A 103760-nucleotide genomic window follows, 5' to 3' on the forward strand; every position below is an offset into this window, starting at 1 on the left:
GGGCCGTGGCGGCCGCCAGCCCCACCTCGGCAGGATGGCGTAAGTTATACCAGAGTCGGTTATCTGCTTCCATGAGCCGCAGCGGCTGCGCCTCATCAATGTCAATCAGCAGCGGCTGAATATCGAGATGGAAGTGGCTGAAGGTATGGCGAAAACCGGCCAGTTCCCGATAACCGTGATGGCTCAGGCCGAGGGATGCCAGCAGACCATCCACCTCCGCCAGCGAAGCCACCTGCGGGAAACAGTAGAGCCCGCCCCAGATCCCCTGTGGCGGCCGCTTCTCCAGCAGCAACTCATCGCCGTGACGGATCAGCAGCATGATGCCATCGCGGGCCGGAATGCTCTTCTTGGGCTTGCTGTTGGGATAAGCGGTAGGCTTGCCTTGCGACAGCCCCTGGCAATCGGCCCGCACCGGACAGCGATCACAGGCAGGCTTGCTGCGGGTGCAGATCGTTGCCCCGATATCCATCATCGCCTGATTGTATTGCGCCACGCCCAGTTTGGGAGTGAGCCGGATGGCGATCTCCCACAGCTCGTTCTCCACCTGTTTTTGGCCGGGCCAGCCCGGCAGCGCCAGCCAGCGGGTGAGCACCCGCTTCACATTGCCATCAAGGATGGCGTGGGGCTGACCCAGAGAGAGCGACAACACGGCCCCGGCGGTAGAACGACCAATACCCGGCAGCGCCATCACCTCGTCAAAGTGCTCGGGAAAGAGACCATGGTGATGATCGCGGATCTGCTGGGCCGCCTTGTGCAGGTTGCGGGCCCGGGCGTAGTAGCCCAGCCCGGTCCAGTGGTGCAGCACCTCGTCGACGGGGGCATCGGCCAGCGCCACCACATCGGGGAAGCGCGCCATAAAACGCTGGTAATAGGGGATGACTGTAGCGACCTGAGTCTGCTGCAGCATGATCTCCGAGACCCAGACCCGGTAAGGGGTCTTCTCCTGCTGCCAGGGCAGGGTTTTGCGGCCATGAAGCTCGTACCACTCCAGAACCCGGCTTGCGAAGGTTGATTGATTCACGTTGTTCTCATGTCATTGATATATGGGGAACTCTGCGGTTCCTTCGGCTCATCTGGCCTGAGCGGGCATAAAGTCATCCCGCAGCACAGCGCCAGCTGTCTGGTGCGGCAGCGTAAGGCCTCGTCACGCCCAAGTCAAAGCCGCGCTGACTGGCGCTGCGGGCAGGTGGTGGTCAGGCAGCAAAGCGGTAACAAAGACGATATACTCGGGCCCACGATTGATGACGGGAGAGACGGTTTGCAGACTTATCTGGTTGGGGGCGCAGTGCGGGATCGCCTGCTGGGATTGCCGCAGGGCGACAGGGATCATCTGGTGGTCGGCGCCACCGTGGAGCAGATGCTGGCGCTGGGGTTTACCCAGGTCGGTCGTGACTTTCCGGTATTTCTTCACCCCAAAACCCAGCAGGAGTATGCCCTCGCCCGTACCGAACGCAAACAGGGTCAGGGCTACACCGGCTTTGTCTGCCACGCCGCCCCCGATGTGACGCTGGAACAGGATCTGCTGCGCCGGGATCTCACCATCAACGCCATCGCCGAAGATGATCAGGGCCAGCTCCACGATCCCTACGGTGGCATCGAGGATTTGGAAAAGCGGCTGCTGCGCCACGTCTCTCCTGCCTTTGCCGAAGACCCGCTGCGCATCTTGCGGGTCGCCCGCTTCGCCGCCCGCTTCCACGCTCAGGGCTTTACCATAGCGCCGGAGACCCTCGCCCTGATGAGCGAGATGACGGCCGCTGGCGAGCTGGCCCACCTCACGCCAGAGCGAGTCTGGAAGGAGCTGGAAAAAGTGCTGCTGGGGCCAACCCCGCAGATCTTTATCGAGGTGCTGCGCCAGTGCGGCGCCCTCAAGGCACTCTTCCCCGAAATCGACGCTCTGTTCGGCGTCCCCGCCCCGGCCAAGTGGCACCCGGAGATCGACACCGGCATCCACACCCTGATGGTGCTGGAGCAGGCGTGCCGGATCTCCCCCGAGCTGACCGTCCGCTTTGCTGCCCTCTGCCACGACCTTGGCAAGGGAGTAACCCCCAAGGAGTTCTGGCCAAGCCATCACGGTCACGGCCAGAAAGGGCTGCCGCTTATTCGCGCTCTGTGCGAGCGGTTCCGGGCACCCAATGAGTGCCGGGATCTGGCGCTGCTGGTGAGCGATCTGCACACCCACATCCATATCGCCTTTGAGCTCAAGCCCGCCACCCTGCTCAAGGTGTTCGACAAGGCTGATGCCTGGCGTCGCCCCGAGCGCTTTGCCCAGCTGCTGGATGCCTGCCGCGCCGACTTCCACGGCCGCACAGGTTTCGAGGAGCGGGTCTACGCCGAGCCGGACTATGTGGCAGAAGCGCTGGCTGCCGCCCAGGCGGTGCCGGTGAAAGATATAGTGGCGGCCGGTTACAAGGGAGAAGAGATCAAGGAGCAGCTCGCCAAAAAGCGGACCGATGCCATTAGCCGCATCAAGGATGAGTGGACCTTTATCGAGGAGTAACCTCGGCCCCATAACAGACGGCCGCCCTGATGATGAGCTCCGCAAGGAGAGCATCGCCAGGGCGGCCGTTTTGCATCCAGATTGATATGTGAGGGGACGCTAACCCCTGCTGGTGCCGTTATGCAGGACCAATTCGCTCCATCAGGCTCATATGGGATGAGCCATCGTGGCGCTTGAGGTTCTGACGATACTCGAACTGGCGCTGGCTCTCCTGTTTAAGCCCCAGCATCAGCGAATAACACATGGCCAGCATGATCACCGAGAAGGGCAGCGCGGCTATGATGCTGGCCGCCTGCAGGGCAGCAAGACCGCCAGAGACCAGCAAAATCGCAGCGACCAGCCCCTGCCCCAGACCCCATACGGCGCGGTGCAGCACCGGCGGCTCCTGATCACCGATGGAGAGCAGTGTGGTGATGACCAGCGTGCCCGAATCACTGGAGGTGATGAAGTAGGTGCAGATGAGTAGGGTCAGCACGGCCTTGGTGATCCAGCCGAAGGTATCCCAGTGCAGCAGCTCGACCGTCTTGTAGAGCGCCAGCGTCACATCCTGATTGACCGCAGCGACCACGCCGCCACCGCCAAACAGCTCCAGATTCATCGCCGTGCCGCCAAACACGGTGAGCCAGAACATGCCGAGCAGCGAGGGTACCAGCAGCACACCTAGCACAAACTCGCGAATGGTACGCCCCTTGGAGATACGGGCGATAAACATGCCGACAAACGGCGCCCAGGCAATCCACCAGCCCCAGTAAAACGCCGTCCAGCTCGACTGCCAGGCCGAGGTGCCGTTGGCCTCGGTGTTGGTCCAAAAGCTCAGTTTGACGATGTTCTGCAGGTAATCACCGATGTTCTGCACATAGGCGTTGAGGATATAGGTGGTCGGCCCCAGCACCAGAAAGAGTGCGAGCACGAACACGCTCAACCAGATATTGAGCTCGGAGAGGATCTTCACTCCGCGCCCGACCCCGGAGACCGCCGAGAGGGTGGCGATCAGGCTGATGCCACCAATCAGCCAGAGCTGGTTGGACTGCGATACCGCCATACCAAACATCTGGTTGAGGCCGGTATTCATCTGGGAGACCCCCAGACCAAGGGAGGTCGCCACCCCGAAGACGGTGCCGAACACGGCCAGCACATCGGCCGCATGGCCCCAAAAACCGTAAATCCGCTCGCCAAGGATGGGGTAGAGCACGGAGCGGATCGCCAGCGGCAACTTGCGCCGGTAGCTGAAAAAGGCAAGTGACAGGCCGACGATCACATAGATGGCCCAGGGGTGCAGGCCCCAATGGAAAAAGGTGAGGCGCATGGCGATCTGGGCCGCTTCCGGGGTCATCCCTTCGGTAATGAATGGATTGCCCTGCAGATGGTTCATCGGCTCGGCGATGCTCCAGAACACCAGACCGATCCCCATGCCTGCGCTAAAGAGCATGGAGAACCAGGCGAAGTAGCCGAACTCCGGTACCTGGTCGTCGTCACCCAGCCGGATGCTGCCAAAACGGCTGAACATCAAGTAGACAGCGAAGAACAGGAACAGGGCGACCACCAGAATGTAGTACCACTTGAACCCGGCAATAATCTGATCCTTGGCACCGACAAACCAGGCGGCCGCGGTATCGGGAACAAATACGCCAAACAGCAAAAACAGGGTGATCACGGTGAGGGCCGTCATGGCCATGGTCGGGTTGAGGCCTTTCAATAGCCCTTTGCTTGCTCGCATCCAGCCTCCTTAGTCGTTGTTGAAAAAGTCTTCGCCCACATGATCACCGGCACCGCCGATGGCGCGATAGACCAGTTTGCCAGCCGCCTGTTCGCGGTGATCTACCAGCGAAACCGAGGGCTGGCCGTTCACGGCGTGACGCTTGCCGAGGAAGATGGCCATGGGGACACCCAGATTGGAGACACCGCTGGTGATCCAAAGGCGGTTGAAGTCGTAAGAGCCACCGATGAACTCCAGCTGGGCCAGGCCGGTATCGAGGCCGGTCAGATAGAAGTTCATGGCACTTTCGTCAGGAAAGAGGTGCACCAGCACATAGGCGTAGCGCAATTCATTCACCAACTCCTTTAGGTTGAAAGTACCTGTCTCACTGCAAGAGAGGGGTAACTCACCATCATAGTGGTGTACTTTGAGGTTGTTGGGGTCTTCATCATAGGCAGGCTGATAGCGCACAAAAGCCGAGGTATCCGGCAGTTCATAGCGCACTCTGACCACACGTAACTCGGCCACCAGAGACTTGATATCCAGCTCGTCATTCATCATTTCGCTCCTCAAATGTCAGGGTGAATTCCGTGAAATGCCCGTCAACCTAACACAAAATTAGTTAGAGCAGAAATTATTACATCAAAAACCATATTGACCTTGTGACGAATTAGGCGGAAAATTTTGCTCCTCTCCATAGCCTTCCAATGACGCACACCCAATGGAAAAACATGATGAAGTGCTGGTCGCCCTGCGCCAGATTATTCGTGCCATCGACATGCACTCCAGGCGCTTGATCAAAGAAGCCGGGCTCACTTCCCCGCAACTATTGCTGCTAAAAGGGATCGACGAGCTGGGACAGATCTCCATGCGTCAGCTGGCCGATCACACCAACATGAGCCAGGCCACCGCCACTACCATCATGGACCGATTGGAGAGCCGTCAACTGGTGCAGCGCGTTCGCAGCAATACCGACAAGCGCAAGGTTCACGCGACACTGACTGACGCAGGCCGCGCCCTGCTGGCCCAGGCCCCGACCCCGCTGCAAGAGCGCTTCATCCAGCGTTTTCAGGCGCTGGAAGCGTGGGAACAGACCCTGCTGCTCTCCTCCCTGCAACGCATCTCCACCATGATGAATGCAGACGAAATCGACGCTGCCCCGGTGCTGAGCGTCAGACCCCTGACCGAAGAGCAAGCTTAAACAGCCACAGAATGACAGACATAAAAAAAGCTCCCGACCGGGAGCTTTTGTCTATCAGGCACCGGAGATAATTACTCTTCCAGGCTGATACCGATATTGGAGACGCCATCCTGAGAGGCGAATGCTCTGATAGCCAGGATACGATCGCTGTCGCGCTCATGGGCAACCCGCTTGAGCAACTCGACCTGAAACTCCAGCTCGGCCTCCATGTACTCGTGCTCGTAGAGCTCCTCTTCTGTCAGATCCCGCTCCTCCAGCAGCTCGATAAAACCGGCCACAGTGCCAACGGAGGCATGGCTGGCATCGTTGGCCTCTTCGCCAACCCGGCAGATCACCGAGTTGTAGGCGCAGCCCAGTGCCACACAGGCATCCAGCGCCGGATAGGCGCCGTAGGATTCAAACTTGCGGGGATCCGGGATATGGGCTTCTAACTCTTCGAGAATGGCTCCCAGATTGACACGTGAGCCCTTGACGGTCAGATAGTTCCACATCTGATCCAGCGCGTGCCGGAAGGCATCTGCATTGCCAAAACCGGAAGCCTGGCTGAACAGGGCATAGTTGGGGTACATGCGCTCTGCCAGCGCCAGGGTGTAGACGGTCTGTTGCCAAGGCTGTAGCTCGGCCAGTCGCTTATAAAACTTGTCACCAAACACTGGAGTCGGATCCTTTGCAAAATGTGGGGCAGATTGTAGCCCACGAGGGGCGTGGCGAAAACGAAAAAGCGCCCTGGTCGGCTATGTTGCGCTGGCAACTCGGGTAAGATGGGACGAGAGCGGCATCTTGTCGCGCCGCAAATTCTGATAAGGAACAAGAGTATGAGCCAACGTACCCTTCTTTTGCTCAGCCAGGATAATGCTCACTACGAACGTCTGCTCAAGGCGGCCAACCTCCCTCATCTGCGCATTCTGCGGGCCGACAACCCGAGCGATGCCGAACAACTTATCGGCGAGGCCCATATTCTGCTGGCAGAGCCAGCCCGCGCCAAGCCACTGCTGCCCAAAGCCAACAAGCTGAGCTGGTTCCAGTCCACCTATGCCGGGGTCGACGTGCTGCTCGATCCGGACAGTCGTCGCAACTATCAGCTCACCAACGTGCGCGGCATCTTCGGCCCGCTGATGAGCGAGTATGTCTTTGGTCATCTGCTCAGTCTGACACGCCAACTTCCTCTCTATCGGGAACAACAAAGACAACGACTCTGGCAGAGTCACCCCTATCAGGGGCTCAAAGGGAAAACCATGCTGATCCTGGGTACCGGCAGCATTGGCCAGCATATCGCCCACACCGGCAAACATTTTGGTATGAAGGTGCTGGGCATCAGCCGCAGTGGTCGGGAGCGTGCCGGGTTTGACCAGGTTTATCAGCTGCCTGCGCTCAACAAGATGCTGGCGCAGGCCGATGTCATCGTCAGCGTGCTGCCTGCCACCCGCGATACCCGTCATCTCTTCAATGCCGCCCGCTTCGAACACTGCAAACCGGGCGCCATCCTGTTCAACGTCGGTCGTGGCAGCGCTGTACACTCGGGCGATTTGCTCACCGCACTGCGTACCGGCAAGCTGGCAATGGCGGTGCTGGATGTATTCGAGCAGGAGCCGCTGCCCGCCGACAGTCCACTGTGGGGACAACCCAACCTCATCGTCACCCCCCACAACAGCGCCTACAGCTTTCCAGAGGATGTGGCCCAGATATTTGTACGCAACTACATTCGCTTTATCGATGGCCAGCCACTGGATGGCAAGATTGACTTCGACAAGGGTTACTGACCAACACTGCGCATGCAAAAAAGCCCCGCCAGTCTGGCGGGGCTTTTTCATTTCAGCTAGTGGCTACAGCGATTAACCGGCGGCCAGCTCCTTGCGGTAGCTCTTCACCTTGGCCAGGAACTGGCGACGCTCCTTGCCACTGAGCGGTTCAGCCATCGGCAGCTTGGCGGTCATGGCATTAACCGGACGGTTGTTGATCCGCAGCTCGTAATGCAAGTGAGCACCAGTCGAGCGACCGGTATTGCCGGAGAGGCCGATCTTGTCGCCCATCTTCACCCGCTGACCGGTTTTGACCAGCAACTTGCTCAGGTGCAGATAACGGGTAGAGAGGGTTCGACCGTGCTTGATGACGATATAGGTACCCGCCAGCGGGTGGCTGGTCGCCTTCTGGACCACACCGTCACCCGTGGCCAGTACCGGGGTACCCACCGGAACGGCAAAGTCGGTCCCCTCGTGGGGACGGATAGCACCAGTCACAGGATGCTTGCGCGCGGGGTTGAAGTTTGAGCTGATCCGGTAACGACTGTGGGTCGGATAACGGCGGAAACCACGCTCCAGGCTGTTGCCCTGACCATCGTAATAGTTGCCATCATCGGAGAGCCAGGCCGACACCGTCTTGCCCTGACTGATCATTTCCACACCCAGCAGCTGGCTGTTACCGGTGCTCTTGCCCTCGACTGTCTCCTGGCGTACCAACACCTTGAATTTATCGCCCTTTTTCAGATCCTGGGCAAAGTTCATCCGCCACTGGAACAGGTTGGCAATCTTCTGGATATGATTGGCCGGAATCCCCGCATTGCGGGCACTGACATAGAAGCTGCCGTTGATCACGCCGTTGTAACGCTGAGGTTGCCACTCGACCTTCTCATTGATCATGGAGGCGGTATAGGCATCATCGCTGCGTGCCATCACCAGAGTCTGCTTGATGTTCAGGCGGATTTTGAGTTGCTGCAGGATGTTGTCCTGATCGATCAGCAGCTCGATATTCTGGCCCGGCTTGAGGCGCGCCAGATAGTTCTTGTTGTCCGCGTCCAGCACCTTGTAGAGGGTGGTGGTGGAGAGACCGAGATTGTTAAAAATGGCGGTCAGGTTTTCGCCGTTGCGGACCCGGTAATCCTGCCACTGGGGGGTGGTGTCGACCGGGATGTCGTCATCCGGCGCACTCTGATCAACCAGTTCGTGATCGGGGATTTCGTTAAAGTCGGTGTTGTTTTCGTTGGTTGCCGTACCGGCGGTATCAATGGGCAACTCAAGACGCAGCGGCCGCTCGAGGATGTCACCCGGAGCTGGCAATAATGCCACTGCTGACAGGGTCATGGCCGTCAGCATCAGCATGGCGTAAAAGTGTTTGCGGGGAACCGGTGGTTCCCAATTGGCAGCCTGTACTACCAAGGGACGGAGACGTTTCATCCGCTATCCTGTATTTAGATCTAAAGAGTGTGAGTTGCGATGTCAGTTGTGACAAAACCGTATAAAACTGTTTGTTGGACACAAATAGTTACAAATAGTTCATCACAATCTGCATGAACCTCACATTTTATGCATAACACGCCCTGATGGGCAGAAATGATCGCCTTTTTTAACTATTTTTTCCTATTTTTAAGAGCCGGGTCGGACTCGATTCGGCATTAAAAATTCAAATGTTGCGATAATTTTTCCATGGAGTGGATATGTCGTTAGCAAAACTGTTAATCAGAATAATTGTCGTCCTGTTCCTGATCGGTGCAGCGCTGCTGTTTGCACTGGAAGTCACGACAGTCCGCCAGTCAATCCTTGATCAGATGTCGGCCAATCTGGAGACCGCCATCACAGCCCTTGGACTGGTACTGCAAGGCACCCTGCTCAATGATGATCAGGTGCTGGCCGAAACCATCGTCAATGCCATGTTCGATGGCGGTTTCGTCAGCTCGGTCATGCTGGTGGATCCGGATGGTCAGGTGCTGTTTCAGAAGGTATTCCACTCTACCCAGCAGAATGTTCCCGGCTGGCTTCCCTCGGTTATCGGCATGCCCCCCGTCAAGATTGAGCAAGAGTTGACCGATGGCTGGCGCATGCTGGGCACTCTGACCCTTGAGGGACATAGCGGCTACGCCTATCAGCATCTGTGGAATGCCATCAGTCGCACCGGCATAGCCCTACTGGCGGGGCTCGTCGTATTTACCCTAGTCATCTCTCTGGTGTGCAAGCGCCTGCTGCAACCACTGGAGCAGATCAATGTGCAGCTGATCCGGCTGCGCAAACACCAGTTCAACAGCACCCTGCCCACCCCTTGGTTGCAAGACCTTAAAGAGGTGGCACTTTCCATCAACCAACTGGTCTCCGAACGCAAGCGGGATCTGCTGCAACAACGGCTCAAGATCACCCAACTGGGAAAACAGCTTGCCCCAACCATGCCACAGCCACTGCAAGGGCTAAGCCCGCTGCCAGAAGGCGGGCAACTGCAAAAATTTGTCTCCACACAAGGGGAAATCGCCCTCTATCAGCGTTTCTTGCCCAGTCAGCCCCTCGGAGCCGACAGCGATCTCGCGACCATCCATAGCACCCTGGAGTTATGGCAGCGCTCCCATATAGAGGGGATCTTGCTACCCCTCTCCCTGCTCAATCATCCGCAATGGTCAGAAATCGCCCCTCTGCTAAGCCAGGGCCGCGGCAAAACACTGGATTGGCGCTGGGATGTGGCCACATTCCCTGCCCATGGCCAAGTCACATTGGCTGCGTTGCAGGAAAAGGGGTGTGAGCTCGCCTTCAGCGCCATTCCCCTCAATGCGGATACCTTCAATCAACTTGACCCGCTCAATCCCATCTTTATCAGCTGTCAGCTGACCGATGAACCGCTCTACTGGAATCTGCTCTCCCAGACCATGCATGCCGCCGGTTATACCCTGCTGGCAGAATCGGGAGAGTGTCGCGACATCGACAAACTGCGGACCTGGGGTATCGATGGTTATGCCAAGGAGACGCAATCATGAAGAAGCTCGCCATGCTGTTGCCCCTGCTGTGGCAACCCTGCCTGATGGCTGAAACCGTCACTATAACCACCGGGGGTGAGCAGGGGATTTATCACCAGATAACCAAAGAATTTTGCCGTCTGGCTCATGAGGTCGACGAGCAACTTGCGTGCAAGCTGCAGAGCTCATCGGGTTCAATAGAAAACCTGAAGCGACTGAAGAGTGGCGAGTCCTCCTACGCCATGGTGCAGTCAGACTGGCTGTATCAGGCAAGCAAGGGCTTGGGCCCTTTTGCCACGCAGCCGCAACCTGAGCTGCGCGCACTATTTGCCACCCATGCAGAGCCCTTCACCATAGTGATACGTGCCGATGGAGATATCACGTCACTGGAACAGCTCAAGCTCGCCCCCATCGATATGGGGTTGAAGAACTCGGGTACCCGCCAGACGGCGCTGGCCCTGTTCAACATCTTGGGAGCGAAAGAACAGGATCTCGATCTGAAGAGCATGGCCAACCTGCCGGATGCGCTCTGTAGCAAGCAGATCGATGCATTTGCACTGGTGATGGGACACCCTAACCGGATTGTGCTCGACACCGCCAAACGTTGCGCGGTCACTTTCCTCCCCATCGATGGGGCCACCCGGGATCAGCTACTCAAGGGTGTCAAATATTACCAACGCAGTCAGGTGCCTGCCCGCATCTACCCCGGCAATCTGAAGGCGACGCCCACCTTTGCTATTGCCGCCACCCTGGTTACCAATGCCACCATGCCGGAAGAGTCTGTCTATCGCCTGACCAAGGCCATGCTGACCCAGCAAACCAAATTCAATGAGCAAACTTATGGCTACGCCAATATGTTTCACCGGGCACGCAATAAAACCGGCCCTGTGCTGAGCATTGAACAGCATCCGGGCGCGGCGAAATATTTCGATGAGTTGAAGGCGGCGGGCAAGCTATAGCTGACGACGAGGAGAGCGCAGTTGCTCGCTGGAGAAACGGGTCTTCATCGATGTCCACTGCGCCAGCCGATCGGCACTCCCCGCCAGCGTCCCTTCCCGCCGTGACTTCATGATCCAGATGCTTTTGGCATCGAAACTGTAAACGGGAATGAGATCGGTACGCTTGCTACCCGGCAGGATCCGGCTGTTGATGTTGTCGAGCACCAGTGGATCAGCCTTGGGTGTCGGGAAGTAGAGCGTCACCATGTGGAACTGGTTGTAACGCACCGCCTTGACGTAGGCCAACCGCAGCTTCTTCTCATCCACCCCCAGCTCCATCAGGGTGTAGTACTTGGAGATGCTGTAATCCTCGCAATCCCCACCCCGGGCACCGATGAACTCCAGCGGATTGGCCCAGTAATCCTCATCTCCCCACAGCTTGGGGTCTTCACTGTAGGTGAGATTGTTGAAGTAGTTGTTCACCAGCTCGATCTTCTGCTGATCCGTGGTTCCCGCTCTGGGAGTGAGCAGACGAGAGAATGCCTCGGCCCGCTGGATGGCGCGGCCACCGTACACCTCCTGCAGTTTGGCCCGCAGATCGGGGCTGGCAATATATTCGGAAAGGCGCGAAGCCTGCACACTGGCGCAACATAGCGCCAGTGTGCAGGCCGGGATCAACAACCATTTCATACCGGACACTCCATGTCAGATGCTGGAGGTCAGTATAGTCCGTCCGGATGAGAGACTCAGCCGCTAATCAGCGACATTGGGCAAATGCGTCTGCCAGTTGTTGCATGAATTGGGGATAACCATCCGGGCCGAGCGGCACCTGTTCACCCACCTCATCAAGCAACAGCACCTTGGCGCCAGTATTGCGTGCCACCGATTCGATCACTGCCGGTGAAAATTGCGGCTCGGCATAAATGCAGCTCGCCTGCTTCTCTTCCAGTGCCTTGCGGATATCCACCAGGGTCTTGGCGCCCGGGCGACGCTCAGGGCTCACGGTAAAGTGACCTTTTGAACTCATGCCGTAATGGCGCTCCCAGTAGCCATACGCCTCGTGGAAGACAAAGTACCCCTTCTCATTCACTGCCTTCATCTGGCCGGCAATCACCTTGTCCTTGGCATCCACCTTGGTATCAAATGCCGCGAGGTTGGCGTCATAGCGAGCCTGATTGGTCGGATCCAGCTTGCCCAATTCACTTGCGATCGCCTTGGCAATTACCTTGGCCTGCGTCGGGCCAAGCCAGATGTGGGGATCGACCCCTTCGTGATGATGCCCCTCATGCCCTTCATCATGGTCACCGTGCTCGTGGGCGGCATGATCGTGATCATCATGGTCATGGGAGTCATGACTATCCTGAGTCGCGTAGTTGAACAGCGGCATTCCCTCAACCTGAGTCAGGGCCAAAGCATGGGGATGATTGGCCAGCGGCTTGGCCATAAAACCTTCCAGCTCGGGGCCAACCCACACCACCAGCCCAGCACTGTTGATGTTGCGAATATCGGAAGGGCGCAGGGAGAAATCGTGGGGAGAGGCACCGGTCGGCAGCAATACCTTGGGCTCGCTCACCCCGTCAGTGATCGCCGCAGCGATGAAGCCAAGGGGCTTGATGGTGGTCAGAACCTCAATGGCACGAACAGGCAAACTCACCGCCAGCAGGGCAGTGAAAAGCACAATAATTCTCATTGGTGAATCTCGTCAGAGGGTGAGTATGTGATAATATAACAGCCGCTTTTTGTTATATTATAACTCTCACTGGCTGTAAACCCCGGAGTTGTCATGAACCAACTGGTAGAGCTGAAAGAGGTCTCTCTCTCGTTTGATGGACGCTCTGTGCTCGACAAGGTCTCCTTTACCCTCAATAAAGGCAAAATCACCACGCTCGTCGGCCCCAACGGGGCGGGCAAGAGCACCCTGAGCAAGCTGGTGCTGGGCCTGCTCACGCCGGATTCGGGCAAGATCACCCGCAGCCGCGATCTGAGAGTCGGCTATGTACCACAGCGCCTCTATCTGGATCCCACCCTGCCGCTGACAGTGCGACGCTTCCTGCAACTGGGCAAAAATAGCCGCCTCTCCATCGAGGAGGCACTGACCCGGGTGGGCGCAGAGGGATTGCTGGAAAACCGGATGCAAAAACTCTCCGGCGGCGAGATGCAGCGCGTGCTGCTGGCTCGCGCCCTGCTGGTCAAGCCCGAGCTGCTGGTGCTGGACGAACCGGTGCAAGGGGTTGATATCACCGGCCAGATTGAACTCTATGCCCTCATCGGTCAGCTCGCCGCCGAGTTCAATTGCGCCGTGCTGATGGTATCCCACGACCTGCATCTGGTGATGGCCAGCACCCACGAGGTGATCTGCCTTAATCGCCACGTCTGCTGCCATGGCGAGCCGGAAAGCGTGGCCCGCCATCCCGAATTTGCCCGCCTGTTCGGGCGCCCGGAGCAGGAGGTGCTGGCGGTCTATACCCACCATCACCACTGCGACGGCGAACACCATCATCATGAACCGCAGGCCCCCGTCATCCGCCTGCCTTCTCGCAACAACGCTCACAGTAAATAGCGCAAGCAACAGGACATTCAAGTGGACAGCTTTCTGTTATACGCCCTCGCGGCCGGTCTCGGCATTGCCCTGCTGGCCGGCCCCCTAGGTAGCTTCGTGGTATGGCGCAAGATGGCCTACTTTGGCGACACCCTCTCCCACGCCTGCCTGTTCGGCATCGCACTGGGCATTCTGCTGCAGGTCGATCTCACCCTGGCGGTAGTGGTCTGCTGCCTCGCCATGGCAATGCTATTGGTGATCATGAGTCGCAACCAGCAGGTGGCGACCGATACCCTGCTCGGCATTCTGGCCCACAGCGCCCTGTCTCTCGGTCTGGTTACCTTGAGTTTTATGGATAACGTGCGGGTGGATCTGATGGCCTACCTGTTCGGCGACCTGCTCTCGGTACAACCGATGGACCTGCTCTGGATCTACGGCGGTGGCGCGCTGGTGCTGCTCACCCTGTGGCGACTTTGGGATCCCCTGCTCTCCATGACCATCTCGGAAGAGCTGGCGCGGGTCGAGGGGATCCGGGTCGACGTGTTGCGCTGCGTGCTGATGCTGCTGATCGGGCTGGTGATCGCCGTAGCGATGAAGTTTGTCGGGGCGCTGATCATCACCTCCCTGCTGATCATCCCTGCCGCCACCGCCCGCCGCTTTAGCCAGACACCGGAGCAGATGGCCGGCTTTGCCGCGCTGATTGGCTGTCTCGCCGTGCTGGGTGGATTGACCCTCTCCTGGTATCAAGATACTCCGGCAGGCCCCTCTGTCGTCGTCTGCGCCACCAGCCTGTTTGTCCTAAGCCAGTTCAAGAAAGCTTGATGCCGCGCTAGAGCGGCATGCTCTGGCGTGTCTCCATCATCAGCCACTGGCGCAACCGGCTGATGGCGGGCTCATGGGCCCGCGAGCGCTTGCAGGTAAAGTAGAAGGCATCCCCCGTCTCCAGCTGGTGTACCGGCAAGGCCACCAGCTGGGGATCATCGGGCCGCAGCATGTAATCATTCACGAATGCCACCCCCTGATCCCAGGCCGCCGCCTCCATCGCCAACAGCACATGGCTGAAGTGGTGCATCCGTGCCTCGTCCGGAATAACCAGCCCGCCGGCCTTGGCCCAGCGCTGCCAATCCTCCCCCCGCGCCTTGTAGATGGACTGCACCGACAGCAGCGGCAACTGCCAGATGGCCTCAGGCCACTCCCCGCTGATCTGCTGCAACAGGCGGCGACTACAGACCGGAAAGAGCCGCTCCTGATAGATAAGATCGTGGCAGTAGCCCCGTCCGTGGGGTGAGACTGTGATAAAGCAATCCGCCACCCTATCAGATAGCTCAGGATCTTCCGCCACCATCTCCAGACTCAAATCCAGCTCGGGGTAGAGCTGGCGCAATCCAGCCAACCGCGGGATCAGCCATTTCACCGCAAACGAGCTGTAGACCGCGAGGCGCAACCGCATCTCGCCGCCACCGCGCAGCTGTTCGCTGCTCTGGGCAATCTGGCTCAGCCCGGCAGCAATCCCTTCGAAGTAGCTCTCCCCCTGGGTTGTCAGCGAGAGCAACCGCCCCTGACGCAGCAGCAAGCGCTCACCCAGAAAATCCTCCAGCAGACGGATCTGGTGGCTGACCGCACTCTGGCTGACGTTCAGTTCCAGAGCGGCGCGGGAGAAGCTGAGCAGCCGGGCCACCACCTCGAAATATTGCACCGCACGCAGGGGAGGAAGCTTCATTATCTAAATATCTCATGAATGGTCATTTTTTATCATTTTACTGGATATCAACCGGCACGCTACCCTCCCCTCATCTGAAGTGGGAGGTGGTATGAATGCAGTAGGGATCGGCATCCTTTATCTGGTGCTGGGCAATATGGTGGCGGTTTTTTCCGATGCGCTGGTCAAGGTGCTGGAGCCGGATCAGCCCATCTTCCAGTTTGTCTTTTTCCGCCAGCTCTCGGCCGCCATTCTGCTGATGCCCTGGCTGCTCTGGTCATGGCGCCGCAACCCGCCGGTGGCCATCAAGTGGCACCTGCTGCGGGCCCATATTTGGGCGGTCGGCGTCTGCCTGATGGTGGTGGCCCTCACCCGCTTGCCGCTCGCTACCGCCAATGCCCTCTTCTATGCAGCCCCCCTGATGATGGTGCCGCTGGCGGTGTGGATGGCGGGGGAAGCGATCTCGCGCCAGAAGGTGCTGACCGCAGTCATCGGATTTATCGGGGTACTGATCGTGCTGCGCCCGACCGAGGTGAACTGGGCCGCTCTGGCGGCGCTTGGGGTGGCGCTGTCGATGGCGCTCAACAATCTGCTGATCAAGCGGATCCCGCTCAAGCAGCCCATCGCCCAGACCCTGTTTTTCACCAACGTGCTGAGCATGCCCTTCATTCTGGCGCTGGCACTGTGGGAAGGGGGCGACTGGCAGTGGCAGATGTGGTGGCCCGCCTTCGGATCTTCGGCGCTGATCATGGTCTATGCGGGATTGTGCGTGGTGGCCTATCGCAAGGCGGAGGCTAGCAAGATCGCCTCGGCGGAGTACACAGGTCTGCTGATGGCGGTGGCCATCGGGGTATGGTTGTTTGACGAGCAGCCGGGCCTGCCGCTGCTGCTGGGCTGTATCTGCATCGTCCTGCCACTTATCGCCATGGCGCGCAGCAAGCCAAAACCGCTGGCCGAGCCAGCGCTCTAATACTCAGGGTCTCCCCAGAAGCGGGGCGACCCTTTGCTGCAGATGGGGGACGATCTCCTGCCCGAACCAGGGATTCCTCCTGAGCCAGAGGGTATTGCGCGGGGAGGGATGCGGCAACGGTAGCCAGCCAGGGCCATAGTCGGCCCAGCAGCGCACCGTGTCGGTGAGTGACCCTTTGGCTGCCCCCCGCAGATAGTAGGCTTGTGAATATTGGCCGATCAGCAGGGTCAGTTCGATATTGGGCAACAGCATCAATACCTTGTCGTGCCAGGTGGGTGCACATTCGGGGCGCGGCGGCAGATCGCCGGATTTTCCCCTGCCGGGATAGCAGAGCCCCATCGGCATGATGGCGATGCGGGATTCGTCGTAAAAGGTGGCCTTATCGACACCGAGCCAATGGCGCAGCCTGTCACCGGAAGGGTCATCCCACGGGATACCGCTGGCATGCACCCGGGTGCCGGGCGCCTGACCGATGATCAGCAAGCGGGCACTCTCGGCCCCGCGGATCACCGGACGAGGCCCCAGCGGCAGATGAGCCTCGCACAGACGGCAGGCCCTGATTTGCTCAAACAACTTATCGATTCGCTGCATGACGTTGATAGTACCAGCATTTCCCTGCTTTCCCTCTTGTGGAAACAGGGCACTCCCCCTACTATCGCCATGGATGTTTAATTTAATAAACGGACAATAATGAAAAACTGGCTAGGTACCGGCACCGCGACCCTCTCCTTCATCCTGTGGGGGATGCTGCCGCTCTATTATCAATTCATGCCCGAGGTCAACATGTGGGAGCTGATCTCCCACCGGGTGCTCTGGTCTGTGGTGCTGCTGGGTGCCCTGTTTTTGCTGCTTGGCCACAAGGTGCCCTGGGCACAACTGCGCAGCGAGCCGCGCCAGCTCGGCCTCATTCTGCTGGCGGGTCCAGTGATGTCGATCAGCTGGTGCATGTTCACCTGGTGCCTCACCACCGGACAGGTACTGACCACCAGCCTCGCCTTCTTTATGACCCCGCTGTTCAATATCGTATTCGCCGTCATCTTCCTCAAAGAGCGACTCACCCCGCAAAAGCATCTGGCAGTCGCCCTGGCGCTGGCGGGGCTTGCCTACATGCTGTTCTGCTACGGCCAGCTCCCCTGGTTCTCCCTCATCATGGGGGCCAACTTCGCCTGCTACGGCCTTATCAAGAAGAAGATCCACTACGACACCGGCACCAGCCTCTATCTGGAAGCCATGGTGCAACTGCCCGTCGCGCTGATCATCATCGGCACGCTGGCGTGGCACGGGGAAGGGGCATTCGTGAACAGGGATCTGGCCGACAAGCTGCTGCTGATGGGCAGTGCCCCCGCCACCCTGCTGCCGGTGGGGCTCTTCTGCTACGCAGTGGCGAGAACCCGGATGAGCACTGTGGGGCTGCTGCAATATATCGAGCCCAGCCTCGCCTTCCTGCTCGCTATCTACTGGTTTGGTGAAGCGCCGGACCCCATCAAGGCGGTCGGTTTCGCCTTCGTCTGGGCAGGTTTGCTGGTGAGCCTGTTGCCGCTGCACCGGCTCAAGCGCCGCCCTCAGGGCTTACCGCGATAGGACTCCAGCACCTTGTGCCAGCGGGGATCCTTGTCCATCTGCTCGGCGATGTCGTTGAGGGTGGCATGCAGCTCTGGGCGAGATTTGGGCAGCAGGATATGGCGGGTATAGCTGGATTGGGGGAATGGCGAGATAAACAGCTTGCCCTGATAGTGGTTTGAGTCGATGAAAAAGCCCAGCGCGGAGCCAGGCACCATGGTCACATCGATGCGGCCGCGCACCAGCAGCTCAAGATTGGTCTTCACCTTCTTGGCATCGTGACGCTCCAGCTCTCCCCTTGCTGCCGCATCGTCGATCCCCTGATAGCGGTAGCCCTCCACCCCGCCGAACACCAATCCTTTGAGGGAGTCGGGTCCGCGATAGGTGATCGGCTTGTCGATGTTCGAGATTAGCTCGTTGGTGTCGCGCATCACCGGAAAGGTCCAGAGATAACGCTCGCGATGGGGATCCCCTACCCAGGCGGGATTGACCCAGACCACCAGACCGTCAAAGTCGGGATCCGCCATCTCCAGCGCCAGCCGGGCGCGATTAACCAGCCAGAGCTCGATTCTGGGTTCCCCCCCCAACTTTTCATTGAGATACTTGACCAGCTCGCGGCTCAGTCCGGCATCCACTCCGGTATTGAAGGGCGGATGCTGATGGTAATCGTAGAGACGGATCGTCTCCCCCAGAGCCGGAACCGACAACAGTAACCACAACCAGAACCAGACTCTCATCGCACCTCCTTGCACTGCTTTTGAGTTTGGCACAGAGAAGTACAAATGATAAAACCTCCTGACGGGATATCCCCGCACGCCTCTCCCCCCTCTTCTCGCTGGTTTATCTATATGGTGCGCACCGCCACCGGCCTGCTCTATACCGGGGTCAGCACGGATCCTCAACGTCGTCTGCGTCAGCACCAGAGCGGCAAGGGGGCTCGCGCCCTGCGCGGCAAGGGCCCCTTGACGCTGGCTTGGCAGCAGGAGGTCGGCGAGAAGGGGGCAGCCCTGCGCCTCGAATATCGCCTCAAGCAGCAGCCAAAATCCTTCAAGGAGCAGCTGATCCACAGCCCGGCACTCTGGCAGAGCTGGAGCCCGCAGTGGTTACCCGAAACGACCCGACCTTAAGGGTTACAGCTAAAAAAAGGCCACTCGATGAGTGGCCGAAAAGGGGAAATCAGGGAGCATTTCATAACTTGTTGCACAACTACAGATAGGTATTGTTGCGCTGACGACGGTGGCTGATGAGCCAACAGACTGCCAGCGCGACCAGCAGCCAGGGGGCCAACTTGACGATCAGGGCAAGCATGCCGCTCAGCAGCCCCAGTAGTACAAACACGCCGCTCACCAGCAGCATGGCTACCAGGGTAAAGCCGGTCAGCGCCATGACCAGCAACACTCCCAGCAATATGAAAAATTCCAGCATAACTTGCTCCTTACGGGCTCTCTGTGCCGCCGGGCTGCCTTGCGGTCAATCCAGCCAGCGTTTCAATTCATAACGGGGCGGCATCACCAGCACCGCCAGCAGATAGGCAGCCAGTGCCAGCGGTGGCACCAGGATCAGGGCGAGCAGGGCTACCACTCGCACCGTCACTCTGGAGATCCCCAGCCGTTGGGCAATGCCGGCGCAAACGCCAGTCAGCTTGCGATGGACAAGATCCTTGGGCCAGGGAGTCATGGTTATACCTCCACCTTCTGCCCCTTGAGACGGGCCAGCTCGCGCTCTATCTCGTCATTGAGCTCCAGCTCGCGGAACTGGGCCTCCAGCGAGGGATTCTGCCCCAAAATGGCCGCCTCCAGCTGGGCTTCCAGCTGATCGACCCGGCCTTGAAAACCGTCAAAGCGCGCCATCAGCTCATGCATGCGCTGGTTGTCCACCTGAGCGCGAGCACGAATGCGGCTGTGGGCCGTCTGCTCGCGCAGGGTCAGCAGTTTCTGCTTCTCCCGCGCCTCGGTCAGCTTGGCTGCCAGTCGCTCGCTGTCGGCGGTAAGCTGGGCCAGCACCTCGGCCACCCGGGCCTTGTCCTGTTCCAGCTGTTCACATTTCCTGGCCTCCGCCAGCTTCTCGGTGAGGGCGGCACGGGCCAGATCCTCACGGCCTTTCTGGATGGCGAGCTCGGCCTTGGCCGACCACTCCAGGATCTGCGCCTGCAACCCCTGCTGGTGACGCTCCAGCTGTTTCTGTTCAGCAATCACGCGGGTGGCCTGGGTACGCATCTCGACCTGCACCTGCTCCATCTCTTCGATCATCAGGCGCAGCATCTTCTCCGGCTCTTCACTCTTGTCGAGCAGGCTGTGCAGGTTGGCATTTATCACGTCGGTCAGGCGGCTGAATACGCTCATGGTCTGGCTCCTTGTTGATGGGATTGCTATCTCTTCCCATTGCATTACAAGAGCCGTGCCAAGAAAAATTATTGTTGTTTTACATATAGATGGGAATTTACCGAGGAAATTCAAGAAGGGTTTATTGGTGAAAATAGCCAACCAGGTGGTGATTTTTACCAATAAAAAAGGGAGCCTGAGGCTCCCTTGTCGATTCATCTGCGATATCTAGTCAAGCTGCGTGGCTGTGGCCCAGCTTGCTGTCCAATTCGGCCAGCTTGGCCTCCATCCTGGCACGGCACACTTCGGAGAGCTCGCGAATGCCAGCGGCACCGTGCTCCTTGCTGCAGACCGGTGCCATCACTTCCACCAGCACTTCGCCGTTGTCCCAACGATTGAGGTCGATCTGACCGAAGTAGCTGGAGCAGACGATGGGCACCACGGGCACTTCAGCCTGTACCGCAGTGTGGAAAGCGCCCGCCTTGAATGGCAGCAGGCCACGCCCCTTGGAGCGGGTCCCTTCCGGGAACATCCAGATGGAGGTGCCGCGATTCTTGATGCGATCCACCACCTGACCTATGGTGCCGATGGCACGGGAGCGGTTGGAGCGGTCGATCAGCACGTTGCCGGATAGCCAGAAGATAAGGCCGAAGAAGGGGAGCCACAGCAGGCTCTTCTTGCCCACCGCCACCACACCGGGCTGCACCGCACCGGTCACGGTGAAGATGTCGAAGTTGCTCTGGTGGTTGCAGACGTAGACCGCCGGGCCGACCGATTTCACCTCGTCGGCCACCGTCACCTTGACTCGCAACCCGATCAGCGGGCAGACCGCGTGATACATGCGAGCGAAGACATAGACGTTGTTGGGATGGCGCGGACGAACCAGACAGAGCAGCAGGCCGAACAGGAACCAGAAAATGAGCAGCAGACCAAGCAGCAGCACACGGGCAATTTTGAGCATCGAACACCTCGAGTTTTAACTCGGCGCAGTATACTGATCCCCCTTTTAGCGAACAAGCGTTCGCCAAACAGAACCGACCAGACTTACCTGCTCTGTCACCCAGGCGATCAGTCATAACGAGCGCGGTAACTTGCCCCTCCAGACATAGCTCGCTAGGATGGCCCCATCTTGATGGACGGGGCGAACATGATTTTGCAACAACGGATAGCGAAACATCTCCTGCTGCTGGTCTGCCTGCTGCTGCTCAATTGTGCGGCCCAGCCGCTGGCCCGGCTTGCCCTGCTCGATCAGGCGCTCAGCTGTCAGGCGCTACCCGTTCAGAACTCGACAACGGATCTGGGGGATGCCAAACCGGCCAGCCCGCAGCCAGGCAGTTGCCAGCTCAACGGCAAGTGGCTGAGCGCCGTCCCCCTGCTCTGCATCGAACAGCTCTTCTTTGCCGTGGCGGTGCTGATCGCCCTGCTGGCCCCCCTTTGGCGCTACACACCGCCACTACCCCCACCCAGAGTCATCTCGCCACCCGAACGGCGTCTGCATCTCACCCTCTGCATCTGGCGGGAATGATTCCGGCTCTTTGCCATTGGTCATGACTCATGTTTGCGAGACCATCGCCGCCTTCTTGCACCAACGGGGCACGACTGCGGCGTACTGAAAACAGATTTACGGCATGGCGTTGTTGCAGGGGAATACCTTGCTGCCCCGGCGCAACCACGACGACTGCCGACTAGCTTGCACAAGGCTGGCCACTTCAGGCTGGCACTACCCGATTTTAAGGAGTATCCATGAAACCGACTCTGAGCGCCCTGCCCCTGCTGGCCTCTCTCTGCGCCCCCCTGCTGGCTCCGACCCTACACGCGGCCCCCTTCACCCCTGAACAGGAAGCACGCATCAAGGAGCTGATCCGCGAGACTCTGATCGCCAACCCCAAGATCCTCGACGAGGCGGCCGAGTCCTGGGAGAAGCAGAATGCCGCAGCCCAGGAGGCCCAGCTTGGCAACTTCATCAAGGGCAACAAGGATGTGCTGTTCAACAGCGCTACCAGCCCGCGCCTGGGTGCCAAAAACCCCAAGCTGACGCTGGTGCTGTTTACCGACTACAACTGCCCCTACTGCAAGCAGTTCGATCCCCAGCTGACCAGGCTGCTCAAGGCCTATCCGAATGATCTGGGGCTGGTGATCAAATTGCTGCCGTTCAAGGGGCAGAGCTCCGCCAAGGCAGCCCAGTACAGCCTGACCCTGTGGCAACAGGATCCCGCCCGCTTCTTCGCCCTGCACGACAAGCTGATGAGCAAGCAGGGGATGCTGACCGAGGCGGACATCAACAAGGCGCTGGCGGCCACCGGCAATGTGGCACTCAAACCGGAGGGTAAAGCCACCGAGGAGCTGCGCAACAGCCTGCGCATTGGCACCCTGCTGGGTGTACAGGGCACACCGGCGACCCTGATCGGCAACCAGCTGGTGTCGGGCGCCATCCCCTATGAGGAGCTGGAGCAGCTGGTGAAGGCAGAGCTGGCCAGGCAGAGCTAAGGTCGGGGTCGCCCGCAGGGGCAGGAAGCGCTCGCACTGCGGCAATGGTGAGCCCTCAGGTCACCCCGTCTCCATGCAAAGAGCCCGGTATCACTACCGGGCTCTTTTTTCAGGAAGGAAAGGTGACAAACCAGCTCTATTGGGCGGGCGCCATCATCCCCTGCCCGAGCCGCCCTCTGGCACTGGTACGCTCGGCTTCGTCAAGCACACCATCTCCGTTCTTGTCCATTTGGGTAAAGAGGGCCTCATGATGCGCCATGAACTGTTCCCTGGTCGTGTCCTGCATCGGCCTCATGTTGCCCATATTCCCCATCTTGCCAGGCATGGCCTTGCCTGACTGCTGCATTGCCTCGTGCATCTTGGCCATGGCTGCCTCTCTCTCGGCAATCGAGAGGGTGCCATCCTTGTCACTGTCCTGCCGGGTGAAACGCTGCTCGGCTCTTTCCATAAACTGTGCCTTGGTAATGTCCCCCTTGATGAACATCAAGGGCTCATCGATGCTCTCATCGGCAGCGATGGCGAAACCGCCAAGCAGCACCATAGGCAGAAGATAAAATTTGAGCATGGCTGTCCATTCCTTAGTAAGGGTCTCGGTACGGCCGAGGCCAACTGACGATCGCCAAGATAATCCCCGGCGCCTCCTGTAGTGTAGTCCCTGGACTATTCCCGACAGGGAGACAGATCCCAAGGTGCCCCGTCAAGCTTTTCTGCCAGTGACCTTGCGTCCTATTCATGGCGATGGCGGGAGGTTTCCGTTAAAATGACGGGTTTTTGCCGTGCCTGATTTGCCAATCCCCACCATCAGGCACTCGCAGCGTGAATCCTATGATGCCAGTGATGCAGGATCTGCCATGAACAACTACTTTCGGGTGCTGGGCGTCAAGTCCAACGCCAGCGAAAACGACATCAAGAAAGCCTATCGTCGGCTGTCGAACCAGTACCACCCCGACAAGCTGCACGGGGCCAGTGAAGAAGAGAAAGAGCAGGCAGCCATCAAGCTGCACCAGGTAAAGCAGGCCTATGAAGTGCTGTCCGATCCGAAACAGCGGGCCGCCTTTATCAAGGATTTCAACAACGTCATCGTGACCGACCCCGCCTCCGCCATGCAGGAGATGTGGGATCAGTTCTACCCCTGAAACAGCAGGCAGAAAGAGCAACTATGCAAAAGAGATGGGACCAGGCGCGGCTCAAGGCGCTGCAAAGCGATGCCAGCGAAAACATCGAATCCTACCGGGATCAGGAAGACCCCAAGGGGCTGGAACAGTTCACCGACCAGATGAAGAGCCTGCTGCTGGCCGATATGAGCATGCTGGAGTTTATGCCCGAGTATCTGCCGCTGGCCCTCTATGGCCGGGTGCAGTTCCCGGCCAAGGCCAAATCGCAGTGGAACAAGTGGCTCGCCAGCGGCGAGCAGCCGAGCTGGGACGAGTTCAAGGTGAGCGTCGGATTCAACAACGCCGCCCTGCCGCTGGTCAAGGCGGTGCGGGCCCAGAGCGAAGATCAGCTGATGGAAGCCTGCGCCGTGCTGTTCCTGCTCGACAACCCGCTACCCCGCGGTAGCCACCGCGGCGATGACGACTATGAGCTGCGCGACGAAGAAGATGAAGACGGGGAAGATGCCGACGCCGACTACCACGGCGGCAGTGACCGCTATGGTGATGACGACGGCGATCAGGATATGTACGACGAAGTCCGTTTCTAATTGGGGCAAGGCATGAGCAACAGTCTGATAGAAATTACCGCCATCGAGATCAAAGAGCTGGCCGTTATCGAGCCGAAGCAGGCCAGCGAGAAGTTCGAGCTGATCGCCAAGACCATGTCTGACGACCAGCTGGCAGAAGTGATTGAAAACATTGATATCGTTACCCTGACCCAGATTAACGGCCAGCACGATATCTCCTTCCCCTCCATCATCTCCGAGCTGATGACCCCGGAGCGGATCCGCGACATCGTCTGCCAGCAGCCGCTCTACTGGGAAGAGGCGATCAAGAACAACGCCGATGAGCTGCAACAGCACACCTTCGACTTCCTCAACTACCTGATCCGCACCCAGGATAGCGAAGCCAAGCAGCGCGAGATCCTCGAATGCGTGGCCGAAGATCCGGCCGGTCTCTTCTACCTCGCCATCCCCTTTATCGAGTTCTATCGCGGCGATCGCTATGAAGAGGACGAAGGCTATCGCGACGTGCTGCACGCCGAAGAGGAAGATCTCGAAGAGTCCCTGCGCTACAGCGAGCGCCAGCAGAGCGAGGATGTCCACGACTACGCGCTGGATGACCCGCGCAGCCTCCTGATGCTTATTCGCGAGCTGGCCCCCGAGGTGGAGAAAGCCATCAAGGCGCTGCTGCGCAACGAGCACTCCACCTGGGACGGCATCATCAACAAGTTTGCCGCCGAGCTGGTGATGCAGGCCAAAGAGAAGAACAAGGTCGAGGAAGACGAGTACGGCGACGTCGACGACATGTTCAGCTTTCTGGATTAAGGAGCCCATTCATGCAGTTAGTCATTCGCGATGCCAACCAGGGTCCCTTTCTGACCCAGGTGCTGCGCTTTGGCCGCGACAACGAACTCTTGAGTCAGCAGCAGCTCGCCGCCATCAAGGGCAAGGCGGTGCTGATGAGCCTCAAATTCGCCGACAAGTACTACAACAAGTACAAGATGCACCTGCTGGAGCAGGCGGCCCACGACGTCATCGGCGTGGTGAGCCTCGGTCTGCAGGAGCTCTCGGCGCGTGATCCGGCCAAGGCGCTGGCGCTGCTGCAGGCGCCGGAAGGCCCCATCAAGCCGTTCCAGAAGGGCTGGTCGATGATCATTACCGTCAGCCCCAAGCAGGCTGGCAACAGCCTCTACGGTGACGTGGATGCGCGGCTCTTGGACAAGATCTCGAGCCCGCCCGATGTGGAGGAGTGGCAAGGGTGGCAGGAGTACGAGAAGGCGCTGACCGAGCACAACAAAAGCCGCCTGATGGAGCTCATCGACCAGCACTTCTTCGCCTGCGAGAGCGACCACCCCACCATGGAGGACAAGCTGGCCGAAGCGCTGCTCTACCGCATCCTCTGCGGCAAGGGCAGTGGCGCCGCCCCGCTCAAGGTGAAGCAGGATCTCAAGCGCAAACTGGCGCGGGAGATTGAGCTCGACGAGAACTGGTACGACACCGACTACCTCGCCGCCCAGCTCGCCCTGATGCTGAGCGCGCTACCCGCCGACATGGCCGCCGCCCTGCGGCAGGAGCTGAGCCCGGGCTTTGTGCCCAACCTGCTCCACACCCTCGGCTTTGTGCGCCAGTACCAGCTGCTGCAAAAAGAGAACGCCTCGCCGGAGAAGCTCGACAACGTCGAGATGCGCGCCGGTCTCAAGCACCCGCTGCTCGGCTGGCCGCTCTACCACGACTTCTAAGGCCGCTTTCACCGCCCATCAGTCGCACCACAACGCCCGGCCCGCCGGGCGTTGTTCTATCCTCCCCTCACCCTCTCGACAGCAAAGAGAGAACACACGCAAGTCACCCCGGGGCTGTCCCTTCTCTTACCGATATTTATTCACTCAATGCCCGAAGATGAATAAACAACCTGCGATACAACGGCTTGGCGCCAGCTGCGTTTCGGGACAACAAAGTGGGACGTAGATCCCGCCACTGCGCCATAATCGGCACCAAATAGCCGACTGGATCACATCAACCGTGCCGCAACCGCGTGGTAAGCCGAGCTAAAATCACGACTCAATCACGCATAAAAAGGCGGAATAGATCAATAAAAAGCAATTAATCGCGCCGGATTAAATTTCAGGTATGGCTATTTGCACCGCTTGGCCGCTAAATGACAGACCGGCCTTCAGACCAGCATGGAAGCGCACAAGGCTAGCCGGCAGCAGACCGGCACGCTCTCAGGACGAGTAATGACTTTCTTCTCTCACAGGAGACAGACCGTGAGCGCTTCGAATCAACACCCCACCATTCCCCCCGGCTCCGGGGCGCTGTTCTTTATCCAGACCTTCTCGACCCTGGGGTTTGCCGTGCTCTACTCCACCCTGGTGCTCTACGCCACCAAGCGGCTCGGCTTTAGCGAATCCCAAGCCAATGCCATGATGGGGGTCTTCGGGGCCTTCAACTATGGCCTGCACCTGTTTGGCGGTTATCTCGGCGGGCGCTACCTCAGCAACCGCAACCTGTTCGTGATGGGGATGGTGCTGCAGGTGATCGGCTGCTACTTCATCGCCGAGATGGGGATCACCGGCCTCTACTGGGGGCTCGCCATGTTCCTTACCGGCAGCGGCCTCAACGTCACCTGCCTCAACATGATGCTGACCCAGCGCTTCGCCCCGGATGATCACCGCCGCGAGAGCGCCTTCCTGTGGAACTACGCCGGGATGAATCTGGGCTTCTTTATCGGCTTCACGGTGGCGGGCTACTTCCAGCTCACCGAGGATTACCGCACCCTGTTCCTGTTTGCGACGCTGGGCAACATCATCGCCATCATTGCTACCTTCGCCTGCTGGCCGATTCTGGCGGATATCAGCACCCCGCTGCGCCATATCAAAGGGAGCGGCTTCTACCGCCGCATGCTGGCCGGGATCGCCATTCTGGCCATGCTGGTGCCGGCGCTGCGTCTGCTGCTGACCCACGCCAGCTTCAGCGGCAGCTTTGTGCTGATCCTGGGGGCCGTGGTGCTGGTGCTGCTCTGCGTGATGACCGCCCGCCACCCGGACGCCGCCGAGCGCAGCCGCATGGTGGCCTACCTGATCCTCGCCCTCGGCTCCCTCATCTTCTGGTCGCTCTACCAGCTGGCGCCCATGGGGCTGATGCTCTTCTCCGAGCACAACATCAACCTCAACGTGTTCGGGCTGCGGGTCGCCCCCCAGTGGATCCAGAACATCAACACCATTGTCATCGTCATCGGTGGCCCCCTGATGGCGCTGCTGTTCAAGCGGTTGCGCGAACAGGGGTGGAATATCGATATCCCTTCCCAGTTTGCAGCCTCGCTGTTTTGCATGGGGCTCGGCATGCTGGTGCTGCCGATCGGCATCCATCTGGCGGGGGCCGACGGGCTGGTCGCCTTCAAGTGGATCGCCATCAGCTATGTACTGCAGAGTTTTGGCGAGCTGCTGATCTCCCCCATCGGCTACGCCATGATTGGCAAGCTGGCCCCCGCCAGCCTGCAAGGCTTGATGATGGGCTGCTGGATGATGGTGACCGGCATCGCCTCGGTGCTGGCGGGCTATGTCTCCGGCGCCATGCCGCAAAATATCGGCAGCACCCCGGTCGCCACCAACCCGGGCTACAGCTCGGTGTTCAATATGCTGGGCTGGGGTTCGCTGGCGGGCGGCGTGGTGTTGCTCCTGCTGGTGCCCCGCCTGCGCCAGCTGATCGCCTCGAAAATCACCCCGCCACCGGCGGCGACCGCCATTCCTGTCTAATTGGATTCGGGCCAGCCATTTCAGTGGCCCCTGCCAGCGCGAACGATTGAATCAGCGGCACTGCTGTTAATGTAAAGGGCCCCGCCATAATGGATGGCGGGGCCCTTCTCTTTTGGTGGGATGGATGACCCGCGTCTGGCTGGCGAGCCCCCGTTAAGGCTTCGTCAATCAAGCCCATTTCCCTACAGGTCTCGTTTCTCAAACATCCGATTTTGGGGTTCCCAAACGCAGCAGCTTGAGCAATCGATATAGAAAAAGTGGCTGAATAATCGTCAACACTATGGTTAGCCAAGCCAATAGAGTTATGTTGCCAAGGTGACCATCGACATTTGTTAAAATCATCGAAGAGACGACGGCAGCCGAGCCACTGAATATATGTTGAAAAACATTTTGTAATGACATGAATCCCGCCCTTTCCCAAGGCGCTGCCACTTGACTATTAACAGCAGCAACGGTGATCGTTCGGGTCGATGTAACCACCATGAATAACGTGAAAATCACTATGGTCGGCAACCAAGGCTCATGCAATAAACCATCCCAAACAACCGCTATCGTCAATGCCCCCATCAAAATCGTCACTTTCATTGCGCCAAAACGGTCAATAAACAATCCGCCAAGCTGCATTGAAAACAGGCTAAAAATGCCACCCATGACATAGTACTGACTCATATCGCCGCGAGGGACATCAAGGTTAAATTGAAAATAAGCAGCTATGTTGGGAACAATAAGGAAGGTGCTGAAAATTGCCAACCCAATTGCCATAAACGCATTCCATACCACAGGTCGCTTCAGCATTTCCATTGATGAAAATTCTTTCTGATTCAATCCCAAGTGGGCCGTCATCTCGGGCAGCCTTGTATATACCGCCACGCAGACTCCCAATCCCAAGCCACCGACAACATAGAAAGGTGCACTCCATCCTTTCAACATTGCCAGCTCCAATCCCAACGGCACACCGGCAATCGCTGACAACGAAAATGCCCCCATCACAATGGCCATCGCTCGACCACGTTGATCTATTGGTGTGGCATCCACAACGATCGCCAGAGCAATGGATGTTGCTGGACCGGCAAACATACCGGCCAGCAAGCGGGTAAAGAATAAACTTTCCATATCCCATGCCAAAGCGCAGGCCCAAGTGGATAGCGTGATACCCAACAATGTGATCAGTGCAACATGCTTTCTATCAAATAGGTCGAGATATCTGGCACATAACAACGATGATAGTGCGGCTGCCAGTGCATACCCGCCTCCTAAATATCCTATATAGGTTGGACTTATATTTAGTGCACGAGATAAATCAGGCCCGAGAGGCATAATCATCATGAAATCAAGCGCACTGACCAATTGAATCAATGCCGCCAACCAGACAACGTTAAAATCCATAACAGAACAATTACTGTGAGTTTTTTCACCCATATTATTTTCATCTAGCATAATAATGTTTACTCTCAATCTTTAGAGATAGAAAGTATACCCACTATCACATTTTAATTTTATTCGTTAAAATGGCATGAATTGTTATCAGATTAGGGATAATCAATGCGTACCGGCATGGAATTGAATGCGCTGAAGATTTTCATTGCAGTGGTTGAAAACAGCAGTTTTGTCGGGGCATCTAAAACCCTTCAAATCCCCACCTCAAATGTGAGCCGCAGTATTTCTCAATTGGAAGAAGCCTTGAACCTTCAACTGATTGAACGCTCAACCCGCCATATGAAGCTCACACAATCAGGGCAATTGCTCTATACCCGAGTAAAACCACTGCTGGAATCACTGGAGCAAACCGAGGCTGAATTGACATCACAGCAGATTCAGCTGAAAGGGCCATTACGCATCTGCATCCCCAATGAGGCTGGGCCAAAACTGCTCGGTACTGCCATTGCCGACTTTGCCTGCCAACATCCTGAAATAACGATCAGCTGCATTACCAATCTCTCCGGACTTGAATCATTAAGAGAGGATTTGGACATGGCAATCATCATTCACAGAGGCAAGATGGATGATTGCGATTACATAGCCAGCCATTTGACCACCATTCCCTGTACTGTTGTTGGCTCCCCTTCATTGATCCAGAAGTGGGGGCTTCCCAACCACACATCACAATTCAAAACTCTCCCCTGCATAACAACGGTGAGCGCTCTGAAAGGGATGCCTTGGCAATTTACTCGCACGAGCAGTGAATTTTCCACCATTCAGGTGAATGAACACTACCGGGTCAATAGTGGCGAACTGGCGTTAAAAGCAGCAGTAGCCGGTGTAGGTTTTGCCATTCTTGCCAAAGTATCTTGTCAAGAGTTTATTGATGATGGCAGCTTGGTTGAAATTGAACTTGAGCTACCCGCCGCCCCATTGCAGTTGTTTGCTGTTTATGCAAATCGCCAATATCTTCCTGCTAAAACACGTGTATTTATTGAGTTCATTCGACAAAACATCATTAGTTATCAGTAGCTAAAGTCCAGAACTAAATGGCATACGCCAGCGTTTATCGTTTGCGTAGGTCTGATTACGCTTCGTTAATCAGACCTACAGCCTTATAAAGGCCTATGCAAAACTAACTCACTTTCAACACTTCTTTACCATAGTGAGTTTCACATTGTACATATTCTAATAGCGCATACAGTTTATCAGGTTCATTTCTTATAACCTTCAAACTATCCATTGTCGTTTCCCTTGGTGAAACCTTTGTTAAAAATAGCTCGCCATAAATCTCATTTTGCAAACATGATATGAGATCTCTGGTGAAACACGATATTTCTCTAGATACCCATTCTAACTTACTAAAAAAGTCATTTTTTTCAAGATATGGTTGTTCCCTAGAAAGCTCGTATAGTTTTGCTTGAATCATGAAACGAGTTGTTCTAAATAACAAAGGATTTAAAATTTCGTGGCATTCCAATTCTTTGCAAAACAAATACGTGACATGCTCAAGCTGCATTGCGTAATCCATTCTTTTAGGGAGGTCAACCTCATGTCCATCCGCTTTATTAACACGCCATATCAACGCTTTTAAAGATAGTTCATCACAAGTAGATGTCAGTGCATTGGAAACAGAGAGCAATTGTTCAAATATTTTAATTTGATGTTCTTTTTTAAAGTTAGCTCTTCTTTCCCGTTGAGCTTGATAAATTGGGACAAACAATCCAAAAAAAGCTAAAAAGACAGGTGAAAAATCCTTTATAAAATCGTACATGAAATCACCAAAAAAAAATTTATAATAAAAAAGGCGCTTTCGCGCCCTTCTATATTAATTACCCTTCCTGATTTTCCGCGGCTACCGGTTCGGTTCCAGCGGCGGGTTCAATCTCGATGCGATCGACACGCTGCAAACCGCGGGGCAGCTTGGCGCCGCGACGGCCGCGCTCGCCGCGGTAGTAGTCAAGATCAGATGGCTTAAGAGTGAGCTTGCGCTTGCCGGCAAACAGGGTGACCGACTGGCCCTGCGGAATGACGGCGGCCATCACCACAAACTCTTCCCGCGCCTTCACGCGCGCCGACGGAATGCTGATCAGCTTGTTGCCCTTGCCCTTGCCGAGCACCGGCAGGGTGTTGAGCGGGAACAGCAGCATGCGCCCTTCGTTGGAGATGGCCATGCAGAGATCGGTCTCTGGCGAGCCGATCTTCTGGGGTGCCATCACCTGACCCCCTTCCGGCACGGTGAGCAGCGCCTTGCCGTTCTTGTTCTTGCCGATCAGGTCGTCATAGGTGCAGACAAAGCCGTAACCGGCGTCGCTGACGATCAGATACGGCTCACCCTCGTTGCCCATCACCAGATGACGAACCTCTTCCCCGGCCCCCAGTGCAAAGCGGCCGGTGAGCGGTTCGCCCTGACTGCGGGCGGATGGCAAGGTGTGGGATTCGAGGGCGTAGGTTCTCCCAAGGGTGGAGAGGAACACTGCCTGCTGGTTGCTGCGGCCACAGGCGTGGGCAAGATAGCTGTCCCCCGCCTTGTAGGAGAGCCCCGCCACATCTACGTCGTGGCCCTTGGCGGCGCGCACCCACCCCTTGTCGGAGAGGATGACGGTGACCGGTTCGCTGGGAATAAGCTCTTTCTCGGTCAGCGCCACGGCGGTAGCCCGCTCCACCAGCGGAGTGCGGCGATCGTCGCCGTACTTCTCGGCATCGGCCAGCAGCTCTTTCTTGAGCAGGGTGTTGAGGCGACGCTCGGAGCCCAGAATGAGCTCCAGCTTGTCGCGCTCTTCGGCCAGTTCGTTCTGTTCGGCGCGCAGCTTGAACTCTTCGAGCTTGGCCAGATGGCGCAGTTTCAGCTCGAGGATCGCTTCGGCCTGGGTCTCGGTAATGTTGAAGCGCTCCACCATCACCTTGCCCGGCTCATCCTCGGTGCGGATGATCTCGATCACCTCGTCGATGTTGAGATAGGCGATCAGCAAGCCTTCGAGGATGTGCAGGCGAGCCAGCACCTTGTCGAGGCGGAATTGCAGGCGGCGACGCACGGTCTCGCGGCGGAACTGGATCCACTCGCTGAGGATGGTCTTGAGGCACTTCACCTGCGGCCGGTTGTCGAGGCCGAGGATATTGAGGTTGACCCGGTAGTTCTTCTCCAGATCCGTGGTGGCGAACAGGTGGGCCATCAGCCCCTCCACATCCACCCGGTTGGAGCGCGGCACAATCACCAGACGGGTCGGGTTCTCGTGGTCCGACTCATCCCGCAGATCGGTGACCATCGGCAGCTTTTTCGCCACCATCTGGGCGGCGATCTGCTCCATGATCTTGGCGCCGGAGGCCTGATGGGGCAGCGCGGTGATGACGATGTCGCCATCCTCCTCGCTCCAGACCGCCCGCTGCTTGATGGAGCCCTTGCCGGTCTCGTAGATTTTGCGGATATCGTCGCGCGGGGTGATGATCTCGGCGTTGGTCGGGTAGTCCGGCCCCTGAATGTGCTGCATCAACGCATCCAGCCCCGCATTGGGGTTGTCGAGCAGCTCGGCACAGGCGTAGGCCACTTCCCGCGCGTTGTGGGGCGGAATATCGGTCGCCATGCCCACCGCGATACCGGTCACCCCGTTGAGCAGGATGTGTGGCAGGCGGGCGGGCAGCACCACCGGCTCCTTCATGGTGCCGTCGAAGTTCGGCGTCCACTCCACCGTGCCTTGGCCGAGCTCTGAGAGCAGCAGCTCGGAGAAGCGGGACAGGCGCGCTTCGGTATAACGCATGGCGGCGAAGGATTTGGGATCGTCCGGCGCACCCCAGTTACCCTGACCGTCCACCAGCGGGTAGCGGTAGGAGAAGGGCTGGGCCATCAGCACCATGGCTTCATAACAGGCGCTGTCGCCATGGGGGTGATATTTACCCAGCACGTCACCCACGGTACGGGCGGATTTCTTGTGCTTGGAGAGGGCAGACAGACCCAGCTCGCTCATGGCGTAGATGATGCGCCGCTGCACCGGTTTGAGGCCATCGCCGATATGCGGCAAGGCCCGATCCATGATGACGTACATGGAGTAGTTCAAGTAAGCCTGTTCGGTAAAGGTGCGCATTGGCTGGCGCTCTACCCCGTCCAGACTGAGCTCGATAGCATCACTCATGTGATTTTCTCTTTCGGTTCGGGAGCCGCCACAGGGCGACTCCGGCTAAATGCTTGCCGGCCCCGACAGGGCCGGCCGACGGCTTAAATGATGGCGAGGTTGCCCTTCTCTTCAAGCCACTCACGGCGATCACCCGCCCGCTTCTTGGCCAGCAGCATGTCCATCAGCTGCAGGGTCTCGTCAGCCGCATCCCCTTCGCTCTCTCCTGCCGGCTCCATGGTGAGTTGCACCAGACGGCGGGTGTTGGGATCCATGGTGGTTTCCCGCAGCTGTTTCGGGTTCATCTCACCCAGACCCTTGAATCGGGTCACCATCACCTTGCCTTTCTTCTTCTCGGCTTCGACCCGTTGCAGCACGCCGTTCTTCTCGTCCTCGTCGAGGGCGTAGTAGACCTCTTTACCGATATCGATCCGGTAGAGGGGCGGCATGGCGACGTAGACGTGGCCCTTCTCCACCAGCGTGCGGAAGTGCTTCACAAAGAGGGCGCAGAGCAGGGTGGCGATGTGCAGACCGTCCGAATCCGCATCCGCGAGGATGCACACCTTGCCGTAGCGCAAGCCGCTGAGATCCTCGGAGTCGGGGTCGAGCCCGATAGCGACCGAGATATCGTGCACTTCTTGCGAGGCGAGCACCTGACCGGCCTCCACCTCCCAGGTGTTCAGGATCTTGCCGCGCAGCGGCATGATGGCTTGAAACTCGCGATCCCGCGCCTGCTTGGCACTGCCGCCCGCAGAGTCCCCCTCCACCAGGAACAGCTCCCCCTGCATGGGGTCGGCGCAGTTACAGTCGGTCAGCTTGCCGGGCAGCGCCGGGCCCTGGGTAATCTTCTTGCGCACCACCGTCTTGGCGGCGCGCATCCGGCGCTGGGCGCTGCTGATACAGATCTCGGCAATCTGCTCTGCCAGCTCAGTGTTGCTGTTCAGGTAGAGGCTGAAGGCATCCTTCACCACGCCGGAGACGAACGCCGAGCTCTGGCGCGAGGAGAGCCGCTCCTTGGTCTGACCGGCGAACTGTGGATCCTGCATCTTGATGGAGAGGATGTAGGCACAGCGATCCCAGATATCTTCCGGAGTCAGCTTGACCCCGCGCGGCAGCAGGTTGCGGAACTCGCAGAACTCGCGCATGGCGTCGAGCAGGCCCTGACGCAGACCGTTGACATGAGTACCGCCCTGCGCGGTGGGAATGAGGTTCACATAGGATTCGGCGAGGCATTCGCCCCCTTCCGGCAACCAGCAGAGCGCCCAGTCCACCGCCGATTGTTCGGAGCTGAACGAGCCGATAAAAGGCTGCTCCGGCAGGCAGGTGAACTGCTTGACCGCGTCGACCAGATAATCCTTGAGGCCATCTTCGTAGCACCACTCCAGCTTGATGCCGGTGTTCTTGTCGAGGAACTTGATGGTAAGACCGGGGCAGAGCACGGCCTTGGCTTTGAGCAGGTGCTCCAGCTTGGTGACCGAGAATTTGGGCGAATCAAAGTAGCTCGCCTGCGGCCAGAAACGCACCCGGGTGCCGGTGTTGCGACGACCGCAGGTGCCGGTGATAGTCAGCTCCTGCACCTTCTCGCCACGCTCGAAGGCGATGTCGTAGACCTGACCGTCGCGACGCACCGTCACCTCGACCCGATCGGAGAGGGCGTTTACGACCGAAATACCCACCCCGTGCAAACCGCCGGAGAACTGGTAGTTCTTGTTGGAGAATTTGCCGCCCGCGTGCAACTTGCAGAGGATCAGCTCCACCCCGCTGACCCCCTCTTCCGGGTGGATATCGACCGGCATGCCGCGGCCGTCGTCGATCACTTCGAGGGACTGGTCTTCATGCAGGATCACCTCCAGATTGCGGGCGTGACCTGCCAGCGCTTCATCGACGCTGTTGTCGATGACCTCCTGGCCGAGGTGGTTGGGCCGGGTGGTGTCGGTATACATGCCGGGGCGGCGACGCACCGGCTCAAGGCCATTGAGGACCTCAATGGCATCCGCATTGTATTGAGTAGACATGGAGGGCCTTGCGAATTGACATTTGGAGGGAATCTTAACTGCTAGGCGGGGGTAGAACAAACTCCCCGCACCGAAAGCTTGATCTGGAGAAGAACAAGCAGGGCGAGACCGCCCTTATTGACTCAAACCTGACTATAACCCGAGGAAACGGATGATCTGGGCGGGGTAGCGCTCGAACGCCACAAAGGCATGGTTGCCACCGCACTCCAGCGAGAGGCGGGCAAAGCGGTATTCATCCAGCGCCTTGCGATAGTCGAGCACCTCATCCCCCTGCTGTTGCAGCACCCAAAGTCGCTCCGGCGCCGTCACCGGTACCGCCAGTGCCCGCAGCTCGTCCATATGTTGAGGCAGCAGTTCGTACTGCTCACCCGTATAGGGATTGGTCTGGGGGCCAAGGTAGTCGCAAAGCAGCTCGTGCGGGCGCACCGCCGGATTGATCAGCGCCGCGCGGCAGCCGTACTGCTCGCTGACCCGGGTCGCCATAAAGCCACCGAGGGAGCTACCCACTGCGCCGAGCTTGAATTCGCTACCATAGCAGCTCTGCAAATTGGCAATAGTCTGTTCGATAGCTGCCCAAGCCGCCGCTGGCGTATTGGGCTGAGCCGGAATGATCACCTCGATATCCGGCCGATTGGCGGCCACCCAGGCAGCCATCTGCTGGGCCTTGGCGGAGCCCGGTGAGGAGTTGAAACCGTGCAGATAAAGGAGAACCGACTTCATGGAATGCGCTCCTCAATAACCGGTAGCGTTGGGGTCGGGCACAAACTGCCCCACCGGCAGGCGCCACACCTCGCTGGCCACCCGCCCATCCGGATAGAGGGTCAGATAGCGCCAGCCCGGGCCGGATTCATCCAGCGCGAAGCCATCAGAGAGCGGTTTGAACTGAATGCAAGTCGATGGGCTGGCAATCAGCCGCACCCCGCGGTGCACCTCGTCAAACTCCTGATGAACGTGGCCGAACAGAATGGTCTTCTGCTGCGGATGACGGGCCAGTACGGCAAACAGGTCATCGGCATTCTTGAGATTGTGCTGATCCAGCCAGGCGCAGCCCACCGGCACCGCCTGATGGTGCAGGGTGATAAGGGCGTGGCGATCAGGATATTGGCGCAGGGCGCGGTCGAGGGCGGCCAGCTGGTGATCGCCAATCATGCCGTGGGGTTTGCCGCGCACCTGGGTGTCGAGCAGGATCACCTGCCAGTGGTCGCCCACCAGCAGCTTGGATTCACTGATCCCGGCGGCATGGAGATATTCGGTCATCAGCGGGCTGTCATCGTGATTGCCCGGCAGCCAGTAGATGGGGCGGCCAAGAGGCGCCATCATGGAGGCGAAACGCTGATAGGATTCCGGGCTGTGATCCTGCGACAGATCGCCGGTCGCCAGAATCACCTCGTAGGGGTGTTCATTGGCCTGCACCTGTTCCAGCACGGCGGCCAGACTCTCTGCGGTGCGCACAGCCAACAGCCGCCCTTCGGCACTCGCGAAGAGGTGGGTGTCGGTAATTTGCAACAGGCGCACACTGCCGTCCTGCGCCTGGGGGAGCTCTGTTTCCAAAATCACGCTTCTTTTTATTTGTTCAACTGGAGATATTGATCGGGCTGGTACCATGTCTGAGACAAAATTTTAGCCATTCGGCCAGAAACAGATTTACCTGCTCCTTTTCGTCCCGCTGGTGCATCTTTTTATTGGGATAATCATAACGTGGTTGCAAACGGGAAATCTGTTGCGCTGCACACACTTCCGCCATCCGCACATCATGATACAAACGAATCTCTATCTGAGCTTGTAAATATTCGGGCAATTCGGGGTTGTGCTGGCTCAGGATCACCTGATTGGTGAAGCGACTCTCGCCAATGATGGTGAGCTGGAACTGCAGATCGTTGCCGACCCGATAGCGGCGCTCGGCGCCGACTTCCCCATCTGGCGGCAGCAGTTTCATCAACGCCATGTAATTGACCTCGCAGGTACGCTGCAAGGACATCAGATCAGGAACATAGCGCCTGCTCTGTTGCAGGGTCAGCGCCACCTCAGCGATCCGCCAGCCAGCGGGCGCGCAGCTCGCCATGGTTGAGGGCCAACCACTGCAGGGCAATGACCGAGGCCGCATTGTCGATACGTCCCTCTTTGAGCCAGGCGTAGGCCTGTTCGCGGCTCACCACGTGCACCCGGATATCCTCGCCCTCATCCGCCAGCCCGTGCAGTCCCTCGGCCTTGCTGGCATCCACCTCGCCCACAAAGACCTCGATCCGCTCGGTGCTGCCGCCCGGGCTCACCAGATAGCTGATGGCATGCTCGCAGCGGGCCACCTCGATACCGGCCTCTTCCACCGCTTCGCGACGCACCACCGCCTCGGCGGTCTCACCTTCGTCGATGATGCCGGCTACCAGCTCCAGCAGCCAGGGGGTCGGGCTGGTCTCCATGGCGCCGATACGGAACTGCTCCACCAGCACGATCTGGTCGCGCACTGGATCATAGGGCAGCAGTGCGGCAGCATGGCCCCGCTCGAACAGCTCGCGCACGATGGGCTGATTCCAGCCGCCAGCAAATAACCGATGCTGCAAACGATAGACATTCACCTTGAAGAAGCCGTTATATCCAGCTGATTTTTCAATGATTTTCACATCATCGGCGGCGTAATGCCGATCTTGCGGCAAGGGTTGCTGCGACATCCGGGGCTCCCGTCAGCTTGACTTGTATCAGTTTGACCATAAAATCCGAGGAACATGAATGAACGTTCATTCACTCGGCGTGCCATGGTAATGAGGGGTGGATTTTAGCAGCCACAGACCATTTGGCTAGGCGCGCGGGGAGAAAACTGCGTCCGGTTCTTGACGTTCCCGTCACCGGACCTGAGACTCTTAGCATTAAATTTTGCTTATAGTAGAGTGATTAAGCTGCAATCAAGCTTGGTCGGTGACAATATTTGCCTCTCCAGCAACCAGTTTGGGTTACTACATAAGGTTAAAACGATCTATGAAAAGAACACTTTTGTCAGTCATGGTGTTGCTGGGCGTCAGTGCCGGTGCCCATGCCGAAAACCTGCTCGACATCTACCAGCAAGCCCAGATCAAAGACCCGCAGTTGCTGCAGTCCAAAGCCGTTCGCGACCAGGCCTTCGAGAAGATCAACGAATCCCGTGCCCCTCTGCTGCCCCAGATCGATCTGGGTGCCGGGCTCAATTATCTGCAAAACAAGAACGATACCCAGAGCAATACCAACGCCAAGGGTGAGGTGACGCTGTCGCAATCCCTCTATCGTCGCAGTAACTGGGTCAATCTGGATATCAGCGAGAAGCAGGCCACTCAGTCAGATGTCGCCTACAACCTCGAAATCCAGAACCTGATGGTGCGCACCGCCAAAGCCTACTTTGATGTGCTCAAGGCGATGGATACCCTGGAGTTCGTCCGTGCCAACAAGGTTGCGGTAGAGCGTCAGCTGGAGCAAACCCAGCAGCGTTTCGAAGTGGGCCTGACCGCCATCACCGACGTCCATGAAGCAGAAGCCTCTCGCGACCAGGCGCTGGCTGACGAGATCAATGCAGAAAACTCGCTGGACAACAGCTACGAGACCCTGCGCGAGCTGACCGGTGTTGATCACCGCAACCTGGACATCCTCAACACCGATCGCTTCAGCCCGCAAAAGACTGCCTTCGGTTCCGACAAGTGGCTGGAGCTGGCGCTGGACAAAAACCTGCAACTGCATAGTGCCCGCATCAGCAAGGACATTGCCAAGGAGCAGATCGATCTGGCCAAAACCGGCCATGAGCCGACTCTGGATCTGGGTGCCGGACTGCAAACCAGCAATACCGATTACAAGCTGGATAGTATTCAGAGCGGCGGCAATGACAATCAGGCCAATATCGGTCTGACCTTCAAGCTGCCCATCTACAGTGGTGGCGCCACCAGCTCCAAGGTAAAACAGGCTCAATACAACTACGTTGCGGCCAGTGAACTGCTGGAGAAGAACTTCCGCTCGGTGCAGAGCACAGTGCGCTCCTCCTACAACAACGTGAACGCCAGCATCGGCTCGGTGCGCGCCTACAGCCAGTCTGTGGTCTCCGCCGACAGCGCCCTGAAGGCAACCGAAGCCGGTTACGAAGTGGGTACCCGTACCATCGTCGACGTGCTGGACTCTACTCGCAAGCTGTACGAGGCCAAGCAGAAGCTCTCCGAAGCCCGTTACAACTACATTCTCAATATCCTGAGCCTGAAACAGGCTGCCGGTATTCTGGAAGCGCAGGATCTGGTGGAAGTGAACCAGGGTCTGATGCCTGCCACGGCAAAAGCCAAAGGCTGATAGCCGCTATCGGACATGAAAAAGGCGACCGCAAGGTCGCCTTTTTGTTATCCGTATTTCTGCCGGTTTGCTACCGCCGATAGTGAGCCCCGCCAGATTGCGGGGCTAGCAGAACGTTAGCCGCGCTCGCGGATCGTCTTGATGATGTCGGTGGTGGAGCAGCCATCCTCGAAGTTGAGGACGCGCACCTCACCGCCGTTGGCAGTCACTTCGGCGTAACCGGCGATATCTTCCGGCTTGTAGTCGCCGCCCTTGACCAGCAGATCCGGCAGGATCTCGGCGATCAGGCGCTGCGGGGTATCCTCGGAGAAGGGCACAACCCAGTCCACCGCGCCCAGCGCAGCCAGTACGGCCATACGGCGCTCGGTCGGGTTGACCGGACGACCCGGCCCTTTCAGGCGACGAACCGACTCGTCGGTATTGACCGCCACGATCAGGCGATCCCCCAGCTTGCCGGCGTTGGCCAGATAGGAGACATGGCCGGCGTGCAGGATGTCGAAGCAACCGTTGGTCATCACCACCTTCTCGCCGCGCAGACGGGCGGCACGAACCGCCACTTTCAGCTGGGCTTCGGACATGACGCCGAAGCCGGTCTCCTGCTCGGTATAGAGGGCGTTGGCCAGCTCGACCGGGCTAACGGTAGAGGTACCCAGCTTGCCGACCACGATACCGGCTGCGGTATTGGCCAGCGCGCAGGCTTCGTCCAGGCTCTTGCCTGCCGCCAGTGAGGTAGCCAGAGTGGAGATGACGGTATCACCGGCACCGGTCACATCATAAACCTCGTGGGCCTGAGCCGGCAGATGCAGCTCCGGCTGACCTTCGCGGATCAGGGTCATGCCGTTCTCGGAACGGGTGACCAGCAGGGCATCCAGCTCGAAACGCTTGACCAGATCCAGCCCCTTGGCGACCAGCTCTTCTTCGCTCTTCACCTTGCCCACCACGGCCTCGAATTCGGACATGTTGGGGGTCAGCAGGGTGGCGCCGCGGTACTTCTCGAAGTCGGTACCCTTGGGGTCGACCAGCACCGGAATACCGGCGGCACGGGCGCGCTGGATCATGCCGGGCACGTCGTTGAGAGCCCCCTTGCCATAGTCGGAAAGGATCATCACGTCGCTATTCGGCAGCGCCTGCTCCACCTTGCTCATCAGCAGGGTGGCATCGACGGAGTGGAAGGGCTCTTCAAAGTCCAGACGCAGCAGCTGCTGGTTGCGTGACAGCACACGCAGCTTGGTGATAGTCGGGAAGTCGGCCAGACGAACGAAATCACAGGCCACCTTGACGCCAGCCATCTGGCCAGCCAGCGCATCGGCAGCCTCGTCCTGACCGGTCAGGCCAAGCAGCACAGCGTGGGCGCCAAGGGCAGCGGAGTTGAGGGCCACGTTGGCCGCGCCACCGGGACGCTCCTCAATGTGTTCAACCTTGACCACGGGCACCGGCGCCTCGGGGGAGATCCGACCGGTAGGGCCATGCCAGTAACGGTCCAACATGACATCGCCAACGACCAGAACGCGGGCTTTTTCAAAATCGGGCAGGGTGATCTTCATCTGTATCGACTCTCAAAACCTGAAAAATCAGCGGGCGATTTTATCACACTCTTTTATCCGGTGTAGAAAAAGCCGACCGCAGTTGCCGCCGCTGTCACGCTAACCGGACGCAGGCTACCCCTCTGACCAGCACACAGCCATTCGCCCCCGCCCCCCCTTTTCGGCTAGAATCCCCCGATTGTGTTTGCGAACAAGAGATTAGCCATGGCCCACGACAACGCTCCCCGCCTGGAGCCCCGCCTGTTTCATCCCCGTTACTGGGCCAGCTGGTTCGGCTTAGGCCTGCTCTGGCTGCTGACCCTGCTGCCGTGGCGTAGCCAGATGTGGCTGGGCCGTCAGCTCGGTCGCCTCGCCGCTAGGATATTGAAGTCCCGGGTCAAGATTGCCCGTCGCAATCTGGAGCTGGCGATGCCCGAGCTGACCCGGGATGAGCGGGAGAAACTGCTCAAGGCAAACTTCGAGAGCGTGGGCTGTGCCGTGTTCGAGGTGGGGATCGCCTGGTTCTGGCCAGACTGGCGGATGCGCAACCTGATGAAAGTGGAAGGGGAAGAACACGTCATCGCCGCCATGGAAAAAGGTCAGGGCATGCTGCTGCTCTCCTGCCACTTCCTGACGCTGGAACTCAACGCCCGCTGTTTCGGGCTGGTGCGCCCCGGGGTCGGCGTCTATCGCCCCAACACCAACCCGGTGCTGGAGTATGCCCAGTACCACGGTCGCTGCGCCTCCAACAAATATCTGGTGGACCGGATGGATGTGAAGGGGATGATCAAGGCGCTGCGCAACGGCGACGCCCTCTGGTATGCACCGGATCACGACTACGGCAGCCACGCCAGCGTGTTCGTGCCCTACTTCGCGGTAGAGCAGGCGGCCACCATCACCGGCACCGCCACCCTGGCTCGGGTGAAGAACACCGTTACCCTGCCCTGCTACAACATCCGTACCAGCGAGGGTTACACCCTGCATATCGGGGCGCCGCTCGCCGACTACCCGAGCGGAGATGACATGATTGATGCCGCCCGCGCCAACCGCGAGATTGAAGCTGCGGTGCGCAAGGCGCCGGAGCAGTACATGTGGCTCCATCGCCGCTTCAAGACCCGCCCCTCCTCCGAGGATGCCGGCTTCTACTAAGCCGCAGCCCCCGACTGGGGCCAGATCACCAAAACCGACAAACCGCCTGCTGGCGGTTTGTTTTTATCTGCTGTCTGCCCTGCGCGGCAAGCAAGCACCCCGAACATCTGCCGCTCGATAACATCCTGCATGTTGGCGCCCACTCCCATCAATCAGCCGCAAAAGAGTCCTAGCCGCCGACCGTAAAAACTGAAAGCGGGTTACAAATTTATTGATTCATTGATAAGCAATGGAGTGTTTCGATAGATCCATCGTCACTACCCGCTGATGAGTGACTGAGTAATTTGTCCCATTCGAATACAAAAATCGAATTTGTGACGCTAATCACCATTCCACAAGGGGGCCACAAAGTAACTTTAGTGATTTAAATCACAAAAAATGACCATGCAAAACAGAAAAGATCGAAATGTAGCCGAATTACAGCTCTCGAACGTGATCAGGATCACTGGTTTGGGAGGGGGTATCGCTGGGTATCTGAGAGGTGGTTCACAAGACACCCCGTTTTCAGCCTAATTTGATATCAAGCTGGTAGATTGAAGTTGCTTAGACGACCGGGATGGCGGTTCGGCAAAACCGGCCATCCCGAACTACCACTTTTAATCAAACAGGCTTAAAACGGGGTCCCGACATGTTATCACCGGATACCAAAGTCAAGATACAGAATTTTGGACGCTTCCTGTCCAATATGGTCATGCCCAACATAGGCGCCTTTATCGCCTGGGGCTTTATCACCGCCCTCTTCATCCCCACCGGCTGGCTGCCCAATGAAACCTTGGCCAAGCTGGTCGGCCCCATGATCACCTACCTGCTGCCGCTGCTGATTGGCTACACCGGCGGCAAACTGATGGGCGGTGAGCGCGGCGGCGTGGTCGGTGCCATCACCACCATGGGTGTCATCGTGGGGACCGACATCCCGATGTTTATGGGTGCTATGATGGTCGGCCCGCTCGGTGGCTGGGCCATCAAGCGCTTCGACAAGGCGATGGACGGTCGCGTCAAGAGCGGCTTCGAGATGCTGGTCAACAACTTCTCCGCCGGCCTCATCGGCATGCTGCTGGCCATCCTCGCCTTCTTCGTGATTGGCCCCTTCGTCAAGGTGCTCTCCGGCCTGCTGGCCGGTGGCGTCGGCTTCCTGGTAGAAAACCACATGCTGCCGCTCACCTCCATCTTCGTCGAACCGGCCAAGATCCTGTTCCTCAACAACGCCATCAACCACGGCATCTTCTCGCCGCTGGGGATCCAGCAAGCCACCGAGCACGGTAGCTCCATCTTCTTCCTGATTGAAGCGAACCCGGGCCCGGGCATGGGCGTGCTGCTGGCCTACATGGTGTTCGGTCGTGGTGCGGCCAAGCAGTCCGCGGCTGGCGCCTCCATCATTCACTTCTTCGGTGGCATCCACGAGATCTACTTCCCGTATGTGCTGATGAACCCGCGCCTCATTCTGGCGGTGATCGCCGGTGGCATGACCGGGGTCTTTACCCTGACCCTGTTCAACGCCGGTCTGGTCTCCCCTGCCTCACCGGGCTCCATCTTCGCCGTGTTGTTGATGACGCCGAAAGCCTCCCTGATCGGGGTCGCCCTCTCCATCATCAGCGCGACTCTGGTCTCCTTCCTGGTCGCCGCCGTGTTCGTTCGCGCCCATCAACCGGAAGCCGACGAGGCCGATGCCCTCGGTGAAGCCACCCGCAAGATGAAAGCCATGAAGGGCGGCAAGCCCGAAACCGCAGCGGCCAAGAAGCCGGGCGGCGAACTGATGGCGGTACGCAATATCGTGGTCGCCTGCGATGCGGGCATGGGCTCCAGCGCCATGGGCGCCGGCATGCTGCGCAAACGGGTGCAGGCCGCCGGGCTCGATATCAGCGTCACCAACCGCGCCATCGATCAGCTCGACGATCAGGTGGATTGGGTCATTACCCACAAGGATTTGACCGAGCGGGCCCGTCGCCATGCGCCGAACGCTCACCATATCTCGCTCACCAACTTCCTCGACAACGGCCTCTATCAGGAGCTGGTACAGAGCCTGAGCCGCGCCGCCAACGATGACGTCGCCAACCCACAATTGCTGGTGGCCGCCAACGACGACAGCTACGAGCCGCAGGCAGCCGAAGTCTTTACCCTGAGCCGTCATGACGTGCATCTGGGACTGAAAGCGGACAACAAGGAGGCCGCCATCCTGACCGCTGGCCGACTGCTGGCAGAGCGCGGCTACGTGGCGCCCGACTACGTCAACGCCATGCTGGAGCGCGAACAACTGGTCTCCACCTACCTCGGCGAATCCATCGCCGTGCCGCACGGCACCATCGCCGCCAAGGAGTTTGTGAAGCGTACCGGCATCGTCATCTGCCAGTACCCGGCCGGGGTCGCCTTTGGCGAGGCTGCCGATGAGGTAGCGCGGCTGGTGATCGGCATCGCCGCCCGCAACGACGAACACATGCAGGTAATAACCCGCCTGACCAATGCACTGGATGAACCCGGTCTCATCGACCGGCTGGCCAGCACCACGGATCCCCAGGCCTTCCTGGATCTGCTGGGTGCCGAACAGGCTGCGTAATCATCTTTCATCGTCTTTGGTTCAAGAGGTTAATATCATGAAAACATTACATTTTGGTGCTGGTAACATCGGTCGCGGCTTTATCGGTAAAGTGCTGGCAGATGCCAGCCATCAGGTCACCTTCGCCGACGTCAACGACATCCTGATCGACCAGCTCAACCACCGTCAGGAGTACAAGGTTCATGTGGTAGGGGCGGATCAGAAACTGGACGTGGTGCGCAACGTGGCGGCGGTCAGTTCCGCCGGTCACGAGGTGATCGCCCGCATCATCACCGCCGATCTGGTCACCACCGCCGTCGGCCCCAACATTCTGGACAAGATTGCCAGCACCCTGGCCAAGGGGCTGCAAGCTCGCTTCGATGCCGGCAACCTGACACCGCTGAACGTCATCGCCTGTGAAAACATGGTACGCGGCACCAGCCACCTCAAGCGGGAGGTACTCAAGTACCTGCCGGTCGCGTATCATGCCACGCTCGAATCCTGTATCGGCTTCGTCGACTCGGCGGTGGATCGCATCGTGCCGCCCTCCGCGGCTGCCAACGATGATCCGCTGGAAGTGACGGTCGAGAGCTTCAGCGAGTGGATCGTCGACCAGACCCAGTTCAAGGGAGAGCTGCCACAGGTGGCGGGCATGGAGCCCACCGACAACCTGATGGCCTTCGTCGAGCGCAAGCTGTTCACCCTCAACACCGGCCACATCGTCACCGCCTACCTCGGCAAACTGCGGGGCTACCGCACAGTGCGCGAGGCGATCGAAGATCCGGTGATCCGCAGCAAGGTACGCCGCGCCATGGAGGAGAGCGGTGCCGTGCTGGTGAAACGCTACGGCTTCGACCCGCGTCTGCACGCCGCCTACATCGAGAAGATCCTAGCCCGCTTCGCCAACCCCTATCTGGTGGACGAGATTGACCGGGTCGGTCGTCAGCCGCTGCGCAAGCTGGCGGCGGGAGATCGACTGGTGAAGCCGCTGCTGGGCACCCTGGAGTACGGCCTGCCGAGCGATCAGTTGCAGGAGGGGATCGCCGCGGCGCTCCACTATCGCAATGCCGATGACCCGCAGGCGGTGGAGCTGCAAGCCCTGCTGGCGGAGCTTGGCCCGGCCAAAGCGCTGGCCCGCGTCACCGGACTGGATGAAGAGAGCGAAGTGGTTCGCGCCATCGTCGCCCGTTACGAAACCCTGTAATAACCCTGCTTGCGGCGCATTCAGCCACCACTGATAGCGCGCCAAGCGCTTGAATGGCAAGGGAATGTGCCCCATATGATAAAAACCGGGAGAGAGGCTGACTCTCTCCCTGTCAGCTGGACCCAATGCACCTATGACCACACACCAGGAAGATGAAGTACTGGAACGACTGAACGAGCAGGATGGCCCACGCGGCTTCTTTCTCGAAGCCGTGACCATCCTGGAAGAGGCGGTCGACTCCCTGATGCGACGCGCGTTTCGTCAGGAGGAGTATGCCGTCAAATACGCCATCGAACCCCTGCTCAACCAGAGCGGCCCCCTCGGCCAGCTGGAGGTGCGCCTCAAGCTCATCTTCGCCCTCGGCCTCATCTCCCTTGAGCGCTATCAGGATCTGGAAGCCTATCTCAAGATCCGCGACTTTCTGGTGCGCGACCCCAAGGATTACCGCTTCAGCGACAAGCCGATCCGCGACCTGCTCGACCGCCTGCACGGAGTCAATCAGGGCGGCATGATGAAGCTGGAGCCCCCCGCCAGCGAAGAGGATTGGGCCTTCTACCAGATGCAGCTCAACCGGCTCGATCAGATGGTGCGCTCCGCCCTGGTACTGGCGCTGGCCGACTGTGTCGGCGAGCTCCACAAGGAGAGCCCCATCTAATCCGGCCCTGAGGCCACCCCATCACCACGGTTGGCGTCTGGCTGGCGCCCTTCACACCACCGCTAGCCACCATGACGCCGACTGTCGCACATCTCCCCATCCCGGCCATGATGCACGCGCCTTCAGGTGTCAATCTGACCAACTTAGCCACTACACTAGCTCCATACTCACTGCCTGAATCGAGGTCTGCATGATTGCCCTCTCTCTGGCCGGGATCGCCCTGGTCTCCGTGCTGGCCCAATGGCTTGCTTGGTCGCTGCGGGTGCCCGCCATCCTGTTTCTGCTGCTCACCGGCCTGACTCTGGGCCCGGTCAGCGGCCTGCTCGATCCCGATGCCCTGCTCGGGGATCTGCTGTTCCCGCTGGTCTCCCTGTCGGTGGCCATCATCCTGTTCGAGGGGGCGCTGACCCTCCATCTGGCCGAGCTCAAGGGGATCGGCAAGGTGGTACGCAATCTCTGCTCCACCGGCATGCTGGTCAGCTTCGCCGTCATCGGCAGCGCCGGTTACTTCCTGCTGGGGCTGGACTGGCGGGTCGCCACCATGCTCGGCGCGGTACTGGTGGTAACGGGCCCGACGGTGATCGCCCCCATGCTCAACGTGATCCGCCCCACCCGGGAGGTGGACCGCATTCTGCGCTGGGAGGGGATCGTCATCGACCCCATCGGCGCCCTGTTTGCGGTGCTGGTATTCGAGGCGGTACGCCTCGGCAGTCAGGGAGATCTCATCAGCCATACCCTGCTGGCGCTGGGCAAGACAGTGTTGGTCGGTTCCCTGATCGGGGTGGCGGCAGGCTGGCTCACCACCCTGCTCATTCGCAAGGACTGGCTACCGGTCAGCCTGCACAAATTCGGCGTGCTGGCGCTGGTGCTGGTCACCTTCAGCCTCTCCAACTGGCTCAGCCACGAATCTGGCCTGCTGGCGGTGACCGTGTTCGGCATCTGGCTCGCCAATCAGGAGGGGCTGGATCTGGAGGAGGTGCTGGCGTTCAAGGAGGATCTCGCGGTCATCCTTATATCCAGCCTGTTTATCCTGCTGGCGGCCCGCCTCGATCTGGCCCAGCTCTGGCAACTCGGCCCCATGGTGCTGGCGCTGCTGTGCGTGGTGCAATTCGTGGCGCGTCCGCTCTGTATTCTGGTCTCGACCTGGGGCTCGGATCTCTCCTGGCGGGCTCGCGCTCTGCTGAGCTGGATCGCCCCGCGCGGCATAGTCGCGGCGGCGGTCAGCGCCTCGTTTGCCATCAGCCTGCATCAGGCCGAGATCCCCGATGCCGACAAGCTGGTGCCGCTGGTATTTGCGGTGATCATCTCCACCGTGGTGTTGCAGAGCCTCACCTCGGCACCGCTGGCCAGCCTGCTCAAGATGCGCCAGAGCGCCCCCAACACCTGGCTCATCATAGGGGCCAACTCGGTGGCGCGGGCTATCGGCAAGGCGCTGGCGGATCAGGGTGTGCCGGTACAGCTCTGCGATCCCGCCTGGGAGTTCTGCAAACAGGCGCGGATGAGCAACCTCCCCTGTTATTTCGGCAACCCCCAGTCGGAACATGCCGAGCTGCACCTGCCGCTTACCAGCATCAGTACCGTGCTGGCGCTCTCCCCCAACCGTCACAACAACGCCCTCGGGGTACTGCACTTTGCCCACCTCTACGGCGAGGAGCAGGTCTACTCCCTGCGCTCCAGCGAGCAGCACGGCAAAGCCAACCGGGAGAGTGCCACCTTCCGCGCTCGCCAGAACCTGTTCGGCCCCGACATCAACTATGCCCGGCTGAGCAGCCTGCTGAGCCGGGGCGGCCAGATCAAGGCGACCCGCCTGAGCGAGGCGTTCGACTGGGCCCAGTATCAGACCGCCAATCCCGGCGCCATCCCTCTGTTCATCATGGATGGCAAGGGCAAGCCCCAGATCGTCACCGGCCCCGTCACCCCGCAGGCGGGTGAGCTGCTGATCGCCCTGCAGCCGCCCAGAGAGCAGGGAACCGAATGAGCGAGGCCAACCACAATCCGCTGATCACCCCTCTGCTGGTGCTGCTGCAACAGGCGGCGGGCAGCTACAAGGTGCATGAACTGATGGCGGCTCTGCGCCAGCAGGGGGCAATTCCGGTACTGGCTGACGATGAGCAACTACAGCTGTTTCGGGTCAACTTCCTGATCATGAACGCCCTCTACCAGTTGCAGGCCGAGCTCTGGCAAGAGGGATGGTGGCTGGTAATCAGCACCCTGGATATCCGGCTCGAACCGCTGGCCGGGAATCAGGAGGCCAACCACGGCTTTGCCCTTGGCGAAAATCTGCGTAGCTACTATCTCGACTGGCAGGTGTTCTGGCAGACCGACCGTGCCGAAGTTGAAGCCCTGCTCAACCGCTTCTGGCGCGCTTATGACGGTGAGGGGCACAAAGCCGAGGCGCTGGCCCTGTTGGGGTTGAATGAGGGGGCGAGTCAGGAGGCGATCCGCCGCCGCTGGCGGGAGCTGGCATTGCAGCACCATCCGGATCGGGGTGGTAATGCCGAGACCTTTATCCGTATCCGCTGGGCCTGGGAGGTCCTGCGGGGATGATCCGGTTGCCGTCCGCACAAAGAGAGGCATAGACTGGAGCTGAATCCCCCTTCACAGGAGAGCATCATGACAGTCAGTGAACTTCGCAAGCTCTATCAACAACAGATCCTGCAAGAGGCCGAAATACTCCACGACGTGGCCATCCCCGGCTGGCTCATCGAATTCAGAGGCAAGGATGGCGCTCTCTACGAGCTGACCGACACCCTCGGCTGCCCGGTCAGTTTCGATACGGTCGAGCAGGCCCGCGATCATGTGCATCTGGTAGCTGACTGCCCGATGCAGGTAGAACACCTCTATCGCTTCTTCGAACGTTAACTCAAACCGTCACATCTCACCCCTAGCCCCGGTGAGGCTTGTACCAGGCACATAGTCAGCACGTGCCTGCCACAGGCCTCCCCAGAAAAAACTGCTTCGATTTACTCGTGTTGCAGAGTACAAGTTGCACGCTATCTGGCATAGACAGCCATAAATCTGGCTATGGAGTGGCTATCTCTATGGTCACATGGACCAGCTCTTCATGTATCGCCAACCGCGCGCGGATCTCGCTGGCGGAGACAGGCGCAGTCATCAGCAGGGAGAGCACGCAGGCATACTGCTGCTGGCCCACCCGCCAGACGTGCAGATCGCGGATCTCGGCATCCGGCAGGTCGGCAATCACCTCACGGATCTCACCCACCAACGGGGTATCCATCTCGGCATCCAGCAGCACCCGACCGGAGTCGCGCAGCAGACCCCAGGCCCACACCGCCACCAGTACGGCCCCCACTATGCCCATCAGGGGATCCAGCCAGTCGGCCCCCCACAGCATGCCCCCCACCAGTGCCAGGATCGCCAGCACGGAAGTGGCCGCATCCGCCAGCACGTGGATATAGGCGGCACGCAGGTTGAGATCCTGATGGCCGTGGTGATCGTCATGGTCATGATGATCGTGGTCGTGATGCCCATGATGGTGGTCATGCCCATGGCCGTGGTGATGATGGCCGTGATCATCCTTGAGCAGCCAGGCACAGGCCAGATTCACCAGCAGCCCCACCAGCGCGATGGCGATCGCCTGTTGATAGTGGATCGGGCTGGGATCGAGCAGCCTGAACACCGACTCGAACAGCATCAGCCCGGCCACCCCCACCAGCAGGAGAGCGCTGGTGAAGCCACCCAGCACCTCGATCTTCCAGGTGCCGAAGCTGAATCTGTGGTCGCGGGCAAAGTGGCGGGCGGCGCGGTAGGCCAGCACCGAGAGGCCGAGCGCCAGCGCGTGGGAACTCATGTGCCAGCCATCGGCCAGCAGCGCCATGGAGTTGTAGAACCAGCCGCCGCCGATCTCCGCCACCATCATGATGACAGTCAGCAGCACGGCCCAGCGAGTCTTCTGTTCGGCCAGCGGATTCCCTTCGTGGACGACGGGTTGGTGGCAGTGGGATGAGGCAAGGGATGACATGGATTTCTCCTGAGGACGACAATGCAATATACTATACCCCAGTATAGTTTTATTGATCGAGAGGATCCTGCATGTCACACACCATTCACGGTAAAAAGAAGCTGCTGGCACGGGTACGTCGCATCAAGGGACAGGCCGGTGCGCTGGAGCACGCGCTGGAGCAGGAGAGCGACTGCGCCGCCATTTTGCAGCAGATCGCGGCCATTCGCGGTGCCGTCAACGGCCTGATGCTGGAGGTGCTGGAAGGGCACATGCGTGAGCATCTGGGTGCCGAAGAGGCGACCCCGGCCGAGCGGCTGGAAGATCTGGATCAAGTAGTGCGGGTATTGCGATCCTATCTGAAGTAGGACCGGTGAATGAGGCTGCGGGCGACCCCGCATCATTCCGTTTACGGCTGTGTGGCGTCTGCCCGCCAGCCCCCGTCCCTTTCGGGCTTGAGCCACCGCCAGCTTTGCGCCATGATGTCCAGCCCGGCTGACCGCCGGTTTTACTGGACAGTCAATTTCAAGGATCCCCCATGTTTGAACACGTCGATGCCTATGCTGGCGACCCCATCCTGACGCTAGTCGAGACCTTCCACAAAGACACCCGCGAGCAGAAGGTGAACCTGGGGATCGGCCTCTATTACGACGAGCAGGGGCGCATTCCGCTGCTGCCGTCGGTGCAGCAGGCCGAAGCCCAGCGCGCGGCCGCCCCTGCCCCGCGCCCCTACCAGCCGATGGAAGGCGCCGCCAACTACCGCACCGCAGTGCAACACCTGCTGTTTGGTGCCGACCATGAAGCGGTCAAGGCGGGACGTATCGCCACCATCCAGACCATCGGCGGCTCCGGCGCGCTGAAGATCGGCGCCGATCTGCTCAAGCGCTACTTCCCGACCTCCGAGGTGTGGGTCAGCAATCCCACCTGGGATAACCACAAGGCGATGTTCGAAGGCGCCGGCATCAAGGTGCACGACTACCCCTACTACGATGCGGCCACTGGCGGCGTGCAGTTTGATGCGATGATCGACTGCCTGAGTACCCTGCCGGCCATGAGCATCGTGCTGCTGCACCCCTGCTGCCACAACCCGACCGGGGTGGATCTCTCCCGTGCCCAGTGGGATCGGGTGATCGCGCTGGTGGTCGAGAAGAACCTGATCCCCTTTGTGGATATCGCCTATCAGGGCTTCGGCGACGGGCTGGAAGAGGATGCCTACGCCATTCGCGCCATGGTGGCCGCCGGCGTAAGCTTCTTCGTCAGCAACTCCTTTTCCAAGAACCTCTCCTTCTACGGCGAGCGGTGCGGCGGCCTGTCGGTCATCTGCAAGGATGCCGAAGAAGCCAGCCGCGTACTGGGTCAGATGAAGGCCACCGTGCGTCGCAACTACTCAAGCCCGCCCACCCACGGTGGCCAGATCACCGCGGCAGTGATGAGCCAGCCCGAGCTGCACGCCATGTGGGTCGACGAAGTGACCGAGATGCGCACCCGCATCAAGGCCATGCGCCAGAAGCTGTTCGAGGTGCTGAGCGCCAAGGTGCCGGGCCGCGACTTCAGCTACTTCATCAACCAGCGCGGCATGTTCAGCTACACCGGCTTCACCCCGGAGCAGGTGGACAGGCTGCGCGAGGAGTTCGCCGTCTATCTGGTGCGATCCGGTCGCATGTGCGTGGCGGGCCTCAATAGCCGCAACGTCGACTATGTGGCTGACGCCATGGCCGCGGTGCTCAAGGGCTAATCCGCATCAGCCCCGCTTTGGCGGGGCTTTCTTGTCTTGTCTCTTCCCTTCGCTTGTGGAGTACTTATGGATCTGATCGCACTCTCTCGGCTGGGAGGTCGCCATCTGGTCACCCTGCATCTGCTGCTCGACAACCAGAGCGTCACCCGCACCGCCGAGCGGCTCTGCACCACGCCTTCCACCGTTAGCAAGACCCTCAACCAGCTGCGGGGTCTGCTGGGGGATCAACTGCTCTACCGCCAGGGCAACCAGCTGCTGCTCACCCCCATGGCCGAGCGACTGGCTCCCACCCTGCACCGGTTGTTGGGGGAGCTGAACGGCCTCACTCGCCAGAATGCCTTCAACCCCCAGCAGTGGCAGGGCTGCTTGCGGCTGGGATTGCGCGAGAGCGTGATGACCTGGCCGGTGGGCCCCATTCTGGGTCAGCTGATGAAAGAAGTGCCGGGCATGGTGCCGGAGATCTGGAACAAGGATGAGCAGGGGCTGGAGGCGCTGGCAGCGGGCAAACTCGACTTCGTGATCCTGCCCCATGACCAGAGCCAGCCGTTACCGCGCCAGCCCGGGCTGGTGTGGGAGACCCTGCGGGAAGAGAAACTGGTCTGTCTGCTGCGCAAAGACCACCCGGCGCTGGCCAAGCCCTGGGATCTCGATGCCTACCTGAGCTGGCGCCATATCGCCATCCGGGATCAGGAGCTGGCCAACCCCTTCTTCGAGCAGAGCCTTGCCCAGCAACAGGTGCGTCGCCAGATTGGCGCCACCCTGCCCGATTTTGCCAGCGCGGCGGCCCTGCTGCCCCAGACCGATCTGATCCTCACCGCCATCGGTGGCTGGGCGGCATGCATCGCCAGCCAGCCGGATCTGGAGCTGCGTCCGGCACCGTTCGATTACGGCAAGGTGAGTCACAGTCTGGTCTGGTATGGCCCGGCCGGTGATGGCTCGGCCCGCCACTGGTTCCGCCAGCGGATCCTGCAACTGGGTCGCGAGCTGGTCGAGCCCTGAGCCAGGTGACAGCGAGAAGAGATGGATGTTTCGCCACGGCGAAACATCCACGGCAATGAGGGATCAGGGACGCTTGGTATAAATGGGACTGGGGAAGGAGGCGACGTTGCTACCCAGATCCGTAATGCGGGCAGCCCCCTGCTTTTTCACCTGATCGATGCGTAACACCTGATGCATGGGGATAAGGGTGTGACGCACATCGGCAAATTCGCTCTTGAGCTTTTCATGGCTGGGATCGACGATAAGCGCCGTGTGGTTGTCCCAGACAAAATCGGCGATCTCGATAAATCCAAACAGTTGGCCCTGATTCACCTGGCGCACATAAACCTCATAGCGCTCGTTGTGGCAAATAAACTGAACCCGATATAACGCCTTGCTTTCACTCATGATTTATCTGTGATGGAGGAGGGACGGATGGGCAATATCATAACGAGCCCCAAGGCCCCCTCCAATAGACAGAAGTCACAGTTGTGTGCTTTTACTACACAGCAAGGGAATCGATCAGACCTCTTTAGATCAGCGGTGGCAAGGTCACCGCCCCCACTCCCGCAGCACGCAACCGACTCGCCAGCCACTCCAGCTCGCTGCGGGTCGCCTCTGGCCATTGCGCAGCCTCCCCCCGTACCCCGTGGTGGCGAAAGCCATTGAGGCGAATGGGCACAGGCCCCAGCTGCTGCAAGAAGGCGGCGAGATCCGCGTCCAGCTCACCATTCGCATCCAGAAAATCGCTCTTGCCCGGCACGTGGAGCAGCCGCAGTTCGGTCAGCTTGCTGTGACTTGCCAGCAGTTGCAGCGATGCCAGCACCCGTTCGCGGCTGTAACCGGTCAGCGAGAGGTGTACCGAGTCACGCCACCCCTTGAGATCGAGCATGGCACCATCGAGCATCGGCAATAGCCGCTGCCAGCCGGTTTCGGCCAGCGAGCCGTTGCTGTCGAGCAGGCAAGTGAGATGGGCCAGATCCGGCGCGGCCTTGATGGCGGTAAAGAGCGCAACCACGAAGGGGAGCTGAGTAGTCGCCTCACCGCCTGAGACAGTAATCCCGCTCAGCAAGGGGCCGTAGCGGCGCAGCAGGGCCAGCACCTCGGCCACCGTCATGCTGGCGGTCTTGGGATTGGCACTGCGCGGGCAGACATCCAGACAGGCGTCGCAATCGGTGCAGAGCGCCTCCTGCCAATTAACCTTACCTTCGCTCATGGAGAGGGCGCCACTCGGACAGACCGCAAGGCAGTCGCCGCAATCGTCGCACAGCCCTATGGTGTGCGGGTTATGGCAGCCGGGGCAGCGAAAGTTGCACCCCTGCAGAAACAACACCAGCCGGTTGCCCGGCCCGTCGACACAGGAGAACGACAGCACCCTGCTCACCAGAGCGCTGCGTGTTGGCAAGACATCAGCCATCGGTGCGAACTCAATACTCGCCGATGGTCGATTCGTGGGCGACTACCCGCGGAGCCCGCTGACGAATGGCGGTCACTTCACTCGCCTCGGCACCGAGACAGGTGGTCTGCAAGCGCGATCCCTCCTCTGCGAAGCGAGCCACGTCGCTCTTGCGGATCATGTAGCCGGTCACCCGCACCAGATCGCTGTCGGCCACGTTGGCGGTGAACTCGCGCATGCCGATGGCGAGCGCCCCCTTGCAGAGCTGCAGCAGTGCCTGCGGGTTCTGGCGGATGGTGGGATCCAGCGTGAGGATCTCGCTGATCCCCGAATGGTAATAAGTGTGGTGCGGCGCCAGCGCCAGCACATGGCTGGCCGGATCCGGCTCCTGCCCGTAGGGGATGCGCACCCCGGGGGTGACTGCCACATCGATGCTGAGGCCACCTTGCGAGTGCAGCAGGGCGCGACCACCCCAGGCATGGGTTTGCGGCGTCGCAGTGACATATTCCGAGAGCTGGGCCGAGATGCGATAGCCAAGCTGGTTCGCCTCCTCGCCGTGACCATAGCGATCCGGCAGATTCTCTTTATCCATCAGGATATTGACCGCTTCCGCCATGCCGTAGATGCCGAACATGGGGACGAAGCGATCCTCATCCAGCAGCCCCTCTTTCACCAGGAAGCTGTTGAAGAAGCCGGACTCCTGATGCAAGAAAGCGGCCCGCGCTTCGATCAACTGGGAGGCCAGACGGCAGTAGTGGGGCAGCAGGCAGCCGAGGAAGTCATCGATCCCCTGGCACTGCTCGGCGACCCGCTTGAGGGAGATGCGCACCAGGGTATTGGCGCCACCGGCCTGCGGCAAGGCGTTGTAACAGCTGACGATGCCAAAACCACGCTGGTCAAAGGTATCGCGATGGATCGGGTAGTTGGCGATGTGCGGCTTGCTGCACTCGGCGATGTTCTTCACCGCCTGCAGCAGCAGGCTGTCCGGGGTCTGCTCCGGATCGTGGAAGAAGGTGAGGTTCGGCGCCACCTGCTTGAGCTCGTTGTCGATGCGCAGGATCAGGCGGCAGATGCGGTTGTCATCAGGCCCGATGTTGACGTGCATGAAGGCGTCCGGCAGCACCCGATCCAGATAGACCCAGAACCCCTTCAGCTTGCGATAGAGGGTCTCGTCATCCAGTTCGCCGACAAACGGCAACAGCAGATGGTCCAGCCGTCCCAGCCAGACCGGCATGCCGGTGACGGAGGGGACATGGTGATAGAGGATGCGCAGGGCGTTGAGCGCCTCGTCGAAATCCTGCGGCGCCGTCAGCTCCAGCCAGGCAGAGCCCTGAGTCAGGAATTTTTCATAGTCCGGCAGCACATAACGCGGCTTGTAGGGGGCATGCCCTTCGAACATGTCGCAGATAAATCCCTGCTCCATCGCCTCGGCGACTGCGGCAGGCAGGTCGGGGTAGGGCAACGCATTCTCGGCGGCCAGCGCCAGTGCGTGGCTCTTCTGAGCAGCGGAGAGATGGGGATCGCGCACGATGCGCTGACAGGTTTCGGTCAAAGACATGGGACACTCCTTCACGGACAGAGCACATATCCTCACCATTTGCAGGCTTTTTTTGAAGTGACATTCACAACAATGCGAATGTCTCAAAAAGACATCCGTTAAAGGGGATCACAACCAGAACAGAACGGGGGCCTTGTCTGCCGACAAGGCCCCCGTTGTGCGGATCAGGGCTCGATGATGATGGGCGTACCCGGGTCAATGGCATTCCAGAGCTCATCCATCTCGTGGTTAAGTACCGCAATACAACCGTTGGTCCAGTTGGAGGGCTGTACCCGACGGTTACCCATCCGGTTAAGCTGACCATGGATCATGATCATGCCACCCGGGTTCACCCCCAACTCATTGGCGCGCTTGATATCGTCCAGATTCGGGTAGTTGATATGTATCGCTTTATAAAAGCCGGAGTTGCTCTTCTTGTAATCCAGGGTGTAGCGCCCCTCCGGGGTACGTTGATCCCCTTCCCGCTGCTTGTGCCCCTTGGGCGCCGGGCCCAGTGCAACCCAGTAGCGCTTCAGTTCCTTGCCATCCTTCATCAGGGTGAGGCTGTAGGTAGACTTCTTGACCACCACCAAATCGGCTTTTTCGGTAAAGGCAAAACTCAATGCGGGCCAAAGCCCCAACAAACACAGTAATACGGCTCTCATTCCATCCCTCGACAAGCCTCTGGTGCGGGCTTTTCTTGTTACCAGATCATCTGAACGATGCCCGCCGAGCGGCGAGCGAGCGCCATGATATTGGATCGCCATCAATACTCAATATGCCCGGCAAAACATATCTTGCCGCAGCAAGGCCATCTTCCTTGAACGCCGTCATTTGACATTGGTAATTAACAGTTAAAACAACAAGATACAAAAAATTATCGCGCTGGCACCCGGGGCAATGATCGGCGAAGATAACACTCCACTCCCCGACAGGATCATGCCATGCGCTCTTCGTGCCGCCTCGCCACCCTGCTGTTCTCGCCACTCCTGCTCTGGCTGCCCGCCAGTGTCGCCGCCGATGCACTCTGGCTGCGCGAGCCAGCCCTCTCCCCCGATGGCAAGCAGCTTGCCTTCACCTGGCAGGGGCGCATTTTTGTCGCCAGTGCCGAGGGTGGCCCCGCCACGGCGCTCACCGGCAGCGACTACCTGAGCCAGCGGCCAATCTGGTCGCCGGATGGCAAACAACTCGCCTTTGCCACCAATCTCTACGGCAACGAAGATGTGTTCGTGGTACCCGCCAACGGCGGCGAGATGGTGCGCCTCACTCGCGATTCGCGCACCGATCTGCCGCAAGCCTTCAGCACCGATGGCAAACGACTGCTGCTGAGCAGCCAGCGCCTGGGCGCGCCCGATGCCGACCATTTTGTCGCGGAAGGCTACCAATGGGGCGAGCTCTACTGGACCCCGATCACCGGCGGCACCTTGCAGGCCGATCTGCCGCTGCCTGCGACCCTCGCCCGCCCCCACGGGGAGCGGATCGCCTATCAGATGCCCGCGGCGGATCAACCCTTTCGCAAGCATCAGCACTCGTTCGCGGTACCCCGTCTCTGGCTGTTTGATGGCAAGCAGCACAAGCAGCTGACCGAAGATCGGGTGGCGGCCACCGATCCGGTCTGGAGCGACAAGGGAGATACCCTCCTTTACCTGAGCGAGCGCAGCGGCGATTTCAACGTCTGGCGCCGGGATCTCGCCAGCGGCAAGGAGCAACAGCTGACCCACTATCAGGGCCATCCGGTGCGGGGGCTCAGCGCCTCTCGCAATGGCGATCTGGTCTGGTCATGGCTCGGTGAACTCTATCGCCTCGATGCCGGTAGCAGCGAGCCACGCAAGCTGACCCTCACCCCGCAAGTGGCAAGCACGCCGGATGAGGCTAGCGAGGCCCTGACCCTGGCAGACGAAGCGCTGGTCAGCGAAGAGGCGGATGAGCTGATCCTGGTGAGCGAGGGCAACCTGTTTGCCGTCGACCCCGAGCGGGAGCGGGTGCGTCAGCTGACCCGAGATCCGAGCGAGCAATCCAGCCCTCTCTTCGCCGAGCAGGGCCGCGCCCTCATCTATCTGTCGGAGCAGCAGGGGCACGCCGCCCTCTATCGCCTGCGCAAGGGGGACCCTGATCTGCTGTTCAGCGATCCCGGCACTTTGACCGAGAGTCTGCTGCTGGCGATTCCCGACAAGGGGATCAGCCGTCCGGTGCTCTCCCCCGATGGCAAACAGCTCGCATTCGTGGTGGATGGCCAGGCCATCCACCTGCTGGATCTGGCGAGCAACAAGCAGCGGGAGCTGGTGCCTGCCAGCTTCAACCCGTCGCGCCACGAGGTACATCTCGCCTTTGCCCCCGACTCACGCCATCTGGCGCTCACTTTCCGCCCCGATGCGGCAGAGCAGGAGATCGCGGTGATCGATACGGCCAATCCCAAGGCCAAACCGGTCAATGTCAGCCTCAACGGCTATCAGGATGGACAACCGGGCTGGAGTCAGGATGGCGCCATTCTCTACTGGCAATCGACCCGGTTTGGCGCACTGGGGCCCGATGGCGAACCCCTCGTCACCAACCTGCTCGGCATTTACAGCAGCCGCGCCGCCAGAGCCGATGCCATTGCCGAACTGGAGCCGCCGAAAGGGGGATACGGCTTTGAGAGCGATCGTCTCAACCATCGCGAAGCACTGCTGCTGCAACCCACCGGCACCCTGCTCGCCAGCCGCATCATCGGCGACCAGCTGATCTATCTGGTGGAGGAGATGGGGGTCAACAGCGAGAGCGAGATCAAGGGCTACAGCCAGGATCTGCGCAAGGGCAAAACCAGCGAACTGTTTGGCGAGCAGCCCGGCCCTGCGCTGGCAAGCCTCAACCAGCAGGGCACCCTGGCTACCCTGGTGCGGGATGGTGAGATCACCCGGATCCACCTCGACGCCGGCGAAGCCACCAGCGCCCCCTTCGCCTTGCAGCCCACCAGCCGCTGGCAGGAACGCATGACCGCCGCCTTCGATCAGATCGCCCGGCTCACCCGGGACGAGTTCTATCTGGACGATATGAACGGGGTAGATTGGGAGAGCTATGTCGCCGCTTACCGCCGCCTGCTGCCGGGCATCGGCAACCCGCGGGACTTTGGCAACCTGCTGGCGGAGCTGGCTGGCGAGCTCAATGTCTCCCACACCTGGGGCAGCGGCCCCGCCCCCTTCCCGCGCATGGCGGACGAGACCGCCAGCCTGGGCGCCTACTGGCAGGATGGCGAGCAAGGGGTGATGCTCACCGCTCTGCTCTCTGGCGGCCCGCTGGATCAGGAGAGCGATATCGCCCCGGGCGCCCGCCTGCTCGCCATCAACGGCGTCCCGATTGCCAATCTGGCCGAGCTGGATCAGGCCCTCAACCATCAGGCCGGTGCCCGGCTCGCCCTCACCTTCCAGCAGGAGGGCAACAAGCAAACTGACGAGGTAGTGCTCACCGCCATCGACAAGCAGCAGGAGTACCAGCTGCAACAGGATCGCTGGATTGAGAAACGGCGGGAGCTGGTGGCCAGCCTGAGCGGAGGACGGGTCGGCTACGTCTATCTGCCGGCAATGAATAGCGAGGTCTACGATGCGGTGGTGGCGGATGCCCTCGGCAGGCAGCGCAATCGCGAGGCGCTGATCGTCGATGTCCGCTTCAACAGCGGCGGCTATCTCGCCAATACCCTGGTGGAGTTTCTGACCGGCAGCGGCAGCACCAAGGGGATGGCCAGCAGTTGGCCCCGTCAGGGCAAGGGTGAAACCGACGCCGCCACTCGCCAGTGGACCAAGCCTTCGGTGGTGCTGGTCAACGCTGGCAGCTACTCGGAAGGCTCCGCCTTACCCGAGTACTACCGCACCCTCAAGGTCGGCCCCATCGTCGGCGATCCGGTGCCCGGCACCGGCACCATGGTCTACAGTCACGACTCCCGGCTGATCCCGGGCCTCTCCTACGGCATTCCGACCCTGGGGCTGCGCAAACCGGACGGCTCCTTCTACGAGAATCAGGAGCTGATCCCGGATCTGCAGGTGCCCCTCACTCCCGCCGACATGGTGGCCGGGCGCGACCCGCAACTGGAGGCGGCAGTACAGGCCGCCCTCAAGCAGTTGCCAGCCAGCGCCAAATAACGGCGCCCATCTAGCTCAACGAAAGCGAAACAGCTCGCGATGCAGATGCCCGTCCGGCAACAGCCGGGTCAGGGCATCTGCCATCCCCTCCGGCCCGCAAAACCACACTTGCTCGGGCGCATCCTGCGCGATGCGGGCCAGATCCAGCCGCCCGGCCGCCTTGTCCAGATGCAGCTGATAGCGCACGCCGGTGCGATGACAGAGCTCCGCCAACCGCCGATGGTAAACGGCCCCCGCCAGATCCGGCGCACACTGGATCAGGGTGATCCCCTCGCCCCGCTCGCCACGGGCAGCCAGCCCCTCCAGCCAGGCGACGAACGGCGTGATACCTATCCCGGCCCCCAGCCAGAGGGCTCGGCCTCCCCCTTGCGGGGCGACAAAGGCGCCATAGGGGCCGGTCACCACCACCCCATCCCCGACGCGAGCCTCTGCCACCAGCTGACGGGTATGATCCCCGAGCGCCCGTACCGCGATCACCAGCTGGCGCCGATCCGCCGACACCCGCACCAGGGTAAAGGGGTGCGGCCCCTCTTTGGCGTCAAATTCGAAAAAGGCAAACTGACCCGGGCGGTAATGGGCGAGCGGCCTCTCCAGCTGCATGGTCAGCTCGCAGGTGTGATCCGCCAGCCCCCGCACCGCAATGACACGGCCGGGATGGCGATCCCGCCCCCCCACTTGTCCCAGCAGGGAGTAGAGGGCCCCGATAACACCGATCCCGCCGATCAACCAGATCGCTACCCCCACCGGGGTCATGGCCCCAATCTGAGGCAGCAGGCAGAGCCCGTGTCCCCACCCCGCCAGATAGATGAGCGGCGCCAGCCGGTGGATCAGCCGAAAACGGCCATAACTCACCAGCGCCAGCAAGCTCACCACCACCAGCGCGATCAGCAGATAGAAACTCCACTCACCAAGGGTATTGCCAAGGGCATGGAGCGAGATGCCATTGCCTGTGCCAGCCCCAGCACCGCTGGCCCCACGCCGGGCGGGACGGCTCAGCCAACCCGCCGAGACCGCCCACTTGGGCGCCTCCACCACCAGCCAGTGGGCGGTCAGCGCCAATGCGCCACCGATGGCCGTCTGACGGTGCAATCGTAACATCCGGTCCAGACCGCCAAACCACGCCTCCAACTGCGGCAGGCGCAACGCCAGCAAAAGCGAAATGGCCATATAGGCCATCCCCAGCAGGCCCGTCAGCAGCAACATCTCATGGCGCCAGGGCCACACCCCGTTGGCGTCCCCCGCATAACCCAGCCACCAGACTCCAACCGCCAGCAGCGGCAACAGCCACCACATCCATTTATTCGTCATAACACGCACCCTGGTTCCATCGCGGCAGGGCCTCACCCCTGCTCATGGCTCCATTACAACCCCGTCCGGTCACAAGACTTTGCCAGAGGGGGAAGCTTGTGTGGCAATGTGTGACAAACGGCAACAGCAGAGGGGACTATCGGCCCCTCTGGTCACCCTTGTTGGCTCGCCCCTCTTCACAGGAGATGGCGCACAATCCACCTCTGCCGTGATTGACGACCTGCCAGAAAAAGGGATCAAATGGGGACGGTATATATCTGCGGCGAACAACCTGCTGCCCACTCTTCCGGACAAGGAGTCCCCCTTGCTTTCATCCACCGAACAACGCGTCTGCCCGAGTTGTCAGTGCGAGACCAACCATGTCGTAGTGCTGGTCGACAAATCCTATGGAAAAGAGGTGAAACCAGAGCAAAAGCGCACTGCATTTATCAAAGACTTCATTACCGGCTGGGCCGCCGGCCCCTTTCTGGCCAACATGGATCGCTTTGAACGACATGCCATCTGCGAGCATTGCGGAAATAAAGTCATTGATGAATGAAAAAGGGAGAGGCAATCGCGGGCTTCCATACACCAGCCACCTTTTATGGCCGAAACCCAAAAGAAGGCGTTGCGATTCAGGATCACAACGCCATAGATGTCAATCAAACAACACGGTCACCGGCAACCCTTCCACTTGAAGGTTCGGGGGTAATTTTTCATCCAGCGAGAGTGCGACCTTGAGGGTTGCTTTCTCCCCTTCAAACGGAGCGGCTAACTGAGCCGGCAACTTGTCCGCCAGCTCGACCTGTCTGGCGACCCTGGCAGCCAGACGCTCCCCGCTGGGCAGCTTGACGACAGCCTTGTGTCCAGGAGCCATTGAAGAGAGATATTTGGGCTGCACATAGGCTATCACCAGCGGGTCTTCTCGCTTCGAGATAAGTGCCAGAGGAGCCCCCGAGAATACCCAGTCCCCCTCCTGTACCAGCACATCTGAAACCTTGCCAGTCGCCGGAGCTCTTGGCTGTTGATGGTACGCCATCGCTTCCATCTCGGTCAGCTCCTGATCGAGCAAGTGACGAGCACTGGCTAGCGGTCCGGTCAGTTGGTCCTCACTGATTTGCAGTTCCTGCGCTATCTTCTCTGCCCTTGCCTTCTGCAGAGCTATGCGTGACTGAGTCCAATTCAGCAGGGCCGTTGCGTACTCTGCACTGGATACCAGCTTCTCTTTTTTATAACCGGCATACTCCTGATAGATGACCTCCTGCTCCCGGCTCCCCCGTTCGGCAATACCAATCTGTTCGTCCAGATTGCGCAAGATAGCCTGTTCAGCCTCAGCCTTGCTCAATTCGATGGCCGCTCTGCGCGCTTTTCGTTCCGCCATGTTGGCCTTGAGGGTTGGAGATTCGAACTGCATCAGGGCATCGCCTTGTGACACCCCCTGGCCGGGAGCTGTGTAGATGTGTCGAATAAAGCCATCCCCATTGGCAACAACCAGTTGCGGCTCGGTGGTAATGATGGCTGGCGCCTGGGTCAGCCACCACTCGCGCCCCAGATACCACAGCAGAATAATAACGGGACTGAATGCCAGTAACAGGATGAGATACCAGCGAGCCTTGAAGGCGACACGCTTGGCGGGGGCATACAATACCCGGATCCCTTCATCCGACGTGGCATCCTGCTTCTTGGGGGGATTGAATGTGACTTTCATCAGAATTTATTTCCTCGTTTTAATACCCACCAGGGGGCCATGCTGCTCTCTTCATGACCGCGCCGGAACATCTCATTCAACAGTGCGATGGCGCACCACAAGCGCATCAGCAAGGTGTACACCGGGTAAAGACACAACCATGGCAGCAGACGTAGATCTGCCTTCGGGCGTTCAGATATAGCCAGCAAAAACACGGCGAAATTAACCAGGGTAAGAAACAGGTAAACCAGATAGAGACAGATCATCAACGCAGCGACAAACTGCCCCGGATAGCTAAGCACCAACCACCAGCTATAACCCATGACCAGCAGGGGCAGCACCACGTTTTGCGCCACCCCGTAGATCAAGGTAAACAAAAAGGTCTTCCAGCCCAGAATACGCGGCGTCAGGGAGAGCTTGTGCTTGCGCAGATAGAGAAACAGCAGATCTCCATCCCAGCGTAAACGCTGCTTGGCAAGCGTGATCACGTCTGCGGGCGCATCGGTGTGACCGATGGCACGAGGGGCGAACCCTATCTTTAAAGCCGGATGGCGTTTGAGGTAATGCTTAATACGGACTGTCAGATCCAGATCTTCTGCGGTATGGGTATCCCACCCACCAATCTGGCGCAAAAAATCACGACGAAACGCACCGAAGGCTCCCGAGATATTGTTGATGAGGTTCCACTCGCTCAGTCCCGTCTTGCCCCCCTGCATGGAGATCATGTACTCAATGCTCTGCATCCGGGTCAGTACGCCATCGTTCAGATTTCGCACCCTTAATGCCCCTCCCACAGCAGGCACATCAGGATCATCGAAACAAGCCACGATCTCATCGATCATGTTGTTGTCAAAGGAGGTATCTCCGTCCGCGTTCATCACTATCTCGCCAGTCGCAGCGGAGAGACCGGCATTGAGAGTGGAGACCCGGCCTCCCCTCTGCCATTTCGGTAGCAGGACCAAACTTCTGTTCTCGCACCCCTCGAATTCACGAACACAATTGAGCGCAGCCTGATAGGTATGCGCGTTGGCCTTGGCGCCATCAATCACAGCAATGATTTCCATTTGACCGCGATAAAGCTGTTCCTTGAGCGTCAATATGGTGGAGCGGATCGCCTCACCTTCCCCATAACAGGTGATGATGCAAGACACTTTGGGACAGCGCCGAGCGCGCGGCAGTTCAGATGCCCTGGGAACCTGGCGCGCATACCATTTCAGGATCCCGGTCAACGTCAGCGCCATCAGTGGCACCTCCATCAACAGCAACATGGGCAACAGCAACAGAATCATCCGGGGAGAAAACTGGAGGCTACCCAGTATCTCTATCAGGATGTAGTGCACCGTATTCATCCACTCATGCATCCGGGCTATCTCCATCCAGCCACTGGCCGAGCCATACCGCTGTATCGTCGCCCAACAGGGCGGGCAAAGGTTGTACTTTCACCGCCAGCGTCAGAGCATCCAGTCCCTCGATGAGATTCAATGCCTGAATGCGCTCCTGCAGAATGCGCCAGTCGTCGGCATCCGTATGCGGCAACAGCAATAACAATCGGTCATCGGCATACTGGCAAACGACATCGGTATCACGGAATAGAGCTTGCAAACGGTTGAGCAGAGCGGCCAGTCGCTGCTGAGTCTTTAGCATGCCCAACTCGGCCCGCAACTCAGCCAGATGCTCAACCCGAATAGCCAGCAAGGTATGGCAGCCACCATGGCGTTGCAGCAAGCTGTTGTTCCATTGCAGCAACCAGGGGAAGTGCTCCATGGCCATAGGGGTACCCCAGGTCAACGGCAGATGCAGTTGTTGAGTTCCTTCCCGTGCGATGTGGCGGGCCAGCTTGCCGATGCGATATTCATAGATGGGCGCAACCACCAGATCATCGGGTTTGTGCGCCTGGCCACATTCATGGCAACGCGCCTGGACGGCAGCCTCCATAAAACGGGCATGGCATGACAAACAACGGAATTTCTCAAGGGGCCTGTCATAGTCAACACCGATGTGACGCAGAGTCGTGACGCACTTGGGACAACGCAGCACACCCTGTCGCATGAATGCATCCTGATCATCCACGTGCCCGCAGGTGAAGCAGTGCACAGCTGGCTTGGCCTGGATGGCGATATGAGCGCATTCGGGACACACATCGACAAAATTGAGATGTGCCGAGTTGCAACTGTGACAAAGACGTACCCGGTCCACCAGCTGCTCACTCTGCAATAAACGCTCTGCAACCAGCTGCGGGAGGGCATCCCCTGCTTCGCTGCCCAGCAGGCAATCCAGCAGGGGATAGCTGTACCCCTGACGGCAACCAGCCTGCCAACGTGGCAACAAGCGAAAATGGGAGCGAGGCCAGCTGTACCAAGCCAGCTTTTCCATGTCATCCGGATGCTCTCGAGGGGTCAACAACGCCAACCGTTCAAGCATGTCAGAGGCCCGTTCATCCAGCTGTGTCAGGAGACCGTCGGCCAACATGGGAGAGAGCGGGCTCTTTACAACACAAAATACCGGCTGCAAATAGCGTATCGGGTCACGCCGCACAGCCTGCAATACCCTGTCCTGCTCATCTGCAGGCAGGTTGAGCAGTAATACCGGCTGCTGCAATGGATCCCAGCAGGACAGATCGAGAAGTGGCAAGGCAACACGATCCACCGAGCCTCCCAGCAGCGCAATCTGACCGGGGTGTTCACTCGTGCTCATCATGGGGAAATAACCTCTTTCCATTCACTGACAAATAGATACCAAGCCAATAAAACGGACCCGCCTGTTGTCATGCATCGGCAGACTCAGGCAATGTCGCGAGATGCGCATTGCCCTGCACGGACAGCACAACAGCAGTGTCAACGTTATCGACGGATAGCATGAAGCAGGCGAACGCGCAGAAAGAGTTGAGAGCTGACGCCATTTTCATGTGCGGCTCAGCCATCTCGGGGGGAAGAGATCTGAAGCTTTCCGAGCCCGACTCACATCGGGGGTGGCAAGGTGGGCGATTTTGCAGTTGTGGACAATTTAGTCAACCCGGAAAGATGAGAATAACTAGCAGATAGTTGAATGGATCAATCTTTATGCACAAAGATGACTACAAAAAGCACTATTAACAGAAAAGACAAAAGAGCGTAACTCAGTGAATCTACTATCTTGCAGCCTGCAATTCCTATTCATGTTCATATGAATACATATCTGATGGCAAAATGCGGACCCAATCGGCAAGGCGACAAACTATGTCGCGCACCTGCCAATAATATGGCAGCGTCTGCCACGGTTACGACAACGAATAACCATGAAAAGCACAGCTCCCGGCCTGATCACCGGGAGCTGTGCGGATTATTCGGCTGAAACCGGTTGGTAATGGTTGACGATCCACGCCTCGAAGTCGGCCAGCATGCGGGTTTCCGACTCGTTGTTGTCGGCGATAAGCTCGGCGCCGTGGACCACCCGGATATGGGCATCGAGCGGGCTTCCCTCGCCAGCCGCGGGGCGCTGCTGGGCTGCGGCCATGCAGGCTTGCGCCTGTTGCCACGCCTCAGCGGCGCTCAGGTTGCACGCCTCGGCCAGAGGCACGGCACTGAAGCCTTCACCAGTCAGGCTGCGCAGGGTCTCATCATGAGTCATGCCGTTGCCCGGCCCCCAGTAGTGGGCGGCCAGATCCGGCCCGATGCGCGGGTTGTCGGTGAGGTAGCCATCGCGCTTGAGGAAGTAAGCGCGGGTCTGCTCCACCGCCATCAGCGCCAGCAGGTAGCCGTGATAGGCGCAGGCCGACTCCTGATTAAGGAGGTGCGGAATGGCCAGCAGCGGGCGCGGGCTCTCGACACCGAGGATCTTGCGCTCCCACTTGCGGGCCAGCGCCAGCACAGCCTCGGGAGTACGTTCAGCCTCATCCATGGCGTAGAGATCCCGCTCGAAGTAGGCCACCAGCGCGATCTGACGTTCGTTAAAAGCGCGAAACGGCTGACGGGCGGCGATCATCTCCTTGATAAGCGCATCGGGGATCGCCTCTCCTGCCGCATTTCTGGCGTAGCGTTTGAGCCAGTCGGCATCGTCCAGCAGGCTGTCGCAGAACATCGACTGGGTCTCGGCATAAGCCATAGAGGTGGGCGGAAACTCCTGTGAGAAGCAGGGGGCATTGCCGGTGACATTGGCAAAATGCGCGGCGTGGCCCCCCTCGTGGAACAGGGTGTTGAGCCCGCTCCAGCCGCTGCCCACCTGCGCCGGATCGGCCAGGCTGGTGAAATTGACCACCGCAGGTATCCACTCCCCCTGCTGGAAGAAGCTCGGCACCGGGCCGTGGCAGAAGCCGTTCTCGTATTTCCCCTCCCGGGTCAGCAAGTCCAGGGTGAGGGTCGCCCCGCGATACTGGATGCCGAGACGACGGAAGCTCTCGACCCAATCCTTCAGCGCCCGCGAGAAGGGCACATAAGGATCGAGCTGGCGGGTTACATCACCACTGATGGCGTAGCGCAGGTTATGGGGCATCAGGGCCGCCTCCCCCTTGGCCGCTTTCAGCTCGGCAAGGCTTTGCTGCAGCCGGGCGTCGGTGCGGGAAATGAAGTCGTCGAGAATGGAGAACAACTGCTCCGGGCTCATCTGCTCGTTCTTGCGCACCTTGTAATCGAAGTAGTCGCGATAGCCCATGGCTCTGGCAAAGCGGTTGCGCAGCGCCACCACCTCGAGAAAACCATTGCCGACCACCCACTGCTCCAGGGTGTGGAACATGGCGAGCGCGCTCTGGCGCACCGCCTCGCTCGGGCTGGCGGCAAGGGAGGTACTGGCGGCGGGTAGGCTACCAGCCACCTGCTGGCCATGCTCATCCAGCAGGGTCAGTTTCAGCCCCTTGCGGCGGGCGAACAGCGCCGCCTCGGCAGCCACCAGCTCATCCATCAGGGCGGCAGCGGCGGGATCTTCAATCACATTGCACTCGAAGAAGGCGATCCAGCCTTGCAGACCGCGCTTGATATCATCCTCGTCGGCCTGCGCCAGCATCTCCCGCAATTCGGGCAGACGGGCCGGATTGGCGCAAAAAGCCTTGTAGGCCTGCTCGGCCGCGGTAAAACCGGCCTGATCGTCGCTGGTGCCCATATAGGTGGACCAGAAGAGATCCTCCTTGCGCCTGTGTACCTGCAGATAGTCGGCGTTGAGCTGGTTGAAGTAATTCCTGGCAATGGAACTCATAAATTCCCTCTTGTTATGGGGTCACCCGCAGCGGGGCCCACTCCTTTTTTAGTGAAATGCCAAATGATTCACACTCTTTGGCAAAAATTGCGCAGGGATGCGCCTGAACACGCTACCAAAAAATGGGGAGTGCTGTCTGCTGGCTATACTGTTGTCAAAACGCTCATTTAAGGGCGCGCGACCACTGGTTAATAGTAAATAAGTTGTTACATCAAGCAATTGGCTGCCGCAGTAACGAGCCATAGAAAATCAACAGGGAATGAGGGTTTCGTCATGTTCAAGCTCGGTGATATCACCGTGAGCCGCAAATTGTTTTTGCTGCTCACGTTGGCGTTTGTCGGTTTTGTCTCGCTGCTGTTCATCTCGGCCAACGCGCTCCAGCGCAATCTGATGAGTGAGCGAGAGGCGCGGCTCAATGCGGTATTAAGCCAGGCCATGAGCCAGATCCAGTTTCTGGCCAGCACCCTGCCTATGGAGCAGGCGCAGCAAGAGGCACGCAAGCTGCTGACCAATATGCGCTTTGACGACAACAACTATCTGTTCGTGATCAATGAGAACCGCCAGATGCTGGTGCACCCCATCCGGCCGGAGCTGGTCGGCCAGACCATGGGGGAAGGAACAGGTGCCACCGCCGGGCAGTTCTGGCTGCAGATGGTCGATATTGCCAAGGGAGGCAAACAGGGCACCCTGCAATATGTCTGGAGCGGCCCATCGGGCGAAACTGCTGACAAGCTCTCCATGGTGTCAGGCTATCAACCCTGGGGCTGGATCCTCGGTTCCGGCATGCTGCTGCAGGATATCCAGCAGACCATCTGGGCCCAGTACATGAAGATGGGTAGCGCCACCGCCATTGTGACCCTACTGATGGGGCTGCTGGGCTGGCGCATCACCCGCTCCATCGTCTCCCCCCTCAACCAGATCAACAACGCCATGCAACGGGTCGCCCAGGGGGATCTGGTGGTGAGCATCCCGGTACATGGCAAGGATGAGCTGGGCATGGTCGCCCGCTGTACCAATCAGAGTCTCGATGCCATTCGTCACGCCCTGCTGGAGGCCAGTCTGGGTGCCCGCAACGTGGCCGATGCAGCCCTGCGCATCGCCGCCTCCGCCGAGCAAACCAATCAGGCGGTGAGCAGCCAGCGGGATCAGCTGGCCCAGCTCGCCACAGCCATGAACGAGATGAGCGCCACCATCTCCGATGTGGCCGGGCATGCCGAAAATACCGCGCGGGATACCCAGGAAGCGACCGGAGAAGCTGGCCTCGGCAACCGTGACGTTCACGCCAGTGTGCACGGCATCAAGGCGCTGGCTACCGAGGTGGAGCAGGCCACCCTGCAGGTCAACCAGCTCAAAGAGGGGGTCATGCAGATCGGTGAAGTGACCGCCGTCATCAGCTCCATCTCGGATCAGACCAATCTGCTGGCTCTCAACGCCGCCATAGAGGCCGCCCGTGCTGGCGAGCAGGGGCGTGGCTTTGCCGTAGTCGCCGATGAAGTGCGCCAGCTGGCCAGTCGTACCCGCCAGTCCACCGAAGAGATCCAGAGCACCATCGCCCAGTTGCAGCAACGGGCCGTCACTGCTGCCAATGCCATGGATGCCAGCCGAAAACTGGCCGAAAGCAGCGTCAACCAGTCACAACAAGCGGGTCAGGATCTCACTCTGATCGTCAACCATATCCAGCATGTGAGCGACATGGCGACCCAGATCGCTACCGCCGCCGAACAGCAGAGCATGGTGGCCGAGGATATGAATCGCAACGTCAGCGGCATCAACGACTCGGCGCTCGAGATGTCCCAGTCCGCCTCGCAACTGGCGCAGGAGAGCGAACTGCTGGCCGGTCTCTCCCGCAGCCTGGATGAGCGGCTTGCGGTGTTCAAACTGGGCAAGGAGTCCAGCAAGACTCCTATGATGCCAACTCTACATCACTCCAATAGCGAGCAGCGCGCCCGCCATTGATGGCGTCAATCCGTGTCGCCTTGTCACTCGACCTGCCAGCTCGGCTGGCAGGTTTTTTTACGCCGACAACACGCAATCAGCATGCACCTTATCGGCATATTCAACGGTATTCGACGCCATTCACAAATTAGAGAACAATTTAAAAACAGTCAGTTAGAATGATCCATGTGCCGTTGAACGGTGCATTTAAACATTCAACTTCAAATAATTAATCAATGCGGTGCACAATGCTGATGGCCGAACATTTGGCCCATCACTAACCATCTAGTCATTTGGCAAACTGACCGAAAGGTCGGGACGCAAAGCCTCCGGTCTACAGACGTTTTGTCCAGGATAGCGGGGTTGCCACACGCAAGTGTGCATCGGGGAACTCCCTGGCCAACTGACTGCCCACATCTATCGAACAGAGGAATGTATGGCAGCAAAAATCCAACTCAATCACATCGCAGCGGTGCTGGCCCTGCTTGCCAGCGGCAGCGCCCTGGCTCATGGCTACATCAACCAGCCAGAGAGTCGCAACTACCTGTGCAAAACCGGTGGCAATAGCCAGTGTGGCGGCGTGCAGTGGGAACCCCAGAGCGTGGAGGGCCCTTCCGGCTTCCCGCAAACCGGCCCGCAGGATGGACAAATCGCCTCGGCGGGCAGCCCGCGCTGGAGCGAGCTGAACATCCAGACCAGCGACCGCTGGACCAAGCGTGAAGTACAGCCCGGCCCCTTCGCCATTAGCTGGACCTTCACTGCCAACCACGTCACCCGCAACTGGCGCTACTACCTCACCAAGCAGGACTGGAACCCCAACCAGCCGCTCACCCGTGCCTCGTTTGACCTTAATCCCTTCTGCGTCATCGATGGCAACATGGTACAGCCGCCCAAGCAGGTGACCCACAACTGTATCCTGCCGGAGCGCACCGGTTATCAGGTGATCCTCGGCGTGTGGGAAGTGGGCGACACCAGCAACAGCTTCTACAACATCATCGATGCCAAGTTCAAAGATGGTAGCCAGCCGCCGCTGGAGTGGAGCCAGGCAGGCACCATCTACCCCTCCATCGACCTCGCGGTGGGTGACAAGGCGATGACCCGAGTATTCGATGCCAACGGCGAGCGCCCCGAGCTGCAGACCGTACTGACCATCACCACCGCCGAGCAGGGCCAGAAGAACAGCTGGGCCCACGCCCTCGCCAGCAAGATCAACGCCGAGCAGAGCCTGATCCGCGCCGGTCAGCAAGGAGCCGATGGCCAGTTCAATCCGGTCTACGGTATGAACCCCGTCTATCTGAAGCGAAACAGCAAGCTGGAACGAGTCGAGATTGACCTGCAACAGCTGCAACCGCCGGTAGTGGACAGCATCAGCGTCAGCGGTCTGGCCAGCGACTATGTGCTGGACAACGGCAAGGCAACCCTCGATTTCACCGTCACCGCACAGGGCGATCTGGCCGTCACCAACACCCTCTATGACCACGGTGGCGTCGCCAAGGGGGAAAGCAGTGCCGACATCAAGGACAGCAGCCACACCTTTACCATGGCGCTGGAAGGGCTCAAGGCAGGTCACCACCAGCTGGTGATCAAGGGCACTCCGAAAGCGGGTGGCGAGACCATCCAGCAGACCATGGACCTGATGTTCAAGGAGCAGAGCAGCGGCGAATACGACTTCGTCTTCCCGAACTCGCTCAAATCCTATGCCGCCGGCACCAAGGTGCAGCAGCCGAAAAATGGCAAGGTCTATCAGTGCAAGCCCTTCCCCTACAGCGGCTACTGCCAGCAGTGGACCACCACAGCCACCCAGTACGAGCCGGGCATCGGCTCCCACTGGCAGATGGCGTGGGATGAAGTGCACTAACCCACGCTTGGGCACATAAAAAAGGGCGTCCTCTCTAGCAGGGGACGCCCGGAAAAATCAAACCTTGCGGTTTGCATACCAACGGAACCAAGACCTCACTCTTCACTTACTTCACACACTCAACACACTCTTCAAAACAGGGTTTGTCCATTAACCCTGCCATTTTCCTCCTTCGACAATCACATCATTCGGATCGGTATCAGGGCTCAGCTTGTCACGCACATACTGGTCATAGAGTTTCAGCAGGTACTTCTCCTCACCCAGCTTGGCGAGACGGTCGTTGACCCAGTCACGCAGCTCGATATTGCCCTTCTTCACCGCCGGGGCGATGGGATCTTCCGAGCCCAGTTTTTCGGGCAATACCCGATAGCCCGGGTTCTCCTTGGCCCAGCTGAACAGCACCAGGTTGTCCTGGGCATAGGCGTCACCACGGCCCTGCGCCAGCGCCTGCAAAGATTCGGTATTCTTCTCGAACTTGAGCACCTTCCACTCCGGGTGGTTGCGGGTCAGCCAGATGTCGGCCGTGGTGCCGGTGGTCACGATCAGGGTCTTGCTGGCCAGATCGTCGAGCTTCTTGGCCGGGCTCCCTTCCGGCACCAGCACCTGTACCGCCACTCGCAGGTTCGGGTTGGTGAAATCCACCACCTCGCGCCGCTCCGGGGTCACCGTCATATTGGCGAGGATCAGATCCACCTTGTCGCTCTGCAGGAAGGGGATACGGCTGGCTGGCTCCACCGCCACGAACTCGATCTTGTTCTCGTCCCCCAGCAGATCCTTGGCGAAGCGGCGGCCGAGGTCGGTATCAAAACCGACGTAGTTGCCCTTCTCGTCCACGTAGCCAAACGGCGGCTTGTCGGTGAAGACGCCGACGATGAGCTTGTCCCGCGCCTTGATCTTGTCGAGGGAACCGTCCGCCGCATGGGCGGCGCCGCTGGCGATACCCAGTCCCAATAAGGCACTAAGCAGAACCGAGGTGATTTTTTTCATGCTGACTCCTTTCGTTTGATGACATTTGTATAAGAAAACTTGGCGAGGAACTGGCGCGCACGCTGGCTCCTAGGATTGTCGAAAAATTGGTGGGGCGCGGCCTGCTCAAGAATGTGGCCGCCATCCATGAAGACGATGCGATCCGCCACCGCCCGGGCGAAGGCCAGCTCGTGGGTGACGATAAGCAGGGTCATGCCGCTGCCGGCGAGATCGCGGATCACCTCCAGCACCTCCTGCACCATCTCGGGGTCGAGGGCGGCGGTTACCTCGTCAAACAGCATCACCTGCGGGTTCATGCACAGCGCCCGCACGATGGCGATGCGCTGCTGCTGGCCGCCGGAAAGCTGGCGCGGATAGTCATGGCGCCGCTCCCACAGGCCGATGCGGGTCAGCAGCTGCTCGGCTTGCAGCAGCGCCTCTGCCCGCTCCCGCTTTTGCACCTGCAGGGGGCCAAGCAGCACATTTTCCAGCACCGTCAGGTTGGGGAAGAGGTGATAGCTCTGGAACACCATGCCAATCCGCTGGCGCACCCGTTGCCAGTCGGTGGCACCATCCAGCAGCACACCATCGAAGCGGATCTCGCCCCCCTGAATGGGCTCGAGCCCGTTGAGAGTGCGCAGCAATGTGCTCTTGCCGCAGCCGCTTGGCCCCAGGATGACGATCACCTCCCCGGCGCGCACGCTGAGGCTGATCCGATCCAGCACCAGATTCGGGCCGAACTGTTTACTGACAGAACCGAGTTCAAGCAGAGGTGTCATACCGCATTACCCCATTGTTGCTCCAGCCGGCGCGAGGCGAGCGAGAGCGGATAGCAGACCAGAAAAAAGAACAGAAACAGCAGACCGTAAATAAGCAGCGAGCCATAGGTGCGCTCGATTATCTGCTGGCCCACCTTGATCACCTCCACCACCCCGATCAGCACCGCCAGCGAACTGGTCTTGATGATGCGGGTGTAGATGTTGATGGTCGGCGGCGTCAGCCGCTGCAACGCCTGCGGCAGCAACACATGGCGATAGAGCTGCCAGGTCGAAAGCCCGAGCGCCAAGCCGGCCTCCAGCTGACCACGGGCGAGGGAGTTGAGGCCACCGCGCACCACCTCTCCCACCTCGCTGGCGCCCCAGAGGGCGAGTACCAGCACGGCGCACCAGAAGGCCGGAATATCGAGGCCGAAAAAGATCGGCAACCCGAAGAAAATGAGATAGAGCCACACCAGCACCGGCACTACCCGAAACAGCTCGAGATAAAGCCGCAGCAGACCCCGCACCAACCGGCCGCCCTGTTGTGCCAACACGCCGTAAGCGACACCGCCGAGGGTGGCAAGCAGGATGGCCAGTAGCGAGATAGCGAGGGTCTGACCCGCGCCCACCGCCAGCTGTGGCAGCGCCTGCGTCAGCTGCTCAGGAACGGAATTGACCATATTGAGCCCTCCTTTCCTGCGCCTCGGTGGCGAATGACTGCGGCAGCTGGAAGATAAGTGCCCACATCGGGATCCTCGCCTGCATCAGCGATTCAGTGACCGAACTGACCATGTTGCAGCCTCCTTTCAACGACGCGCAGAGCGAGGGAGAGCGGCAGGAAGATCAGCACGCACATCAATGTCAGCACCGCCAGCATCTCGTAGGTCTTGTAGTAGAGGGCGATGTAATTCTTGGTGGTGTAGAGCAGCTCTGGCACCGCCACCGCCGAGGCCACCGTCGTCTCCTTGAGCAGGAAGATGAAGTTGGCAAACAGCGCGGGCAGGCTGGCGAGCCAGGCCTGGGGCAACTGCACGTGGCGCAGCAGTTGCCAGCGAGAAAGCCCGATAGCCCTACCAGCCTCCAGCTGACTGGCGGGCACCGCCTGAATGCCTGCACGCAGCGCCTCGGTCAGATAACCACCGCCGAGGAAGGTCATGGCAATCACCGCTGTGGTAAAACCCGACAGCGACAAACCGAGCGCAGGCAGCCCGAAATAGAGGAAGAAGAGCTGGATAAGCAGCGGCGTGTTGCGAGCCAGCTCGACATATCCGCGGATCAGCGAGCTGAGCGGCCGCTTGTGCAGGCTCAACAGGGCGACGTTGAGCAGGGCGACCGCCAGCGAAGTGAGGATCACTGTGGCTCCCAGTTGCAAGGTGACCCAGACCGCCTTGCCGAAGGCGGGCAGCGTCGTGAGGATGAAGGGCAGATCCAGATTCATGCCGGGATCCTCCCGTCACGCTGCAGACGCTGGGGCAGCACAGTGATCGCATCCGGGTACTTGATGCCGGCACCGGTATTGAGCACGACAACCTGTTCCTGCTCCCGGATCCAGCCCGCCTCGCGCAGTTGACGAGCGGCAGCAAACGCGGCGGCCCCTTCCGGGCAGACAAAGCTCCCTTCGCGAGAAGCAAGCAGGCGGATCTCGCTCTGGATCGCCTTGTCATCCACCGCGATGGCGCAACCCTCGGTGCGATAGAGGGCGTCCAGCACCAGAAAATCCCCCAGCGCCTTGGGTACATTGATGCCGAACGCCAGCGTCCGGGAGTCGGGCCAGAAGCTCGACTCGGCGGCTCTCTGTTGCCACGCCTGTACGATGGGCGCGCAACCGCTCGCCTGCACGGCCACCAGCCGGGGTAGGTCCCCCTTGACCCAGCCCAACTCCTGCAGCTCGCGCAGCCCCTTGTAGATACCGATAAGGCCGACCCCGCCACCGGTGGGATAGATGATCACATCCGGCAGGGTCCAGCCCAGCTGTTCGGCAATCTCCAGCCCCATGGTCTTCTTGCCCTCAATCCGGTAGGGCTCCTTCAGGGTTGAGGCATCAAACAGGGCGTGCTCCGCCACCGCCTGCGCCACCTGGCGACCGGCATCGCTGATCAGGCCATCCACCAGATAGAGACGGGAGCCGGCGAGGGAGGTCTCCAGTCGGGTGATGGCGGGGGCGGCCTGCGGCATAACGATGGTGCTGCGCAGTCCGGCGCGGGCACCGTAGAGCGCCCATGCAGCCCCTGCGTTACCGTTGGTCGGCATGGCGAAGTGAGTGACGCCGAGTTCACGCGCGCGGGAGATGCCCACCGCCGCGCCACGAGCCTTGAAGGAGCCGGTGGGGATGACGCTCTCGTCCTTCATCCAGAGATCCGGAATACCGATCTGCTTGCCCAGCGTGGGCAGCCGTAGCAGCGGGGTAAGCCCCTCCCCCAACGTCACAACATGGGAGGGATCCCGCACCGGCAGCAACTCGTGATAACGCCACAGGCTGGCCGGGCGACCCGACAATGCCGCCGGGTGCCAGGCTCGCTTCAGCGCATCGAGATCGTAGCTGGCCAGCAGTGGTGCACCCGCCCGGCTCAGTTGCCAGGGCTGGTCGGCATCATGGATCTCGCCACTCTTGCTGCAACGCAGATGTGATAGGTAGCTATACGGCATGCTTTATCCTGAATGGATCGACTTTGGTCAGTCACTTATTCCATCCTGCAATCCAAGTACCGGATAACAAACAAAATTAACTGGCAAACCTAAGTGAAAAAATTCATATGAAGCCGTTTGTTTTCGCTGGCAATCTCATCTGCCAGCAATAAAGAAGGGGAGCCATTGGCTCCCCTTCTGCTCTTCTCTTCCGATTCAAATCTGGAAGTCGATGGCAGGCTCGCTGCCCATGGCGCGGGCCTGAATATCCGCCAGCGCCAGCTCGGGGTTGCAGAGCTGGATAAACTGCCAGGCAAAGTTGTGCTGGAACTGCCCCTGCTTGAGGCCAATCCAGGCGGTGTGGGGGGCAAACAGATGGCTGCCGTCGAGCTGTACCAGCCCCTGATCACGCTGGCCGTCGAACGCCATGTCGGCCAGTATGCCGACCCCCATCTCCAGCTCGACATAGGTCTTGATGACATCGGAGTCCTGCGCCGTCAACAGGATCTGCGGCTCGATACCAGCCGCAGCAAAGGCTTCATCCACCCGCACCCGCCCGGTCAACCCGGCTTGATAGGTGACGATGGGCCAGTTGGCCAGCGCCGCCAGCGTCAGATCCCGCTCGCCTGCCAGCGGATGTTGCTCGGGCACCACGATGTTGTGGTGCCAGCGGTAGTAGGGGAATGCCACCACCCCTTCGCTCTTGTCGAGCTGCTCGCTGCTGATGCCGATATCCACCTCGCCGGTCTGCACCAGCCGCACTATCTCCTCCGGGCTGCCCTGACGCAGCTCCAGCTGTACCAGCGGGAACTGCTCGCGAAACGCCTTCACCACCCGCGGCAAGGCATAGCGCGCCTGGGTATGGGTGGTCGCCACCAGCAAACGGCCCGAGTCGCGGTTGGCAAAGGTGCTGGCCAGTTTGCGGATGTTGTTGGCGTCATTGAGAATGCGCTCGGCGATCACCAGCAACTCCTTGCCCGGCTCGGTCATGCCGAGCAGCCGCTTGCCGTAGCGGATGAACAACTCGATCCCCAGCTCCTCTTCCAGCTCGCGGATATGGCGACTCACCCCGGATTGCGAGGTAAAAAGGGCGTTGGCCACCTCGGTCAGGTTGTAATCCCGCCGCGCTGCCTCCCGGATAATTCGTAACTGCTGAAAATTCACCTTGTCGCCTCCTGCGAAGAGTGGGTGACACAAGCTGGTCACCCCCTCATTTTTGTTATTTGGCCGGATCATGCCCCGGCAGAGCACCTGAATCCGGATGGCCATGCCGCCCGCAACACAACATCAAATCTGGTAATCGGGATAGAACTGCGCCTGCCTGGCCACCAGCCTCACCCCCTGTCCCGGGGCAAACAGTTTGGCCGCCTCCTTGCTCAGCTCCGCCTCGTAGTGGGCCCCTTTGGTCTCGCCATCGCCACGCAGCTCCACCCGAATGCGTGGCCCCATAGGCAGCAGACGGGTGATGGTGGCGCGGATCCCGCCCGGCGCATCGGCTGGCAAGATCTCCAGCTCATGGGGACGGACATAGGCGATGGCGGCACTGCCGTTTGCCAGATGAGAAGCCGACGGCCCGCCGAGCAGCTGCTCGCCGATGCCGAATCCCTGCTCCGCCACCCGACCGCGGAACTGGTTCACGCTGCCGAGGAAGCTGTGGACGAAGGAGCTGGCGGGCTGGTCGTAGACCTCGGCCGGGGTGCCGATCTGCTCGACCCGTCCGGCGTTCATCAGCACCACCCGATCCGCTACCTCCAGCGCCTCTTCCTGATCGTGGGTGACGAACAGGCTGGTGACGTGCAGCTCGTCGTGCAGCTCGCGCAGCCAGCGGCGCAGCTCCTTGCGCACCTGCGCATCGAGGGCGCCGAAGGGCTCGTCCAAGAGCAGTACCTTGGGCTGTACCGCCAGCGCGCGGGCCAGCGCGACCCGCTGACGCTGACCGCCGGAGAGCTGGGTCGGATAGCGCTCGGCCACGTGGCTGAGTTGCACCAGATCCAGCAGCTCCTTGACCCGGGCGCGAATGGCCGCCTCGGCCGGGCGCTCGCTGCGCGGTTTGACCCTAAGGCCAAACGCTACGTTTTCGAACACCGTCATGTGGCGAAACAGGGCGTAGTGCTGGAACACGAAGCCGACGTTGCGCTCACGCACATGGAGATCCGAGGCATCCTCGCCACGGATGATGACGTGGCCAGAGTCGGCCTGCTCCAGCCCGGCGATGATCCGCAGCAGGGTGGTCTTGCCACAGCCGGAGGGGCCAAGCAGCGCCACCAGCTCACCGTCGTGAAAGTCGAGGTTGATGTCTGCCAGCGCCGCGTACTGATTGAAATGCTTGTTGAGTTGTTGAACCTGAATGCTCATGGCTGCCTCTTTAAAACGGTGATCAGTGAGATTTGGTGGGCTGGGCACGCAGCCGGGCCAACAGGGTTTCCCCCAGCAGGGTGAAGATCCCGAACAGAGCCAAGAGGCTTGCCACTGCAAAGGCGGCGCCGGTCTGGTACTCGTTGTAGAGGATTTCGATATGCAGCGGCAGGGTATTGGTCTGGCCGCGAATATGGCCGGAAACTACCGACACAGCGCCAAACTCCCCCACTGCGCGGGCGGTACAGAGCAGCAGGCCGTACATCAGGCTCCAGCGAATGCCGGGCAGGGTGACGCGCCAGAACATCTGCAGACCGCTCGCCCCCAGCATGATGGCGGCTTCTTCCTCTTCCGGGCCGCGCGCCTCCATCTGGGGCAGCAGCTCGCGCACCACGAAAGGCACGGTAATGAAGGTGGTGGCCAGGATGATCCCCGGGGTGGCGAAGATGATCTTGATGTCATGTTCGCTCAACCAGTCACCAAACCAGCCGCGGCTGCCGAACATCAACACCAGCATCAGACCGGCGATCACCGGCGACACCGAGAAGGGCAGATCGATGATGGTGATGAGCAGCTGCCGACCGGGGAAGCGGAAACGGGCGATGGCCCAGGCCGCCGCGATCCCGAACAGCAGATTGAGGGGAACGGCGCAGAGGGTCACCAACGCGGTGAGACCGAGGGCGCTCAAGGCATCCGGCTCGCTGATGGCGTGCCAGAAGAAGGCGAGCCCCGGCGTCAGCGCCTGAATAAAGACGGTGGCCAACGGCAGCAGCAGCAGGGCGGCAAACCAGCCCAAACCGACCGTGATGAGCAGCCACTTGACCCACTGGGGTTCACGGATCACGACCGGCGCCTTGCGAGCGGGGGTCGCCTCCACAGAGGCCGCCTCAATGGCGATAGCAGATGAACTCATATCCGGCTCCCTCCGATGCGAGACCAGCTCCAGGCCTGCAACTTGTTGATTAGCAGTAACAAAATGAATGAGATCAGCAGCATCACCACAGCAATGGCAGAGGCACCGGCGTAGTCATACTCCTCCAGGTGGCTCATGATCATCAGCGGCGCGATTTCCGAGACCATCGGCAGGTTGCTGGCGATAAAGATGACGGAGCCGTACTCCCCCACCCCGCGGGCAAACGCCAGCGCAAAGCCGGTGAGCAGGGCCGGGATCAGGGTCGGCCAGAGCACCCGCAGAAAGGTCTGCCAGCGATCAGCGCCGAGGCTGGCGGCGGCCTCCTCTTGCTCGGTTTCAGCCTCCCGCAGCACCGGCTGCAGGGTACGCACCACAAACGGCAATCCGATAAAGGTGAGTGCGATGACCACCCCGATAGGGTTGTAGGCGAGCTGGATGCCGAGCGGCGCCAGCAACTGGCCGATCCAGCCGTTGGGGGCGAAGATGGCGCACAGGGCGATGCCGGAAACGGCGGTCGGCATGGCGAATGGCAGGTCGATCAACGCATCCACCAGTCGACGACCGGGGAAGGTGTAGCGCACCAGGATCCAGGCCAGGATCAGGCCGAACAGGCTGTTGAGCAGCGCCGCGACAAAGGCCGCACCGAAGCTCAGGCGAAAGGAGGCGAGCACCCGGGGTGAACCGATCACCTGCCAGAACTCGGCGGCGGTCAGGTTGTTGATCGCAAACAGCACCAGGGCCGAGAGCGGCAACAGCACCAGCAGGCCCAGATAGAGCAGGCTGAACCCCAGGGTGGGGCCAAAACCGGGCAGGACAGAATAAGAACCAAATCGCATAACACATCCATCTGTTATGAAGAATTTTCGATATGGTGATTCTGCTCACTCCCCTCATCGGCAACAAACATCAATTGCGACTTTGCTAATCACTTTTTTGTCTAACCGCAGAGTCACAAGGCTCTTGGCGCACTCCAAATAAAAAAAGGTCTTTTATATAAATAAAAGACCTAAGAAATGGAGCAATACGGAGCGGAGCATTCAAAGAACGGGGGCATGGAGTAGCCAGCGAACAGCGCGCCCGACAACCCTCCAACCACTTCACAGATACCTAGCGAAAGCCCAATACGACCGGCCGGGGCGATGTGGCCTTGACCGGTGCCACTACCAGCTCACCACGGCGGTAGAGAGCCCCCAGCAAATGCAGCCCCTGATGCCAATCCCCATGACCTGACTGGGCATTGATATGGCCCGCCTCACCGGCATCGAACAGCGGCACCTGCCACTGACGGCTCCAGTATTCGGCCCGTTCAAAGCTCATCCAGGGATCATTGCGGCTGGCCACCAGCTGGGCCGATACCTGCAGCGGCCCGGCCAAGGCCTCATCCGCAATGCCAAAACGGGCAGGATCGGCGGGCGCCACCAGAAAGATCGAGGCCACCTTCTCCGGCTGCAAGCGGGCCGCCGCGATGGCGGTCAGGGCGCCGAAGGAGTGAGCCACCAGATGGACCCGGCTGCGGCGACGTTTCAGCTTGCTCGCCAGCTTGGCACTCCAGACCCTGAGGTCCGGCTTGTCCCACGGTAGCCCGGTCATCCGCTGCCATTGGGGAAAATGATCGTGCCAGCGGCTCTGCCAGTGATCCGGCCCACTGTTGTGCAGACCGGGAACCAGGAGGATCTTGTTCATCTTGGTGCTCCTATCGGCTGGCACAGGGGCCAGTTCAGTGATGGATAACGAAGCTATCAACGACCCGGCTGATAGATCTGGTCAAACAGACCGCCCTGGGCGAAGTGTTTCTTCTGGGCTTTCTCCCAATCCCCTTCCAGATCCTTGACGGTAAAGAAGGCAAGCTGCGGGAACTGGGCTGCCGTCTCCTTCAGGATCGCCGGGTTGCTGGGGCGATAGTGATGTTTGGCGACGATATGCTGCCCCTCGTCAGAGTAGAGATAATCGAGATAGGCCTTGGCCACAGCTTCGGTACCGTGCTTCTTGGCCACCTTGTCCACCACCGCGACCGGCGGCTCCGCCAGAATGGAGACCGAAGGCACCACCAGCTCGAACTTGTCGCTGGCACCCGCCTGACCAAGCACCAGCAGGGCTTCGTTCTCCCACGCCAGCAGCACGTCACCGAGACCGCGCTCGGTAAAGCTGGTGGTGGCACCGCGGGCGCCTGAGTCCAGCACCTTCACGTTCTTGAATAGATCGCCAACAAACTGCTTGGCCCCCTCTTCACTGCCGCTCTTCTTCAGGGCATAGCCCCAGGCGGCCAGATAGTTCCAGCGTGCCCCGCCGGAGGTCTTGGGGTTGGGAGTCACGATGGCGACATCCTTGCGCACCAGATCATCCCAATCCTTGATCTGCTTGGGATTGCCCTTGCGCACCAGGAAGACAATGGTGGAGGTATAGGGCGAGGCGTTGTTGCCGAGGCGACTCTGCCAGTCGGCAGCGGTCAGCCCCTCCTTGGCGATGGCGTTGACATCGTAGGCCAGCGCCAGCGATACCACGTCGGCCTCCAGTCCATCCACCACAGCGCGGGCCTGCTTGCCGGAGCCACCGTGAGACTGGCTCACCACCACGTCGTCGCCGGTTTTGGCCTTCCACTCCTTGGCAAAGGCGGCGTTGTACTCCTGAAACAGCTCGCGGGTCGGATCGTAAGAGACGTTGAGCAGGCGGATCTCGGCGGCATTGGCCTGACCAAATGCCAGCAGAGAGAGCAGGGTCAGGGCGGTCATTCGCAGTTTCATGGTGATTCTCCATATCTTGTTGGGTTGAGAACAGCATGCCGTGGAGTTGTTATGCCCAGAAGAAAGAAATAACTCTTTGCTTATCTCTTTTGCTCATATCAGGCAGCCACACGCCACAAGGAGCCAGACGCAGACTCTGTGAGCCACGCCCCTCTGTGACCTCAAGCGCTGTGCCATCATGGGAACAAGGCAGGCAGATGACGAAAAGGAAGTCGTTATGTGGATCAATGCAGAACCCGTCAACGGTGCCCTGGTCTCGCTGGCCATCGGCCTCATCATCGGGCTGGAGCGGGGCTGGCAGGTGCGCCAGCTGGGGGATAACCAGCGCATCGCCGGGATGCGTACCTACGGCCTTATCGGCCTGCTTGGCGGGGTGTGCGGTTTACTGCTGCCCACCCTGGGCCCCTGGCTACCGTTGCTCGGCCTGCTGGCGGTGGTGATCGGTTGCGGCCTCTCGGTCTGGCTGGCCCAGCGCTGGCAAGGGGAGTTTGGTCTCACCAGCTCGGTAGCCATGCTGCTCACCTATTTGCTGGGGCTGATGTCGGTACTGCTGAGCCCGAGCGAGGCGGTGGCCTGCGCCGTGCTGGCCGCCCTGTTGATGGGTTTGAAGGGACAGATCCAGCAGGGGATGCTGTTTCTCAGCGAGACCGAATTCCACGCTACCCTGCGCTTTCTGCTTATCTCGCTGGTGCTGCTGCCGGTGCTGCCCAACGAGGAGATGGGCCCCCTCGACGCCTTCAACCCCTTCAAGATCTGGCTGATGGTGGTGGTGATCGCCGGCATCTCGTTTTGTGGCCACTTCGCGGTACGCCTGCTCGGCACCCGCGCCGGACTGGTGCTCACCAGCATACTGGCGGGATTGGCCTCCTCCACCGCCCTTACCCTGCAGTTCGCCCGTCTCAACAAGGAGCAGGGCGGGCTGGAGCGACTGCTGGCCACCGGCATCCTGCTGGCAGGGGCCACCATGTGGCTGCGGCTGCTGGTACTGGTACTGCTGATTCACAGCGAACTGGCGATGCGCCTCATCGCCCCCCTGTTGCTGCTGGCCACCACAGTCTACGGCTTTGCCTTCTGGTTCTGGCGCCAGCGCGAGGAGCTAACTGACGGCCCGGTACAGCCGGAAACCAGCAACCCGCTCGATCTGTCCACCGCCATCAAGTTCGGCCTGCTGCTGGCGCTGATCGGCTTTATGGCAACGCTGCTGCAAGACAAGGTGGGCAACTCCGGGGTCTATCTGCTGTCGCTGGTGTCGGGGATCACCGATGTGGACGCCATCACGCTGTCGCTCTCCCAGCTTTCCCACAAGGAGCTGGCGCTGGAGGTGGCGGCCCGCGGCATCCTGCTGGCCGGTCTGGTCAACTCGCTGGTGAAGGGGCTGCTGGCCCTCGGCATCGGCGGGCGCAGTCTCGGGCTGCGGGTATTGCTCCCCTACTTCGTCTCGGCCCTGCTGATCCTGCCCCTCGTCTGGCCCACAGGTTGACGGGGATCACCTGCAACAAGTGACAGACTGACGGCGCCCCTGACAGTCACGTATACTGCCTGCTCTTGCAGCATGAGGAGGTAGCAATGGCGAGCGACTGGGACAAGGTACTGGCAGGCGGGGCGCTGGATGACCAGAGCGAGGAGATAGCGAACGACCGGATCCGCGGTCAGGCGCTGCTGGCCAAACTCAACAGTTCATCGGCGGGCGATGCCCCTCTGCGCCAGCAGATCTGCCGCGAGCTGTTCGGCCACTGCCCCGACTCCTGCTGGATCAGCACGCCATTTACCTGCGAGTTTGGCCGCAACATCCATATCGGCGAGAAGACCTTCTTCAACTTCAACGTCACCATTCTCGACGTGGGCGAAGTGCACATCGGCAGCCATGTGCTGCTGGCCCCCAACGTGCAGATCTACACCGCCACCCACACCATGAACTATCTGGAACGACGCAACTGGACTGCCTACAACAAGCCAGTGCGGATCGGTGACGACTGCTGGATTGGCGGCGGCGCCATCATCTGCCCCGGCGTCACCATAGGGCCGCGCTCCATCATTGGCGCCGGCGCCGTGGTCACCCGCGACATCCCGGCCGACTCGGTGGCGGTGGGCAATCCGGCCAGGGTGATCCGCACCCTCAAGCAGGACGAGGAGCGCTGCTGGGAGCTGGCCCAGTGATGGCGCTGGCACTGCTGCCACTGGGCGCAGCCCTCTGGCTCGGCCTCGGCGAGCAGCAGTGGTGGCCGCTGGCCGTGTTGCTCACCATGAGCCTGCTCACGGTGGCCGCCTACGCCTGGGACAAGCGGCAGGCAGTGCGCGGCGAGTGGCGCATTCCCGAATCGAGGCTCCATCTGCTGGAGCTGTGCGGCGGCTGGCCGGGCGCACTGGTGGCCCGCCAGTGGTTGCGTCACAAGACCCAGAAGCGCAGCTACCGGCTGGTCTTCTGGTTTATCGTGCTGCTGCACCTCACCCTGTGGGCCCTCTGGCTTGGCCGCCCCCTCTGGCAGCAATAGCCACCCGGGTAAGCAAGGTGGTGGCTTGGCCGCCCTCTCTGGCAGCAATAGCCAACTGCATCACAAAGGCGAAACGGGGCCCATTGCGGCCAATTGGCGGCTATGAGAAAACAGAACGGATCCATCAGCGTTTTCGCCGTTTATAGACGACAAGGAGTCGTGACATGACCATGTGGACAGGCATAGTCCTGATCGTATTTATCAGCATATTGTTCGGATATCTCGGCAAACGGGCTCGCTACCAGATGGGGGATGCCCGCATCACCGATCGCCTCGGCAAGCAGGATATGATCATAAGAGAGCTACAGGAGCGGATCGCCAATCTGGAGGCGATCGTCATCGAGGAAGAGAAACGGCGCCCGTTTCGGGAGCTGTGATTTTTCGCCATCAGGCGTCAGATAACCAAAATTCAAATCAAAGAAAGAGGGCTGCATGATGCAGCCCTCTCTCGTTTCAGCAAATTCAGATTGCCAGCGGCAGCAACTCCGCATAATCGCGGATCGCCGGAAAAGCGGTGATGTTCTGCTCCGGCTTGCAGCTGTCCGGATTCTGGATCGCCAGCTGATAGCCGATACCGTAGTCGGCGGCAGCCCGCAGGATCCGCTCGCTATCATCCACAAACAGGGTACGGGCCGGATCGAACGCCAGCCGCTGTGCCAGCGCCTGCCAGCAGTACTGGCTCTCCTTCGACCAGCCCAGCTCGTGGGTACTCACCATCAAATCCAGATGATCGCTTAGTCCCAACTGCGCATCCTTCACCGACAGGCTGGCAGGGTGGGCATTGGTAAAGAGCACCAACTGCTTGCCCGCGGCGCGCAGCTCGGCCAGAAAGGGGATGGCGTGAGGACGCCACTGGATCTTCGCCAGCAGCTCCTGCTTGAGGGCACGAATATCGAGCCCCAGGGTCTCGCTCCAGTAATCCACGCAGTACCAGTTGAGGGTGCCGTTGACGGCGTGATAGTGGACGTCGATCTGCGCTTTGGCTTCATCCAGCGGCAGACCGAGCCGCTCGGCGTAACGCTCCGGCACCAGCTGCTGCCAGAGGTGGTTGTCAAAATGCAGATCGATCAGGGTGCCATCCATATCGAGCAAGACGGTATCTATCTGGTGCCAGGGCAAGGTGGTGGAGCAGGAGTGTGGCATCGGGCCTCTTGATCGCTGATCTCGGAAAACGGGGCGGCAGTATAACGGATTTTTCCTCCCCCCTTTGCCATCCCTGGCCCGTGGTGTTCGGTGTGAGAGTCGTTTACTCTTGAAGCACGATTTTTTAACGAGCAGCCAGCGTCCGATGAGCGACCCTCACAAGAGCAAACCCGAGCACATCTCAGCCGACCAACTGGATCACCCCAAGAGCAAGCCGGAGATCCTCAAGGCCGATATCGTGGCCGAGAGCCGACTGTTCAAGGTGGAATCGCTACACCTCAAATTCTCCAATGGCGAAGAGCGGGTCTACGAGCGGATGCGCGGCGGCAACCGGGGCGCCGTCATGGTGGTGCCGCTGTTCGATGCCCACACCCTGCTGCTGGTGCGCGAATATGCCGCCGGCACCCACTCCTACGAGCTGGGCTTTCCCAAGGGGCTGATCGACCCGGGCGAAGATGCCTTCGAGGCGGGCAACCGGGAGCTGATGGAGGAGGCGGGGTTTGGCGCCAACAGCCTGACCCTGCTCAAACAGGTGTCGCTGGCCCCCGGTTACTTCTCCAGTCGGATGGATATTTTGCTGGCGCGGGATCTCTTCCCCGAGCAGCGGATCGGCGACGAGCCCGAACCGCTGGAGGTGATCCCCTGGCCCCTCAACCGGATCGACGAATTGCTGGCGCGACCCGACTTCACCGAGTCGCGCAGCATCAGTGCCCTGCTCTTGGCCCAGAAGTGGCTGGCCGAGCAGGCAAAGTAGCCCGCAGACGGGCAGTTAACAGACAGAGGATAACGAGATGCAGGAGTTGTTGGCCTGGGTGCCGGGGGTCAAGGAGATTGCCCGCGAAGCCGGAAGGATCCTTCACGACATCTATCATGGCGGTCAGTTCGAGCGTCAGCTGAAGGAGGATGCCACTCCGGTCACCAGTGCCGATCTTGCTGCCGATGCCTACCTCAAACAGGCGCTTTCGGCGCTCACTCCCCACGTTCCCGTGCTGACCGAAGAGGCGGCCGACATCCCCTTCAGCCAGCGATCCAACTGGCGGCAATACTGGCTGGTGGATCCCCTCGACGGCACTGGCGAATTTATCGCGGGCAGCGGCGACTTCGCCACCCTGATCGCCCTGGTGCGGGACAATGTGCCGGTGCTCGGGGTCATCTACGCCCCCGAGTCCAATGTGCTCTACTGGGCGGTGCGCGGCTACGGCGCCTTCAAGGAGGTGAATGGCGAAGTGTTGCCCATCAGCGCCATGCATCACGAGCATGATCAGCCCGACTCACTGGTGGTGGCTATCAGCCGCCGCCAGAAGCTGGAGAACCTCACCCGCCGCCTCAACCCGGCCATCAACTACGAGCTGATCCCGCTTGGTTCCAGCTCCCTCAAATCCTGTCTGGTGGCGGAAGGGGCAGCCGATTGCTACGTGCGGCTCGGCCCCACCGGCGAGTGGGACACCGCCGCCGCCCAGTGCATCGTCGAGGCGGCCGGTGGCCGCATCCTCAGCCTGGCGTTGCAGCCACTCAGTTACAACGAAACCGAGTCGCTGGAGAACCCTGACTTTATCGTGATGGGGGATCCGGATCTCGCCTGGGGCAACATTCTGGCCCACTAAACGGATAGCGATATCATCACACCAGACAAGCAGGCGGCCCGATGGCCGCCTGCTTTTTCAGGGAAGTTGCCCCGGGTGATGGCCGGTGTGATCCGCTGGTCAAGACGCTCTTGAACAGCGTGATACGCTGGCAAAGCGGCAAAATGATAGTGAAACATCACAATCGGTCGGCGAGAAATGGTACGATTTTTCACGTAATTCTGAAAACACCTGATTAGCCAAAATAAAAAAACGAGAGCAGATTAAATTTTGGTTTTATATTTCACAAAAATCACAAATATCAGTTTTGTTCCATTCTGTGAACCAGATTCCATTCCCAATCTCGCTGGCTAAACCCCGCAATGGCAGTGATATGTTTCAGTCTCGCTTTTTGAGAATTAAATCCCGATAAACCACAATGAACTCAGATTAAAACACTAACAAAAAGTGAATTAGTAATGAGTTTATCTGTAGAGGCTACCAAGGAGCTATCCGGTTCCTGCTCCACCACTGCCAGCATCACCCGCTGGCGCCGTCACGACACCCACTGGGTTATCAGCCTGTTTGGCACCGCCGTTGGCGCCGGTATCCTGTTCCTGCCCATCAATCTGGGTCTGGGCGGGATCTGGCCTCTCGTCATCGTCGCGGTACTGGCAGGCCCCATGACCTTCCTCGCCCACCGCGGGCTGGCGCGCTTCGTGCTTTCCTCTTCGCACCCCCACGCCGACGTCACTGAAGTGGCGGAGGAGCACTTCGGCAAGATGGCCGGTCGCCTCATCTCGGCGCTCTATTTCCTCTCCATCTTCCCGATCCTGCTCATCTACGGGGTCGGGCTGACCAACACGGTAGAGAGCTTCATGGTCAACCAACTCGGCATGGCGACCCCAGATAGAGTGATGCTCTCCGGCGTGCTGGTGTTTGCCATGATCGCTGTGATGCTGGCGGGTGAGAAAGCGATGCTGCGCGCCTTCGCCTTTATGGTCTATCCGCTGGCGGCCATTCTGGCGGCCCTCTCCTGCTACCTGATCCCTCAGTGGCAATGGCCGGAAGTGACCGCGTTTGAAGGGGTCAGCTTCCTCAATACCGTCTGGCTGGCACTGCCGGTCACCGTGTTCGCCTTCAGCCACGCCGCCGCCATCTCCGGCTTTGCCAACGTGCAGCGCCGTGAATATGGCGAGCAGGCGGAAGCCAAGAGCGGCCTGATCCTGCGCAACACCACAGTGATGCTTGTGGGCTTCGTGCTGTTCTTCGTCTTCTCCTGCGTGCTGAGCCTCTCGCCAGCCCAGCTGGCTGAAGCCAAGGCCCAGAACGTCTCTGTGCTCTCCTATCTCGCCAACATCACCGACAACCCGGTGATCGTGACTCTGGGGCCGCTCATCGCCTTTATCGCCATCAGCTCCTCCTTCCTCGGCCACTTCCTCGGTGCCCGCGAAAGCCTCAAAAGCCTGCTCGCCAAGCCCACCGGTCTGCCGCTGGCCAAGGCGGACAAACTGGGTATCGCCCTGATGTTCTTCGCCATCTGGGGTGCCGCCGTCATCAACCCGGGCATTCTGGGACTGATGGAGACCCTCTCCGGCCCGGTCATCGCCATGATCCTGTTCATCATGCCGGTAATTGCCATCTACAAGGTGGAGGCGCTGGCCCGCTTCCGTCACGGCTGGACCAACGGTTTTATCCTGCTGACCGGTTCGCTGGCGGTATCGGCGCTGATCTTCAGCCTGTTGAAGTAACGGCGAGCAACAAGCAAAAAGAGAGGCGACCCCGGGGTCGCCTCTCTTGTCTCTGTTCGGGTATGAACTCAGCCCAGCTTGGCGCCGTTCTCCACCGCCCGCTCGGGGATAGCCATCACTACGGCGCCATCCGGCCGGTAGAAACCGGTCAGCAGAAACTCCGACTGAAACGGCCCTATCTGTTTGGTCGGGAAGTTGACTACGGCGATGATCTGGCGGCCCACCAGCTGCTCTGGCTGGTAGAGGGCGGTGATCTGAGCACTGCTCTTGCGAATCCCCAGTTCAGGGCCAAAATCCGCCCACACCTTGTAGGCTGGTTTGCGCGCTTCGGGGAACGGCTCGACCCGCACCAGGGTGCCCACCCTCAGCTCCACCATCTCGAAATCCTGCCAGCTAATCGTCTCCATTTCGGCTCCTGTTTATCGTGCACCTGCATGAGCCGCAGCATGGCCCAAAGAGAGCATCCCGTCTTCGGCGATCAGCCGTTTCGTTGCGGCAGGCGGCCGTTTTGCTGACGCCAGAGGGATGGAGTGAGCCCGCTCTCGGCCAGGAAGCGCTCGCTGAAGGCCCCCTGATTCTGGTAACCGCAGCGGCTGGCAATCTCGCCAACAGGCAGTTGCGTACCGGCAATCAGGGTGCGCGCCAGTGCCATGCGCCGACTGCGAATGTAGTGGGAGACGCTCATCCCCAGCTGCTGGCGAAAAGCGAGCTTGAACTGGCTCTGGCCAAGGCAGGCGATGGCGGCGAGTTGCTGATTGGTCAGCGGGGCGGCAAGGTTGGCCTCGATATGGCGCTGCACCTTGAGGATGCGAGCGGCAAGACGCGGAGTGGCAGTGCTCTGCATCCCCTGCCCTTCCGCCAGCAGGGAGAGCCACACCTGCTCCATGCCCGCCACCTGCCGCCCCTCGGCCACCATGCGGTGCAGAAAAGCGAGGTAGTGACGCTGGGGTTCATCCAGCTCGATAAAGGGGCGGGCCGCCAGATCGCCGGGTAGCCAGTCGCTCTCCTGCACCAGAAACGAAAGCGCCGGATCGGCGGCATAATCGTGCCGCTCGCCGGGACCGATGACGCAGGCAGAACCGGGGACAAGCCTGCGCCCCCGGCCCTGCACCTCGATCTCGAGGGGGCCGTCGAGGGGGATCACCAGTTGGGCAAAGTCGTGGCTATGACTGCAGACGTGGTGGTGATAGTGGCGCAGGCTGAAGCGGGACATGGCAGATAGCAATGACGCGGCCAGGGCCGCGTCATTGGGGGTTATTCCTTGTCGAAATCTTCGATCTCTTTGCCCAGCGCTTCCATGATGGCGCGCGCTTCGGCCGGGACGCTGTCCGGTTGATCCTTGCGCAAGTCTTCGTCGCAAGGGAGCGGCTGGCCGGTGAAAGCGTGCAGGAAGGCTTCACAGAGCAGCTCGCTGTTGGTCGCATGACGCAGGTTGTTCACCTGACGGCGGGTGCGCTCATCGGTCAACACTTTCAACACCTTGAGCGGGATCGAGACGGTAATCTTCTTGACCTGTTCGCTCTTCTTACCGTGTTCCGCGTAGGGGCTGACGTAGTCGCCGTTCCACTCTGTTCCCATGACTCACCTGTTCTCATTTAGCCGTGAGCGCGGATTTTAACCCTTAAGGAAATTAATGGCAATCCAACAGCAAAGCCATTTAGACGTCTGGAAGTGTTGACGGCTTTTTTAAGCTGGCGTAGTGTGGTTGTCCATGAGCCCACAGTGGCGGGATGGCGCGTGGCAGCAAGATGCCGGCGTGTGAAGAGACATCAAGGAGAGTGATATGACCCACAAGGCCACCCTGGCGGTTCGCACCGGGATTGAGACAGACCAGCAACACGGTGCCGTGGTGCCCCCCATCTACCTCTCCAGCAACTACACCTTTGCCGACTTTGGCGAGCCCCGTCAATACGATTATGCCCGCTCCGGCAATCCGACCCGCACCAATCTGGCGGACGCGCTGGCGGCGCTGGAAGGGGGCGCTGGCGCCGTGGTCACCGGCACCGGCATGGGGGCCGTCCATCTGGTCACCACCGCCCTGCTCAAGGCGGGGGATCTGCTGCTCGCCCCCCACGACTGCTACGGCGGCACCTGGCGTCTGTTTGAGTATCTGGCGGCCAAGGGCCACTACCGGGTGCAGTTTGTCGATCAGGGGGACGAGGCCGCTCTGGCCGCCGCGCTGGAGCAAAAGCCTGCACTGGTATGGGTGGAGACCCCCTCCAACCCGCTGCTGCGGGTGGTGGATATCAGCGCCATTGCCAGCGCCGCCCACGAGGTGGGTGCACAGGTGGTGGTGGACAACACCTTCCTCTCCCCCCTGCTGCAACAGCCACTGGCACTTGGTGCCGATGTGGTGGTGCACTCCACCACCAAATACATCAACGGTCACTCCGACGTGGTGGGCGGAGTGGCGATTGCCAAGGAGGCCGCACTGGCCGAGTCGCTGGTGTGGTGGGCCAACTGTCTGGGGCTCACCTCCGGGGCGTTCGACTCCTACCTCACCCTGCGCGGCCTGCGCACTCTGGCCCCCAGATTGCGCACCCATCAGGAGAACACCGACCGCATCCTCGCCTTCCTGCAACAGCAGCCGCTGGTGAAACGCATCTATCACCCCAGCCTGCCGAGCCATCCGGGCCACGATATTGCGCGCCGTCAACAGTCCGGCTTCGGCGCCATGCTAAGTTTTGAACTCGATTGCAGCGAGGCGGGCATTCGCGCCTTTCTCGCGGCCCTCACCCTCTTCTCGGTGGCCGAGTCTCTCGGCGGGGTGGAGAGTCTGGTGGCCCATCCGGCCAGCATGACCCACAGGGCCATGACCCCGGCGGCGCAGCAGGCAGCAGGAATCAGCGCCCAGCTGCTGCGGTTGTCGGTCGGTATTGAACACGGTGAAGACCTGGTGGCCGATCTGGCTCAGGCTTTTGAACAGGCGCAGCAGGCAGAACAGGTAGCGAAGTAATGGAACAGCAGCAACAAGGAGAGATCGCGGTGGCAGCAGAAGCAGGATTGAAGCGACGTCACGTCCACAAATTCGGTGGCAGCAGTCTGGCGGATCCGGTCTGTTATCGCCGAGTCGCCAGCATCGTTGAACAACAGGTGGGTGGCGACGAGCTGATCGTAGTCTCCGCCGCCGGCAAGACCACCAACCGACTGATCCAGCTGGTGGAGCTGGCCGAAGCGGGGGACGAAGCCGCCGGTGAAGCCATCTCGGCCCTGCAGGCCTATCAGCAGAGCCTGATCGACGGCCTGCTGGAGGGTGAACTGCAGCTCGATCTGAGCAAGCAGCTGGCCGACGACATGCAGCTGATCGCCAAAACGCTGGAGGGACAGTTTGATCGCTTCGCCCGCAACGGCCTGCTCGCCTTTGGCGAAGTGTGGTCGGCGCGCCTGCTGGCAGCCCTGCTCACCAGCCGCGGCGACAAGGCCATCTGGCTCGATGCCCGCAGCTTCCTGCGCGCCGAGGATGGCGCTCTGGTCAAGGTAGATACTGCGCTCTCCAGCGAGCTGCTCAAGGCGCGACTGGCGGAGCATGCCGGTCGCATCGTGGTAACCGGCTTTATCGCTGCCGACATGGAGGGGCGCTCCCTGCTGCTCGGTCGCAACGGCTCCGACTACAGCGCCAGCCTGTTGGCGTTGCTGGCGGACGGCGAATCCACCACCATCTGGAGCGATGTGGCCGGTGTCTACAGCGCCGACCCGCGCCGGGTGAAGGAGGCTCGCCTGCTGGAGCGCCTGAGCCTCGCCGAAGCCAACGAGCTGGCCCGTCTTGGTTCTTCGGTATTGCATTCGCGCACCCTGCAACCTGTGGCCGACAGCCGCCAGCGCCTCACCCTGCGCTGCAGCTACAACCCGGACGAGGGCTGCACCCATATCCTGCGCCGCGCCCCCCGCTCCGGTGGCGCCCGCATCGTCTCCTCGGTGGATCAGATCGCCCTCATCGAGCTGAAGGTGCTGCCGCAGACCAACTATGAGCAGACGGTGGCCACCATCGAGGCCCATCTGGCCCGTCACCGCCTCCACCCGCTCACCCTGCAGCGCCAGCCGGATCGCCGGATCCTGCGCCTCGCCTACACCCTCGAGGTGGCACAAGGCGCCTTCGAGCTGCTGCGCGACTTCCAGCTGCAAGGGAGCTTCACCGGCCTCATTCAGAAAGAGGGGTACAGTCTGGTAGCGCTGGTCGGCGCCGGTGTCACCGACAACGCAGAACAGTGTCATCGCTTCTATCAGCTGCTGGCAGATCAACCGCTGGAGTTCGTCCAGGTGGCCCGAGATGGCCTGAGTCTGGTGGCCGTGCTGCGTCAGGTAGTGCTGGAGCCGCTGCTCATCGCCCTGCACAGCGCCCTCTTCAGCCGCCCGACCCGGGTCGGACTGGTGGTGTTCGGCAAGGGCAATATCGGCGGCCACTGGCTGAGCCTCTATGCCCGTGAAAAGGCACGGCTGGAACATGAACTCAATCTGGCGCTCACCCTCTACGGGGTGTTCAGCTCGGAAGGGGGCCTGCTGGATGAAGAGGGGCTCAACCCCCTCAAGGTACAGGACAACTTCAATCCCAAGCCGCTGATCTGGCCAGAGTTGCTCTCCCAGCTTGAGCAGCACGGCTTCGATGCGCTGATTGCGCTGGACATGACCGCCAGCGAAACGGTGAGCCGCTACTATCCGGATTTTGCCCAGCTCGGCATTCACATCATCGCCGCCAACAAGTTTGCCGGTGCCGCCGACAGCGAGTTCTACCAGCGCATCAAGCAAACCTGCCGTGACCATCAGGTGCAGTGGCGCTACAACGCCACCGTGGGAGCCGGGCTGCCAATCCAGTCCAGCATCCAGATGCTGCGCCAGAGCGGCGACCGCATTCAGGGGGTCTCCGGCATCTTCTCCGGCACCCTCTCCTGGCTGTTCCAGCAGTATGACGGCACCCGCCCCTTCTCCGAACTGGTGGACGAGGCGTGGCAGCACGGCCTGACCGAACCGGATCCCCGCGAGGATCTCTCCGGTCAGGATGTGCGGCGCAAGCTGCTTATTCTGGCGCGGGAGGCAGGCTTTGAGCTCGACTCCGCCGATATCGAGCTGGAGAATCTGGTGCCCGTTACGCTGCGCAAGGTGACCACCGATCAGTTTATGGACAGACTGAAAGAGCTGGATGGCCCGATCCAGACCGCCTTCGAAGGGGCCAAGCGCCTCGGCAAGGTACTGCGCTACGTCGCCCGCTTCGAGCATGACGGCAAGGCGCGGGTCGGACTGGAGGCGCTGGAGCCGCACCACCCGTTTGCCAACCTCTTGCCGTGCGACAACATCTTCGCCATCGAGAGCGACAGCTACCGCACCAACCCGCTGGTGATCCAGGGGCCGGGAGCGGGTCGGGAAGTGACCGCCGCCGCTATCCAGTACGATCTGTGGCAGATCTGCGCCAGCCTCTAAGGCTGGTATGCAAAGGGAGCAGCACCTCTCTCCCGCGCACAATAAAAAAGCCCGAGTCGATGACTCGGGCTTTTTGCTGAATGCCGCTTCGATTAGGAGAAGCAGGCCTGCAGCACGTAGAAGATGGCGATAGCCAGAATGGCACCGGCAGGCAGGGTGATGATCCAGGAGACAACGATGTTGCGCAGTACCCCCAGGTTCAGCGCCGCAATGCCGCGCGCCAGACCGACACCCATCACAGCACCGACCAGGGTCTGGGTGGTGGAGATGGGCAGACCGGTACCGGAGGCAATCACCACGGTCGCGGCAGTCGCCAGCTGGGCGGCAAAACCACGGCTCGGGGTCAGGTGAGTGATGCCGGTACCGACCGTCGCCATCACCTTCTCGCCCATAGTCGCCAGACCGATCACGATACCGATACCGCCCAGCGGCAGGATCCACCAGGCAATGGCTGCCTGACTGGAAATCTCGCCACCGGAAGCCACGATAGAGGCCACCGCAGAGAGCGGGCCGATGGCGTTGGCCACATCGTTGGAGCCATGGGCAAAGGCCATGGCACAGGCGGTGATCACCATCAGGATGCCGAACACCTTCTCCACGTTGGCGAAGTGCATCTTGCTGTCATCCTGCGGGTTGTACTTCTGACCGCGAATGTAGATCCAGCCGGCAAACGCCACTGCGATGGAGATGGCGATGGAAAGCAGAATGCCCTCGCCATCGCTCAGGTGCAGACCGACGTGGGTCAGCCCCTTCTTGATGGTCACCAGACAGATCACCAGCGCAGTCAGGAACATATAGAACGGCACATAGCGCTTGGCATTGTTCAGGGGATCATCGGTGTTGAAGATAAGCTTCTGCACGCTGATGAACATGAAGTAGGCGATGACACCTGAGATGGCCGGGGTGATGACCCAGGAGCCGACGATGCCGCCAAACTTGCTCCACTGCACCGCTTCCGGGCCAATGCTCACCACAGCGAAACCGACGATGGCGCCGATGATGGAGTGAGTGGTGGAAACAGGCCAGCCGAAGTAGGAGGCGAGGATCAACCAGGCGCCGGCCGCCAGCAGGGAGGCGATCATGCCGAGCACCAGCAGATCCGGCGTATCGGCAAAGGCGTTGCTGTCGATGATGCCGTTACGGATGGTGGCCGTCACTTCGCCACCGGCCAGATAGGCACCGGCAAATTCGAAGATCATGGCGATGATGATCGCCTGACGTATGGTCAGGGATTTGGTGCCGACCGATGTCCCCATGGCGTTGGCCACGTCATTCGCGCCAATGCCCCAAGCCATCAAAAAGCCGAACAAGGCCGCCACGAGCACCAGAGTGGTGCCGTAATTCGCGATAATGTCCATTAATAGTGTTTACCCAGTCAGTCGATTACGAACGAGCCAGCATCAGTTCCAGACGGGCGCCTACGCGCTCGGCCTGATCTGCCAGGTCACCTACCCATTCGAGGATCTTGTAAAGGAACATCACATCGATCGGATTGTAATTGTGCTCAACCGCTTGCAGCTGTTGGCGCAGTCCGATCTGCATGGTGTCTGTATCGTCCTCGATCAGATCCAGCTGATGGATCATCTCGGCAACCATTTCCACTTCCCGTCCTTTGAAGCCGGTCTCGAGCAGCTCGTCGAGCTCCCCGATCGCTTTCTCGGCCTGAGCGGTCGCATCAATACAACGTTTGAGGTAAGCCATGAAATCCGTCCGCATTTCGGCGGGGAACTCCATGCGACGACCAAGCATGCGGCCGGAGATATCCTTGGCACGGTTGGCAATCTTGTCTTGCTGGGTCAACAGCTCCAGCAGGTCGGTACGTGCAACCGGCAGGAACAGGCCGCGAGGCAGTTTCAGACGGATTTCACGCTTGAGGGTATCTGCCTCTTTTTCCAGTTGGGCGATCTGCTGCCGGATCTTCTCGGCATCTTCCCAACGGTCTTCGGCAACGGCGTCAAAGAAGGGAACCAACTGCTGGGAGCACTGGTGAACCTTGACGATATGCTTCTGCAGCGGCTTGATGGGGGACTTGGCAAAAAGCCCCAAAATAGTATTTACTGGCATGGCCAAACCTGTGTCGGTGAAAAAACACTCGATACGATTTTATGAGGCGCGCATGGTAACCGAACTGCGCCCTCAATTAAACCGCGAATTAATCTAGTCGTCTCGCGGGCATTATATCCCCGCGACCCGAATCCTGCCCCCCAAAGTTGCCTGCCAGCCCGGAATGACTATGCAAACTGAGATCGAGATAAAGTTTTTTGTCGCCCGCGACATTCAAGCCGAGTTATCCAACCTGCTGAATTCTCTTGAGATTAAAGAATCGTCACAACAGCAGCTCGGCAACGTCTATTTCGATACGCCGACCTTGGCTCTGCGCCAGCTGGAGATGGGACTGCGGATCCGCCGCTGCGACGCCTTCGCCGAGCAGACTATCAAATGCCGCGGTCAGGTGGTGGGCGGCCTGCACGCCAGACCCGAGTACAACGCTCCCGTGAGCGGCGATCTGCCGACTCTCTCGGCCTTTCCCGATGAGATTTGGCCGACCCTGACCGAGCGTGATCACATTCAGCAGCAGCTGGTCGCCCAGTTTCGTACCGACTTCCTGCGCCGCCATTGTCTGATCGCCTTCGAGGGGGCCGAGATTGAGCTGGCCTGGGATCAGGGAGAGATAGTCGGCAGTCAGGGCAGCACCACCATCAACGAGCTGGAACTGGAGCTCAAATCAGGTGCTACCGCGGCGCTGTTTGCACTGGCCCAACGCCTCGCCAGGATCGGCGGGCTGCGCCTCGGCGCCCAATCCAAGGCCCAGCGCGGCTATCGACTGGCTGGTCTTGGCAAACCGCTGGCCCTGCAGGCGCTGGTCGAACATGAAGGTATGGATGGCATAACGGGGGTAAGCGAGGGGCTGCGCCACTGGCAGCATCACGAGCAGCTCTGGCTGGAGCATCCTCAGGATAAAGGCATTCAACAGCGGGCACTCGCAGCCCTGTGCCAAGGGATCGATCTGGTCGCCCGCAGTGCGGCCACGCTGCCACAACCAACGCCCTGGCTGCCAGCATTGTCCAGCCTGCACGCCCATCTGCAAGCCCAATCGGGCAAGCAAAACGAGTGGCCTGCAGAGCTGGCCGAGCTCTTCCTCTATCCGGCATATGTCGAGTTGCAACTGGCCATCGCCGCCTGGCTGCATCACGCAGCCTGAGTGGGGCGATGTCGTAAATACAAAAGCCAAAAACAAAACGGGTGAGCCTTGGCTCACCCGTTTTGCATTACAGCAGGTTGAGCTGCTGCATGGCGCTGCGAATGCGCTCGCGAGTCGCCTCCGACAGTGGCATCACTGGTAGACGGCACTCCTCGCTGCAGAAACCGAGCAGAGAGGCTGCATACTTGGCACCAGCCGGGCTCGGCTCGGCAAACATCGCCTGATGGAGCGGAATGAGCTTGTCTTGCAGCTCACGCGCCTCTTGCCACTTGCCCGCCAGCGTGAGGTTCTGCACCTCGGCCACCAGCTTGGGCGCCACGTTGGCGGTCACCGAGATACAGCCCTGACCGCCGCCGATGTTGTAAGCAACCGCAGTGGCATCTTCACCGGAGAGCCAAGCGAAGGGCTTTTTGATCAGCTGGCGCTCGGTCCAGGGGCGCGCCAGATCGCCGGTGGCATCTTTCACCCCGGCAATGCGCGGCAGCTCGGCCAGACGGGCCAGGGTCGCGGGTTGCACGTCAACGATGGCGCGCGGCGGGATGTTGTAGACAATGATCGGCTTGGCGGTGGCATCGTGTACCGCCTTGAAGTGGTGGTAGAGCCCCTCCTGATTGGGGCGGTTGTAGTAACCGGCCACATGCAGAGTGGCATCAGCCCCCACCCGCTCGGCATGGAGGGTGTACTCGATGGCTTCGACCGGATTGTTGGAGCCCGCTCCGGCAATCACCGGAATACGGCCAGCGACCTGTTTGACCACCAGCTCCACCACCCGGCAGTGCTCGTCGTGGGTCAGGGTCGGGCTCTCCCCCGTGGTACCCACCGGCACAATGCCGTGAGTACCCTGCTCGATATGCCACTCCACCAGACGCAGCAGCGCCTCTTCATCCAGCTTTCCCTGTCGAAACGGGGTGATCAACGCAACGATTGAACCTTGAAACATGGGATCTCCTTCTCCTAAATGACGCGCATATGGCAATAAAAAACCCCGGTACGATGTGCGCAACCGGGGTTTGAAGCTTCTCAGGGATGAGAGGTTACGCGCGAACGTCGGCAGGCCCGAATTTCAGGCTTTTTTTGTGCTTTCGTTTCGACCCGTTGAACCGCATTTCGTCATCTCTGGTCAAAAAATGGTGTCTGGGCATATTTCGGGAACACGGCATAAATGTCAAGGCGAAAGGGGCTATGTATAATAGCCGCCCAAAATTGCGTGGAGAGACCCGATGAGCAGCCCTATCAGTGCCGTCAGCCAGATGCTGGAACGAAACCAAGCCCTCTTTGTCGGCAAGCGGCTACTTGTCTGTGGCGCCCTGGAGGATGACTACCCCCGCCAGCTGGCGAGCCTGGCCCGGACCCTGACCGTCTTTACCACCGATTACTGCTACTACCGCAGCCAGCAGGCCGCCCTCGGCGAGGCGATCCTGTTTGACCACCAGCTAGGTGGTGCCCCCCGCTTCGATGCCCTGTTGCTGCTGATGCCCAAGGCCAAGGCCGAGGCACAATATCTGCTGGCCATGATGACCCCCTTGCTGGAAGCGGGTGCCGATCTGTTCCTGGCCGGTGAAAACCGCGGCGGCATCAATGGCGCCGACAAGCTGCTGGCCCCCTATGGCGAAAAGCCGATAAAGCGCGATTCGGCGCGCCGCTGCTCGCTCTATCACGGTGAGCTGAGCAAGCCGGTTGAACCTTTCAATCTGGATAGCTGGTTTGGCCGCTATCAGTGCAAGGCGGATGATACCGAGCTGACCGTGCTGGCGCTGCCCGGCGTCTTCAGCGCCGCCGAGCTGGATCTCGGCACCCAGATGCTGCTGGCCGCCGTGCCACCGATGAAGGGCGAGCTGCTCGATTTTGGCTGCGGCGCCGGGGTAATTGGGTCTGTGCTGGCCAAGCGCAATCCGGATCTGCGGGTCAACATGGTGGATATCAGCGCGCTGGCGCTCGAATCGAGCCGCCGCACCCTGGCGATCAACGGTCTGCAGGGCAAGGTCACCGCTTCCGATGTCTATTCGGATGTCTCCACCCGTTTCCAGCACATCGTCTCCAACCCGCCATTCCATGCGGGTCTCAAAACCTTCTATGCGGCGACCGAGCAGTTCCTGGCCAAGGCGCCGGAATTTTTGCTGCCAAATGGTTCGCTGACCATTGTTGCCAACGCCTTCTTGCGCTATCAGCCTATACTGGAGACACACTTCAAACGGACTGAAGTGATCAGCAGTGATGACAAATTCAAGGTCTATCTGAGCAAAGTGTAATTAAGTGTAAGCAGTACAAGAAAACAGCTAGAGAGCCCCATACGGGATCTGGTAAGGTACTAAGAGCACGATAAAAACCACCCCTTTAGGGGTGTTTTTATACCGAGCTTTGAAAACCTTTTCATGTTGTTCATTCAGGGAGAGAAATACGATGGCTGGCATTTTGACCATGATCTTGGCTGGTGGCGAAGGTACTCGCCTGCAGCCTCTGACCACCACCCGCAGCAAGCCTTCCGTCCCCTTCGGTGGCAGCTACCGGCTGATCGATTTTGTCCTCAACAACTTCGTCAACGCAGACTTTCTACGCATCTATGTACTAACCCAATTCAAATCCCAGTCCCTCTATCTGCACATGAAGAAGGGGTGGAATATCGTCGGTATCACCGACCGCTTTATCGATCCCATCCCGGCCCAGATGCGGATGGGCAAACGCTGGTATGACGGCACCGCCGATGCCATCTACCAGAACCTCGGCTTTATCGAGCGGGCCGAACCGGATCACGTCTGCATCTTCGGCTCCGACCACATCTACAAGATGGATGTGAGCCAGATGGTCACTTTCCACAAACAAAAAAATGCTGCCATGACAGTCGCGGCCCTGCGCATGCCCATCGAAGAGGCGAGCGCCTTCGGGGTGATCGAGGTAGATACCGAAGGACGGATGATCGGCTTTCAGGAGAAACCGAAGCAGCCCAAGCACATTCCCGGCGATCCGACCCAGGCGCTGGTCTCCATGGGCAACTACATCTTCGAGACCGATGCCCTCTGCCGTGAGTTGAAGCGGGATGCCGCCGAGGAGAACTCCAGCCACGACTTTGGCAAGGATGTGATCCCGAGCCTCTACCCGCGCGCCCCCGTCTATGTCTATGACTACAGCACCAACGTCATCCCCGGCGAGAAACCGCACGTCTACTGGCGGGATGTGGGCACTCTCGACTCTTATTGGCAAGCGCACATGGACCTGGTGGCCGACAATCCCCCCTTCTCCCTCTATAACCGCAAGTGGCCACTGCACACCCACTATCCGGCGCTGCCACCAGCTACCTTCATCGACAGCGACGAGTGCAAGGTGAAGATAGCCAACTCGCTGATCTCCGCCGGTTGTTTCATTCAGGGCAGCCAGATCCAGCGCTCCATCCTCGGTTTCCGCTGCAATATTGGCCCCTGCAGCCACATCAGTGAGTCCGTGCTGCTGGGGGATATCAAGATTGGTGAGGGGTGCTCCATCCGGCGCGCGATCATAGATAAAAACGTTGAAATTGCGCCCGGCACCGTTATCGGTGAAAATCTCGACCACGATAGAGAGCGATTTACCGTATCCGAAGGCGGTATCGTGGTGGTACCTAAGGGAGCAAGAGTTGGCTATTAACCCACTGAAAATCCTGTTTGTTGCCTCGGAGGTTGAGGGGCTGGTCAAGACCGGGGGCCTGGCCGATGTCGCCAGAGCCCTGCCGATGTACCTGGCCCAGAAGGGGCATGATGTCAGGATCATGCTCCCCTTCTACAAGACGATAAAGCGACGGGATGAGGCCAGACTGGTCGCTTCTCGCTGGTTGCCAACCCACCCCGGGCTGCCGGATATCGGTTATCGCATCTACCAGATGGAGCTGGATGGCGTCTGCGTCTATCTGCTCGATTGCCCGCAATATTTCGATCGTCCCCAGCTCTACGCCGAGAACAATCAGGCCTATCCGGATAATGGCGAGCGCTTTGCCTTCTTCTCGGCCGCGGCCCTCCATGCCTGCGAGCAACTCGGCTTTGCGCCGGACATCGCCCACTGCAACGACTGGCACACCGGCCTGCTGCCGCTGCTGCTGAAAACCCGTCATGCCCACAACCCCTTCTTCCAGCAGACCCGCAGCGTGATCAGCATTCACAACGCGGCGTTTCAGGGGGTGTTTGGCCGCGAGCAGTTCTGGGCCATGCCCGAGATCGCCGACTACGAACGCCGCATCAACTACGACTACGGCCACGTCAATCTGCTCAAATGCGGGGTGCTCTACGCCGACAAGATCAATGCGGTCAGTCCCAACTATGCCCAGGAGCTGTTGACTCACCTCGGCGCCCACGGCATGGCGCATATCTTCCAGCAGCGGGCGGCAGATCTCTGCGGCATCCTCAACGGCTGCGACTACAAGGACTGGGATCCTGAGTTCGACGAATTCCTGCCTGCGACCTACAGCATCGACAACATGGTTGGCAAACAGATCTGCAAAGAGAGCCTGCAGCAGGAGGCGGGGCTGGCCGTGGCGGACTTGCCCATCTACGGCATGGTTTGCCGCCTGACCGAGCAGAAGGGCGTTCCCCTGCTGCTCCCTGCGCTGGAGAAATTCCTCCACCATCAGGTACAAGTGGTGATCGTCGGCTCTGGCGATCCTGCGCTCGCCACGCAACTGCAAACCATGGCCCGGGATTATCCGGGCAAGCTCGCCTTCATCAACACCTATGACGATCGGCTGGCTCATCTGGTCGAAGCCGGTGCCGACTTCTTCCTGATGCCCTCTCTGTTCGAGCCTTGCGGCCTCAACCAGATGTACAGTCTCGCCTATGGCACCCTGCCACTGGTGCGCGCCGTGGGGGGTCTGAAAGATACCGTGGTGGATTGGGATGCGGATCCCGAGCATGCTACCGGCTTCTGCTTCAACGATCCGACTGCCGCCATCCTGCTCGATACCATGCGCCGCAGCCTGCTCTATTTCCTGCAGGACAAGGAGCGTTTTGCCAAGGTGCAGCGCAATGCCATGAGCACCCGCTTCAACTGGCCTGACTCGGTCACCCAGTATGAACGGATGTATCAGAACGCATTGGGCCGTTACTGAATGCCAGACGTCGGCTAATTGCTGAAGTTTTGTACCCTTGGCGCCACTTTGGGCGTCAACAGCGAAAAAAGTCCCCTTTGGCTGTTGACGCTCCCCCAAAACTCTATAGAATCCCCCTCCGCAGTGATGCGAAGGTGGCGGAATTGGTAGACGCGCTAGCTTCAGGTGTTAGTGTCCCACGGATGTGAGGGTTCGAGTCCCTCT

At 59.9% G+C, this 103760-nt stretch carries 98 protein-coding genes and 1 riboswitch (1 of these 99 only partly in view); of the genes, 46 read left to right on the forward strand and 52 right to left on the reverse strand.

What is annotated here, in order from left to right:
- Positions 1-1021 carry the 5' portion of an A/G-specific adenine glycosylase gene (gene mutY / locus G5306_RS13145; RefSeq protein ID WP_128815431.1) on the reverse strand. It extends 32 nt beyond the left edge of the window, so only the first 1021 of its 1053 coding nucleotides appear in the window; it begins with the start codon at positions 1019-1021; its stop codon lies off the left edge, out of view.
- A 237-nt stretch (positions 1022-1258) separates the two neighbouring features.
- Between mutY and G5306_RS13150 the strand changes: the two genes are divergently transcribed.
- Entirely contained in the window at positions 1259-2497 is a 1239-nt protein-coding gene (locus tag G5306_RS13150) for a multifunctional CCA addition/repair protein (protein ID WP_421312967.1), read from the forward strand.
- Positions 2498-2615: 118 nt separating this feature from the next.
- Here G5306_RS13150 and G5306_RS13155 read toward each other — a convergent pair whose 3' ends face one another.
- The gene (locus tag G5306_RS13155) at positions 2616-4214 is read right to left on the reverse strand and encodes a BCCT family transporter (RefSeq protein ID WP_421209349.1); all 1599 of its coding nucleotides are present in this window, start codon (positions 4212-4214) and stop codon (positions 2616-2618) included.
- Positions 4215-4223: 9 nt separating this feature from the next.
- A complete protein-coding gene (locus G5306_RS13160) occupies positions 4224-4751 on the reverse strand; it encodes a hypothetical protein (RefSeq protein ID WP_069526903.1) in 528 nt (175 codons plus the stop codon).
- A gap of 163 nt (positions 4752-4914) precedes the next feature.
- On the opposite strand from G5306_RS13160, the gene G5306_RS13165 reads away from it, so the two are divergent.
- Positions 4915-5394 (forward strand): MarR family winged helix-turn-helix transcriptional regulator, encoded by a 480-nt coding sequence (locus G5306_RS13165; RefSeq protein ID WP_216952087.1) that lies wholly within the window; start codon positions 4915-4917, stop codon positions 5392-5394.
- A 71-nt stretch (positions 5395-5465) separates the two neighbouring features.
- On the opposite strand, the gene G5306_RS13170 is transcribed toward G5306_RS13165, so the two are convergent.
- On the reverse strand, positions 5466-6047 hold the full coding sequence (locus G5306_RS13170) for a YjaG family protein (RefSeq protein WP_216952088.1): 582 nt from the start codon (positions 6045-6047) through the stop codon (positions 5466-5468).
- 162 nt (positions 6048-6209) lie between these two features.
- Here G5306_RS13170 and G5306_RS13175 point away from each other — a divergent pair, with 162 nt between their 5' ends.
- Positions 6210-7154, forward strand: a complete 945-nt coding sequence (locus G5306_RS13175) for a D-2-hydroxyacid dehydrogenase (RefSeq protein ID WP_266135387.1) — start codon at positions 6210-6212, stop codon at positions 7152-7154.
- Positions 7155-7226: 72 nt separating this feature from the next.
- Here the strand turns inward: G5306_RS13175 and mepM are convergent, their stop codons facing one another.
- Positions 7227-8564: a murein DD-endopeptidase MepM gene (gene mepM, locus G5306_RS13180; RefSeq protein WP_421206173.1), complete on the reverse strand. Its 1338-nt coding sequence runs from the start codon at positions 8562-8564 to the stop codon at positions 7227-7229.
- A 260-nt stretch (positions 8565-8824) separates the two neighbouring features.
- Between mepM and G5306_RS13185 the strand changes: the two genes are divergently transcribed.
- Both G5306_RS13185 and G5306_RS13190 read left to right on the forward strand, forming a co-directional pair.
- Positions 8825-10123 carry a LapD/MoxY N-terminal periplasmic domain-containing protein gene (locus G5306_RS13185; protein WP_421209345.1) on the forward strand — a complete coding sequence of 433 codons (1299 nt, stop codon included), beginning with the start codon at positions 8825-8827 and terminating at the stop codon, positions 10121-10123.
- Positions 10120-11061: a TAXI family TRAP transporter solute-binding subunit gene (locus tag G5306_RS13190; RefSeq protein WP_421206171.1), complete on the forward strand. Its 942-nt coding sequence runs from the start codon at positions 10120-10122 to the stop codon at positions 11059-11061. Before G5306_RS13185 ends, G5306_RS13190 begins: the two co-directional genes overlap by 4 nt.
- On the opposite strand, the gene G5306_RS13195 is transcribed toward G5306_RS13190, so the two are convergent.
- A complete protein-coding gene (locus tag G5306_RS13195; protein WP_042052461.1) occupies positions 11056-11730 on the reverse strand; it encodes a transglutaminase-like cysteine peptidase in 675 nt (224 codons plus the stop codon). The two genes, G5306_RS13190 and G5306_RS13195, sit on opposite strands and share 6 nt — an antisense overlap.
- 67 nt (positions 11731-11797) lie before the next feature.
- On the reverse strand, positions 11798-12730 hold the full coding sequence (znuA, locus tag G5306_RS13200; RefSeq protein WP_421252202.1) for a zinc ABC transporter substrate-binding protein ZnuA: 933 nt from the start codon (positions 12728-12730) through the stop codon (positions 11798-11800).
- Between the two features lie 93 nt (positions 12731-12823).
- On the opposite strand from znuA, the gene znuC reads away from it, so the two are divergent.
- The gene (znuC, locus tag G5306_RS13205; protein WP_421209341.1) at positions 12824-13600 is read left to right on the forward strand and encodes a zinc ABC transporter ATP-binding protein ZnuC; all 777 of its coding nucleotides are present in this window, start codon (positions 12824-12826) and stop codon (positions 13598-13600) included.
- Between the two features lie 21 nt (positions 13601-13621).
- Positions 13622-14401 (forward strand): zinc ABC transporter permease subunit ZnuB, encoded by a 780-nt coding sequence (gene znuB / locus G5306_RS13210; RefSeq protein ID WP_033115078.1) that lies wholly within the window; start codon positions 13622-13624, stop codon positions 14399-14401.
- A 7-nt stretch (positions 14402-14408) separates the two neighbouring features.
- Here the strand turns inward: znuB and G5306_RS13215 are convergent, their stop codons facing one another.
- The gene (locus G5306_RS13215) at positions 14409-15299 is read right to left on the reverse strand and encodes a LysR substrate-binding domain-containing protein (RefSeq protein WP_040067029.1); all 891 of its coding nucleotides are present in this window, start codon (positions 15297-15299) and stop codon (positions 14409-14411) included.
- Positions 15300-15390: 91 nt separating this feature from the next.
- Between G5306_RS13215 and G5306_RS13220 the strand changes: the two genes are divergently transcribed.
- A complete protein-coding gene (locus G5306_RS13220; RefSeq protein WP_005335858.1) occupies positions 15391-16248 on the forward strand; it encodes a DMT family transporter in 858 nt (285 codons plus the stop codon).
- Positions 16249-16251: 3 nt separating this feature from the next.
- Here the strand turns inward: G5306_RS13220 and G5306_RS13225 are convergent, their stop codons facing one another.
- Positions 16252-16839: a uracil-DNA glycosylase family protein gene (locus G5306_RS13225; RefSeq protein WP_421312968.1), complete on the reverse strand. Its 588-nt coding sequence runs from the start codon at positions 16837-16839 to the stop codon at positions 16252-16254.
- A 99-nt stretch (positions 16840-16938) separates the two neighbouring features.
- Between G5306_RS13225 and rarD the strand changes: the two genes are divergently transcribed.
- The gene (rarD, locus tag G5306_RS13230) at positions 16939-17829 is read left to right on the forward strand and encodes an EamA family transporter RarD (protein ID WP_421312969.1); all 891 of its coding nucleotides are present in this window, start codon (positions 16939-16941) and stop codon (positions 17827-17829) included.
- Here rarD and G5306_RS13235 read toward each other — a convergent pair.
- Entirely contained in the window at positions 17811-18545 is a 735-nt protein-coding gene (locus tag G5306_RS13235) for a substrate-binding periplasmic protein (RefSeq protein ID WP_216952096.1), read from the reverse strand. The genes rarD and G5306_RS13235 overlap by 19 nt on opposite strands.
- A 45-nt stretch (positions 18546-18590) precedes the next feature.
- On the opposite strand from G5306_RS13235, the gene G5306_RS13240 reads away from it, so the two are divergent.
- Positions 18591-18935: a GIY-YIG nuclease family protein gene (locus tag G5306_RS13240; protein WP_216952097.1), complete on the forward strand. Its 345-nt coding sequence runs from the start codon at positions 18591-18593 to the stop codon at positions 18933-18935.
- A gap of 79 nt (positions 18936-19014) precedes the next feature.
- Here the strand turns inward: G5306_RS13240 and pspG are convergent, their stop codons facing one another.
- The 4 genes from pspG to G5306_RS13260 all read right to left on the reverse strand — a co-directional run bounded on the left by pspG (position 19015) and on the right by G5306_RS13260 (position 21090).
- Entirely contained in the window at positions 19015-19233 is a 219-nt protein-coding gene (gene pspG / locus G5306_RS13245; RefSeq protein ID WP_216952098.1) for an envelope stress response protein PspG, read from the reverse strand.
- Positions 19234-19278: 45 nt separating this feature from the next.
- Positions 19279-19485, reverse strand: coding sequence for a PspC domain-containing protein (locus tag G5306_RS13250; RefSeq protein ID WP_124241612.1), 207 nt, complete (start codon positions 19483-19485; stop codon positions 19279-19281).
- A gap of 2 nt (positions 19486-19487) precedes the next feature.
- A complete protein-coding gene (gene pspA / locus G5306_RS13255; RefSeq protein ID WP_421236109.1) occupies positions 19488-20150 on the reverse strand; it encodes a phage shock protein PspA in 663 nt (220 codons plus the stop codon).
- 211 nt (positions 20151-20361) lie between these two features.
- Positions 20362-21090 (reverse strand): 1-acylglycerol-3-phosphate O-acyltransferase, encoded by a 729-nt coding sequence (locus G5306_RS13260; RefSeq protein ID WP_421172394.1) that lies wholly within the window; start codon positions 21088-21090, stop codon positions 20362-20364.
- A 186-nt stretch (positions 21091-21276) separates the two neighbouring features.
- On the opposite strand from G5306_RS13260, the gene G5306_RS13265 reads away from it, so the two are divergent.
- Complete coding sequence (locus G5306_RS13265) at positions 21277-21654, forward strand: hypothetical protein (RefSeq protein ID WP_421312970.1); 378 nt, start codon at positions 21277-21279, stop codon at positions 21652-21654.
- A gap of 218 nt (positions 21655-21872) precedes the next feature.
- Entirely contained in the window at positions 21873-22616 is a 744-nt protein-coding gene (locus G5306_RS13270) for a DsbA family protein (protein ID WP_421172396.1), read from the forward strand.
- Positions 22617-22752: 136 nt separating this feature from the next.
- Here G5306_RS13270 and G5306_RS13275 read toward each other — a convergent pair whose 3' ends face one another.
- Positions 22753-23181: an EF-hand domain-containing protein gene (locus G5306_RS13275; protein ID WP_216952102.1), complete on the reverse strand. Its 429-nt coding sequence runs from the start codon at positions 23179-23181 to the stop codon at positions 22753-22755.
- A gap of 286 nt (positions 23182-23467) precedes the next feature.
- On the opposite strand from G5306_RS13275, the gene G5306_RS13280 reads away from it, so the two are divergent.
- From G5306_RS13280 to G5306_RS13300, 5 genes are all read left to right on the forward strand, one after another.
- A complete protein-coding gene (locus tag G5306_RS13280; protein WP_005343121.1) occupies positions 23468-23752 on the forward strand; it encodes a DnaJ domain-containing protein in 285 nt (94 codons plus the stop codon).
- Between the two features lie 23 nt (positions 23753-23775).
- The gene (gene atcA, locus G5306_RS13285) at positions 23776-24318 is read left to right on the forward strand and encodes a cold adaptation protein AtcA (protein ID WP_421212950.1); all 543 of its coding nucleotides are present in this window, start codon (positions 23776-23778) and stop codon (positions 24316-24318) included.
- Positions 24319-24330: 12 nt separating this feature from the next.
- Complete coding sequence (gene atcB / locus G5306_RS13290) at positions 24331-25098, forward strand: cold adaptation protein AtcB (RefSeq protein ID WP_005335887.1); 768 nt, start codon at positions 24331-24333, stop codon at positions 25096-25098.
- A gap of 11 nt (positions 25099-25109) precedes the next feature.
- Positions 25110-26012 carry a cold adaptation protein AtcC gene (gene atcC, locus G5306_RS13295; protein ID WP_421312971.1) on the forward strand — a complete coding sequence of 301 codons (903 nt, stop codon included), beginning with the start codon at positions 25110-25112 and terminating at the stop codon, positions 26010-26012.
- A gap of 525 nt (positions 26013-26537) precedes the next feature.
- Positions 26538-28025 carry a peptide MFS transporter gene (locus G5306_RS13300; RefSeq protein ID WP_421295730.1) on the forward strand — a complete coding sequence of 496 codons (1488 nt, stop codon included), beginning with the start codon at positions 26538-26540 and terminating at the stop codon, positions 28023-28025.
- 198 nt (positions 28026-28223) lie between these two features.
- On the opposite strand, the gene G5306_RS13305 is transcribed toward G5306_RS13300, so the two are convergent.
- Positions 28224-29444: an MFS transporter gene (locus tag G5306_RS13305; protein ID WP_421312972.1), complete on the reverse strand. Its 1221-nt coding sequence runs from the start codon at positions 29442-29444 to the stop codon at positions 28224-28226.
- Between the two features lie 123 nt (positions 29445-29567).
- Between G5306_RS13305 and G5306_RS13310 the strand changes: the two genes are divergently transcribed.
- Positions 29568-30476 (forward strand): LysR family transcriptional regulator, encoded by a 909-nt coding sequence (locus G5306_RS13310; RefSeq protein ID WP_421295728.1) that lies wholly within the window; start codon positions 29568-29570, stop codon positions 30474-30476.
- 103 nt (positions 30477-30579) lie between these two features.
- Here the strand turns inward: G5306_RS13310 and G5306_RS13315 are convergent, their stop codons facing one another.
- The 7 genes from G5306_RS13315 to nudF form a co-directional block, all read right to left on the reverse strand.
- A complete protein-coding gene (locus G5306_RS13315; RefSeq protein ID WP_219265047.1) occupies positions 30580-31218 on the reverse strand; it encodes a hypothetical protein in 639 nt (212 codons plus the stop codon).
- Positions 31219-31276: 58 nt separating this feature from the next.
- A complete protein-coding gene (gene parC, locus G5306_RS13320; protein WP_421295727.1) occupies positions 31277-33571 on the reverse strand; it encodes a DNA topoisomerase IV subunit A in 2295 nt (764 codons plus the stop codon).
- A gap of 83 nt (positions 33572-33654) precedes the next feature.
- Positions 33655-35565, reverse strand: coding sequence for a DNA topoisomerase IV subunit B (parE, locus tag G5306_RS13325; protein ID WP_005363090.1), 1911 nt, complete (start codon positions 35563-35565; stop codon positions 33655-33657).
- 132 nt (positions 35566-35697) lie between these two features.
- A complete protein-coding gene (locus G5306_RS13330; RefSeq protein WP_421312973.1) occupies positions 35698-36285 on the reverse strand; it encodes a YqiA/YcfP family alpha/beta fold hydrolase in 588 nt (195 codons plus the stop codon).
- Between the two features lie 12 nt (positions 36286-36297).
- On the reverse strand, positions 36298-37116 hold the full coding sequence (gene cpdA / locus G5306_RS13335) for a 3',5'-cyclic-AMP phosphodiesterase (RefSeq protein WP_005335897.1): 819 nt from the start codon (positions 37114-37116) through the stop codon (positions 36298-36300).
- A 22-nt stretch (positions 37117-37138) separates the two neighbouring features.
- Complete coding sequence (locus G5306_RS13340; RefSeq protein WP_196783449.1) at positions 37139-37627, reverse strand: DUF1249 domain-containing protein; 489 nt, start codon at positions 37625-37627, stop codon at positions 37139-37141.
- Positions 37590-38231: an ADP-ribose diphosphatase gene (gene nudF / locus G5306_RS13345; RefSeq protein ID WP_005335901.1), complete on the reverse strand. Its 642-nt coding sequence runs from the start codon at positions 38229-38231 to the stop codon at positions 37590-37592. Before nudF ends, G5306_RS13340 begins: the two co-directional genes overlap by 38 nt.
- A gap of 304 nt (positions 38232-38535) precedes the next feature.
- Between nudF and tolC the strand changes: the two genes are divergently transcribed.
- Complete coding sequence (gene tolC / locus G5306_RS13350; RefSeq protein ID WP_216952108.1) at positions 38536-39858, forward strand: outer membrane channel protein TolC; 1323 nt, start codon at positions 38536-38538, stop codon at positions 39856-39858.
- Positions 39859-39974: 116 nt separating this feature from the next.
- Here the strand turns inward: tolC and hldE are convergent, their stop codons facing one another.
- Positions 39975-41402, reverse strand: coding sequence for a bifunctional D-glycero-beta-D-manno-heptose-7-phosphate kinase/D-glycero-beta-D-manno-heptose 1-phosphate adenylyltransferase HldE (hldE, locus tag G5306_RS13355; protein WP_058058377.1), 1428 nt, complete (start codon positions 41400-41402; stop codon positions 39975-39977).
- Between the two features lie 204 nt (positions 41403-41606).
- Here hldE and lpxL point away from each other — a divergent pair, with 204 nt between their 5' ends.
- The 7 genes from lpxL to G5306_RS13390 all read left to right on the forward strand — a co-directional run bounded on the left by lpxL (position 41607) and on the right by G5306_RS13390 (position 49781).
- A complete protein-coding gene (lpxL, locus tag G5306_RS13360) occupies positions 41607-42530 on the forward strand; it encodes an LpxL/LpxP family Kdo(2)-lipid IV(A) lauroyl/palmitoleoyl acyltransferase (protein WP_216952110.1) in 924 nt (307 codons plus the stop codon).
- 628 nt (positions 42531-43158) lie between these two features.
- The gene (locus G5306_RS13365; protein ID WP_216952111.1) at positions 43159-45081 is read left to right on the forward strand and encodes a PTS mannitol transporter subunit IICBA; all 1923 of its coding nucleotides are present in this window, start codon (positions 43159-43161) and stop codon (positions 45079-45081) included.
- Positions 45082-45118: 37 nt separating this feature from the next.
- Positions 45119-46264 (forward strand): mannitol-1-phosphate 5-dehydrogenase, encoded by a 1146-nt coding sequence (locus G5306_RS13370; RefSeq protein ID WP_216952112.1) that lies wholly within the window; start codon positions 45119-45121, stop codon positions 46262-46264.
- 133 nt (positions 46265-46397) lie between these two features.
- The gene (locus G5306_RS13375) at positions 46398-46919 is read left to right on the forward strand and encodes an MltR family transcriptional regulator (protein ID WP_005354914.1); all 522 of its coding nucleotides are present in this window, start codon (positions 46398-46400) and stop codon (positions 46917-46919) included.
- Positions 46920-47109: 190 nt separating this feature from the next.
- The gene (locus G5306_RS13380; protein WP_216952113.1) at positions 47110-48897 is read left to right on the forward strand and encodes a cation:proton antiporter; all 1788 of its coding nucleotides are present in this window, start codon (positions 47110-47112) and stop codon (positions 48895-48897) included.
- Positions 48894-49466, forward strand: coding sequence for a DNA-J related domain-containing protein (locus tag G5306_RS13385; protein WP_421312974.1), 573 nt, complete (start codon positions 48894-48896; stop codon positions 49464-49466). Before G5306_RS13380 ends, G5306_RS13385 begins: the two co-directional genes overlap by 4 nt.
- A 66-nt stretch (positions 49467-49532) precedes the next feature.
- Positions 49533-49781 carry a hypothetical protein gene (locus G5306_RS13390; RefSeq protein ID WP_216979542.1) on the forward strand — a complete coding sequence of 83 codons (249 nt, stop codon included), beginning with the start codon at positions 49533-49535 and terminating at the stop codon, positions 49779-49781.
- A 160-nt stretch (positions 49782-49941) separates the two neighbouring features.
- Here G5306_RS13390 and dmeF read toward each other — a convergent pair whose 3' ends face one another.
- Positions 49942-50901: a CDF family Co(II)/Ni(II) efflux transporter DmeF gene (dmeF, locus tag G5306_RS13395; RefSeq protein WP_227341451.1), complete on the reverse strand. Its 960-nt coding sequence runs from the start codon at positions 50899-50901 to the stop codon at positions 49942-49944.
- Between the two features lie 71 nt (positions 50902-50972).
- Between dmeF and G5306_RS13400 the strand changes: the two genes are divergently transcribed.
- The 3 genes from G5306_RS13400 (at position 50973) to G5306_RS13410 (ending at position 53614) form a co-directional block, all read left to right on the forward strand.
- Positions 50973-51248 (forward strand): metal/formaldehyde-sensitive transcriptional repressor, encoded by a 276-nt coding sequence (locus G5306_RS13400; RefSeq protein WP_005343089.1) that lies wholly within the window; start codon positions 50973-50975, stop codon positions 51246-51248.
- Positions 51249-51418: 170 nt separating this feature from the next.
- Positions 51419-52615 (forward strand): aromatic amino acid transaminase, encoded by a 1197-nt coding sequence (locus tag G5306_RS13405; RefSeq protein ID WP_421312975.1) that lies wholly within the window; start codon positions 51419-51421, stop codon positions 52613-52615.
- Positions 52616-52681: 66 nt separating this feature from the next.
- Positions 52682-53614, forward strand: coding sequence for a LysR family transcriptional regulator (locus G5306_RS13410; RefSeq protein ID WP_216952117.1), 933 nt, complete (start codon positions 52682-52684; stop codon positions 53612-53614).
- Positions 53615-53677: 63 nt separating this feature from the next.
- Here the strand turns inward: G5306_RS13410 and G5306_RS13415 are convergent, their stop codons facing one another.
- From G5306_RS13415 to G5306_RS13430, 4 genes are all read right to left on the reverse strand, one after another.
- On the reverse strand, positions 53678-54001 hold the full coding sequence (locus G5306_RS13415) for a DUF1820 family protein (RefSeq protein WP_216952118.1): 324 nt from the start codon (positions 53999-54001) through the stop codon (positions 53678-53680).
- Between the two features lie 124 nt (positions 54002-54125).
- The gene (locus G5306_RS13420; RefSeq protein WP_421172405.1) at positions 54126-55010 is read right to left on the reverse strand and encodes a YjjW family glycine radical enzyme activase; all 885 of its coding nucleotides are present in this window, start codon (positions 55008-55010) and stop codon (positions 54126-54128) included.
- A 10-nt stretch (positions 55011-55020) separates the two neighbouring features.
- The gene (locus G5306_RS13425; RefSeq protein WP_376869329.1) at positions 55021-56547 is read right to left on the reverse strand and encodes a YjjI family glycine radical enzyme; all 1527 of its coding nucleotides are present in this window, start codon (positions 56545-56547) and stop codon (positions 55021-55023) included.
- A 164-nt stretch (positions 56548-56711) separates the two neighbouring features.
- A complete protein-coding gene (locus G5306_RS13430) occupies positions 56712-57191 on the reverse strand; it encodes a L,D-transpeptidase family protein (protein ID WP_421312976.1) in 480 nt (159 codons plus the stop codon).
- A 279-nt stretch (positions 57192-57470) separates the two neighbouring features.
- Between G5306_RS13430 and G5306_RS13435 the strand changes: the two genes are divergently transcribed.
- Positions 57471-60638, forward strand: a complete 3168-nt coding sequence (locus tag G5306_RS13435) for a S41 family peptidase (RefSeq protein ID WP_421312977.1) — start codon at positions 57471-57473, stop codon at positions 60636-60638.
- 15 nt (positions 60639-60653) lie between these two features.
- Here the strand turns inward: G5306_RS13435 and G5306_RS13440 are convergent, their stop codons facing one another.
- On the reverse strand, positions 60654-61946 hold the full coding sequence (locus tag G5306_RS13440) for a ferric reductase-like transmembrane domain-containing protein (protein ID WP_421312978.1): 1293 nt from the start codon (positions 61944-61946) through the stop codon (positions 60654-60656).
- Positions 61947-62046: 100 nt separating this feature from the next.
- Here G5306_RS13440 and G5306_RS13445 point away from each other — a divergent pair, with 100 nt between their 5' ends.
- Positions 62047-62484, forward strand: a complete 438-nt coding sequence (locus G5306_RS13445) for a hypothetical protein (protein ID WP_421236094.1) — start codon at positions 62047-62049, stop codon at positions 62482-62484.
- Positions 62485-62583: 99 nt separating this feature from the next.
- On the opposite strand, the gene G5306_RS13450 is transcribed toward G5306_RS13445, so the two are convergent.
- The 4 genes from G5306_RS13450 to G5306_RS13465 all read right to left on the reverse strand — a co-directional run bounded on the left by G5306_RS13450 (position 62584) and on the right by G5306_RS13465 (position 68775).
- The gene (locus G5306_RS13450; RefSeq protein ID WP_216952122.1) at positions 62584-63633 is read right to left on the reverse strand and encodes an HlyD family secretion protein; all 1050 of its coding nucleotides are present in this window, start codon (positions 63631-63633) and stop codon (positions 62584-62586) included.
- Complete coding sequence (locus G5306_RS13455; RefSeq protein WP_216952123.1) at positions 63633-64973, reverse strand: glycosyltransferase family 2 protein; 1341 nt, start codon at positions 64971-64973, stop codon at positions 63633-63635. Before G5306_RS13455 ends, G5306_RS13450 begins: the two co-directional genes overlap by 1 nt.
- Positions 64966-66309, reverse strand: coding sequence for a diguanylate cyclase domain-containing protein (locus G5306_RS13460; RefSeq protein WP_216952124.1), 1344 nt, complete (start codon positions 66307-66309; stop codon positions 64966-64968). The genes G5306_RS13455 and G5306_RS13460 overlap by 8 nt, the downstream gene beginning before the upstream one ends.
- Before the next feature lie 621 nt (positions 66310-66930).
- Positions 66931-68775 (reverse strand): M3 family metallopeptidase, encoded by a 1845-nt coding sequence (locus G5306_RS13465; protein WP_216952125.1) that lies wholly within the window; start codon positions 68773-68775, stop codon positions 66931-66933.
- Between the two features lie 273 nt (positions 68776-69048).
- On the opposite strand from G5306_RS13465, the gene G5306_RS13470 reads away from it, so the two are divergent.
- Positions 69049-70731 carry a methyl-accepting chemotaxis protein gene (locus G5306_RS13470; protein WP_216952126.1) on the forward strand — a complete coding sequence of 561 codons (1683 nt, stop codon included), beginning with the start codon at positions 69049-69051 and terminating at the stop codon, positions 70729-70731.
- A 264-nt stretch (positions 70732-70995) separates the two neighbouring features.
- Positions 70996-71081, forward strand: a riboswitch (cyclic di-GMP riboswitch).
- A 65-nt stretch (positions 71082-71146) separates the two neighbouring features.
- Entirely contained in the window at positions 71147-72568 is a 1422-nt protein-coding gene (gbpA, locus tag G5306_RS13475) for an N-acetylglucosamine-binding protein GbpA (RefSeq protein ID WP_421312979.1), read from the forward strand.
- Between the two features lie 150 nt (positions 72569-72718).
- Here the strand turns inward: gbpA and G5306_RS13480 are convergent, their stop codons facing one another.
- The 11 genes from G5306_RS13480 to G5306_RS13530 all read right to left on the reverse strand — a co-directional run bounded on the left by G5306_RS13480 (position 72719) and on the right by G5306_RS13530 (position 82926).
- A complete protein-coding gene (locus G5306_RS13480) occupies positions 72719-73555 on the reverse strand; it encodes a transporter substrate-binding domain-containing protein (protein ID WP_040067363.1) in 837 nt (278 codons plus the stop codon).
- Positions 73552-74313 carry an amino acid ABC transporter ATP-binding protein gene (locus G5306_RS13485; protein WP_040067361.1) on the reverse strand — a complete coding sequence of 254 codons (762 nt, stop codon included), beginning with the start codon at positions 74311-74313 and terminating at the stop codon, positions 73552-73554. The genes G5306_RS13480 and G5306_RS13485 overlap by 4 nt, the downstream gene beginning before the upstream one ends.
- Positions 74310-74972 carry an amino acid ABC transporter permease gene (locus tag G5306_RS13490; RefSeq protein ID WP_421312980.1) on the reverse strand — a complete coding sequence of 221 codons (663 nt, stop codon included), beginning with the start codon at positions 74970-74972 and terminating at the stop codon, positions 74310-74312. The genes G5306_RS13485 and G5306_RS13490 overlap by 4 nt, the downstream gene beginning before the upstream one ends.
- Before the next feature lie 92 nt (positions 74973-75064).
- Positions 75065-75730 (reverse strand): amino acid ABC transporter permease, encoded by a 666-nt coding sequence (locus G5306_RS13495; protein ID WP_421312981.1) that lies wholly within the window; start codon positions 75728-75730, stop codon positions 75065-75067.
- Positions 75727-76938, reverse strand: a complete 1212-nt coding sequence (locus G5306_RS13500; protein WP_209297525.1) for a threonine synthase — start codon at positions 76936-76938, stop codon at positions 75727-75729. Before G5306_RS13500 ends, G5306_RS13495 begins: the two co-directional genes overlap by 4 nt.
- Before the next feature lie 195 nt (positions 76939-77133).
- Entirely contained in the window at positions 77134-78081 is a 948-nt protein-coding gene (cbl, locus tag G5306_RS13505; RefSeq protein ID WP_124242953.1) for an HTH-type transcriptional regulator Cbl, read from the reverse strand.
- Between the two features lie 123 nt (positions 78082-78204).
- A complete protein-coding gene (locus G5306_RS13510) occupies positions 78205-79272 on the reverse strand; it encodes a sulfate/molybdate ABC transporter ATP-binding protein (protein ID WP_421312982.1) in 1068 nt (355 codons plus the stop codon).
- A gap of 22 nt (positions 79273-79294) precedes the next feature.
- Positions 79295-80185, reverse strand: coding sequence for a sulfate ABC transporter permease subunit CysW (gene cysW / locus G5306_RS13515; protein WP_005343065.1), 891 nt, complete (start codon positions 80183-80185; stop codon positions 79295-79297).
- Positions 80182-81021: a sulfate ABC transporter permease subunit CysT gene (cysT, locus tag G5306_RS13520; RefSeq protein ID WP_421312983.1), complete on the reverse strand. Its 840-nt coding sequence runs from the start codon at positions 81019-81021 to the stop codon at positions 80182-80184. The genes cysW and cysT overlap by 4 nt, the downstream gene beginning before the upstream one ends.
- Before the next feature lie 271 nt (positions 81022-81292).
- A complete protein-coding gene (locus tag G5306_RS13525) occupies positions 81293-81868 on the reverse strand; it encodes an RBBP9/YdeN family alpha/beta hydrolase (RefSeq protein WP_245148106.1) in 576 nt (191 codons plus the stop codon).
- 56 nt (positions 81869-81924) lie between these two features.
- A complete protein-coding gene (locus G5306_RS13530; protein ID WP_058056498.1) occupies positions 81925-82926 on the reverse strand; it encodes a sulfate ABC transporter substrate-binding protein in 1002 nt (333 codons plus the stop codon).
- 217 nt (positions 82927-83143) lie between these two features.
- Between G5306_RS13530 and G5306_RS13535 the strand changes: the two genes are divergently transcribed.
- From G5306_RS13535 to G5306_RS13550, 4 genes are all read left to right on the forward strand, one after another.
- Positions 83144-84406 (forward strand): MgtC/SapB family protein, encoded by a 1263-nt coding sequence (locus G5306_RS13535; RefSeq protein ID WP_245148107.1) that lies wholly within the window; start codon positions 83144-83146, stop codon positions 84404-84406.
- A gap of 86 nt (positions 84407-84492) precedes the next feature.
- Complete coding sequence (locus G5306_RS13540; RefSeq protein WP_245148108.1) at positions 84493-85083, forward strand: sugar O-acetyltransferase; 591 nt, start codon at positions 84493-84495, stop codon at positions 85081-85083.
- A complete protein-coding gene (locus G5306_RS13545; RefSeq protein ID WP_139442953.1) occupies positions 85080-85418 on the forward strand; it encodes a DUF1294 domain-containing protein in 339 nt (112 codons plus the stop codon). The genes G5306_RS13540 and G5306_RS13545 overlap by 4 nt, the downstream gene beginning before the upstream one ends.
- A gap of 164 nt (positions 85419-85582) precedes the next feature.
- Positions 85583-85795, forward strand: coding sequence for a hypothetical protein (locus tag G5306_RS13550; protein WP_245148109.1), 213 nt, complete (start codon positions 85583-85585; stop codon positions 85793-85795).
- An 85-nt stretch (positions 85796-85880) separates the two neighbouring features.
- On the opposite strand, the gene yrfG is transcribed toward G5306_RS13550, so the two are convergent.
- Positions 85881-86561 (reverse strand): GMP/IMP nucleotidase, encoded by a 681-nt coding sequence (gene yrfG, locus G5306_RS13555; RefSeq protein WP_219264772.1) that lies wholly within the window; start codon positions 86559-86561, stop codon positions 85881-85883.
- 145 nt (positions 86562-86706) lie between these two features.
- Between yrfG and nudE the strand changes: the two genes are divergently transcribed.
- The 3 genes from nudE (at position 86707) to G5306_RS13570 (ending at position 89874) form a co-directional block, all read left to right on the forward strand.
- Positions 86707-87315, forward strand: coding sequence for an ADP compounds hydrolase NudE (gene nudE / locus G5306_RS13560; protein WP_064338850.1), 609 nt, complete (start codon positions 86707-86709; stop codon positions 87313-87315).
- Positions 87316-87352: 37 nt separating this feature from the next.
- A complete protein-coding gene (gene cysQ, locus G5306_RS13565; protein WP_005357849.1) occupies positions 87353-88165 on the forward strand; it encodes a 3'(2'),5'-bisphosphate nucleotidase CysQ in 813 nt (270 codons plus the stop codon).
- A gap of 437 nt (positions 88166-88602) precedes the next feature.
- Positions 88603-89874: an aromatic amino acid transport family protein gene (locus G5306_RS13570; protein ID WP_421312984.1), complete on the forward strand. Its 1272-nt coding sequence runs from the start codon at positions 88603-88605 to the stop codon at positions 89872-89874.
- A gap of 68 nt (positions 89875-89942) precedes the next feature.
- On the opposite strand, the gene G5306_RS13575 is transcribed toward G5306_RS13570, so the two are convergent.
- From G5306_RS13575 to metJ, 3 genes are all read right to left on the reverse strand, one after another.
- Positions 89943-90281, reverse strand: a complete 339-nt coding sequence (locus G5306_RS13575; RefSeq protein WP_040067328.1) for a tRNA-binding protein — start codon at positions 90279-90281, stop codon at positions 89943-89945.
- 71 nt (positions 90282-90352) lie between these two features.
- The gene (locus G5306_RS13580; protein ID WP_270905171.1) at positions 90353-91087 is read right to left on the reverse strand and encodes an AraC family transcriptional regulator; all 735 of its coding nucleotides are present in this window, start codon (positions 91085-91087) and stop codon (positions 90353-90355) included.
- Positions 91088-91128: 41 nt separating this feature from the next.
- On the reverse strand, positions 91129-91452 hold the full coding sequence (gene metJ, locus G5306_RS13585) for a met regulon transcriptional regulator MetJ (protein WP_005340251.1): 324 nt from the start codon (positions 91450-91452) through the stop codon (positions 91129-91131).
- Positions 91453-91657: 205 nt separating this feature from the next.
- On the opposite strand from metJ, the gene metB reads away from it, so the two are divergent.
- Together metB and G5306_RS13595 are read left to right on the forward strand one after the other, a co-directional pair.
- The gene (gene metB, locus G5306_RS13590) at positions 91658-92830 is read left to right on the forward strand and encodes a cystathionine gamma-synthase (protein ID WP_159157706.1); all 1173 of its coding nucleotides are present in this window, start codon (positions 91658-91660) and stop codon (positions 92828-92830) included.
- Complete coding sequence (locus G5306_RS13595) at positions 92830-95286, forward strand: bifunctional aspartate kinase/homoserine dehydrogenase II (protein ID WP_421312985.1); 2457 nt, start codon at positions 92830-92832, stop codon at positions 95284-95286. Before metB ends, G5306_RS13595 begins: the two co-directional genes overlap by 1 nt.
- Positions 95287-95378: 92 nt before the next feature.
- Here the strand turns inward: G5306_RS13595 and G5306_RS13600 are convergent, their stop codons facing one another.
- Together G5306_RS13600 and G5306_RS13605 are read right to left on the reverse strand one after the other, a co-directional pair.
- Positions 95379-96644: an inorganic phosphate transporter gene (locus G5306_RS13600; RefSeq protein ID WP_042053268.1), complete on the reverse strand. Its 1266-nt coding sequence runs from the start codon at positions 96642-96644 to the stop codon at positions 95379-95381.
- 25 nt (positions 96645-96669) lie between these two features.
- Positions 96670-97350: a TIGR00153 family protein gene (locus G5306_RS13605; RefSeq protein WP_005340244.1), complete on the reverse strand. Its 681-nt coding sequence runs from the start codon at positions 97348-97350 to the stop codon at positions 96670-96672.
- A gap of 169 nt (positions 97351-97519) precedes the next feature.
- Between G5306_RS13605 and G5306_RS13610 the strand changes: the two genes are divergently transcribed.
- On the forward strand, positions 97520-98488 hold the full coding sequence (locus tag G5306_RS13610) for an inorganic triphosphatase (protein WP_421312986.1): 969 nt from the start codon (positions 97520-97522) through the stop codon (positions 98486-98488).
- A 67-nt stretch (positions 98489-98555) separates the two neighbouring features.
- Here the strand turns inward: G5306_RS13610 and dapA are convergent, their stop codons facing one another.
- Positions 98556-99428, reverse strand: coding sequence for a 4-hydroxy-tetrahydrodipicolinate synthase (dapA, locus tag G5306_RS13615; protein ID WP_043820620.1), 873 nt, complete (start codon positions 99426-99428; stop codon positions 98556-98558).
- 280 nt (positions 99429-99708) lie between these two features.
- Here dapA and rsmC point away from each other — a divergent pair, with 280 nt between their 5' ends.
- The 3 genes from rsmC to glgA all read left to right on the forward strand — a co-directional run bounded on the left by rsmC (position 99709) and on the right by glgA (position 103556).
- Positions 99709-100737, forward strand: a complete 1029-nt coding sequence (rsmC, locus tag G5306_RS13620; RefSeq protein ID WP_421312987.1) for a 16S rRNA (guanine(1207)-N(2))-methyltransferase RsmC — start codon at positions 99709-99711, stop codon at positions 100735-100737.
- Between the two features lie 151 nt (positions 100738-100888).
- Positions 100889-102106 (forward strand): glucose-1-phosphate adenylyltransferase, encoded by a 1218-nt coding sequence (gene glgC, locus G5306_RS13625; protein WP_216952148.1) that lies wholly within the window; start codon positions 100889-100891, stop codon positions 102104-102106.
- Positions 102096-103556, forward strand: coding sequence for a glycogen synthase GlgA (glgA, locus tag G5306_RS13630; RefSeq protein ID WP_421312988.1), 1461 nt, complete (start codon positions 102096-102098; stop codon positions 103554-103556). Before glgC ends, glgA begins: the two co-directional genes overlap by 11 nt.
- The last annotated feature ends 204 nt before the right edge of the window (positions 103557-103760 follow it).

Origin of the sequence: Aeromonas sp. 603404, from assembly GCF_049171775.1 — a bacterium.
GTDB lineage: Bacteria > Pseudomonadota > Gammaproteobacteria > Enterobacterales > Aeromonadaceae > Aeromonas > Aeromonas veronii_A.

Excerpts from the sequence above, each read along its gene's own strand:
- G5306_RS13370 (WP_216952112.1), top strand. The coding sequence starts at position 45,119 with ATGAAAACATTACATTTTGGTGCTGGTAACATCGGTCGCGGCTTTATC.
- G5306_RS13455 (WP_216952123.1), bottom strand. The coding sequence starts at position 64,973 with ATGCATGAGTGGATGAATACGGTGCACTACATCCTGATAGAGATACTG.
- G5306_RS13485 (WP_040067361.1), bottom strand. The coding sequence starts at position 74,313 with ATGACACCTCTGCTTGAACTCGGTTCTGTCAGTAAACAGTTCGGCCCG.
- G5306_RS13260 (WP_421172394.1), bottom strand. The coding sequence starts at position 21,090 with ATGCTCAAAATTGCCCGTGTGCTGCTGCTTGGTCTGCTGCTCATTTTC.
- G5306_RS13160 (WP_069526903.1), bottom strand. The coding sequence starts at position 4,751 with ATGAATGACGAGCTGGATATCAAGTCTCTGGTGGCCGAGTTACGTGTG.
- G5306_RS13605 (WP_005340244.1), bottom strand. The coding sequence starts at position 97,350 with ATGCCAGTAAATACTATTTTGGGGCTTTTTGCCAAGTCCCCCATCAAG.
- G5306_RS13510 (WP_421312982.1), bottom strand. The coding sequence starts at position 79,272 with ATGAGCATTCAGGTTCAACAACTCAACAAGCATTTCAATCAGTACGCG.
- G5306_RS13410 (WP_216952117.1), top strand. The coding sequence starts at position 52,682 with ATGGATCTGATCGCACTCTCTCGGCTGGGAGGTCGCCATCTGGTCACC.
- metB (WP_159157706.1), top strand. The coding sequence starts at position 91,658 with ATGACCCACAAGGCCACCCTGGCGGTTCGCACCGGGATTGAGACAGAC.
- G5306_RS13270 (WP_421172396.1), top strand. The coding sequence starts at position 21,873 with ATGAAACCGACTCTGAGCGCCCTGCCCCTGCTGGCCTCTCTCTGCGCC.
- atcA (WP_421212950.1), top strand. The coding sequence starts at position 23,776 with ATGCAAAAGAGATGGGACCAGGCGCGGCTCAAGGCGCTGCAAAGCGAT.
- G5306_RS13600 (WP_042053268.1), bottom strand. The coding sequence starts at position 96,644 with ATGGACATTATCGCGAATTACGGCACCACTCTGGTGCTCGTGGCGGCC.
- rsmC (WP_421312987.1), top strand. The coding sequence starts at position 99,709 with ATGAGCAGCCCTATCAGTGCCGTCAGCCAGATGCTGGAACGAAACCAA.
- G5306_RS13375 (WP_005354914.1), top strand. The coding sequence starts at position 46,398 with ATGACCACACACCAGGAAGATGAAGTACTGGAACGACTGAACGAGCAG.
- G5306_RS13390 (WP_216979542.1), top strand. The coding sequence starts at position 49,533 with ATGACAGTCAGTGAACTTCGCAAGCTCTATCAACAACAGATCCTGCAA.
- G5306_RS13540 (WP_245148108.1), top strand. The coding sequence starts at position 84,493 with ATGGCGAGCGACTGGGACAAGGTACTGGCAGGCGGGGCGCTGGATGAC.
- G5306_RS13530 (WP_058056498.1), bottom strand. The coding sequence starts at position 82,926 with ATGAAACTGCGAATGACCGCCCTGACCCTGCTCTCTCTGCTGGCATTT.
- G5306_RS13305 (WP_421312972.1), bottom strand. The coding sequence starts at position 29,444 with ATGGGTGAAAAAACTCACAGTAATTGTTCTGTTATGGATTTTAACGTT.
- G5306_RS13275 (WP_216952102.1), bottom strand. The coding sequence starts at position 23,181 with ATGCTCAAATTTTATCTTCTGCCTATGGTGCTGCTTGGCGGTTTCGCC.
- dapA (WP_043820620.1), bottom strand. The coding sequence starts at position 99,428 with ATGTTTCAAGGTTCAATCGTTGCGTTGATCACCCCGTTTCGACAGGGA.
- G5306_RS13175 (WP_266135387.1), top strand. The coding sequence starts at position 6,210 with ATGAGCCAACGTACCCTTCTTTTGCTCAGCCAGGATAATGCTCACTAC.
- gbpA (WP_421312979.1), top strand. The coding sequence starts at position 71,147 with ATGGCAGCAAAAATCCAACTCAATCACATCGCAGCGGTGCTGGCCCTG.
- G5306_RS13235 (WP_216952096.1), bottom strand. The coding sequence starts at position 18,545 with ATGAGAGTCTGGTTCTGGTTGTGGTTACTGTTGTCGGTTCCGGCTCTG.
- rarD (WP_421312969.1), top strand. The coding sequence starts at position 16,939 with ATGAAAAACTGGCTAGGTACCGGCACCGCGACCCTCTCCTTCATCCTG.
- G5306_RS13310 (WP_421295728.1), top strand. The coding sequence starts at position 29,568 with ATGCGTACCGGCATGGAATTGAATGCGCTGAAGATTTTCATTGCAGTG.
- G5306_RS13165 (WP_216952087.1), top strand. The coding sequence starts at position 4,915 with ATGGAAAAACATGATGAAGTGCTGGTCGCCCTGCGCCAGATTATTCGT.
- G5306_RS13415 (WP_216952118.1), bottom strand. The coding sequence starts at position 54,001 with ATGAGTGAAAGCAAGGCGTTATATCGGGTTCAGTTTATTTGCCACAAC.
- tolC (WP_216952108.1), top strand. The coding sequence starts at position 38,536 with ATGAAAAGAACACTTTTGTCAGTCATGGTGTTGCTGGGCGTCAGTGCC.
- G5306_RS13575 (WP_040067328.1), bottom strand. The coding sequence starts at position 90,281 with ATGGAGACGATTAGCTGGCAGGATTTCGAGATGGTGGAGCTGAGGGTG.
- dmeF (WP_227341451.1), bottom strand. The coding sequence starts at position 50,901 with ATGTCATCCCTTGCCTCATCCCACTGCCACCAACCCGTCGTCCACGAA.
- G5306_RS13215 (WP_040067029.1), bottom strand. The coding sequence starts at position 15,299 with ATGAAGCTTCCTCCCCTGCGTGCGGTGCAATATTTCGAGGTGGTGGCC.
- G5306_RS13195 (WP_042052461.1), bottom strand. The coding sequence starts at position 11,730 with ATGAAATGGTTGTTGATCCCGGCCTGCACACTGGCGCTATGTTGCGCC.
- G5306_RS13190 (WP_421206171.1), top strand. The coding sequence starts at position 10,120 with ATGAAGAAGCTCGCCATGCTGTTGCCCCTGCTGTGGCAACCCTGCCTG.
- G5306_RS13495 (WP_421312981.1), bottom strand. The coding sequence starts at position 75,730 with ATGAATCTGGATCTGCCCTTCATCCTCACGACGCTGCCCGCCTTCGGC.
- mepM (WP_421206173.1), bottom strand. The coding sequence starts at position 8,564 with ATGAAACGTCTCCGTCCCTTGGTAGTACAGGCTGCCAATTGGGAACCA.
- G5306_RS13340 (WP_196783449.1), bottom strand. The coding sequence starts at position 37,627 with ATGGCGAGCTGCGCGCCCGCTGGCTGGCGGATCGCTGAGGTGGCGCTG.
- G5306_RS13365 (WP_216952111.1), top strand. The coding sequence starts at position 43,159 with ATGTTATCACCGGATACCAAAGTCAAGATACAGAATTTTGGACGCTTC.
- nudE (WP_064338850.1), top strand. The coding sequence starts at position 86,707 with ATGAGCGACCCTCACAAGAGCAAACCCGAGCACATCTCAGCCGACCAA.
- G5306_RS13570 (WP_421312984.1), top strand. The coding sequence starts at position 88,603 with ATGAGTTTATCTGTAGAGGCTACCAAGGAGCTATCCGGTTCCTGCTCC.
- metJ (WP_005340251.1), bottom strand. The coding sequence starts at position 91,452 with ATGGGAACAGAGTGGAACGGCGACTACGTCAGCCCCTACGCGGAACAC.
- parE (WP_005363090.1), bottom strand. The coding sequence starts at position 35,565 with ATGTCTACTCAATACAATGCGGATGCCATTGAGGTCCTCAATGGCCTT.
- G5306_RS13450 (WP_216952122.1), bottom strand. The coding sequence starts at position 63,633 with ATGAAAGTCACATTCAATCCCCCCAAGAAGCAGGATGCCACGTCGGAT.
- G5306_RS13470 (WP_216952126.1), top strand. The coding sequence starts at position 69,049 with ATGTTCAAGCTCGGTGATATCACCGTGAGCCGCAAATTGTTTTTGCTG.
- cysW (WP_005343065.1), bottom strand. The coding sequence starts at position 80,185 with ATGAGTTCATCTGCTATCGCCATTGAGGCGGCCTCTGTGGAGGCGACC.
- G5306_RS13460 (WP_216952124.1), bottom strand. The coding sequence starts at position 66,309 with ATGATGAGCACGAGTGAACACCCCGGTCAGATTGCGCTGCTGGGAGGC.
- atcB (WP_005335887.1), top strand. The coding sequence starts at position 24,331 with ATGAGCAACAGTCTGATAGAAATTACCGCCATCGAGATCAAAGAGCTG.
- G5306_RS13185 (WP_421209345.1), top strand. The coding sequence starts at position 8,825 with ATGTCGTTAGCAAAACTGTTAATCAGAATAATTGTCGTCCTGTTCCTG.
- cysT (WP_421312983.1), bottom strand. The coding sequence starts at position 81,021 with ATGCGATTTGGTTCTTATTCTGTCCTGCCCGGTTTTGGCCCCACCCTG.
- G5306_RS13280 (WP_005343121.1), top strand. The coding sequence starts at position 23,468 with ATGAACAACTACTTTCGGGTGCTGGGCGTCAAGTCCAACGCCAGCGAA.
- G5306_RS13465 (WP_216952125.1), bottom strand. The coding sequence starts at position 68,775 with ATGAGTTCCATTGCCAGGAATTACTTCAACCAGCTCAACGCCGACTAT.
- yrfG (WP_219264772.1), bottom strand. The coding sequence starts at position 86,561 with ATGCCACACTCCTGCTCCACCACCTTGCCCTGGCACCAGATAGATACC.
- G5306_RS13500 (WP_209297525.1), bottom strand. The coding sequence starts at position 76,938 with ATGCCGTATAGCTACCTATCACATCTGCGTTGCAGCAAGAGTGGCGAG.
- G5306_RS13595 (WP_421312985.1), top strand. The coding sequence starts at position 92,830 with ATGGAACAGCAGCAACAAGGAGAGATCGCGGTGGCAGCAGAAGCAGGA.
- G5306_RS13490 (WP_421312980.1), bottom strand. The coding sequence starts at position 74,972 with ATGGTCAATTCCGTTCCTGAGCAGCTGACGCAGGCGCTGCCACAGCTG.
- G5306_RS13405 (WP_421312975.1), top strand. The coding sequence starts at position 51,419 with ATGTTTGAACACGTCGATGCCTATGCTGGCGACCCCATCCTGACGCTA.
- G5306_RS13550 (WP_245148109.1), top strand. The coding sequence starts at position 85,583 with ATGACCATGTGGACAGGCATAGTCCTGATCGTATTTATCAGCATATTG.
- cysQ (WP_005357849.1), top strand. The coding sequence starts at position 87,353 with ATGCAGGAGTTGTTGGCCTGGGTGCCGGGGGTCAAGGAGATTGCCCGC.
- G5306_RS13225 (WP_421312968.1), bottom strand. The coding sequence starts at position 16,839 with ATGCAGCGAATCGATAAGTTGTTTGAGCAAATCAGGGCCTGCCGTCTG.
- znuC (WP_421209341.1), top strand. The coding sequence starts at position 12,824 with ATGAACCAACTGGTAGAGCTGAAAGAGGTCTCTCTCTCGTTTGATGGA.
- hldE (WP_058058377.1), bottom strand. The coding sequence starts at position 41,402 with ATGAAGATCACCCTGCCCGATTTTGAAAAAGCCCGCGTTCTGGTCGTT.
- pspA (WP_421236109.1), bottom strand. The coding sequence starts at position 20,150 with ATGAGCGTATTCAGCCGCCTGACCGACGTGATAAATGCCAACCTGCAC.
- G5306_RS13240 (WP_216952097.1), top strand. The coding sequence starts at position 18,591 with ATGATAAAACCTCCTGACGGGATATCCCCGCACGCCTCTCCCCCCTCT.
- glgC (WP_216952148.1), top strand. The coding sequence starts at position 100,889 with ATGGCTGGCATTTTGACCATGATCTTGGCTGGTGGCGAAGGTACTCGC.
- pspG (WP_216952098.1), bottom strand. The coding sequence starts at position 19,233 with ATGCTGGAATTTTTCATATTGCTGGGAGTGTTGCTGGTCATGGCGCTG.
- G5306_RS13330 (WP_421312973.1), bottom strand. The coding sequence starts at position 36,285 with ATGAAGTCGGTTCTCCTTTATCTGCACGGTTTCAACTCCTCACCGGGC.
- G5306_RS13400 (WP_005343089.1), top strand. The coding sequence starts at position 50,973 with ATGTCACACACCATTCACGGTAAAAAGAAGCTGCTGGCACGGGTACGT.
- znuA (WP_421252202.1), bottom strand. The coding sequence starts at position 12,730 with ATGAGAATTATTGTGCTTTTCACTGCCCTGCTGGCGGTGAGTTTGCCT.
- atcC (WP_421312971.1), top strand. The coding sequence starts at position 25,110 with ATGCAGTTAGTCATTCGCGATGCCAACCAGGGTCCCTTTCTGACCCAG.
- G5306_RS13265 (WP_421312970.1), top strand. The coding sequence starts at position 21,277 with ATGATTTTGCAACAACGGATAGCGAAACATCTCCTGCTGCTGGTCTGC.
- G5306_RS13155 (WP_421209349.1), bottom strand. The coding sequence starts at position 4,214 with ATGCGAGCAAGCAAAGGGCTATTGAAAGGCCTCAACCCGACCATGGCC.
- G5306_RS13430 (WP_421312976.1), bottom strand. The coding sequence starts at position 57,191 with ATGAGAGCCGTATTACTGTGTTTGTTGGGGCTTTGGCCCGCATTGAGT.
- nudF (WP_005335901.1), bottom strand. The coding sequence starts at position 38,231 with ATGTCGCAGCAACCCTTGCCGCAAGATCGGCATTACGCCGCCGATGAT.
- G5306_RS13610 (WP_421312986.1), top strand. The coding sequence starts at position 97,520 with ATGCAAACTGAGATCGAGATAAAGTTTTTTGTCGCCCGCGACATTCAA.
- G5306_RS13315 (WP_219265047.1), bottom strand. The coding sequence starts at position 31,218 with ATGTACGATTTTATAAAGGATTTTTCACCTGTCTTTTTAGCTTTTTTT.
- G5306_RS13250 (WP_124241612.1), bottom strand. The coding sequence starts at position 19,485 with ATGACTCCCTGGCCCAAGGATCTTGTCCATCGCAAGCTGACTGGCGTT.
- G5306_RS13440 (WP_421312978.1), bottom strand. The coding sequence starts at position 61,946 with ATGACGAATAAATGGATGTGGTGGCTGTTGCCGCTGCTGGCGGTTGGA.
- G5306_RS13420 (WP_421172405.1), bottom strand. The coding sequence starts at position 55,010 with ATGGCTGATGTCTTGCCAACACGCAGCGCTCTGGTGAGCAGGGTGCTG.
- G5306_RS13425 (WP_376869329.1), bottom strand. The coding sequence starts at position 56,547 with ATGTCTTTGACCGAAACCTGTCAGCGCATCGTGCGCGATCCCCATCTC.
- G5306_RS13380 (WP_216952113.1), top strand. The coding sequence starts at position 47,110 with ATGATTGCCCTCTCTCTGGCCGGGATCGCCCTGGTCTCCGTGCTGGCC.
- G5306_RS13525 (WP_245148106.1), bottom strand. The coding sequence starts at position 81,868 with ATGAACAAGATCCTCCTGGTTCCCGGTCTGCACAACAGTGGGCCGGAT.
- G5306_RS13220 (WP_005335858.1), top strand. The coding sequence starts at position 15,391 with ATGAATGCAGTAGGGATCGGCATCCTTTATCTGGTGCTGGGCAATATG.
- parC (WP_421295727.1), bottom strand. The coding sequence starts at position 33,571 with ATGAGTGATGCTATCGAGCTCAGTCTGGACGGGGTAGAGCGCCAGCCA.
- G5306_RS13480 (WP_040067363.1), bottom strand. The coding sequence starts at position 73,555 with ATGAAAAAAATCACCTCGGTTCTGCTTAGTGCCTTATTGGGACTGGGT.
- G5306_RS13435 (WP_421312977.1), top strand. The coding sequence starts at position 57,471 with ATGCGCTCTTCGTGCCGCCTCGCCACCCTGCTGTTCTCGCCACTCCTG.
- lpxL (WP_216952110.1), top strand. The coding sequence starts at position 41,607 with ATGGCCCACGACAACGCTCCCCGCCTGGAGCCCCGCCTGTTTCATCCC.
- G5306_RS13535 (WP_245148107.1), top strand. The coding sequence starts at position 83,144 with ATGTGGATCAATGCAGAACCCGTCAACGGTGCCCTGGTCTCGCTGGCC.
- G5306_RS13580 (WP_270905171.1), bottom strand. The coding sequence starts at position 91,087 with ATGTCCCGCTTCAGCCTGCGCCACTATCACCACCACGTCTGCAGTCAT.
- G5306_RS13385 (WP_421312974.1), top strand. The coding sequence starts at position 48,894 with ATGAGCGAGGCCAACCACAATCCGCTGATCACCCCTCTGCTGGTGCTG.